Origin of the sequence: Streptomyces sp. NPDC012466 (genome assembly GCF_042955215.1) — a bacterium.
GTDB lineage: Bacteria > Actinomycetota > Actinomycetes > Streptomycetales > Streptomycetaceae > Streptomyces.
In genome coordinates this window covers 392,385-505,009 of the sequence record NZ_JBIBEQ010000001.1, presented here as the reverse complement: position 1 = coordinate 505,009, position 112,625 = coordinate 392,385, and the positions used below count along the sequence as shown (strand labels likewise).

The window sequence follows — 112,625 nt, the reverse complement described above, 5'->3', positions numbered from 1 at the left end:
CGCCGTCGTGGTCGGCGGCGGGCTCGCCGGTGTCACCACCGCGCTCGCGCTCGCCGACGCCGGAGTGCGCGTCACCCTGCTGGAGGGCAGGCCGCGGCTCGGCGGTCTGGCCTTCTCCTTCCGGCGCGGCGACCTCACCGTCGACAACGGCCAGCACGTCTACCTGCGTTGCTGCACCGCCTACCGCTGGTTCCTCGACCGCGTCGAGGGCGCGGCGCTGGCCCCGCTGCAGGACCGGCTCGACGTCCCCGTCCTGGACCTCGCCCGTCCCGAGGGGCGGCGGCTCGGCCGGCTGCGTCGGGACGCCCTGCCCGTGCCGCTGCACCTGGGGCGCAGCCTCGCCACCTATCCCCACCTGTCGCTCGCCGACCGCGCCAGGGTGGGCCGCGCCGCGCTCGCGCTCAAGGGACTCGACCTCGCCGATCCGGCCCTGGACACGCAGGACTTCGGCAGCTGGCTGGCCGCGCACGGCCAGTCGGCACGCGCCGTCGAGGCCCTGTGGGACCTGGTCGGGGTCGCCACCCTCAACGCGGTCGCCTCCGACGCCTCCCTGGCGCTCGCCGCGATGGTCTTCAAGACCGGTCTGCTGTCCGACCCGGGCGCAGCCGACATCGGCTGGGCGCGGGTCCCGCTGGGCGACCTGCACGACCGGCTGGCCCGCAAGGCGCTGGACTCCGCGGGAGTGCGCACCGAGGTCCGTACGCGCGTCACCTCCGTCTCCTCGGACGGGGACGGGCGGTGGAGCGTGCAGGTCCCCGGCGAGACGCTGGAGGCCGACGCGGTGGTCCTCGCCGTACCGCAGCGCGAGGCGCACGACCTGTTGCCGACGGGCGCCCTCGACGCGCCCGGACGGCTCCTGGAGATCGGCACCGCGCCGATCCTCAACGTCCATGTGGTGTACGACCGGAAGGTCCTCGGCCGGCCGTTCTTCGCCGCCCTCGGCAGCCCGGTGCAGTGGGTCTTCGACCGGACCGAGGCGTCCGGACTGCGCGAGGGCCAGTACCTCGCCCTGTCGCAGTCGGTCGCCCAGGACGAGATCGACGAGCCCGTGGCCGTGCTGCGCGAGCGGTACCTGCCCGAGCTGGAGCGGCTGCTGCCGCCGGCCCGCGGCGCCGCGGTGAGGGACTTCTTCGTCACCCGGGAGCGCACCGCGACGTTCGCTCCCACCCCCGGCGTCGGGCGCCTCAGGCCCGGCGCCCGCACCAAGGCACCCGGCCTCTACCTGGCCGGAGCGTGGACCGCCACCGGGTGGCCCGCGACCATGGAGAGTGCGGTCCGCAGTGGTGTGAGCGCGGCGGACGCCGTGCTGGGCGCCCTGGGCCGGCCCCGCCCGCAGCACCTCTTCGCGTTCGAGGAGGCGGCATGATGCCGGCCCAGGCCGGAGCGGCAGGCGGCCCCCGCACCCCCGGTACCGCGACAAGAGGAGAGACTGTGCCCACTGTGCCCCCGGCCTCGAAGACTGCCGAGGCGGTGGACGTGACCGCGCTGCTGGAGCGCGGCCGAACCCTGGCCACACCGGTACTGCGGGCGGCCGTCGACCGCCTGGCACCTCCCATGGACACTGTTGCCGCCTACCACTTCGGCTGGATCGACGCCCAGGGCAGGCCCGCGGAGGGGGACGGCGGCAAGGCCGTGCGCCCCGCCCTCGCGGTGCTGTCCGCCGAGGTCATGTCGGTCGCGCCCGAGACCGGCATTCCCGGCGCCGTCGCCGTGGAACTCGTCCACAACTTCTCCCTCCTCCACGACGACCTCATGGACGGCGACGAACAGCGCCGTCACCGCGACACGGTCTGGAAGGTGCACGGCCCCGCCCAGGCCATCCTGGTCGGCGACGCCCTGTTCGCCCTCGCCAACGAGGTGCTCCTCGAACTCGGCACCGTCGAGGCCGGCCGCGCCACCCGCCGCCTGACCACCGCCACCCGCGCTCTCATCGACGGCCAGGCCCAGGACATCTCCTACGAGCACCGCGACCGCGTCAGCGTCGAGGAGTGCCTGGAGATGGAGGGCAACAAGACCGGCGCCCTGCTCGCCTGCGCCAGCTCCATCGGCGCGGTCCTCGGCGGCGCCGACGACCACACCGCCGACACGCTGGAGAAGTACGGCTACCACCTGGGCCTCGCCTTCCAGGCCGTCGACGACCTGCTGGGCATCTGGGGCGACCCGGTCTCCACCGGCAAGCAGACCTGGAGCGACCTGCGCCAGCGCAAGAAGTCCCTGCCGGTCGTCGCCGCCCTCGCGGCGGGCGGCTCCGCCTCCGAGCGGCTCGGCGAGATCCTGGCCGCCGACGCCAAGAGCAGCGATGTCGAGAACTTCTCCGAGGAGGAGTTCGCGGCCCGCGCCGCCCTCATCGAGGAGGCCGGCGGCCGTGAGTGGACCGCCGACGAGGCACGCCGCCAGCACACCATCGCCATCGAAGCCCTCGACGCCGTCGACATGCCCGACCGGGTGCGGGCACAGTTCACGGCCCTCGCGGACTTCGTCGTCGTACGAAAGAGATGATCACTATCGGTCGAATAGCCCTCGCGTAGTCGCCGGCCGGTGCCGCGAGTCATCACGGAGCACCGGCCGACGGCGGACCCACAGCAGCTGCACACCTTGCGCCACTGCACGAAGGGGAAGCCATGACAGCGACGACCGACGGAAGCACCGGGGCCCTGCCGCCCCGCGCCGCCGCGGCCAGCGAAACCGACACCGACATCCCCGGGGCGGCCGGGGTTCCGGAAGCCGCCGCACGCGCCGCCCGGCGTGCCACCGACTTCCTGCTCTCCCGGCAGGACGCCCAGGGCTGGTGGAAGGGCGACCTCGAGACCAACGTCACGATGGACGCCGAGGACCTGCTGCTCCGTCAGTTCCTCGGCATCCGCGACGAGAAGACCACCCGGGCCGCCGCCCTGTTCATCCGCGGCGAGCAGGGCGAGGACGGCACCTGGGCCACCTTCTACGGCGGGCCGGGTGACCTGTCCGCCACCATCGAGGCGTACGTCGCCCTCCGCCTGGCCGGTGACGCGCCCGACGCCCCGCACATGGCGAGGGCATCCGCCTGGATCCGCGCGCAGGGCGGCATCGCCGCGGCCCGGGTCTTCACCCGGATCTGGCTGGCCCTGTTCGGCTGGTGGAAGTGGGAGGACCTGCCCGAACTCCCGCCGGAGCTCATCTTCTTCCCGAAGTGGGTGCCGCTCAACATCTACGACTTCGGCTGCTGGGCGCGCCAGACCATCGTCCCGCTGACGATCGTCTCCGCGAAGCGGCCGGTACGCCCCGCGCCCTTCCCGCTCGACGAGCTGCACACCGACCCGGACCGGCCCAACCCGTCCAAGCCCCTGGCGTCGCCGTTCAGTTGGGACGGGGCCTTCCAGCGGATGGACAAGGGCCTGCACGCCCTGCGGAAGGTCGCCCCGCGCAGACTGCGCAGAGCCGCCGTGAACAGCGCCGCCCGCTGGATCATCGAGCGGCAGGAGAACGACGGCTGCTGGGGCGGCATCCAGCCCCCGGCCGTGTACTCGATCATCGCCCTGCACCTGCTCGGCTACGACCTCGAACACCCCGTGATGCGCGAGGGGCTGGCCTCGCTGGACCGGTTCGCCGTATGGCGCGAGGACGGGGCCCGGATGATCGAGGCCTGCCAGTCACCGGTGTGGGACACCTGCCTGGCGGCCATCGCCCTCGTCGACGCCGGACTGCCCGCCGATCACCCGCAGTTGGTGAAGGCGGCCGACTGGATGCTGGGCGAGGAGATCGTCCGGCCCGGTGACTGGTCGGTGAAGCGGCCCGGACTGCCGCCCGGGGGCTGGGCGTTCGAGTTCCACAACGACAACTACCCCGACATCGACGACACCGCCGAAGTCGTCCTCGCGCTGCGCCGGATCACCCACCACGACCCGGAGCGGCTCGATGGGGCCATCGCACGCGGTATGCGCTGGACGCTCGGCATGCAGTCCAGGAACGGTGCCTGGGCCGCCTTCGACGTCGACAACACCAGCCCCTTCCCGAACCGGCTGCCGTTCTGCGACTTCGGCGAGGTCATCGACCCGCCCTCCGCCGACGTCACCGCGCACGTCGTCGAGATGCTCGCGGTGGAGGGGCTCGCCCACGACCCGCGCACCCGGCGCGGCATCGAGTGGCTGCTGGCCGAACAGGAGCCGGACGGCTCGTGGTTCGGGCGCTGGGGCGTCAACTACATCTACGGCACCGGGTCCGTCGTGCCCGCCCTGACCGCCGCCGGCATCCCCGCCGCCCACCCCGCGATCCGGCGGGCCGTGGCCTGGCTGGAATCGGTCCAGAACGACGACGGTGGCTGGGGCGAGGACCTGCGCTCCTACAAGTACGTCAAGGAGTGGAGCGGCAGGGGCGCCTCGACCGCCTCGCAGACGGCGTGGGCGCTGATGGCCCTGCTCGCGGCGGGGGAGCGGGACTCCAAGGCCGTCGAACGCGGTGTCGAGTGGCTCGCCGCCACGCAGCGGGAGGACGGCTCCTGGGACGAGCCGTACTTCACGGGGACGGGCTTCCCGTGGGACTTCTCGATCAACTACCACCTCTACCGGCAGGTCTTCCCGCTCACCGCGCTCGGCCGCTACCTGCACGGCGAGCCCTTCGCCGGGAAGCTCCGGGGGAGCGGGGAGGCAGGGGAGCTCGGGGGGAGCCGGGCCGGGATGCCGCTCGCCGAGGCCAAGGGGAGCGGATGAGCGCACAGCCCGCCCCGGCCCCGCTGCTGATCGCCTGCGCGCTCGGCATCGAGCAGTTCGCCCTGCGCGCGGGCGGCCGCGGTGGGGCCGGCGGGCCGGTCACGGTGCTGCGGACGGGCATGGGACCGGCGGCCGCCGAACGGGCCGTCACCCGCGTGCTGGCCGACCCGGCCCTGCGCGGTGCCGCCGTGCTGGCCACCGGCTTCTGCGCCGGGCTCGCGCCGGGCATGCACCCCGGCGATCTGGTCGTCGCCGAGGAGACCCGCGACCCGCGCGGCACGACCCCCTGCGTCGGGACCGACTTGCTGGTCGAGGAGCTGGCCCGCGCGCTGCCCGGGCGGACCGTGCACACCGGCCCGCTCACCGGCTCCGACCACGTCGTGCGCGGCCCCGAACGGACCGCCCTGCGCGCCACCGGCGCGATCGCGGTCGACATGGAGTCCGCCGTCACGCTCCTGAGCGCCGTGCGCGTGGGCGAGCGCCCGGTTGCGGCCGTCCGGGTGGTCGTGGACGCTCCTGAACATGAACTCGTCCGGATCGGCACGGTGCGCGGTGGAATATCAGCTTTCCGTGTTCTTCGTTCCGTTCTTCCCGCTTTCTTCGAATGGCACCGTTCCTTGCTGCTCCCCAGGAGGTGAGCCAGATGGCCATGCCGCTCCGACAGTCCATCAAGGTCGCTACATACTTGGCTGAACAGAAGATCCGCCGGCGGGACAAGTTTCCGCTGATCGTCGAGCTGGAGCCGCTGTTCGCCTGCAACCTCAAGTGCGAGGGGTGCGGCAAGATCCAGCATCCGGCCGGGGTCCTCAAGCAGCGGATGCCGGTCGCCCAGGCCGTGGGGGCGGTCATGGAGTCCGGCGCCCCGATGGTGTCCATCGCCGGCGGCGAGCCGCTGATGCACCCGCAGATCGACGAGATCGTCCGTCAGCTGGTGGCCAAGCGGAAGTACGTCTTCCTCTGCACCAACGCGATGCTGCTGCGCAAGAAGATGGACAACTTCACACCGTCGCCCTACTTCGCCTTCGCGGTGCACATCGACGGCCTGCGCGAGCGGCACGACGAGTCGGTCGCCAAGGAGGGCGTGTTCGACGAGGCCGTGGAGGCGATCAAGGAGGCCAAGCGGCGCGGCTTCCGGGTCACCACCAACTCGACCTTCTTCAACACCGACACCCCGCAGACCATCATCGAGGTGCTGAACTTCCTCAACGACGACCTCCGGGTCGACGAGATGATGATCTCTCCCGCCTACGCCTACGAGAAGGCTCCCGACCAGGAGCACTTCCTCGGCGTGGAGCAGACGCGTGAGCTGTTCAAGAAGGCCTTCTCGGGCGGCAACCGGCGGCGCTGGCGGCTCAACCACTCCCCGCTCTTCCTGGACTTCCTGGAGGGCAAGGTCGACTTCCCGTGCACGGCGTGGGCGATCCCCAACTACTCGCTCTTCGGCTGGCAGCGCCCCTGCTACCTGATGAGCGACGGGTACGTGCCGACGTACCGGGAGCTCGTCGAGGACACCGACTGGGACAAGTACGGCCGCGGCAAGGACCCGCGCTGCGCCAACTGCATGGCGCACTGCGGCTACGAGCCCACCGCCGTCCTCGCCACCATGGGATCGCTGAAGGAGTCCCTGCGCGCCATGCGCGAGACGGTCTCCGGGAACCGGGAGTGATGTCATGACCGCCGTTTCGCTGGGTGTCCCCGAGGTACCGGTCCGGCCGGTCGGGCAGCGGCGCGCCTCGCGCCGGATCCAGGTCGGTCCGGTGGCGGTCGGGGGCGGGGCCCCGGTGTCGGTGCAGTCGATGACGACGACCCGTACGTCGGACATCGGCGCCACCCTGCAGCAGATCGCTGAGCTGACCGCGTCCGGCTGCCAGATCGTCCGGGTCGCCTGCCCCACCCAGGACGACGCGGACGCGCTGGCGACCATCGCCCGCAAGTCGCAGATCCCGGTGATCGCGGACATCCACTTCCAGCCCAAATACGTCTTCGCGGCCATCGAGGCGGGCTGCGCGGCCGTACGCGTCAACCCCGGCAACATCAAGCAGTTCGACGACCGGGTCAAGGAGATCGCCCAGGCGGCGAAGGACCACGCCACTCCGGTCCGGATCGGCGTGAACGCCGGGTCGCTGGACCGGCGCCTGCTCCAGAAGCACGGCAAGGCCACCCCGGAGGCACTCGTGGAGAGCGCGCTGTGGGAGGCGTCCCTGTTCGAGGAGCACGGCTTCCGGGACATCAAGATCTCCGTCAAGCACAACGACCCGGTCATCATGATCGAGGCCTACCGGCAACTGGCCGAGCAGTGCGACTACCCGCTGCACCTGGGCGTGACCGAGGCGGGGCCCGCCTTCCAGGGCACGATCAAGTCGGCGGTGGCGTTCGGCGCGCTGCTGTCCCGGGGCATCGGCGACACGATCCGGGTGTCGCTGTCCGCGCCGCCGGTCGAGGAGGTCAAGGTCGGCATCCAGATCCTCCAGTCCCTCGGGCTGAAGGAGCGCCGGCTGGAGATCGTCTCGTGCCCGTCCTGCGGGCGCGCCCAGGTCGACGTCTACAAGCTGGCCGAGGAGGTCACGGCGGGACTCGACGGGATGGAGGTGCCGCTGCGGGTCGCCGTCATGGGGTGTGTGGTCAACGGGCCCGGTGAGGCGCGGGAGGCCGATCTCGGGGTCGCCTCCGGCAACGGCAAGGGGCAGATCTTCGTCAAGGGCGAGGTCATCAAGACCGTCCCCGAGTCCAAGATCGTCGAGACGCTGATCGAAGAGGCGATGAAGATCGCCGAGCAGATGGAGCAGGACGGCGTGGGGCCGGGGGAGCCGGCCGTCACCGTGAGCTGAGCAGCACGGAATGCGAAGGGGGCCCGAGCGTGACGATTCTGGAGAACATCCGGGGACCACACGACCTGAAGGCGCTGTCCGAGGCGGAACTGGGGGAACTGTCCGACGAGATCCGGGAGTTCCTGGTGCACGCGGTGGCCAGAACCGGCGGCCATCTCGGACCCAATCTGGGCGTGGTGGAGCTGACCGTCGCGCTGCACCGGGTCTTCGAGTCGCCGGTCGACCGCATCCTGTGGGACACCGGCCACCAGAGCTACGTCCACAAACTGCTGACCGGACGCCAGGACTTCTCCAAGCTGCGCGGCAAGGGCGGCCTGTCCGGCTACCCCTCGCGAGAGGAGTCCGAGCACGACGTCATCGAGAACAGCCACGCCTCCACCGCCCTCGGCTGGGCCGACGGGCTCGCCAAGGCACACCGGGTGCGGGGCGAGAAGGGCCATGTCGTCGCGGTCATCGGCGACGGCGCCCTCACCGGCGGCATGGCCTGGGAGGCACTGAACAACATCGCGGCCGCCAAGGACCGTCCGCTGATCATCGTCGTCAACGACAACGAACGCTCCTACGCCCCCACCATCGGCGGTCTCGCCGACCACCTCGCGACGCTGCGCACGACCGACGGCTACGAGCGGGTCCTGGCCTGGGGCAAGGACCTGCTCCAGGGCACGCCCCTGGTCGGCCACACCCTCTACGAGGCCCTGCACGGCGCGAAGAAGGGCTTCAAGGACGCGTTCGCCCCGCAGGGCCTCTTCGAGGACCTGGGCCTGAAGTACGTGGGGCCGATCGACGGGCACGACATCGGGGCCGTGGAGTCCGCGCTGCGGCGCGCGAAGCGCTTCCACGGGCCGGTGCTCGTCCACTGCCTTACGGAGAAGGGCCGCGGCTACGAACCCGCCCTCGCCCACGAGGAGGACCACTTCCACACCGTCGGCGTCATGGACCCGCTGACCTGCGCACCGTTGTCCCCGGCGGGCGGACCCTCCTGGACCTCGGTGTTCGGCGAGGAGATCGTCAGGATCGGCGAGGAGCGCGAGGACGTGGTGGCGATCACCGCCGCCATGCTGCACCCGGTCGGTCTCGGCGCCTTCGCCGAGCGGTTCCCGGACCGGGTCTGGGACGTCGGCATCGCCGAGCAGCACGCGGCCGTGTCCGCGGCGGGCCTGGCGACGGGCGGCCTGCACCCGGTCGTCGCCGTCTACGCCACCTTCCTCAACCGTGCCTTCGACCAACTGCTCATGGACGTCGCCCTGCACCGCTGCGGGGTGACCTTCGTCCTGGACCGGGCCGGGATCACCGGTGTCGACGGAGCCTCCCACAACGGCATGTGGGACATGTCCGTCCTCCAGGTCGTGCCCGGTCTGCGGATCGCCGCGCCCCGGGACGCCGACCAGCTGCGCGCCCAGCTGCGCGAGGCCGTCGCCGTCGACGACGCGCCGACCCTCGTGCGCTTCCCGAAGGAGTCCGTCGGCCCCTCGATCCCGGCCGTGGACCGGGTGGGCGGACTGGACGTGCTGCACCGATCGTCTGAGCCGCAGGTCCTCCTGGTGGCCGTCGGCGTGATGGCGCCGGTCTGCCTCCAGGCCGCCGAGCTGCTCGAAGCGCGCGGAACCGGCTGCACCGTCGTCGACCCCCGCTGGGTCAAGCCCGTCGACCCGGCGCTCCCCGGCCTGGCCGCCGAGCACCGCCTGGTCGCCGTCGTCGAGGACAACAGCCGCGCGGCCGGGGTCGGCTCGGCCGTGGCGCTGGCCCTGGGCGACGCCGAGGTCGACGTACCGGTACGGCGGTTCGGCATCCCCGAGCAGTTCCTCGCGCACGCCAAGCGCGGTGAGGTGCTCGCCGACATCGGCCTGACACCCGTCGAGGTCGCCGGACGGATCAGCGCGAGCCTGACCGTCAAGGAAGAGCTGTCCAAGGAGCCACAGGAATGACAACCGCCGAGTCCGCGTCGGAGTCGTCGCAGGCCGGGGAGTTCGACCTCGGCACGCTGCTGGCCGAACGCGGAGCCGAGCGCTACGAGCTGCACACCCGGTACCTCAACCACCAGCTCCCGCGCATGCTGCACACCATCGGCTTCGACAAGGTCTACGAGCGTGCCGAGGGCGCCTACTTCTACGACGCGGACGGCAACGACTACCTGGACATGCTCGCCGGCTTCGGGGTGATGGGCCTCGGCCGCCACCACCCCGTCGTGCGCAAGGCGCTGCACGACGTGCTGGACGCCTCTCTCGCCGACCTCACCCGGTTCGACTGCCAGCCGCTGCCCGGTCTGCTGGCCGAGAAGCTGCTCGCGCACAGCCCGCACCTGGACCGGGTGTTCTTCGGCAACAGCGGCACCGAGGCCGTCGAGGGGGCCCTGAAGTTCGCCCGGTCCGTCACCGGCAGGCCCAGGATCCTGTACTGCGCGCACGCCTTCCACGGCCTGACCACCGGCTCCCTCTCGGTGAACGGCGAATCCGCCTTCCGGGACGGCTTCGCCCCGCTGCTGCCGGACACGGCCGTCCCGCTCGGCGATCTCGACGCGCTGGAGAGGGAGCTGAGGAAGGGCGACGTCGCCGCGCTGATCGTCGAGCCGATCCAGGGCAAGGGTGTCCTGGAGGGCCCGCCCGGCTGGCTCCGGGCCGCCCAGGAACTGCTGCACCGGCACAAGGCGCTGCTCATCGCCGACGAGGTGCAGACGGGCCTCGGCCGGACCGGCGACTTCTACGGCTACCAGCACGAGGACGGAGTGGAACCCGACCTGGTGTGCGTGGCCAAGGCGCTCTCCGGCGGCTATGTGCCGGTCGGCGCCACGATCGGCAAGGACTGGATCTTCAAGAAGGTCTACTCGTCCATGGACCGGGTGCTCGTCCACTCGGCGAGCTTCGGGTCGAACGCACAGGCCATGGCGGCGGGCCTCGCGGTGCTGTCGGTGATGGAGAACGAGCAGATCGTCGCGAACGTCCGGGCCACCGGGGAGCAGCTCAGATCCCGGCTCGCGGCGCTCACCGGGAAGTACGAGATGCTCGCCGAGGTCCGCGGCCGGGGCCTGATGATCGGCATCGAGTTCGGTCGGCCGAAGTCGCTGAAGCTGCGCAGCCGCTGGACCATGCTCCAGGCCGCGCGCAAGGGGCTCTTCGCCCAGATGGTCGTCGTGCCGCTGCTGCAGAAGCACCGGATCCTCACCCAGGTCTCCGGCGATCACATGGAGGTGATCAAGCTGATTCCGCCGCTGATCATCGGCGAGCGGGAGGTGGACCGATTCGTCGACGCCTTCACGGCCGTGATGGACGACGCGCACAACGGCGGGCTGGTGTGGGACTTCGGCAAGACGCTCGTCAAGCAGGCGGTCGCCAACCGCTGAGGCTCCGCTGTTGCGATTTTTGCCTGTGAGGCAAGAAATTTGCCGGTGAGGCAAAGGTCCGGCTGAATGGAGGCATGAGCTCCTCCGAGACCGAGCGGCCCCCCGGGGCCGACTCGCCGGGCGAACCGGCGGCCGGTGCGCTGCCCGCCGTCGCGCCCCAGCTACGGGCACTGAGACGGCAGGCCTCCCTGACGCTGGAGGCCGCGGCCCGCGCCGCCGGGCTGTCGCCCGCCCACCTCTCCCGCCTGGAGACCGGGCAGCGCCAGCCCTCGCTGCCGATGCTGCTCGCACTCGCCCGTGTCTACGGTACGACGGTCGCCGAGCTGCTCGGCGAGACGGTCGCCGGCCGGGACGCCGTCATCCGCGCGGCCGACATGGAACCGACCGCGGCGGGCGGCTGGACGTACTGGCAGGCCGGTGCCCCCGGCCGCGGGATGCAGGCCCTGCGGGTCCACGTCCCCTACGGCTCCCAGGGCGACGTCGTGCGTGTCCATCCCGGTGAGGAGTGGCTCCATGTGCTGCGCGGCCGGCTGCGGCTGCGCCTCGGTGACACCACCCACCGGCTGGCGGCCGGCGACAGCGCCCACTTCGACTCGCTCACCCCGCACCGGATCGCCGCCGAGGACCACGACGGCGTCGAGCTGCTCTTCGTCCACACCCTGCTCCAGAGCCCCACGGCCGCCCTGTGCCTGGGCCCCACCCCCGGAGACGTGTCATGAGCGACATGGAGGAGAAGTTTCCCCGCGCCCTGTGGGTGAGGCTGTTCGTCTACCTCATCGCCGGCCACATCTTCGCCGCGTTCGTGTACCTGCTGTTCGAGGTCGGGGCGAAGTAGCCCCGACCCGGGCGGCGCCTCAGTCGAGGAGCCGCTCGCGCAGCCGCTCCCGGGTCTGCGGGCTGAGCCGCAGCCCCTTCTCCAGATAGGCGTCGGCGCCGCCCCAGGTCTCCTCGATGGTGTCGAAGGCCGCCTCCAGGTACTCGGCGCGCGCGTCGAAGAGGGGACTGAGCAGCTCCATGACCTCGGGGGAGTAGGCCGAGGCGGCGGAGCTGGAGCGGTGCACCTTGTAGCGGCGGTGCTTGGCGTTCGACTTCAGGTAGTCCTCGACGATCGCCTCGCGCTCCACGCCCACCGCGAGCAGCGTCACCGCGACGGACAGACCCGCGCGGTCCTTGCCCGCCGCGCAGTGCATCAGCGCGGGGACGCTGTCCTGCGCGAGCGCGTGCAGCACCCGGGAGTGCTCGTCCGTGCGCTCCTTGACGATCATGCGGTACGAGGCGATCATCCGGTCCGCGCCCTTGCCGTCCGCGAGGATCGCGCGCAGCTGGTCCAGGTCGCCGTCGCGGACCATCTTCCAGAACTCGGCGCCGTCGGCGGGGTCGCTCAGCGGCAGGTTCACATTGCGCACGCCGGGCAGCTCGACGTCCGGGCCCTCGAGCTTCTGGTCGGCCGCGTTGCGGAAGTCGAAGATCGTGTGCAGGCCCAGGGTGGTCAGGAAGGCGGCGTCCTCCCCGGTCGCGTGGGCGAGATGGCCACTGCGGAACAGCACTCCGTGCCGCACCCGCCGGCCGTCCACGGTCGGAAGTCCGCCCACATCACGGAAGTTGCGCACTCCGGCCAGCTCGGGCTCGGTCGACGGGACCTGCTGTGTCACGAGGGCTCCTCCCCTTCGGCGCCGCCGGCGCGGCTCGTCGACGGGCGTCACTCGACGATACGACATGCCTGCCTGGGGCAATGAGTTGTCCACAGGCGTTGCCCGGAGCCCCCGCCGCACTCGATGATGTTGCCGCCTGGTCGCACCTGGTCGGGCTTGTTCGAATCTGTGAGGGCATGATGCTGGACATCTCCGAAGACGGTCGTACGTGGGTGCTCTCCGGGCCGGCCAGCAGCTACGCCGTCCATGTCACCGACCGGGACGAGCTGCTGCACCTGCACTGGGGGCCACGGATCGGCCTCGCCGACGCCGAGGCCCTCGCCGTGCGGCCCCTGCCGGACTACTGGCCCTTCGAGTCCCCGCTCGACGGACGCGAGGAGTACCCGGTCGAGGGCGGCCCCCGGTTCGTCCGCCCCGCCCTGTCCGTGCGCACGGCCGAGCGGCGCGGCACCGAGTGGGTCTTCGAGGGGTACGACACGCAGGACGACGAGCTGCGGCTCCGGTTCCGCGACGGCGACCTGGCCGTGACGCTGCACTACCGGGTGCGCTCCGCGACGGACGTCGTCGAGCGCTGGGTGACGGTGGACAACCGGGGACCGGCCGTCGAGCTGCTGCGCGCCGACTCCGCGACCTGGACCTTGCCCGACCGGGAGGCCTGGCGGCTGTCGCAGCTGCACGGCCGCTGGGGTGCCGAGTCCCGGCTGACGCGCTCCGGCCTCACCCACGGTGAGAAGGTCATCGGCAGCCGCCGCGGCCACACCTCCCACCAGCACCTGCCCTGGGTCGCCCTCGACACCGACGCCACCGAGGAGCACGGCGAGGTCTACGGCTGCGCCCTCGGCTGGTCCGGCTCCTGGCGCATCACCGTGGCCCAGCTCCCCGACGCCCGCGTGCAGATCACCGGCGGCGCCGGCTACGACGACTCCGGCCTGCTGATGCTCGGCACGGGGGAGTCGTACACGAGCCCTGTCTTCGCCGGGCTCTGGAGCGACGGCGGCTTCGGCGGGGCGAGCCGTGCCTGGCACGCCTATCAGCGGGCGTATGTGATCCCGGACGCCGAGCAGGACCGGCCGGTGCTGTTCAACTCCTGGGAGGCCACCGAGTTCGACATCTCCGAGGAGCAGCAGCGGGCGCTCGCCGAGCGGGCCGCCGCCCTGGGCGTCGAGCTGTTCGTGGTCGACGACGGCTGGTTCGGGGCGCGCACCAGCGACCGGGCCGGGCTCGGTGACTGGACCCCCAACCCCGACCGCTTCCCGGGCGGGCTGAAGCCGCTCGCCGACCACGTGCACGGCCTCGGCATGCGGTTCGGCATCTGGGTCGAGCCCGAGATGGTCAACCCGGACAGCGACCTGTACCGCGCGCACCCCGACTGGGTGCAGTACCAACCAGGACGAAAGCGGACGGAGTTCCGCAATCAGCTCGTCCTCAACCTGGCTCGCGAGGACGTCCGGGAGTACCTGTGGGAGCAGCTCGACGGGCTCCTGTCCAGCGCGCCGGTCGACTACGTGAAGTGGGACTTCAACCGCTGCTTCACCGATGCCGGGTGGCCGGACGACCCCTACCCGCAGCGCCTGTGGGTCGACCACGTCCACGGCCTGTACGCCCTGCTGGACCGGTTGCGGGCCGCCCATCCCGGCGTGGCCTTCGAGTCCTGCTCGGGCGGCGGCGGCCGGATCGACCTCGGCGTGCTGAGCCGTACGGACCAGGTGTGGACCTCCGACAACACCGACCCCCTCGACCGGCTCGCCATCCAGCACGGCTTCAGTCAGCTCCATCCGGCCCGGGTCATGGCCGCCTGGGTCACGGACAGTCCGAACGCCATGCTCAACCACCGGGCCAGTTCCCTGAGGTTCCGGTTCGTCAGCGCCATGGCCGGGGTGCTCGGGGTCGGCGGCGACCTCACGAAGTGGACGCCGGAGGAGCTCGCCGAGGCGGGGCGGTGGGTGGGGCTCTACAAGGAGATCCGGCCCGTGGTGCAGCGCGGCGACCTGTACCGGCTGCGGCCCCCGGAGGGCGGGCTGAGCGCCGTGCAGTACGTCCTCGGCGAGGAGACCGTCGTCCTCGCCTGGCTCCAGGCGCAGCACTACGGCGAGCCCCTGCCGGCGCTGCGGCTGCGCGACCTCGATCCGGCAGCGACGTACGAATGCCTCGAAACGGGCGAAGTTCACCGAGGGGCTGTACTGCTGCATCACGGACTGCGGGTCGGCCTGAGCGGAGATTTCGACGCCACCGTCGTCCGCCTTAAGCGCAAGTAGCCGTTCTGTCCGAATAGGGAGTTTCAGCCGCTAAGGGGTAACGTGCCCCGATCGTAAAGGGGATGGGGTCGGGGTGCGTGACCATCGTCATATTCGTGACGATGTGTTGTCGCCATGTTCACGTAATTCCCACGAAAACAAGGGCCATTGAGAAAAGCGGGAGATCGGTAATCCACGCTCGGTGACGGCACTTGTGTCGGCGCGTCAAGGAAAACACTGTCACGGGCAACCGCAAGCTTGTCCCATTGCGTCTCGGTCGCTTACGTTCCACACCCATCCGGACGGACGCCTAATCCTGCCGCCGCCCGGAGCCCCACACACTGACCCGACGTACGGCAGGAGCGGGGGACCCACAGGTAAGACGCCTGTTCCGGTTCCCGGAACGGCTTGGGGTTAAGCCGCGCCTCGGCGCGACCGGGCATCTCCAGCCCGCACCCGACAGCTCACCTCGCAGGCGACGGAGAGGAATTCGCCATGCCCGCGAAGGGTAAGCACCGCCGTCCCAAAACCCAGCGTTTCACCCGCTCCATCGCCGTCGCCGGAACCGGCGGGGCCGCTCTCGCCCTGCCGCTCGTGGGGGCCGCCGGCGCTCACGCCGCCACCCCGCAGTCGGCTCCGGAAAAGGCCGTCCAGTCGGCTCCGGCCGCCGGCAAGAAGGCCGCCGAAAAGGCCACCGGCGCCCGTACGTACACCGTGAAGGCCGGCGACTACCTCGCGAGGATCGCCGACGACCAGAACGTCAGCGGCGGCTGGAAGAAGCTCTACGCGGACAACCGTGACGCCGTCGGCTCCGACCCGTCGCTGATCCACCCGGGCCTGAAGCTGTCGATCGGCAAGAAGGCGGCGAGCGCGCCCAAGGCGTCGGCCCCGGCCGCGCCGAAGGCCTCGGCCTCGAAGCCGTCCGCCGCCGAGTCGGCCCCGAAGGCGGCGACCGCCGCGAAGCCGGCCGCCGCCAAGCCCGCCGCCGAGAGCAACTCCAGTGGCTTCACCCTCCCGGTGACCGGTGCCACCGTCGGCACCCCATACCACATGTCCGGCAGCATGTGGTCCAGCGGCTACCACACCGGTGTCGACTTCGTCGTCCCGACCGGGACCTCCCTCAAGGCCGTCGGCGCGGGCACCGTCGTCTCCGCCGGCTGGGGCGGCGCCTACGGCAACCAGGTCGTCATCAAGCTCGCCGACGGCTACTACGCCCAGTACGCCCACCTGTCCCAGCTCTCCGTCTCGGCCGGCCAGACCGTGACCGCCGGGCAGCAGGTCGGCCTGTCGGGCGCCACCGGCAACGTGACCGGACCGCACCTGCACTTCGAGATCCGCACCACGCCGGACTACGGCTCGGACGTGGACCCGGTCGCCTTCCTGCGCTCGCACGGCGTCTCCGTCGGCTGACCGGCCGCACGACCACCTGCCTGACACGCGACCGAAGGCCGGACCCCGATCCCCGGGGTCCGGCCTTCGGTGTGCGCGCTCGCCGATCACCCCCCCGAGGGGCGACAAGGGATCGACAGGCGGCGGGAGTTGGGGCAGAGTGATCCCGTCCGGAGTGCAAGCGCTTTCCCCGGGTCTTCCCGACGGATCCCCAGGAGCTGTGTCCCGTGCCGACCACCCGCAGAGCGTTCGGAGCCCTGGCCGCCGGAGCCGCCCTGGCGGCCCTCGCCCCGACGGCCGGCGCGCACGCCGCGTCCCGTCGCCGCCTGGTCGCCCGCGACGACTTCTGTCACGGCCTCGGGCAGTGGGTGACCGAACTCCAGGACGGCGGCACCGTCACCGCCTCCCGCGGCATCCTGGAGATCGACGTGCCGAGCGGCGCGACCGTGTGGTTCAGGCAGCGGCTCGAAGGGCCGTACATGCTCGAATACACCGCGACCCCGGTCTCCGCGGGCGGGGTGAACGACCGGGTCTCGGACCTCAACAACTTCTGGAACGCGACCGACGTCCGCTCCCCGGACGACCTCTTCGCGACCCCGCGCGCCGGGGCCCTCGACGAGTACGACCACCTCACGACGTACTACGCGGGCTACGGCGCCAACTACAACACCACGACCCGGCTGCGTCGTTACGTCGGCCGGCCCGGTGTCCGCCCCCTGGTCTTCGACTACACCGAGCCGCTGCTGGTGCCGGGCGAGCCGAACCGGGTCCGGATCGTCTCCGACGGCTCCACGGTCCAATGGTGGAACAACGGGCGGCTCGTCTTCGGCTACACCGACCCGCAGCCGTACACGAGCGGGCACTTCGCCTTCCGGACCGTCTGGAGCCATTTCCGGATCAGCGGATTCCGGGTCTGGCGCCTCACCCCGAAACAGCCCTGACAAGCGGTGTATTCCGGAGTTGGCGAACCCTTTAGGAGTGGCTTATCTCACCGCCAGTCAACCCTTTCCTACGGTCGCGTAGGTCACATTCGAAGGTGAATCATGGACCGCTGTGGCAGACGATTCGAAGAGTGACAGCAGAGCAGTGATCGGGTCGTACGTAGCGGTGGGGGACAGCTTCACCGAGGGCGTGGGGGATCCCGGCCCCGACGGGGCGTTCGTCGGCTGGGCCGACCGGTTCGCCGTCCTGCTCGCCGACCGCAGGCCCGAGGGCGACTTCCAGTACACCAATCTCGCCGTACGCGGAAAGCTCCTCGACCAGATCGTGGCGGACCAGGTTCCGCGGGCCGTCGCCATGGCCCCGGACCTCGTCTCGTTCTGCGCCGGGGGCAACGACATCATCCGGCCCGGCACCGACCCCGACGAGGTGGCCGAGCGCTTCGAGCGGGCCCTGGTCCAGCTCACCGCGGTGTCCGGCACGGTCATGGTGACGACCGGATTCGACACCCGTGGCGTGCCCGTGCTCAAGCACCTGCGCGGCAAGATCGCCACCTACAACGGACACGTCCGGGCCATCGCCGACCGGTACGGCTGCCCGGTGCTCGACCTGTGGTCCCTGCGCAGTGTGCAGGACCGCAGGGCCTGGGACGCCGACCGGCTGCACCTGTCGCCCGAGGGGCACACGCGCGTGGCGCTCCGCGCGGGCCAGGTGCTCGGCCTCGACGTGCCGGCCGACCCCGAGCAGGCGTGGCCTCCGCTGCCCCCGCGCGGCGTTCTCGACGTGCGGCGGGACAACGTCGCCTGGGCGCGTGATTTCCTGGTGCCGTGGATCGGGCGCCGGTTGCGCGGGGAGTCGTCGGGCGACCATGTGACGGCCAAGGGGGCGCTGTCGCCGGACGACATCAAGATGCGGATCGCAGCGGTGGCGTAAGAGCGGTTTCGCTGCGCGTGCGGGCCGTGCCGGGTGGAACACCGGCGCGGCCCGCACGCGCAGCGAAACACCGGCTACGACGGCATCAGCCGCTCGTCCTCCACCAGCCCCAACTCGCGGGCCAGTGCCTCCTCCACCCACTCCTGGGCCCGTGCTCGCGGTACCGCGCCGGCGTAGGACGTCAGCTGCACGGCGAGGCCGTCGAGGAGGGCGGTGAGACGGAGGGCCGTGCCCTGCGGGTCCGGGCAGCGGAACTCGCCGGCGGCCACGCCCTCCGCGATGACCTCGGCGAGGGCCGCCTTCCACTGCCGGTCGAGGTCCTGGGCGACCTCGCGCAGCACGGGGTCGCGCAGTGCCGCCGCCCAGCCCTCGATCCACAGCCGCCAGCCCTTGGCCTGCCCGGTGGGGGCGTACCACCGTACGGCCGACCGCAACCGGCGCAGCGCCGGCGAACGGCGGCCGAGCAGCTTGCGCAGATGCGCGAGGTCGCCCTCCGCCGCGTGCCGGAACGCGGCCGCGACCAACTGCTCCTTCGTGGAGAAGTGGTAGAGGACCAGCGCGTTGCTCACGCCGAGCGCGGAGGCCACGTCGGCGATCCTGACCGCCGCCACACCCCGCGCCTCGATCTGCTCGATGGCGGCCCGCAGCAGATCCCCGCGCCGCTGAGCCACACTCAACCGGACTCTGGTCACGCGGTCACCCTACCCACGCGCGTGCGGCGCCTCGACGGGGCGTTTCGGCCTGTCCGGCCCAGGCCCGCAACGGCGGTGACGTCGCGTCCTCACCGGTACCAGCCGAACCGCTCCGCGATCAGCGGCAGCCGGTCCGCCGCGATCGCGTGGGCCGCGGCCCGCGGTGTCGTCCCGTCGGCCTGGGCGCGGGCCAGCATCCGCTCGACCAGGGCCCGCATCGACCGGCGGGTGTACGCGAACGCCTCCTCGGCGTCGGCGCCGATGTCCCCGAACAGCGTCCACCACCACCAGGCATTGGTCCCGGAGTTGACCACGACGTCCGGCAGCACGGTCACCCCGCGCGCGGCCAGCAGGCGCTCCGCCTCCGGCCGCACGGGCATGTTGGCCGCCTCCACGACCCAGCGGGCCGTGATGCGCTCCTGGTTCCCGGCGTCGATGGCGTACGACACGGCGGCCGGCACCAGTACGTCCGCGTCCGCCGACAGCCAGGCGTCCCCCGGCAGTTCGCGGTCGCCGGGCCGCAGCGCCGAGCGGTCCACCGTGCCGTGGGCGTCCCTCGCGGCGAGCAGCGCCTCGACGTCGAGCCCCGACGGATTGGCGACCGTGCCCTTGAGATCGGCCACGGCCACGACCGTGAGCCCCGCGCGCGTGAGGAAGCGCGCGGTGGCCCCGCCCATGGTGCCCAGCCCCTGGAGGGCGACCCGCGTCCCCGTGTAGGGCACACCGGCCCGGTCCAGTGCGGCCAGGGCGGCTTCGGCCACACCGCAGCCGCCGGCCAGCTCGTCCAGCCCGATGCCGTCGACCTCGACCGCGAACGCGTCCCGGAGCCGCCGCCGGGCCTCGGCCTCGTCGTCCAGCAGCGGATACACGGCCTGGATCGAGGAGACCAGCCCCGCCTCGGCGGCGGCCCGGTCCACCAGGTCCTGGGTGAGCCCCAGGTCCTCGCCCGTGGTCCAGCAGCTCTCTATGTACGGCCGCATCGCCCGCAGGTAGCGCACCAGCAGCGGGTACGCCTCCGGGTCCCGGGGGTCGCAGTCGATGCCGCCCTTGGCACCGCCGAGCGGGACGTAGCGGCTCGCGGGGTCGTAGTGCAGTGCCTCCTTCACGGTCATGCCGCGGGCCAGGCCGGTGACCTCGTCGAGGGTGCAGCCCGCGCGCATCCGCAGACCGCCGCTGGCGACCCCGCGCACCAGCCGGTCGACGACCAGGAAGCCCTGCCGTCCCGTGAGGTGATCGGTCCAGGTCAGGGACAGCAGGGGGATGGCCATTCGGGCTCCTTCGCCGTCGGATTACTGAATCATCGGTCAGTATCTCCTTCGGTGGGACCCCTGTGCCCCGGAGATGTCGGAGGGGCCGACCATAATGGAAAGCCTGACCGACTCCACCTGGAGGTACCGTGGCCGGTTTCCGTACCCTGAGCTCCGGGCTCCGCGCGCTGCGACCCGGGGCGTTCGGCGCGGACCCTGGTGGTGAGCGCATGGCGCGCATCCGCAGATCGCCCCACTTCGAGGACGGGATCTTCCAGAACCCCGGCGGCCCCGCGCGGACCCGGCCCTCGGGCTCGACCCTGGACTTCGCGAAGGTCTTCTTCGACAAGGACACCCGGCCCCGCCGCACCCCGAAGGGCACCGTTCCGGTGCACTCCACCACCCTCGCCGACATCGCCCGGCCCCCGGCCACCGGGCTGCGGCTGACCTGGATGGGGCACTCCAGCGTGCTCGCCGAGATCGACGGCCGGCGCGTCCTGTTCGACCCGGTGTGGGGCGAACGCTGCTCCCCCTTCCCCTTCGCCGGACCCAAGCGGCTGCATCCCGTGCCCGTGCCGCTGGCGGCGCTCGGCCCGGTCGACGTCGTGGTCATCTCGCACGACCACTACGACCATCTGGACATGCCCACCATCAAGGCGCTCGCGGGCACGGACACGCTCTTCGCCGTGCCCCTCGGCGTCGGCGCGCACCTGGAGCACTGGGGCGTGTCCGCCGACCGGCTGCGCGAGCTGGACTGGCACGAGGCCACCGGGATCGGCGGCCTCACCCTGACCGCCACCCCGGCCCGGCACTTCTGCGGCCGAGGGCTGCGCAACACCCAGCACACCCTGTGGGCGTCCTGGGTCGTCGCCGGTGAGGAGCACCGGATCTACCACAGCGGCGACACCGGCTACTTCGACGGCTTCAAGGAGATCGGCGCCGAGCACGGTCCGTTCGACGCCACGATGATCCAGATCGGCGCGTACTCCGACTTCTGGCCCGACATCCACATGACCCCGCAGGAGGGCGTGCGCGCCCATCTCGACCTCCAGGGCGGAGCGGAGCACGGCCCGATGCTGCCGATCCACTGGGCCACCTTCAACCTGGCGACGCACCCGTGGGCGGACCCCGGCGAGGGGACCCTCGCGGCCGCCCGCGCGGTGGGCGCCGGTGTCGCCCTGCCCCGGCCCGGTGAGCCCTTCGAGCCCACGGCGGAGACGGTCCCCTCGGAGCCGTGGTGGCGTGGGGTGGCGCTCGCCCCGAAGGGGGGTCGTCCGGTGACGGAGGCCCTCGCCGGAGCCGGTATCAAGGCCGCGTCGGACACGGCAGCCGTGGCCCAGGCCGATACGGTGAGTGACGGTTCTGGTCGGGCCGACAAGGGCACCGAGGACCCCGAAACGCTCCCGGCGGGCTGATCCGGAGCGGACGGCAAGCGGACGGCGAGGGTCGGGGAGCGAAAGGCTCCCCGACCCTCGCCGTCTTTGTGTGACCGCTTCTGGCCAGGTCGGATCGAAATCTTCTCGTTCTTGGTCGGATGTACGAGGGTGTTATCGGTCTGTCGTACGAGACCTCATACCAGAGCGGGACGCTCACCGTATGAGTTTGTCAACTGCCCACCGCACATGATGCGCTGGCGACTACTGTCAGTGGCCGTCGGGAAACAGGACGGATCAGGGGAGTGGGGGCCGGCACGTGCAGGCGCAGGGCGGACGAGGGAGTCGACGCGACGGGGATTCCCGCTGCCCGCGTACCACCGACGCCGGCACGGGTGGGATCACCGAGGCGGGCGCCGGGGCCGGTGACGCGGTGGCCGCCGTCGACGGCGTGGATGCCGCCGGGGTCGGCGCCGGTGCCGCCGGGGTCTCCGGCCCGGGCCGGCACGCGGGTCACGCCGGAGCCGGGGCCGTGCGGCAACGGGGGGAGTCCGGGCGCGCGGCCCGGGGGGCGCGCAAGCGGCCACGCGAACCCGGCCGCACCACCGCAAGCGCCCCTGGCACCCAGGCCCGACGGACCAGTACGAGGACACCGATGTCTCACCTCCGCGCCCCGGCCGCACGCGCAGACCGCCGTGAGGGCGGGCGGCACGGGCGGCCTGCCGTCCGCACCGCACCCGCGCTGCCCGAGACCCATATACGGCCCCAGCTGCTGCGCCTCGCGGTGCTGCCGCCCGTCGCCGTCGCCCTCAGCGGCTGCGCCGCCGTCCTCTTCACCGTCCGGTCCACCGGCACGCGGCCCGGCCCCACCCTGTGGGCCGTGCTCGGCGGCGCGGTCTTCGTGGCCCTCGTCGGCATCGCCGTCGCCGCGATCGCCGCCAACCGGGCCGCCCGGTCCGTGCACGACCGCATCGGCATCCTGCGCCGCAGCACCGCGCGGCGCGAGGCCGACCTGCGCACCCTCGTCGAGACGCTGCGCCGCGGCGACGGCCCGCCGCAGCTCGCGCCGCAGAGCCGGAACGGCGATCCCGCCGAGGACGCCGACGACTTCGACCTCCTCACCGCCGACCTGTCCCGCGCGCACGACGGCGCCGTCACCGCCGTCGTGCAGGCTTCCCAGCTCTCCAGCCAGGCCGGCAGCGAACAGAAGCTCGAGGTGTTCGTCAACCTCGCCCGGCGCCTGCAGTCACTCGTGCACCGCGAGATCTCCATCCTCGACGAGCTGGAGAACGAGATGGAGGACCCCGACCTGCTCAAGGGGCTCTTCCACGTCGACCACCTCGCCACCCGCATCCGCCGCCACGCCGAGAACCTCGCCGTGCTGGGCGGGGCCGTCTCCCGTCGGCAGTGGAGCAACCCGGTCTCCATGACCGAGGTGCTGCGCTCGGCCATCGCCGAGGTCGAGCAGTACTCGCGGGTCAAGCTCGTGCCGCCCATCGACGGACAGCTGCGCGGCCACGCCGTCGCCGACGTCATCCATCTCCTGGCCGAACTCGTGGAGAACGCCACGGTGTTCTCCGCCCCGCACACCCAGGTGCTGCTGCGCGCCAACCTCGTCACCTCCGGGCTCGCCGTCGAGGTCGAGGACCGTGGACTCGGCATGCCCCTGGAGGAGCAGACGCGGATGAACGCGCTGCTCGCCGATCCCGACCAGGTGAACGTCGCCCGCCTCCTCGCGGACGGCCGGATCGGGTTGTTCGTCGTCTCCCAGCTCGCCCGCCGGCACGGCATCACCGTCCGCCTCCAGACCAACATCTACGGCGGAGTCCAGGCGGTGCTCGTCGTACCGCAGGCGCTGCTGGGGGCGGAGCCGGGGGCAGGGACCCCCGGGGGCACGGGGGAGCCGGAGGGCGCAGCGGCGGCCGGAGCGGAACGTCCGGCTGTGCCGGGGCGACAGGACGGGCAGGCCGGCCGGACCGGGCCGGGCGGGCAGTCGGGGCAGTCCGGGCGTCATCGTCATGGACAGAACGGGCAGGCCGGTGCCGGTGCCGGTGCCGGAGCCGGCGGCGTGTCCGGGTGGGTCTCCCCGGCCGGGGACGGTGCCTTCGGGGTCTCCTCCGTGCCGCTGCCCGCGTCCGGATCAGAGCCGTCTGCCCCGCTCGCCACACCCGCCGCGTCTCAAGGGCACCAGGCCCTGCCCCAACGGCACGAGGCCCTGCCCCAAGGACACGTGCAGGAACCCCAACAGGCCCCGGGCGGGAGCCCGCAGGACGGCCCGCCCGCGCCCCTGCCCGTGCGCGGGGCCCGACGGGAGCGGCCCACCCCGGCCGAGGCACGCCCCGGCATCACACCCGACGACCGGCGCGTCCTGGCCGAGAACGGGACCGCGCCGCCCACCCCCCGCAAGGGCACCGTGCGCGGCACCATGGGCAAGCCCCAACTGCCCCGTCGCCGCGCGCAGGAGCACATCGCACCACAGCTGCGCGACGGCCCGACGCCCCGTCAGGAGCCCGAGCACCTCGTGGGCCACGACCCCGGTCTGATGGCGGCCTTCCAGCGCGGCATCAGCCTCGCCGAGGCCCAGCAGAACATGGAGGCCGGCACCACCGCGTGGGGCGACGTGGAGGGGGCCCACATGGAGTCCGCCGATATGGGGTCCGCCCACATGGACTCCGCCGACACGGACTCTGCCCTCACGGACGTCGCCCACATGGACTCCGCCTACATGGACTCCGCCCACACGGACTCGGCATCCAGCCAGTCCGCCCACAAGGACCCGATGCCCGTTCGGCCGGTCCACCTCGAGGCGCTCCCCTCGGAGCTGTCCCCCTCGAACAGGCCGGCCCCCGGGGCCCGTTCCGACCACCGCACGACCACCACCCGGCAGGACGGGAGCGCACCCGCCGGATGACCACCCCCCGTTCCACCCCCACCCCCAGCGCTCCCGCAGACCTTCGTACCCCAAGGAGTCGATCCACCATGGCGAGCGATGCGCCGACCGCCCATGTTTCCGACCTCGACTGGCTGATGAGCGGCCTCGTGCAGCGCGTGCCGCACACGACCGCCGCCGTGCTGCTGTCCTGCGACGGGCTGGTGAAGTCCGTTCACGGCCTCGACCCGGACAGCGCCGACCACATGGCAGCCCTGGCCTCCGGCCTGTACTCCCTCGGCCGCAGCGCCGGTGTCCGCTTCGGCGACGGCGGCGACGTGCGGCAGGTCGTCGTCGAACTCGCCTCCACCCTGCTGTTCGTCACCACCGCGGGCTCCGGCACCTGCCTGGCCGTGCTCGCCGGCCGCGAGGCCGACGCGGCCGTGCTGGGCTACGAGATGGCGATGCTGGTCAAGAGCGTCCGTCCCTACCTGGTGACCGCTCCCCGGCAGTCCGTCGAATCCCCGGCGATGAGGCCTTGAGCGTGACGGCGGCCGGTGACGGGCCCTGGCTCGACGACGCGGCCGGGCGGCTGGTGCGGCCGTTCACGGTCAGCAACGGCCGCACCCGTCCCACCGTCGCGCTCGACCTCGTGTCGCAGGTGATGGCCACCGGGGCGACCCCCCTCGGCTATCTCGGCCCCGAGCACGCGCAGGCGCTCGAACGGTCCCGGGTACCCGTCGCCGTCGCCGAGGTCGCCGCCCATCTCAAACTGCCGGTGGCCGTCACCAAGGTGCTGCTGGCGGACCTCGTCGACTGCGGGGCGCTGACCACCAAGCCCCCCGCGTTCCACCACAACCCGACGGACCGGGCCCTTCTGGAGGCAGTGCTCGATGGACTACGACGACAGCTCTGACTACACCGGCGGACCGGCCCACGGCGCCGACCCGTTCCCCACCGCGCTGAAGATCCTGGTGGCGGGCGGGTTCGGCGTGGGCAAGACGACCTTCGTCGGCGCGGTCAGCGAGATCGCGCCGCTCAGCACGGAGGAACTGCTCACCACCGTCAGTGCCGCGACCGACAACCTCGACGGCATCGAGAACAAGGTCGAGACGACCGTGGCCATGGACTTCGGCCGCATCACCCTCGACCCGGAACACGTGCTCTACCTGTTCGGCACCCCCGGACAGGAGAGGTTCTGGTTCATGTGGGACGAGTTGTGCGAGGGCGCGCTCGGCGCGGTCATCCTCGCCGACACCCGCAGACTCCAGGAGTGTTTCGCGGCCGTCGACTTCTTCGAACAGCGCGGCCTCGGCTTCATCGTCGCGGTCAACGAGTTCGACGGCTCCTACCGCTACGACCCCGAGGAAGTGCGAGGTGCCCTCGACCTGTCCGACGACGTGCCCGTCGTGCGCTGCGACGCACGGATCTCCAGCTCCGGGGTCCAGACCCTGTTGACCCTGGTGCGTCATCTCATCGCCCACACGCCGGCCCCCGCGACCGGGTACGGCGCCCACATGTGACCCCCTCACACCCACCAGGGAGCCCCTATATGACGCAAGTCCACAGCCCAGGAGCACGCCCATGACCTACGACCCGCCGCGCCCGGCCGGTCGTCTGCTGCTCACACCCGAGGACAAGGAGGCCCCCGCCCGCACCCGCCGACTGCGCCGACTGGGCCTGGGGGAGCGCCCCGAACCCGCACTCGACGCCTTCGCGCACCGCCTCGCCGAGTTCACCGGGGCGCCGTACGCCATGGTCAACCTCCCCGACGAACAGGGGCAGTTCTACGCGGGCCTGTACGTGCCGGCTGTCGCACCGGTGGTGCGCAGCGACGGCACCACCCCGCGCCTCGGCCGTGCCCTGCCCCGCGACCACGGCTTCTGCCCCCATGTGGTGGCGCGCCGCAAGGCCCTCGCCCTGGAGGACGTCGGCGACTTCCCGCGGTTCGCCGGCAACCCGGTGGTCGACGAATTCGGCATCCGCTCCTATCTGGGAGCTCCGCTCATCGACGGCACGGGACTGGTGCTGGGCACGGTCAGCGTCGCGGACGTCGTGCCGCGGCCGTGGGGGAAGCCGGGCCTGACGGCGATCAAGGAACACGCCACGCAGCTCGTCATCGAGCTGGAGTCCCGGGACGGCCTGCCGCCCTACTGAAGCCCGGGGTCCTGGCGGGACCCCCGAGGGCGTGAAGGAAAGCTGAGGCGCCGCTTAAGAAAACCTCGATGGACCGGCGTGCCGCCGTACGGCAGATTGCTGTGCGATCCCACTCCTCTCCCGGTCCAGGGGTTCCTTCGGCATGCCCGGAGCCGGGACTCATCCTCAGGAGCCGTAGCGGTGAAGGCGCTGGTCAAGCAGAAGGCGGAGCCCGGGCTGTGGCTCGCGGACGTCCCCGAGCCCACCGTCGGGCCCCGAGACGTACTCATCAAGGTGCTGCGCACCGGAATCTGCGGCACCGACCTGCACATCCGGGCCTGGGACGGCTGGGCGCAGCAGGCGATCAGCACCCCGCTCGTGCTCGGGCACGAGTTCGTCGGCGAGGTCGTCGAGACCGGGCGGGACGTCACCGACATCGCCATCGGCGACCGGGTCAGCGGCGAGGGCCACCTGGTGTGCGGCAAGTGCCGCAACTGCCTGGCCGGACGCCGGCACCTGTGCCGGGCCACCGTGGGGCTCGGGGTGGGACGGGACGGGGCGTTCGCCGAGTACGTCGCGCTGCCCGCCGCCAACGTCTGGGTGCACCGGGTCCCCGTCGACCTCGACGTGGCCGCGATCTTCGACCCGTTCGGCAACGCCGTGCACACCGCGCTGTCGTTCCCGCTGGTCGGCGAGGACGTCCTGATCACCGGCGCGGGCCCGATCGGTCTGATGGCCGCCGCCGTGGCCCAGCACGCCGGCGCCCGCAACGTCATGATCACCGACGTCAGCGAGGAGCGGCTGGAGCTGGCCCGCAAGATCGGTGTCAGCCTCGCGCTGGACGTCTCCGGCTCCACCATCGCCGACGGCCAGCGCGCCCTCGGGCTGCGCGAGGGCTTCGACATCGGCCTGGAGATGTCCGGCCGCCCCGAGGCCATGCGCGACATGATCGCCAACATGACGCACGGTGGCCGGATCGCGATGCTCGGCCTGCCCGCGCAGGAGTTCCCCGTCGACTGGGCCCGCGTCGTCACCTCGATGATCACCATCAAGGGCATCTACGGCCGTGAGATGTTCGAGACCTGGTACGCCATGTCCGTCCTGCTGGAGGCCGGCCTGGACCTCTCGCCCGTCATCACCGGCCGCTACGGCCACCGTGACTACGAGGCGGCGTTCGAGGACGCGGCGAGCGGCCGCGGCGGCAAGGTCATCCTCGACTGGACCGCGTAATTCCCCTTCACCGCAAGCACCTTAGGAGCTTCCTGATGTTCGACTCCGTGCGCGACGACCTGCGCGCCACCCTCGACGAGATCCGCGCCGCCGGCCTGCACAAGCCCGAGCGCGTGATCGGCACCCCGCAGTCCGCCACCGTGAACGTCACCGCGGGCGGCCGCCCCGGCGAGGTCCTCAACTTCTGCGCCAACAACTACCTCGGTCTCGCCGACCACCCCGAGGTCGTCGCCGCCGCCCACCAGGCCCTGGACCGCTGGGGCTACGGCATGGCGTCCGTCCGCTTCATCTGCGGCACCCAGGAGGTGCACAAGGAACTCGAGGCGCGGCTCTCGGCGTTCCTCGGCCAGGAGGACACGATCCTGTACTCCTCCTGCTTCGACGCCAACGGCGGTGTGTTCGAGACGCTGCTCGGCCCGGAGGACGCGGTCATCTCCGACGCGCTGAACCACGCCTCCATCATCGACGGCATCCGCCTGTCCAAGGCCCGCCGCCTCAGGTACGCCAACCGTGACATGGCCGAACTGGAGGCCCGTCTGAAGGAGGCCTCCGACGCGCGCCGCCGCCTGATCGTCACCGACGGCGTCTTCTCCATGGACGGCTACGTGGCCCCGCTGCGCGAGATCTGCGACCTCGCCGACCGCTACGACGCGATGGTCATGGTCGACGACTCCCACGCGGTCGGCTTCGTCGGCCCCGGCGGCCGCGGCACGCCCGAGCTGCACGGCGTCATGGACCGCGTCGACATCATCACCGGCACCCTCGGCAAGGCCCTCGGCGGCGCGTCCGGCGGTTACGTGGCGGCCCGCGCCGAGATCGTCGCCCTGCTGCGCCAGCGCTCGAGGCCCTACCTGTTCTCCAACACCCTCGCCCCGGTGATCGCCGCTGCCTCGCTGAAGGTGCTCGACCTGCTGGAGTCGGCGGACGACCTGCGCGTCCGGCTGGCCGAGAACACGGCCCTCTTCCGCAGCCGTATGACCGAAGAGGGCTTCGACGTCCTTCCCGGCGACCACGCCATCGCTCCGGTGATGATCGGCGACGCGGCGGTCGCCGGACGCATGGCGGAGCTGCTGCTGGAGCGCGGCGTCTACGTCATCGGCTTCTCGTACCCGGTGGTGCCGCAGGGCCAGGCCAGGATCCGCGTCCAGCTGTCGGCCGCGCACTCCACGGACGATGTCAACCGCGCGGTCGACGCGTTCGTGGCGGCACGCGCCGAGCTGGAGGGCTGACCGACAGCACGGGGCGAATTTGAGACAATCGATCGCATGATCGAAGCGCGGCGGCTGCACATCCTCCGGGCGGTGGCCGACCACCGTACGGTGACGGCGGCTGCCGCCGCGCTGTACCTCACCCCGTCGGCCGTCTCCCAGCAGCTCGCCGCCCTGGAGCAGGAGACCGGCCACCGGCTCGTCGAGCGCGGCGCCAAGGGCGTACGGCTCACCCCGGCCGGCGAGATCCTGCTCAACCACACCAACGCCGTCCTCGCCCAGCTGGAGCGGGCCGAGGCCGAGCTCGCCGCGTACAGCTCGGGCGCGGCCGGCACCGTCACGGTCGCCTCCTTCGCGACGGGCATCGCCCTGGTCGTCGCGCCCGCCGTGGCCTCTCTCGCCCGGTCGGCGCCCGGGATCCGCATAAGCGTCCAGGACGCCGAGGGTGACGCGAGCCTGCCGATGGTGCTGGACCGGCAGGTCGATGTCGCCGTCGCCGTGGAGTATCGCGGGGCCCCGCCCGCCGACGACCCGCGACTGGCGCACCTACCGCTGTACGCCGAGCCCTTCGACGCCGTCGTCCCGGTCACCCACCGCCTGGCCGACGCGGCCGAGGTGCCGCTCGCCGAACTGGCCAAGGACCCCTGGATCGGTCCGTACCCCGGCAACCCCTGCCACGACGTGGTGGTGCTGGCCTGCGAGAGCGCCGGTTTCCAGCCCCGCATGGAGCACTCCTCGGACGATTTCCGCGCGGTCGTCGCCCTCGCCTCGGCCGACGCGGGCGTCGCCCTGGTGCCGCGCTCGGCGCTGCGCGGAATGGACCTCACCGGGGTGGTGGTCCGCCCCGTCGACGGAACGGCCCCCACCCGCCGGGTCTTCGCCGCCGTACGCCGGGGAGCCGAGGAGCACCCCCTCATCCGCCCGGTGCTGGACGCGCTCGGCGCGGCGGCCCAGGGGTGAGGAGTCCGTAACAGTGCTGTCTCATATCCGGGATAGCGTCCCGCATATGAGAAGCGACGAGACGGAGCCACTCGACGCCCGGCTGGGCGTGCGCCTGGCCGAACTGCGGGCCGAACACGGCTGGTCCCTGGGCGAACTGGCCGACCGCAGCGGGGTGAGCCGGTCCACCCTGTCCCGGGCCGAGCGGGCGGAGATCAGCCCCACCGCCGTACTCCTGAACCGCCTGTGCGCCGTCTACGGCCGCACCATGTCCCAGCTCCTCAGCGAGGTCGAGGCCGAACCGCAGGCCGTCGTCCGCTCCACCGGCCAGCCCGTCTGGCAGGACCGGGCCTCCGGCTTCGTGCGGCGGTCCGTGTCGCCGCCGCACCCCGCCCTGCGCGGGGAACTCGTGGAGGCCCGCCTCTCACCCGGCGCCGACCTCGCCTACGACCGCCCGCCCGTGGCCGGCCTGGAGCAGCACATCTGGGTCCTGGAGGGCGCCCTGGAGGTGACCACGCAGGACACCGAACACCGCCTGGACGCCGGTGACTGCCTGCGGATGCGAGTGTGGGGCCCGACCCGGTTCCGGTGCACGGCCCCCGAGGGCGTCCGCTATCTGCTGGCGGTGGTGCGGCCGTGATCCGCCTGGACGTACCCCGGCTGCTCGCCTGTTCGGCAGAGTTGGCGGACCTGCTGACCGCCACTGTGAACGGGGGCGCCTCGGTCGGCTTCCTCGCTCCGCTCGGCCCTGCGGAGGCCCGCGACTGGTGGGAGGAGCGGGCCGCCGAGGTCGCCGCGGGCCGGCTCGCCGTGTGGGCGGCGTGCGACGGGGACCGGGTGCTCGGCACCGTGAGCCTGGCCTTCCCCGGCAAGGCCAACAGCCGGCACCGCGCCGAACTCGTGAAGCTGATGGTGCACCCGGACGCCCGTGGACGCGGCCTCGCCCGTGGGCTCCTGGCCGCGGCTGAGGCCGCCGCCGCGGCGGCCGGTGTCACCCTCCTGCACCTGGACACCGAGACCGGCAGCCCCGCGGAACGTCTGTACCGGTCCGCCGGCTGGACACCGGTCGGAGCGATCCCCGACTACGCGGCGAGCCCCGACGGGGTCCTGAGGCCCACGACGATCTACTACAAGCACATACCGGCAACCGCTCTCACCAGGTGATGGTCGGTGAGAGCCGATACGGTGCCTGCCATGCCGGATGCCGAAGACGTACGACGGATCGCCCTGTCCCTGCCGGACACGACGGAGAAGATCGCCTGGAGCATGCCCACGTTCCGGGTCGCGGGAAAGATGTTCGCCACCCTGCCGGAGGAGGAGACCTCCATCGCCGTGCGCTGCCCCAAGGAGGAGCGCGACGAACTGGTGCTCGCCGAACCGGGGAAGTTCTGGATCGCCGACCACGAGTCCCAGTTCGCCTGGGTGCGGGCCCGGCTCGACGCCATCGAGGACGAGGGCGAACTGCGCGACATCCTCGCCGACTCGTGGCGTCAGGCGGCCCCGACCCGCCTCCTGGAGGCCCACCCCCGGCTCGGCCTGCCGGCGGTGTGACGCCTCGCGGTCTCACACCCTGACGGCCGCCCCGACGAAGCTCCCGATGCGCTCCCGCAGCGACCGGGCGTCGAGTCCGTGGGCGGCTGCGTGCTCCGCGGGCTGCCCGTACCGCCGCAGTTCGCGACGTCCCACGCCCAGCCCGAGGACACGGTGCGGCACGTCCGACAGGGCGTCGTTCGCGGCGGCCGTCGACGTCCCCGCCAGGTAGGGCTCGACGAGGACGACGTCCGTCCCGGCCGCCTCGGTGGCCCGGCGCAGGGCGGCCGCGTCGAAGGGGCGGACGGTGGTGGCGTACAGGACGGTGACGTCCAGCCCTTCGGAGGCGGCGAGCACCGCGTCGAGCATCGGCCCCACGGCGACCACGACGCCGGAGCGCCCCTCGCGGACGGTGTGGAACCGATTCCCGTCGACGGGCAGTGCGCGCTCGTTGGCCTGGACGGACAGCCGTACGTACACCTTGTCGTCGCCCGCCGCGACCGCGTGCCGCAGCAGCGTCTCGGCCTCGTCCGGATGCCCCGGCACATGGACGGTCCAGCCGTCCAGGGTGTCGAGCAGCGCCACATCGCCCGGCGCCATGTGGGTGTAACCGCCCGCGGGCCAGTCGAACGAGGCGGCGGCGCTCACCAGCACCGCGCCCGCGTCCTGGTGTCCGAGATCCAGCTTGATCTGCTCGAAGGGCCGTTCCACGAGGAAGCTGGCGAAGGTGTGCACGACGGGTCGCAGCCCGGTCAGCGCCAGCCCCGCCGCCGCCCCGACCAGGAGCTGCTCGCGGATGCCGACGTCGACGACCCGGCCGGGATGGCGGCGTGCGGCGTCGGCGAAGCCGTCCGTGCCGATCGCGGCGAGGACCACGGCGACCCGGGGGTCCTCGTCGAGCAGGCGGGAGACGACGGGGGCGAATCGGTCTCGCATGGTGTCCATGGGGATGAGGTTCCTTCCGGTGCGGGAGCTCAGGCGGACTTCGGCTCGACCCGGGCCACGACCACGTGCGGGCGGCCCGGGTGCGGCGCGGTGAAGGCGGTGTACAGGGCTTCGTGGTCACGGCCGTCGACGGTCAGCGCGGACCAGCCCGCCGCCTCGAAACGGGCGGCGATCCCGCCCGGTCGCGCGTACGTGGCGGAGGAGTTGTCGACGACGACGGTGTGCAACCGGTCGAGCCCGGCGGCCCCGGCGAAGGCGATCGCCTCGTGGTTGCTGCCCTCGTCCAGCTCGGCGTCCCCGATCAGCGTCCACACCCGCGGCTCGTCGAACCCCTGGGCGCGCAGCCCCAGCGCCGTTCCGACGGCGATCGGCAGTCCGTGCCCGAGTGATCCGCTGCCGATCTCGGCCCCCGGCACGAGCGTCCGGTCGGGATGGTGGCCGAGCGGGGAGTCGTACGAGCCGAAGCCCGGCAGCCACTCCACCGGCACGAAGCCCTTGGCCGCCAGCACGGCGTAGTACGCCATCGGCCCGTGCCCCTTGGACAGCAGGAACCGGTCCCGCCCCGGGTCGGTCCTGCTCTTCGGGCTCACTCGCAGCACCCGGTCGTAGAGGACCCACAGCACGTCCAGGGTGGACGTCGCGGCCGGGCCGTGCTTCTCGTCCCCGGTCATCAGGCCCATCAGGCCCGGCAGGTCGGCATACGTGTACGTGTGCGTCCGCGTCGCGTTGGTCATGACGACGAGCGTGCAACCTCGACCAAGCTTGAGGTCAAGCGGTGTCGCCGGGAAACGGATGCGCGATCACCGGCGCGAGTGCGGTATTGTTTCCCTGCGCGTTCGGCCGGGGGAATCCCCAGGTCAGACGGGCAACGGGACGTGGCGCAGCTTGGTAGCGCACTTGACTGGGGGTCAAGGGGTCGCAGGTTCAAATCCTGTCGTCCCGACAGAGTCGACCGGAGGGTCTGCCGACATCGGCGGACCCTCCGGTCGCGTTCGGGGCCGTCACCGGGCGGGGTCAGCCGCCGCCGTCCAGGTCGTCCCGTCGGCGGGAAACCTCCAGCTCGTGGCCGTCGAGTCGCATCTCGTACAGCTTGCCGCGGGCGTTCTCGAAGGGCCGGTGGAGGATCATCATCAGGCGGCCGTCGAAGGTGCGGAAGAGCATGCCGTGGCCGCTGTCGTCGCGGACCAGCGGGCGGCGCTGCTCCCAGGGTCCCGCGAGGTCCCCGGATCGCGACACGGCGTAGGTCTGCACGTAGCCGCCGCTGACGGTGCCGTCCCGACCGGCCGTGTTCTTCTCGTAGGTCGACCACAGCATGAGCAGGGAACCGTCAGGGGTGCGGTACAGCTGGGGGCCGTCGGTGATGTACGGCGGGAGCTGGTGCGGGACGCCGGCGGGGATCTGCTCGCCGGTCCAGGGCGCGTCCGAGGCCTTGAAGAGGAACACCGGGTCGCCGGCCGTCCGGGACAGGTCCGGGGTCAGGCGGACCGCCTCCATCGTGCCGTCGATGGTCTGCAGCCACTCGTGCGCGTACACCATCCAGGGCTGCCCGGACGGGTCGGCGTACAGCGTGCCGTCCAGGGTCATGAGGTGCTCGGGCGGCACCGGCCGGGACGGGTCGAGGACCGTGAAGGGGCCGAGCAGGGAGTCGGAGACCGCCGTGATCGTGCCGCGCATGTGGGTCGGGGTCCGGAAGGGCACACCCCATCGGTTCGGCGGCGGGGCGGCGAGCGGACGGCTCGCGTTGTGCAGGGTCGTGAACAGGTAGTACCTGCCGGCCCACGCGTGCACCTCCGGCGCCCACGCCCCGTCCACGGCCCAGATGCCCTCCTGCCCGGCGGTCAGGAAGACCACCACGGGCAGCGTCCAGTCGCGCAGGTCGTGGCTGCGGTAGACCATCGTGCCGGTGCCGTCCACGCCCGACACGGACGGGACGTTGGACGTGTACAGGTGGTAGGTGCGGGTCGTGTCGTCGGCGACGACGAACGGGTCGTGCAGCGGCATGTCGTCAAGCCGCATCGGCGAGGGTCCTCTCCCGGTCCTCCGCTGACCGCCCGGCGGTCAGATCACGCAGCCCGCATGCGCCAGCGCCTGCTTCAGCAGCACTCCGTGCCCACCCGGCATCTCGCTCTGCACCGCCTCCGAGACGGCCTCCCGCGGGCTGAACCACACCAGGTCGAGCGCGTCCTGCCGGGGCCGGCAGTCGCCCGTCACCGGCACGATGTAGGCGAGGGACACCGCGTGCTGGCGGGGGTCGTGGTACGCCGTGACGCCCTGCGTCGGGAAGTACTCCGCGACCGTGAACGGCTGGAGCGACGCCGGGACGCGGGGCAGCGCGACCGGGCCGAGGTCCTTCTCCAGATGGCGCAGGAGGGCGTCGCGGACGCGTTCGTGGTGCAGCACGCGGCCGGAGACCAGCGTCCGGCTGACCGTGCCGTCGGGGCCGATGCGCAGCAGCAGGCCGACGCTGGTGACTTCGCCGCTGTCGTCGACGCGGACCGGGACGGCCTCGACGTACAGGATCGGCATGCGGGCGCGTGTCATCTCCAGTTCGTCGGAGGACAGCCAGCCGGGCGTGGTTTCGGTCATGTCAGACATTGCTTGATCATACTTTCAGCCGTTCGGACTTCCTGGGTAGCCGCTCCAGGAGAACTGTGACCGGCCACACGCCCGTTCAATCGTCCTCCTGCCCCTCGGCCGCCGGCCGGTGGACCGTGAGGGCGTCGTCGCGCCCGGGCTCTGCTGTCTGCCGCGACGGCACCGCCGCGTGTCAGGGTTTCACGGCCACCGCGCCGTACTGCGGCACCAGCACGGCCGAGCCGGGCTCGGCACGCCACTGGCCGCACGACACCATGCCCGGCTCCAGCAGCTCCAGCCCCTCGAAGAACGCGGCGATGTCCGCGCCGGCGCGGGCGGTGATCGGGGGAGTGGCGTTCTCGTTCCAGAACTTCATGGCCGGGATCTGGCCCGCGCCGCCCAGCTCGTCGTCGAAGGTCGGGTGGGTGAGGACCAGGAAGCTGCCCGACGGCACCGCGGCCATCACCCGGCGCACGATGTCCCGGGCCTTGTCGACGTCCAGGACGAAGTTGAGGATGCCCAGCATCATCACGGCGATGGGCTGCGCGAAGTCGAGGGTCTGCCCCGCCCGTTCGAGGATGGCGTCCGGGTCGTGCACATCGGCGTCGATGTAGGAGGTGACGCCGTCGTGGGTGCCGGTCAGCAGTGTGCGGGCGTGCACCAGCACGATCGGGTCGTTGTCGACGTAGACGATGCGCGAGTCGGGCGCGAGGCGCTGGGCGATCTCGTGGGTGTTGTCCGCCGTCGGCAGTCCCGTGCCGATGTCGAGGAACTGCCGCACACCGCGCTCACCGGCGAGGAACGACACGGCCCGGCCGAGGAAGTCGCGGTCGGCGCGGGCGATGTCCCGGATGATCGGGAACATGCCGGCGACCTGCTCGCCGACCCGCTGGTCGACCTCGTAGTTGTCCTTGCCGCCGATCCAGTAGTTCCACACGCGCGCGTTGTGCGCCACACCGGTGTTCAGCCTCGCCGACCCGCCTGAAGGGGTGTGGCCATCACTCACGACTCGTCCTCTCCTCGCACTCGCACGAACGACCGAAACCGGTCATCGGCGCCATTGTGCCGCTCCGGTGATCACGCTGTCCCGGGAATCGGCGCAGCGGGGACGGAGGTTGGGGCGGGGCAGGCGTGCGGGAGGAGGCGGCTTGCCGTGCGGGCCGCTCTACTGGGGGCTCGCGGCGGGCGACTTCCCGGCCAGGACGTCCTTCAGACGCTGGGTGCCCTGTTGCACCGCCTGCTGGACGGAGTCGTTCTCGTCCCCGTCGAGCCCGCCCGCCGTGACGGTGATCGCGTCGTTGCCCACGCGGACGGCGGCGACGTCCAGGGTCAGCGTGGCCTCGTCGCCGCCGGTCGAGCCCCGCACCGTCACGCGCAGGCCCTGACGGGCGTCGCCGACCTTGGGCAGCGAGATCCCGATGACCTGGACGGTGCGCTGCTCCTTGCCGTCGGTCACGGTGAACTGATCGCACTTCTCCGGCAGGGTCGCCATCCACGTCAGGGAGTCCTGCGGGTCGGTGCGGTCGTAGGAGGCGACCTGGTACAGCAGGCGGGAGTCGCCCTGCTGGAAGCCGCGCAGTTCGGACGCGCCCGACGGTCTGCCCAGCAGATCGTCGTCGAAGAGGGAGTCGAGGAGCCGCCGGCAGTCGGCCGCCTGGGCCTTGGCGGTGAGGAAGTCGGAGACGTCGACGGTGCCGATGAGCAGGCTGTCGTGCCAGCTCTTCGCCTCCGTGTCCTTCACCTGCGTCCAGTCGTCCTCGATGTCCGCCTCGGTGATCAGCGCGGTCCGGGCGCCGTCCGTGGAGAGCGTGGCGGTGGGGGAGGGGGTCTGCCGCTGCGCGGCGGCCTGGGACGCGGTGACGCCCGGGACGCGCGCACCGTCCGTGCCGCCGTCGTCCGAGCAGGCCGCGGTGGCGAGCAGCGTGCTCGCCGCCAGGGCGGGGGAGAGGACGCGGACGAGGCGGGACGGACGACGGGTCATCGGGAGTGCCTCCTGGGGACGTGACGCGTGCCCTCAGCGCACCACCGCCCCCCACGGCCCACCACCGGCGCCGGACCGTTCGGGTGAGGACCGCAAGGCAGGGAACTTCCGGCTCCTGGCGTCAGAGGCGGCGCGCGCTGTTCAATGAAGCTGCACACGCAGCCCGAGCAGAGGAGCCGCCCGTGTCATCCGCCGTCGTGCCGCCCGTCGGCGCGCGTATCCGGCAGGCGCGCCTGGAGCGCGGGACGACTCTGCGTGCGCTGGCCCGGGAGATCGGCGTGTCGGCGAGTCTGGTGTCGCAGATCGAGACCGGGAAGAGCCAGCCGTCCGTCAGCACGCTGTACGCGATCACCACGGCGCTGGGGATCTCCGTCGAGTCCCTCTTCGATGCGGGGAAGGGAGCCGGGGACGGGGCCCAGGAGCCGGTCCGGGCGGGCGTCGGAGCGGGGCCGCTCGCCGCCGTCCCCGCCACCGTGCCGCACGCCCTCGCCGCCTTCGCGGCTGATCCGGGGCGGCGGATCGGGCCCCTGGTCGGTGCGGGCGGGCGGGAGACGCTGGAGCTGGACTCGGGGGTCGTGTGGGAGCGTCTCGGGCGGGTCCCGGGCGCGGAGGCCGACTTCCTGCTGGTGACATACCGGCCCGGTGGCTCGTCCTCCGGCTCCGGCGCGCTCATGCGGCACCCCGGAACCGAGTACGGCTATCTGACCTCGGGCGAGCTGATCCTCACCCTCGGTTTCGAGGAGTACACCGTGCGGCCGGGCGACTCCGTCTGCTTCGAGTCGACGACCCCCCACCGCTACCGCAACGATGGAGAGGTACCGGCTGTGGGCGTCTGGTTCGTGTCCGGCGATGCCGGGTGACAGCCTTGTTCAGTGACACTTGACACCCACCGCACTCGGGCGTTCACTCCGAAGTGGGGGTGGTCGCCATGGCGATCCACACATACGGACCCAACGCCGTCGACTGGGAAGAGCGCATCGACCTGGACCGGCTGCGCGGACAGCGGCTGGCCCGGCTGCACGAGTCCCTGAACCGCTCCGAGCTCGGCGCGGTGCTCAGCTTCGACTTCGCCAACATCCGCTACATGACGGCCACCCACATCGGCACCTGGGCGATGGACAAGCTGATCCGCTTCGCCCTGCTGGTGCGCGACGGCGAACCGGTCGTCTGGGACTTCGGCTCCGCCGCCCGCCACCACCAGCTGTACAACCCCTGGCTCGACTACAGCGACGGCAAGGGCGGCCCGCCCACCGGTGCCCGCGCCGGCATCTCCACCCTGCGCGGCGCCTTCCATCCGGACGCCGGGATCGCCGAGGACGTCGCCGCCAAGATCGCCGCCGAGCTGCGCGACCACGGTCTCGCGGGCGAACCCCTCGGTGTCGACGTCGCCGAGATGCCGGTCCTCGCCGCGCTGCGCGCCGAGGGCATCGGCGTCGTCGATGGGCAGCAGGTCTTCCTGGAGGCCCGCCGGATCAAGACCGGCGACGAGATCGCCCTGCTCACCCAGGCCTGCGCCATGGTCGACGCGGCCTACGAGGAGCTGTACGGGTACCTGCGCCCGGGGGTGCGCGAGAACGAGTGCGTCGGAGTGGTCAGCAAGGTGCTCTACGACCTCGGCAGCGAGTACGTCGAAGGCGTCAACGCCATCTCGGGCGAGCGCTGTTCGCCGCATCCGCACGTCTACAGCGACCGTCTGATCCGCCCCGGCGACCCCGCCTTCTTCGACATCCTGCACAGCCACCTCGGCTACCGCACCTGCTACTACCGCACGTTCGCCGTCGGCAGCGCCTCCGGTGCGCAGCGGGATGCCTATGTGCGCTGCCGTGCCTTCATGGACGAGGCGATCGCCCTGGTCCGGCCGGGCGCTACCACCGCCGACATCGTGCGGGTCTGGCCGCGTGCGGAGGAGTTCGGCTTCGCCGACGAGACCGCCGCCTTCGCCCTCCAGTACGGCCACGGCGTCGGCCTGTCGATCTGGGAGAAGCCGATCTTCAGCCGTCTGGTCTCCCTCGACCACCCCGAAGTCCTCGAAGAGGGCATGGTGTTCGCCCTGGAGACGTACTGGCCGGCCGCCGACGGCTGGTCCGCCGCCCGGATCGAGGAGGAACTGGTCGTCACCGCCGACGGCTGCGAGGTCATCACCAAGTTCCCCGCCGAGGACCTGCTGGTGGCCGGGCGCAAGTACTGGACGGTGGGCGGCGAGCTGAACACCCGGCGCGAGGCGCAGTCCCACCTCAACACCCGGGACCGCTGATGGACGCCACCGCCCTCCTCGACTGCTACGAGCGGATGAACGTCATCCGCCGCACGGAGAAGGCCGCCCACGACCTGTTCCTGCGAGGTCTCGTGAAGGGCACCACGCATCTGGCCGCCGGGCAGGAGGCGATCGCCGTGGGCGCGAGTGCCGCCCTGCGCCCGGACGACTACGTGTTCGCCACCTATAGGGGCCACCACCATGCCCTGGCCCGGGGCGCCACGCCCGAGGAGTGCCTCGCCGAGCTGATGAGCCGGGCGACCGGGCTGTGCAAGGCCAAGGGCGGCTCCATGCACCTGACCAAGGCGGCCACCCACATGCTCGGCTCGTACGCCATCGTCGGTTCCCACCTTCCGATGGCGGTGGGGGCGGCCTGGTCGGCCCGGCTGCGCGGCACCGAGCAGCTCGCGGTCGCCTTCTTCGGCGACGGCGCGACCAACATCGGCGCCTTTCACGAATCGCTCAACCTGGCCGCGGTGTGGAAACTGCCGGTGCTGTTCGTGTGCGAGAACAACCTGTACATGGAGTACACGCCGATCGCCGACGTCACGGCCGTGGCCCGCCCCGCCGCCGACCGGGCCCCTGCCCACGGCATCCCGGGCGAGGTCGTCGACGGCAACGACGTCGAGGCGGTCGAGGAGGCGGTGGGGCGGCTCGCGCGGCGGGCCCGGGCCGGAGACGGGCCCGCCGTGCTGGAGGCCGAGACCTACCGTCACTTCGGGCACAGCCGCGCCGACCCGGCGGCCTACCGCCCGGCCGAGGAGGTCGAACGCTGGCTCAAGCACGACCCGCTGGACCTCGCGCGGGGGCGCCTGGCCGAACTGGGGGTGGGCGCGGACGCGGTCGCCGAGGCCGACGAGCGGGCCCGGACCGTGGTGGAGCGGGCCGTGGCGGCGGCGAAGGCCGCGCCGCCGCCCGATCCGCGCGAGGCGCTGACCGACGTGTGGGCGGACGGAGGTGCCGCATGGCGGACGTGATCACCTACCGGGACGCGGTCGCCGAGGGCATCGCACGCGAGATGCGCCGGGACGCCTCGGTGGTGTGCCTCGGGGAGGACATCGGCGCGGCCGGCGGGGTGTTCAAGACGACCACGGGGCTGCGAGAGGAGTTCGGGCCCGAACGCGTGTGGGACACGCCCATCTCCGAACAGGCCATCGTGGGCGCGGCGATGGGTGCCGCCATGACCGGGATGCGGCCCGTCGTGGAGATCATGTTCTCCGACTTCCTGGCCTGCTGCTGGGACTACCTCGCCAACGAGATCCCGAAGGTCCGCTACATGACCGGCGGCCAGGTGACCGTGCCTCTCGTCGTACGCACCGCCAACGGCGGCGGGCTCGGCTTCGGCGCCCAGCACTCCCAGGCCACCGAGAACTGGGCCCTGACCGTGCCCGGTCTGAGGATCGCGGCACCGGCGACACCCGCCGACGTCGTCGGCATGATGGCGGCGGCGATCCGCAGCGACGACCCGGTGGTCTTCTTCGAGCACAAGGGGCTGCTCGCGAGCAAGGGGTCACCGGCTCCGCCCGATCACGTCGTCGAGCTGGGCCGGGCCTCGGTCGTGCGGGAGGGCGCGGACGTCACGCTCGTCGCGCTCGCCTCCATGGTGCCCTTGGCCCTGAAGGCCGCCGACGTGCTGGCGGGGGAGGGGGTCGAGGCCGAAGTCGTCGACCTGCGCTGTCTGGTCCCCCTGGACGCCGCGACCGTCCTCGCCTCGTTGGGCAAGACCTCGCGGCTCGTCACCGTCGAGGAGAACCCGTACCAGGGCGGCTGGGGCGCCACCGTCGTCTCGGTCGTCGCCGACGAGGGCTTCGGCCTGCTGGACGCGCCCGTGCGCCGGGTGGCGGGGGAGTGCGTCCCGCTGCCGTTCGCCGACGCGCTGGAGGAGCAGGTCATCCCCACCGTCGACAAGGTCGTCACGGAGGTCCGCGGGCTCGCCGCGTACTGAGCCGCACACCCGCCATCGAACACCCCATGGGAGGAAGCGCGATGACCACCAGGACACTGCTGCGCTCCGGTCACGTGATCTCGATGGACCCCGACATCGGGGACCTGCCCCAGGGGGACGTCCTGGTCGAGGACGGCAGGATCGCGGCCGTCGAGCCCGAGATCAGCGCCGACGCCGAGGTCCTCGACATGACCGGGCACCTCGTGATCCCCGGCTTCGTCGACACCCACCGCCACACGTGGGAGGCCCCCATCCGGGGCGTCGCCCCCGACGCCACCCTCGACGACTACTTCGTCGACGTCCTCGACACCTTCGCACCCCTGTACACCCCCGAGGACGTCTACGCCGGCAACCTCGCGGGCGCGCTGGAGTGCATCAACGCCGGCATCACCACCCTCGTCGACTGGTCGCACATCAACAACACCCCCGAGCACCCGGACGCGGCGATCCAGGGCCTGACGGAGTCCGGCATCCGGGCGCAGTACGCGTACGGCAGCGCCAACACCTCCCTCGCGGACTACTGGTTCGAGAGCAGGATCGCCATTCCGGCGGACGACGTACGGCGGATCCGGTCGACGCACTTCGCGTCCGACGATGGCCTGCTGACCATGGGCCTCGCCACCCGCGGCCCCGGCTTCTGCGTCGACGAGGTCGTCACCGCCGAGTGGGCCCTGGCGCGCGAACTGGGCCTCCCCATCACGGTGCACGTGGCCATGGGGCGGCTCGCCGGCCGCTTCGGCATGGTCAGGCAACTCCACGGCCTGGGACTCCTCGGCCCCGACACCACCTATGTCCACAGCTGCCACCTCAGCGGCGAGGAGTGGCGGATGGTCGCCGACAGCGGCGGCACGGTATCGATCGCGCCCCAGGTGGAACTCCAGATGGGGCACGGCTGGCCACCCGTGATGCAGGCGATCGAGCACGGTCTGCGGCCCTCGCTCAGCATCGACGTCGTCACCACCGTGCCCGGCGACATGTTCACCCAGATCCGCGCGGCCTTCGGCGCCGAACGCGCCCGTGTCAACGCCGACTGCTGGCAGGCCAACATGCCGGTCCCCGCCACCATGCTGACAGCGCGTCAGATGCTGGAGATCGCCACGGTCAACGGCGCCCACGTCGCCGGGCTGGAGGACCGCACCGGCTCCCTGACCCCCGGCAAGCGCGCCGACATCGTCGCGATCGACGCCACCGCACCGAACGTCGCCCCCGTGCACGACGCAGTCGCCGCGGTGACGCTGTGCGCCGACGTCTCCAACGTGGACACCGTCCTCGTCGACGGCGTGCTCCGCAAGCGCGACGGCAGGCTCCTGGGCGACACCGCACGCGCCCTGCGGCTCGTCGGCGAGTCCCGCGACCGGCTCCTCGCGGCGAAGGAGACCAAGGGCGCGAAGGCACCGGCATGACGAATCACCTGGTGCGCCACGCCGCCGGCCTGACCGACCCGCCCTACGACCGACACGGTCACCGGCGCCGGGCGCTGGTCGGCGAGGAGGACGGCAGCGTCCACACCGGCTTCGGCCTGTGCGAACTGCTCCCGGACGGCCGGGTGCCCGCGCACGTGCACTCGTACGAGGAGACCTTCCACGTCCTCTACGGAGCCGTGGTCCTCGACGTGCCGGACGGCTCCTGCCTGCTGGAGGCGGGCGACTACGGCCTGCTGCCGACCGGTGTTCCCCACGCCTGGCGCGGGGCCGGGAGCACCGCAGGCCGCTGGGCGGACATGCTGGCCCCGGTGCCGCGCGCCCGCTACGGACACGACACCCAGGCCGTACCGGACCTGCCCGCGCGCCGGCCGGCCCGGGTGGACGTGCGCGATCCGCGCACCCGTTCCTTCGGCCACTTCGAGCCCGACCAGATGGATCCCGCCAGGCAGTCGCAGGATCTGCTGGCGGCCACGGCGAGCATGCGGACCGCGCTGCTGGTCTACAGCGGGATCACGGTGAAGATGATGATCGACGGCGATCTGGGCGCGGTCGCCTCGACGATGTTCATGGTGCAGTACGCCTCCGACGGGGTCATCGGCACCCACGACCATCCCTTCGAGGAGACGTATCTGATCCTGGAGGGCGTGGCGGAAGCCACCCTCGACGGCGAGCGGTACCGGCTGGAGCCCGGCGATCTGGCCTGGGCGGGCGCCGGATGCGTGCACGGTTTCGGCAACGCGGGGCAGGGACCGCTGCGCTGGCTGGAGACACAGGCGCCGCAACCGCCGTCACGGCACTCGTACCGGTTCACGCGGGACTGGGACTACCTGCGCGCGGCACTGGAGGAGAAGTCATGAGCAGTGTGCTCGTCGTCGGCGGAACATCGGGGATCGGGCTCGAGTTCGCCCGGGCGCGGGCCGGGCAGGGCGACGACGTCGTTCTCACCAGCCGCGACACCCAGCGGGCCGAAGTGGTCGCGAAGGAGGTGGGCGCCCGCGGACTGGCCGTCGACCTGGCCCGGCCGATGGAGATCGCGGCGGCCCTGGCCGACATGGGCCGCGTCGACCACCTGGTGATCGCGGGCGTCTCCCGGGACGACAACAAGGTGACCGAGTACGACATCGACGCGGCCCTGCGCCTGGTCACCCTCAAGCTCGTCGGCTACACCGAGGTCGTGCACACGCTGCGCGCCCGGCTGCACGACGACAGCGCCATCGTGCTGTTCGGCGGCCAGGCCAAGGAGCGCCCCTACCCGGGAGCGACGACGGTGGCGACGGTCAACGCCGGGGTGCGGGGGCTGATGAACTCCCTCGCCGTCGAGCTCGCCCCCGTCCGGGTCAACGTTGTGCATCCCGGAATCGTGGGCGACAGCCCGTACTGGCAGGCCAAACCGGAGAAGGTGCTCGCCGCGCTGCGCACCGAGACACCCACGGGGCGGCTCGCCGCGATGGCGGACGTGGTCGACGCGGTGGACTTCCTGCTGCGCAACCGGTCCGTCAACGCGGTGGAACTCACCGTGGACGGGGGCTGGCTGCTCGGGTGAGGGGGTGCCGGTCACCGGGCGCGGCTGAGCGTGTCCTCGGCGACGCCCTTGTCCACCGCCGCCCGTACCAGCGCGGCGGCGAGGACGGCCGGGTCGGTGTCCCCGGCCAGTGCGACGAGGCGCTTCGGCTCCGTCGGCAGGTTCAGCCGCTCGGCGCCCTGGAGGGCCTTGGCGTCCAGGTAGGGGGCGGCCTCCGGCCAGACGCCCTGCGCCTCGCGCAGGAAGATGCCGGCTCCGGCCGGGCCCATGCCCGGGAACTCCTGGAGAAGGCGGCTCAGTTCGGGCACCATGCCGTCCGCCTCCCCGCGAAGCCGCCGCAGATCGCCGCCCCACCGGTCGTTCAGCAGCTCTGCCGCGTCACCGAGCTGGGTGGCCGTGCGTTCGTCGTAGCGCCGGTAGCCGCCCCGGCCCAGCGCGTCGACCCGCTCCTGCCAGGAGGCTCGCGCCATGCGCCGCGGATCGCGCAGCCCCGCCTCGTACAGGGCACGGGCGGTGGCCAGCGCGATCGAGCCGCGGATGCGGGCACTGAGCAGATGGGACAGCACCAGCAGCCGGTACAGCGGCTGCGGGGTGTCCTTCAGCCCGATGCCCGCCTCCTCGGCGTACGTCCGGCCGTGCGCGCCGACGAGTTCCCGTACGACGCGCTCCTGGCGGCCCACGGTCTACCCCTTCAGCGGGTCGTGCCCGACCGTCATCAGCCGGTGCCGGCGGCGGGTGTCCTCGGCCGTCACCTCGGGCTCGGGCTCGTTCTCCAGGTCCACCTGCTCGGTGACCGTGTCCACGACCTTCCGCATCACGCGCAGGTCGTCCTCGGTCAGGTCGGTGCGCCGCTTCTGGAGGATGGCCAGGACGTGCTGCCCGGTGGGCGAGCCCGCCTGGTCCGGCAGCGGCTCGGTGGCCTCGTCGGCGTCGCGGACCCGCAGCCAGGCCGCGAGTTCCTGCGAGGTCATGTTCACCACGCGGTGGAAGTCCTCCCACAGCGCGTCGAGTTCGAGGGCGTCGGTCATCGCCTGCCCCTTCCGTACGTACGTCGGATGCTCTGTGCCGTCCCGCCGCGGGTCAGCGGGGGGGAGTCCGCGGATCAGCGGGGGAAGTTCTCGGCGTCGAACATCCACCGCTGCTTCTCCAGCTCCGCGGTGATGCCGATCAGCAGGTCCTGGGTGACCGGGTCCGCCTTCTCGGTCGTGTCGATGCGCTCGCGCAGGCGGCCCACCGCTTCCTGCAGCGCGTCCACCATCACCTGCACGGCGTCCGAGTCGCGCACCCAGCCCTCCGCGGGGGCGGGCAGCGTGAACGCCTTGGCGACGGTCTCCGGGCGGCCGTCCGGCGGGACGCCCAGCGCGGCGGACCGCTCCGCCACGGTGTCGGCGAAGTCCCGTGCCGCCGTGACCACCTCGTCGAGCTGGAGGTGGATGGACCGGAACCGCGGTCCGACGACGTTCCAGTGCGCCTGCTTCCCGACCAGCGAGAGCCCGAGCAGATCCACCAGGGTGTCCTGGAGCGCCTCGCAGGAGACCTTGCGGGCGTCGTCGGGCAGTGTGCTCCTCACAGCCGTCATAGGGCGCTTCTCCTTCTCGCGTCGTTCCTGGTCGTGCGGAGCAGTGCGTCGCGCTCCTCCTCACCGGTGCCGCCCCATACGCCCGAGGCCTGACCGTTGCCCAGCGCGAAGCTCAGGCACTGGTCGGTCACCGGGCAGCGCGCGCAGATCCGCTTCGCGGCACTCGTATCGCGCAGGGCGGGGCCGGCGGTGCCGACGGGAAAGAACAACTCGGGGTCCTCGTCCACGCAGGCGGCGCTCCGCAACCACTCCATGACGGCGCGGGTGCCCCGGGCGCACTGGTGCAAACGTGACGCATGAGGGGCGTCCGGCCTGCGATATGACCTGCAGGGAACCCCGCGAGGCGCAGAATCTTCACAAGCGGCGGGGTGAAGGTCTATAGTCCGAAACTAGCAGTGCTAATTAATGCGCGGTGTGAGGAGCCTCTCGTGCGTCCCGTCCACTTCGCGGCCGCCCGCCGCACCCCCATCGGCAAACTGCGGGGATCCCTCTCCTCGGTACGGCCCGACGACCTCGCCGCGACCGTCGTCCGCGCCCTGGTCGCCGGCGCGCCCGCGCTGGACCCGGCCCGGATCGACGACGTCTACTGGGGCGCCGCCAACCAGGCCGGCGAGGACAACCGCAACGTCGCCCGCATGGCCGCGCTGCTCGCCGGCCTCCCCGACTCCGTGCCCGGCGCCACCGTCAACCGCCTGTGCGCCTCGGGCCTGGAGGCCGTGACCACGGCGGCCCGCACCATCGCCGCCGGCGAGGCCGACATCGTGATCGCGGGCGGCTCCGAGTCGATGAGCCGCGCCCCCTTCGTCCTGCCCCGCCCCGACGAGGCCCTGCCGCACCGCATGGAAACCGTCGACACCCGCCTCGGCTGGCGCCTGGTCAACCCGGCGATGCGCGAACTGCACGGCCTGCTGGCCATGGGCGAGACGGCCGAGGAGGTCGCCACGCGGTACGGCATCCCGCGCGAACGCCAGGACGACTTCGCCCTGCGCAGCCACCAACGAGCCGCCCTGGCCCGCAAGAACGGTCACTTCGACGACGAACTCCTGCCCGTGGAACGCCCCGACGGCGTGGTCGTCGACACCGACGAATGCGTCCGCGAGGACACCTCGTACGAGAAGCTGTCCCGGCTGAAGCCCGTCTTCCGTGACGGCGGCACCGTCACCGCGGGCAACGCCTCGCCGATGAACGACGGCGCCGCCGGTCTCCTCCTCGTCAGCGAGGACGCCCTGAACGAGCTGGGCCTGGAGTCCCTGGGCCGCTACGTCGCCGGCGCCTCCGCCGGAGTCCACCCCGACGTCATGGGCATCGGCCCCGTCCCCGCCACCCGCAAGGTCCTGACCCGCGCCGGCTGGAGCGTCGGCGACCTGGAGGAGGCCGAGTTCAACGAGGCCTTCGCCGCCCAGGCCCTGGCCTGCGTCGACCAGCTCGGCATCGACCCCGACCTGGTCAACCCCAGCGGCGGCGCCATCGCCCTCGGCCATCCCCTGGGCTGCTCCGGCGCCCGCATCCTGACGACGCTGCTCCACCGGATGCGGCGCACGGGGGCCGGGCGCGGCCTGGCCACGATGTGCGTCGGGGTGGGGCAGGGGAGCGCGGTCCTCGTCGAACGGTCCTAGCGACAGCCGGACGGTCCCGACGGCCTCAGCGCGCCCACCAGGCGAGACAGCGCTTACGGGCACCTGTTCGTTGCACATAGCATCAGTGCTCGCATGAACACCATGACGCTCTGGCACATCACCGGCTGGGAGTTCGCCGTCCTCGCCTTCGCGGCCCTGCTCGTCGGCTTCTCGAAGACCGCCGTGAGCGGGGCCAACACGGTCAGCCTCGCCCTCTTCGCGGCGGTGCTGCCCGCTCGCGCCTCCACCGGCGTACTGCTGCCGATCCTGATCGCCGGAGACCTCCTGGCCGTCGCCACCTACCGGCGGCACGCCCACTGGCCCACGCTGTGGCGGCTGTTCCCGGCGGTCGCCGCGGGCGTCGTCGTCGGCACGGTGTTCCTGATCTGGGCGGACGACGCGATCGTACGGACCTCGATCGGCGCGATCCTGCTGCTGATGGCGGCCGTCACGGTGTGGCGGCGGCGCACGGCCGGCACGGAGGAGGAGCCGGAGTCGGTCACCACCCGCTCGGGCCGGCTCAAGGCCCGGTCCTACGGCGTCCTCGGCGGTTTCACCACCATGGTCGCCAACGCGGGCGGCCCCGTGATGTCGATGTACCTGCTCTCCGCGGGCTTCCGCAAGCTCGGCTTCCTCGGCACATCGGCGTTCTTCTTCCTGATCGTCAACGTCTCCAAGCTGCCCTTCAGCGCGGGCCTCGGCCTGATCGACGGCCGCTCGCTCCTCCTGGACCTGGCGCTCGTGGTGTTCGTCGTGCCCGGCGCGCTGTTCGGCAAGTGGGCCGTGCACCGGATCAACCAGCGGCTGTTCGAGCAGCTCGTCATCGCGGCGACCGTCGTGGGCGGCCTGCAACTACTGCTGCGCTGACTCCCGCAGCAGCGCCGGAAGGTCCGCGAAGGAGTCGATCACGTGGTCGGGCGTGCCGTCGGCGGCCCGCAGCGTCTCCGGCTGGAACTTCCCGGTCCGTACGAGCACCCCGGTGATCCCGGCCCGCTGCGCCGCCAGCACATCGGACTCGACGTCGTCCCCGACCATCACCGCCTCGCCCGCGCCGACGCCCAGCCGGGCGAGCGCCGACGCGAAGAACGCCCGCGCCGGTTTGCCGGTGATCTCCGCCTCCACCCGCGCGGCCCGCTCCAGCCCGGCCAGGAACGCCCCGGAGTCCAGCCGCAGCCCCTCGGCCGTACGCCAGTACAGGTTGCGGTGCATCGCCACCAGCCGGGCCCCGCGCTGCAGATGGCCGAACGCCCGGTCGAGCGCCGCGTAGCCGAACTCGGGGCCGGCCCCGCCGACCAGGACGACATCCGGCACGGTCTCGGTGTCACTCGCCTCGACGACGGTGACACCGTCGAGGTCCTCCGCGATGTCGCCGCTGTTGAGCAGCACGCACCGGGCGCCGGGGCAGTGCTCGGCGAGGTAGGCGGCGGTGGCGGCGGGCGCCGTCAGGATGTCCTCGGCGGACACCGGGAACCCCGCCTCGGCCAGCGTCCCGGCGATCGACGCCCGCGTGCGGGAGGTGGTGTTGGTGACCAGCAGGACGGCCGGCCCCGCCTCCTGGATCTCCCGCAACGCCGCTACGGCCCCGGGCAGCGGCCGCCACGACACGGTGAGCACCCCGTCGATGTCCACGAGCACGGCACGCACGGACTCCATGCCAGGACGATAACCACCCGGAGCGGTGTTCGCCGGTCGGGTCGTGAGCGGGACGGGGCACGGCCCGGAGCCGCGTTCACCCGTCGGCCCCCGTCCCGCCGGCGGCCGGTCCGGACCTCGTAGGCTCGACGCCGTGTCCCCTCACGTTCTGATCCTCGGCGGCACGGCCGAGGCCCGCGCCCTGGCCGCCGCGCTGGCCACCCGCCCCGGCATTCGCGTCACGACGTCCCTCGCGGGGCGGGTCGCCGAGCCGGGCGCGCTGGACGGACAGGTGCGCGTCGGGGGCTTCGGCGGGACCCGGGGACTCGCCCGGTGGCTGCGGGAGGAGGGCGTGGACGCGCTCGTCGACGCCACGCACCCCTTCGCCGAGTCGATCACGGCCAACGCGGCCCGTGCCGCGACCGAGACCGGCGTGCCCGCCGTGGTGCTCCGCCGCCCCGGGTGGCGGCCCGGGCCCGGGGACCAGTGGCACCCGGTCCCCTCACTGGACGCGGCCGCGGACCTGCTTCCGCGTCTCGGCCGCCGGGTGCTCCTCACCACGGGGCGGCTCGGCCTGGCCTCCTTCGCCCACCTGACGGGACTCCACTTCGTCGTACGGTCGGTGGATCCCCCCGAGCCGCCGATGCCGCCCGACACCCACGTGCTCCTCGCGCGCGGCCCCTTCACCGTCCCCGGCGAGACGGCCCTGCTGCGCGAGCACCGCGTCGACGTCCTGGTGACCAAGGACAGCGGCGGAGCGGCGACGGCGGCCAAGCTGACGGCGGCCCGGGACCTCGCCCTGCCGGTCGTGGTCGTACGGCGGCCGCCGCTGCCGGACGGTGTGACGGCCGTACCCGATGTGGAGGGGGTGCTGGAACGGCTGGGGATGTCTTAGGGCGCTGACACCGAGGCGGCCGTGAGGGACTTCTCCGGACTGTGCGGCAGTCCCTGGCTCAGGTCTTCCACCAGCAGCCGTTTCGCGATCGCGTCGACCGCCACGCGCAGGTCGCTGTCCGAGGGGCGGCCGATGTCCCGTCCGAGGCGGTCCTCCAGCCAGGCGGCCCAGGCCCGGGTGAGGACCGCCGCCTCGCGAGCACCCGCCTCGGTGTGGGAGAGCATGGAGCCGTCGCGGGTCAGGAAGCCCTCCTCCACCATCCGCTCGAAAACGGGCAGCAGGACCTCCGGCGGCAGCCGGCGCCGCGCGGCGATCAGCCCGAGGCTCGCGTGCCCGGCCATGCGCGTGAACAGCTCGACCTGCATCACCGCCCAGGCACCGGCCACGTCGAGCCGGGTGTCGGACTCCAGGACGATCCGCCGCGCGGTGTCCGGATCCGTGCTCCCGATGATCTTGCCGACGGCGGCTTCCAGTACCCGTCGGGAGTCCGCGCCGCTCGGCGACCCGAATCCCTCGCCCATGTCGGTCGACCCCGTGCGCGCCGTGTCGCGCAGCCGGACCTGCTTGAGGAACAGGGCGACCAGGAAGCCCAGTGCGGCGACCGGCACCGTCCACAGGAACACGGTCTGGAGCGTGTCGGCGTAGGCGCCGACGATCGGGGCGGCCGCGGCCGACGGCAGCTCGTGCACACCTTCGGGGCTGGTCGCCGCGCGGCCGAGGGCCGCCGGGTCCAGATCCCCGGTCCGCGCCGCCTGCGCCACCCCGTCGCGGAGGTGGGGGGCCAGCGCGGTGAACACCGGGTTCGTGAACAGCCGCATGGGCAGCATCGGTTCACGGGCCCGGGTCTCCACCCGGCAGAACAGGGCGAGGGCAAGGACGCCGCCCACGAACAGCCCGATGATCACCCCCGAGCCTCACGCGTACTGGTTGCCGCCCCAACTCGTGGCCAGGATCCTGTCGGTGGCCAGACCGCACAGGAACGAGCCCGTGATGAACACGACAGCCGAGACCTGGAAGACCACCTTGCGGCCGAACAGGTCGCCGAACTTGCCGACCAGCACGGTCGCGACGGTCTCCGCGAGGAGATACGAGGTGACCACCCACGACATGTGATCCGCCCCGCCCAGGTCCGACACGATGGTCGGCAGGGCGGTGCCGACGATGGTCTGGTCGAGGGCCGCGAGCAACATGCCCAGCATGATCGTCACGAAGACGACGTTGCGGCGACGGGCGTCCAGCACCGGCGGCTGGGAGACGGGCGGGGCGGTTTCCTCCACGACGGTCACGTCGTCACCTTCACACCTGTGGGCTACATGCGCATGCCAGAACGTCCGCACGGGTGCCCGCTGACGTGCCCGCCAGTCACGTCAGTCGCGGGGGTGCCGGCGCAGCAGATACGTGTCCATGATCCAGCCCTTGCGCTTGCGGGCCTCGGCCCGCAACCGCTCGATGCGGGGGGCCGCCTCGGCGATCGGCCCGGAGACGAGGATCTCGTCGGGGGTGCCGATGTAGGCGCCCCAGTAGATGTGGACGTCCTCCTGCGCGTACCGCTGGAAGGTCTGGTGGGCGTCGAGCATCACCACCACGTCGTCCACGCCCTCCGGGAACCCTTCCGCGAGCCGTCGGCCGGTGGTGATCTGCACCGGCCGGGCGACGCGGTTGAGCCCTGTCCGGTGCCGGGCGACCAGCGCCGAGACACTGCTGATGCCGGGCACGACGTCGTACTCGAAGGCCACGGCGCCCCGCTCCAGCACCTCCTCCAGGATTCCCAGCGTGCTGTCGTACAGCGACGGATCGCCCCACACCAGGAACGCGCCGGTCTGCTCCTCGCCGAGCTCCTCGGTGATCAGCCGTTCGTAGATGTCGGCGCGGGCGCTGCGCCAGTCCCCGACGGCCGGGGAGTACGCCGCACCGCCGGCGCTCCGGTCCCGCTCCGGGTCACGCGCCTCGACGACGCGGTAGCTTCCCTGCGGCACGTGGGCGTCGAGCATGTCCCGGCGCAACCCGGTGAGGTCCGCCTTCACCTCGCCCTTCTCCAGGATGAAGAACACGTCCGTGCTCCGCAGCGCCTTGACGGCCTGGAGGGTGAGCTGGTCGGGGTCGCCCGCACCGATACCGATGACATGAATCTTTCGCACGCCCCGAGTGTGCCGCACGGGGGTGTGGGCGGGTTCACCGCGGTGGGGGTCGGGGGCTGGTGCCGGCCGTCCAGGCGTGGTCGGCGTCGCCGCCGTCGCGTCAGCGACCGGCTGCCGCGCCCCGCAGCCGGGGTGCCCGGACCGCCGCGTCCACCGGGCGGCCGGTGCGCTCCACGTCTCCCGCCAGCTCCCGCGCCCACGCGGCCACGCTCCCCACGTCGATCCCGTGCGGCAGCGCCAGCCCGGAGCCGGCCGCCCACGCCTCGGCCGCGCCCGCCCCGCGCCGCAGCAGCCGGGCCCCGCCGGTCAGGTTGCCGCGGGCGGCGTGCGTGAGCCCCACGGCCAGCTGGGCGAGGCCACGCCACAGCTCGCGCTCCTCGTCCGGCCCGGACTTCCACGCGTCCTCGAAGACCTCGTGCGCGTGGAACGGCTTGCCCTCGTCCAGCAGCCGCTGCGCCTCGGCGACGGTCTCCTCCGGGACCCGGACGACACCCTCGGGCTGCCGGGGCACACCGTCGGTGCCGTACGGCAGGGGCCGCCCGAGACCGTCCCGGGGCCGGGCGTTGCGCGCCCGCCCCTCACTGTCGCGGTCGCGTGCGCCGCCCGTCCGGCCCGAGTGAGTCTCTCCAGTGCTGCCCATACGCCGATTGTCCCGCCCGGCCCGCTTTCGGCGCGGCCAGGGGTGTGGGGTAAAGTGCTGTTCGCGCGATCACGCGGTTCACCGCGGGTGGCGCGCACCGGGACGTGGCGCAGCTTGGTAGCGCACTTGACTGGGGGTCAAGGGGTCGCAGGTTCAAATCCTGTCGTCCCGACGGTGCGAAGGGCCTCGCAGGCCGATACCTGCGGGGCCCTTCTCCTTTGCGTACGCCCTTGACCTCGAGAGCGCTCCAGGACGCAGACTCCCCTGCGTGCCCGAAAGCCGGAGCACGCGGGAGGGAGCGACACCCATGAAGTACCGCACGATCGGCACGGACCCCACGACCCGCCGTCAGGTGAGCGTCCTCGCGCTCGGCACGATGCTGTTCGGCTCGGTGACGGACGAGGCGACGTCCTTCGCCCTGCTCGACCGCTACGTCGAAGCCGGCGGGAACTTCATCGACACCTCCGACAATTACGCCTTCTGGACGGACGGAGGCCAGGGCGGTCAGAGCGAGGAGCTCCTCGGCCGGTGGCGGCGCAGCCGCGGCGTCGGCGACGAGATCGTCATCGCGACCAAACTCGGCGCCCGCCCCCTGGCCCCGGGCACCAGCTACACCGACAACCCCGAGGGCCTGTCCGCGAAGGTGATCCGCGAGTCCGCCGACCGCAGCCGCGAGCGGCTCGGCCTGGCGAAGCTGGACCTGCTGTACGCGCACATCGAGGACCACGCCGTCCCGCTCCAGGAGACCGTCGAGGGCTTCGCCGCGCTGGTGGCCGAGGGCACCGTCGGGCTGCTCGGCGTGAGCAACCACGCCGTCTGGCGCGTGGAGCGGGCCCGGGCCCTCGCTGCCGCGGCCGGACTGCCCGGTTACGAGGTCCTTCAGTACGCGCACACCCATCTGCGCCCCCGCACCGACGTCCCCGACGACCTCTTCCCGGACGGCAGCCTCGGCCACGCCGGTCCCGACCTGCTCGGCTATCTGAGGGCCGAGCCGGGCCTGACCCTCGTCGCGTACTCGCCGCTGCTGAAGGGCGCCTACGTCCGCCCGGAGCGGCTGCCCGCCGACTTCGACCACCCCGGCACCCCGGCCCGGCTGGCCGCACTGCGCGAGGTGGCCCGCGAGACCGGTGCGAGCGTCAACCAGGTCGTGCTCGCCTGGCAGATCGGCGGCGAACTGCCCGTCGTGCCGCTGGCCGGGGTCTCGTCGGTGGCCCAGCTGGAGGAGAACCTGGCGGCGGTGGACCTGGAACTGACGCCGGAGCAGCGCGCCCGGCTGGACGCGGCGCACTGAGACCGTGGGACCGTGGAGGGGAACCGGCATCCGGACCTCCGGAGGGAGCACCGGCCATGACCACCCACCCGGCCCACCCCGCCGCACGCTCGATCAGGACCACCCCCGAAGGCCTCCTGTGGGAACCCAGCGAGCGCTGGGTGCGCGGCCGCAAGGGCGACGTCACCGTCGTCGACAGCCGGCACCCGGTGCTCGTCTGGGAGCCCCATCTGCCCGTCCCGCAGTACGCCTTCCCGCGCGAGGACGTCCGCACCGACCTCCTCCGCCCGGCGAAGAGCCCGCCCACCGGCACCCACACCGGCTCCCGGACCTTCTACGACCTCGACGCCGAGGGCGAGGTGCGCGAGAACGCGGCCTGGACGTTCCCCGCCGACGACCTGGCCGGCCACATCGCCTTCGAGTGGTTCCTGCGCGCCGACACGGGTCTCGACCACTGGTACGAGGAGGACGAGGAGATCTTCATCCACCCCCGCGACCCGCACAAACGCGTCGACGCGCTGCCCAGCAGCCGCCATGTGCGGGTCGAGATCGACGGGCGGACCGTCGCGGACAGCCACGCCCCCGTCCTGCTGTTCGAGACCTCCCTGCCCACGCGGTACTACCTCCCCCGCGAGGACGTCCGGCTCGACCTGTTCGACGCGACCGGCCACCACACCGGATGCCCCTACAAAGGCACCGCCGAGTACTGGTCCTGGGGCGGCGGGGGCGAGGTGCCGCCCAACATCCTCTGGAGCTACCCGGAGCCGCTGCCCGCGGTGAAGGCGGTGCAGGGGCGCGTCGCCTTCTTCAACGAGGTCGTCGACATCACCCTGGACGGCGAGCGCCTGGAGCGCCCGGACACGCCGTTCAGCCGGATGCTGCGGACGGGGAGCCGCTCGTGAAGCCGTCGAGCAGGGCATCCAGCCCGGCCGCGAGGCCCTGCGGACCGCCCCGCTCGGCGAGCGCCGCTGCCGTCTCCCGCAGGGTCGGCAGTTCCTTCGCGGACAGCCGGTGCAGCCCGAGACGGAAGGCGGGATCGGTCTCGTCCGGGTTGTCCACCATCGGGCGCAGCTCCACGGACACATAGCCCAGCAACCAGGCGGTGAAGGCGCGGAACACCTCGGCCGAGGCCGCCTCGTCGAAACCGGCTCCGCGCAGCAGGGTGAGCACCCTCTCGTGATCGCGCAGAACCGCTGCGGGCCGCCGGGCCAGCGGGACCGCCAGCAGGCGCGTGGCGAGCAGCGGCACCGCCTGCGGGTGCGTGAGGCACACGTCGTAGGTCGCCCGGGCGATCCGGTGCAGCCCCGCCCTCCAGTCGGGATCCTCGTCCGCGTCGGTGGCCAGCCGCTCCTCCAGCTCCAGGTACAGCGCCTCGACCAGCCCGTCGAGCAGGGAGTCCTTGCTCGACGCGTACCGGTAGAGCGCCATGGCCTCCACGCCGAGCTCGGTGCCGAGTCGGCGCATGCTGAGCGCCGAGAGCCCTTCACGGTCCACCAGCGCCAGGGCGCTGGCCAGCACCCGCTCCCGGTTCAGCCGGCCGTACCGGCCGCGGTCGCTGGCGCGGCGGGCCTCGCGTGGCTCACGGCCGTTCGCCATGCCGCCTCCTCGGTGTGCGGAAGGGGGGAGCCGACGGAGCCGGCTCCTCTACGACGTACACATACACGATCCGTGCCGAGTCGCACCTCAGCCGAGCGGCCTCGAAGATGAAAAGAGACGATATGAGGCATTTCCGGGCATCTGGCTGAAGGGAAGTGCCGGATGACGTTCACCGAGGAGCTGAGAGGTCTCCTGCCGCTGCGGCCCGCCGGTCTCCTGACGCGTCCCGCCGACGCGCGGGTGGCGCGCAGGCTCACGCACTCGCTCGGCGCCGACGGCCCCCCGCACCGGCCCCGGCGGACCTTCTCCGATCTCCTGGTCTTCCAGCTCGACGACGGCGGCTCGCCGGCCATGGTCAAGCATCCCCGTAGCCCACGCGCGACCGTCTCGCTGGCGCACGAGTGCGAGGCGGTACGGCGGCTGGCCCGTGACGAGCGGCTCGGCGCCTGGCGGCGGCTGCTTCCGGTGGTCGAGGAGCGCCGCTTGGAGGGGCCGCTGCCCCTGGTGGTGGAGAACCGCCTGCCCGGCGTCGAGGCCGATGCGGTGCTCCGGCGTTCCCCGGGGCTGGCCCGCGGGGTCACCGAGTCCGCCCTCGCGGTGATCCGCGAACTGCATCGCGCCACCGGGTGGACGGAGGAGGTGACGGCCAGGTTGGCCGGGTGGGTGGAACCCCGGCTGGCCGTCCTCGCCGAGGAGGTCCGCTGGTGCCGCCACGGGGAGGGCGCCCGGGCCCTGGTGGCCGTGCGTGAACTGGTGGAGCGCGAGCTGGCCGGGCGCCGGCTGCTGGTGGGCTGGACGCACGGAGACTTCCACCCCGGCAACGTGCTGCTGGCGGAGGGCCGGGCAACCCTTTCCGGGGTGATCGACTGGGCGGGCGCGGTGCCGGACGGCCCCTCCCTGCTCGACTGCCACACCTTCGTGCTGACCATGCGGCACCAGCTCACCGGACGGGAGTTCGGCGGTGTCGTGGCCGATGTGGTGCGGCGTGCCTCCCTCATGCCCGAGGACCGGCGGCTGCTCGCCGGGGTACGGGCCCTGGCCCCCGGCGCCGGAGCGGAAACGGCCGTGACCCTGCTGACCTGGTTGTGGCATGTCGCAGGGAACCTGGAGAAGTCGGCCCGCTATGCGCGCAGCAACCGGTGGGTCGCCGACAACGTCGTGTCCGTGCTCGGCGAGGTGCTCGCACTCGAAGGGGAGGTGTCGGCGGACCGAGGTCGAGGGGCGGTGGACCCGACCGTCCGGAGCACACCGTCTCCAGGAGAACGCCGTGAACGCACCCGCTGAGCTCCTGATCGACACCGTGGCCGGTCCCGCGCACGTCACCACTCCGGCCCCGCACGCCTCCTGGTGGGACCTGGTCGCGCGGGACCCGGACACATGCGTCACCCAGACGCCCGCCTGGCTCGACTGCCTGTGCGCCACCGGACCGTACCGAGACGCCAGCCGGCTGTACCGGTTTCCCGACGGCAGCCGGATCGTGCTGCCGCTCGTCGGCAGGGCCAGGCGTGTGCGCCGCCTCGACGCGGAGGAGTCCTGGCCGGCCGGCTGGGGGATCGGCGGGCCGGTGACACCCGACGGCGTGGGGCCCGAGCAGGCTCGGGCGGTCTTCGACGATCTGGCGCGCCTGCCGGCCCTGCGCGTCGGTGTGCGCTTCCGGCCGCAGGGCGCCGAGCTGTGGGAGCGGGCCGCCCCGGGGGTCTTCCGGCTGGAGCCCCACATGACGCAGGCGGTGGACCTCGACGGCGGCTTCGGCGCCCTGTGGCAGAACCGCTTCCATACGCGGGTCAGGCGGGACGTCAAACGCGCCGAGAAGGCGCACCTAGACGTGGAGGTGGACCGCTCCGGCCGCCTGGTGCCCGTCTTCCAGGAGCTGTACGAGCAGTCCATCGAGCGCTGGGCCGCACAACAGCACGAACCGCTGGCGCTGGCCCGGTGGCGCAGGAGGCGGGAGTTCCCCACCGGGCGGCTCGCGGCGGTGGCCGCACGGTTCGGCGCGTCGTGCGCGATCTGGGTGGCCCGGAGCGCCGGAGAGCCCGCCGCGTCCATCGTCGTCCTGCGGCACGGCCCGCACGCCAAGTTCTGGCGGGCCGCCATGAACCGGGACATCGCTCATCCGGTCCGGGCCACCCCGCTGCTGTACCGGCTGGCGATGGAGGAGGCCTGCGAGCAGGGCTGCCGGATCTTCGACCTGGGGGAATCGGCCCCGGGCTCCTCGCTGGAGCACTTCAAGGCCGGTTTCGGGGCGGTGGGCCGATCGTCCCCCCGCTACTGGCGGGAACGGCTGCCCGTCTCCTCGGCCGAGCGGGGGCTGCGCACGGCCGTCAAGCGCGTGATCCGGTTCCAGGACGCCTGACCGGGCCCCGGTCAGCCGCCGTCCTTCCAGATGTCCAGGGGCTCGGCCTCGTCACTGTGGCCGAGCGGGTCCAGGTCGTAGGCGTCCAGGATGGTGCGCAACAGCCCGTACAGGTTGTTGGGCTGATTGTGGTCGCCCGGCTTCACCCGCTCGCCGACGACGACGGTCGGGATGTGGTTGTCCTCGTCCTCGCCGCCCTCGTCCTCGTCCCACGTGACCACCAGCAGGCTGTTGTGGGACATCGCCCACTCGGCGTAGTCCCCGAGGTTCTCCCGGAGCCAGGCGTCGCCCTGCTTGATGCCCCCGTCGTGCATGTCGTTGTCCAGGTTGGGGATGACGAAGGACACGTCCGGCAGGTCCGAGAAGTCCTTCGGGAAGTCCGTCCAAGGCCGGTTGACGGAGTCCGGCAGGTTGGTGAAGTTCACCCACGGCGTGTGCCGGCGTACGTAGGGGCCGCTGGTGCAGCCCTTGAAGCCGACGCTCGGCAGGCTCTCCGCGTAGCCGGTGAACGTCAGGTCGTCCTGTATCAGCTGGGAGGCGAGGTTGCGGGACGAGAAGTCGTTCGGGCAGTCGTTGTCGACGCCCTGCGTGGAACCGGAGAACAGGGCCAGATAGTTCGGCTGGCTCGGATAGGTGATGGCGAAGAACTGGGTGAGGTTGGCGCCCTTGCGGGCCAGTTCGTTGATGAACGGGGCCTCGGGCGAGCCGATGATGTCCTCGTAACCCCGGTTCTCCTCGACGACCACCACGATGTGGTCCGGCCGGGGGACGCCGTCGCCCTCCTGCGAGGAGCCGCAGCCCGCGACCGGCAGGAGCATCCCCAGGGCGGCGGACGCGGCGACGAGCGACTTCCGCATGGGGCCCACCGGCCGGGACGGCGTCATCAGTCGTGCGGTCACTGCTTTCCCCTGACGGTCGGTCCATCCGCGCTGCCGGTCGCGGCAAAGGGCAGTAACGTAATTTTTAGCACTTATGGCGCATATTGGTCGGCATGGATCGCTGATGTGTGCCGATGGAGCGCCGCGCACGGCGCTCCCCGGCCTGGTCGTCGCACCCGCTGTGCGGGAGGCATATCCATGGGCAAGCGTTCGCCGCTGACGATGGGTCAGTGGGCGCCGCGTGCTCCCCTGGAGACGCGGCGGCCCGGCGGGACGCCGGCGCCGCCGCCCGGCCGCCGGCGTACCACGGCACTGCAGTGGGTGGCGCGTGCGGCCCTGCCCGTCGCGCTCGTCCTGTGGCTGCTCTCCCTGCGCCACGTGAACCTGAACGCCATGACGGACCTGGGTCTGCTCCAGGTGCTTCCGGTGCTCTTCTGGGTCGCTCTCGGTCTGCTCGCCGCCGGCTTCTGCGTGGCCCTGTCCGACCGGCGGACCCGGGGCGGCTGGTTCGCCGCCTACGTCCTCGGCCTGATCGCGATCCTGCACGCCACTCCGGCGCTGCTGTACCCCACCCTGCGCTACGGCTGGGCGTGGAAGCACGTCGCGGTCGTGGACGCCATGATCCGCAACGGCGGCAGTGTGCCCGGCGCGGAGAAACTCGACGTCTACGACCAGTGGCCGGGCTTCTTCCACCTCAACGCCCTGGTGGTGCAGGCCACCGGCCTGGAGTCGTCGCTCGGCTACGCGGTGTGGGCCCCGCCCGTCAACAACCTCCTGCTGCTCGCCCCGCTGCTCCTGATCTACCGGGCCGTGACCACGAACCGGAGGCTCATCTGGGGAGCCGTCTGGATCTTCTACTCCTGCTCGTGGGTCGGGCAGGACTACTTCGCGCCCCAGGCGTTCGCGTTCCTGCTCTTCGTCACGCTCATCGCTCTCGTGATGGGGCAGCTGCGGACCTGTGCCGAGCGGCCACCGGGCGACAGGGCCAGGGCATGGCCCGTCGGCCGATACCTGCTCGTCGTACTGGTCATGGCCGTGATCGTCTGCTCGCACCCACTGAGCCCGCTGATGATGGTCAGCGCCTTGGTCGCACTGTCGCTTCCGCGCCGCAACCGGCGGGTGCTGCTGCCGGTGCTGGGTGCCGGGGTGCTGCTGACCGTGGTCTGGGACGTCACCGTCGCGCGCCCCTTCGTCTCGGCCAATCTGAGCGAGTTCGTCAGCGCGCTGCTGGAGCCGGACTCCAACGTGGTCTCCGGGCTGGCCACCCTGGGCACCGCCGCACCCGGGCAGGTGCAGGTCTCATGGATCGACCGGAGTCTGTCCGCCGCCGTCTTCCTGCTGGCGGCCCTGGCGTTCGTCAGGCGCCGCTGGACCCGCCGCACCGGCTTGCCGCTGCTCGTCCTGGCGCCCCTGCCGGTGTTGATCGCGAACTCCTACGGCGGCGAGATGATCTTCCGCGCCTACCTGTTCGCGCTGCCCGCCGCCGCCCTGCTCATCTCGGCCCTGCTGTTCGAGCCGCGAAGACATCCGCGGCTGCGCGTGTTCATGGTCGCCCCGCTGCTGCTGGCGATGCTGGGCGGGCTGCTCTTCGGCTACTACGGCAAGGAGTCGGCCAACTACTTCACCAAGGAGGAGGTGTCGGCCACCCACTTCGTCACGGCCACCACGCCTCCCGGGTCCCTCATCGTCTCCCTCACGTCGGACGTGCCCGGCCTGGAGATGAACTACGACAAGCATCCGCGGATCCAGCTCAACGAACAGGACATCGAGGTCCGGCAACGGTTGGTGGAGGACCCGATCGAGGGTCTGGAGCCGTTCATCGACGGTGCGACCGTGCGCGAACCGGCGTACATCGTGCTGAGCCGCGCCCAGGCCGCGGAGTGCTACCTCAACGGCAGCCTGCCCGCCGACACCATGCAGCGCATGGACCGGGCGATGTCGGAGACCTGGGGATTCGTGCGGGTGTTCCGCAACCAGGACGCGGTGGTCTTCCGCTACCAGAACCCCGACGCGGGAGAGGCGTCATGACCACCCTCTCCACGACCCTTCCGCCGCGCTGGAGATGGCCGCTGCGCATCGCGCTCGCGCTGTCCGGCTGGCTCGCCCTCGCCGCGACCCTGACCCTGCCGGACGGGGGTGTCCCGCGGCTTCTGGTCATCTGCGTGTTCCTGCTGCTGTGCCCGGGGTCCGCGGCCACGCGGTGGGCCAGGCCCACGCCCTGGCACGAGCGGGGATGGCCGTTGGTCGTGGAGACCGCGTTCCTGGCCGTGGCGCTCAGCCTGTGCCTGGGTGTCCTCGCGGTGGAGCCGTTCTACCTCAGCGATTCCTTCACCACCACGCGCGTGATCGTCACCCTGGCCGTCATCACGTCCCTCCTGGCCCTGCTGCCCGCACCGGGCAGCCGCCGGCCCCGACCGCGGCCCACCGCCCCGTACGACGCGCCGCCGTCCCCCGGCACCCGGCCCGCGCCGGACACACCGCACGAGCCGGGCGCCACCGCACCGACGGCACCCGGTAAACCGCCCGCGCGGCCACGGGGCCCCGCCCCGCCGAGCGACCGGGTCGGCATCGCCGTCGTCGGAGCCGGACCCTACGGCCTGGCCACCGCCTGCCACTTGCAAGCGGCCCGCGTACGGCTGCGGGTCTTCGGGCAGACCATGGAGTCGTGGCGTGCCCACATGCCCGACGGCATGCTCCTGCGGACCGTCCCGGCCGCCTCGGCGATCGCCGCCCCACGGCACGGGTACGCCCTCGCGGACTTCCGCGCCGCACGGGGCCTGGACGGGGCCGGCGACCACCGCCCGGTGCCGATCGCCGAGTACATCGACTACGGACGCTGGTTCCAGGAGCACCTGGTGTCCGAACTGGAGCCGCGCCGGGTGCGCCGGATCCGCGCCGCCGAGGGCGGCTTCCGGCTGCTCCTCGACACGGGTGAGGAACCGCTCGCCGCCTCCGTGGTGCTCGCCACCGGCGCGGTGCCCTACGCCTACGTCCCCCGGGCGTTGCGGGCGTGTGCCGAGGAAGGGCTCGCCTCACACACCAGCCGGCACCGAGATCTGCGCCGCTTCACAGGAGAGCGCGTGGCCGTCCTGGGGGCCGGGCAGTCCGCTCTCGAGTGCGCGACCCTGCTGCACGAGGCGCAGGCCCACCCCACCGTCGTCGCCCGCACGCCGTCCGTGGTCTTCGACCCCCCGCCGCCGAACGGCGCGGGCGACCGTTCCCGGTCGCCGGGGCCAGGCTCACCGCTCGGCAGCGGGCGCCCGCTGCTGGGCGCCGTCTGCCGGAGCGGGGCGGCCTACCGCCGCCTCCCCGCGCCGCTGCGCATGGAGTTGCTGCGCGCCGTACCGCGACCGTCCGGCGCCTGGTGGCTGAAGGAGCGGGCCGCGGGCCGGTTCCCGGTGCTGTGCGGCCGTACCCTGGTCGCCGCCGAGCCGGGGTACGGGGCGGTCCGGCTGCGGCTGCTCGACGAGCACGGCCGGCCGGAGGACATCGTGGTCGACCACGTCCTGGCCGCCACGGGCTACCGGGTCGACGTTCGGCGCCTGGACCTTCTCGATCCGGGCCTGCGGCAGTCGCTGCGCGTCTTCGCCGGAGCGCCGGTGCTGACCTCCGGGTTCGAGTCGTCGACGCCCGGCCTGTACTTCACCGGGCTCGCGGCGGCCCCGAGCTTCGGGCCACTGCTGCGGTTCGTCACCGGCACCGGCTTCGCCGCCCGCCGCCTCACCGCTGCCGTGACGGCCGGAAAACGGCGGTAGCCCCGTGCGCGCGCGACGGCTGCGCCCCGCCCTGGCCGCGCTGGCACTGGTGCTGGCCTTCGGCTGCGGTGCCACCGAGCCGGACGTGGCCCGGCCGAAGCCCGTGCCGCAGGACTGGGAACTTTCGTTCCACGACGAGTTCGACGGCTCGGACCTCGATACCGACCGCTGGGCGACCTGCTACGACTGGAACAAGGACGGTTGCACGAACAGCGGCAACGACGAGGAGCAGTGGTACCTGCCCGGCCAGGTCTCCGTCGGGGACGGTGAGCTGAGACTGGACGCCGAGCGGCGCAGCACGCGCGGCAGCGACGACAAGACGTACCCCTGGCGGTCCGGCATGATCTCGACCGGCAGGGACGACTGGTACGGCGACCCCCGGCACGTCTTCACCTACGGATACTTCGAGGCCTCCATCCGCATCCCCGAGGAGACGGGCATGTTCCCGGCGTTCTGGATGATGCCGGCGTCCAAGTTCACACCCCCCGAACTCGACATCATGGAGTTCCTCGGAGGCACCGAGCAGGTCTTCATGTACGCGCACTGGCGCGGTCCGGAGGGTGACCAGCGGGCACGTGGCACCTACGGGCCCGTTCCCTTCCCGGACAAGCACCACGTCTTCGGCATGCTCTGGACCCCCGACGAGGTGAGCTGGTATGTCGACGGGATCCGGCGCTTCCGGGTGACCGAGCCCGAGCGGATCCCGCACGTGCCGATGGAGGTCCTGGTCAACCTCGCGGTCGGAGTGCCGCAGTCGCCGCCCCCCTCGGTGGACTCAGCCCGGATGACGGTGGACTGGGTGCGCGTCTGGCAGGAGTGAAGGACCTCACCCGGCGGGCGTGGGCAGCGACGGGTAGGGGTGGTCGATGCGGGCCAGCAGGCGCCGGTAGCCGCGCCAGGCCTTGGTGCTGGTCCGCTCGGGGAACGGAGCCACGGGCGCGCCCGTGCCGTGCACCCAGGCCAGGAAGCGGTCCCGTGGCGTGTCGGCGCGCACCATCAGCCGGGCGATGCGCAAGCGTTCGTCCGCGCCGGAGCTGAAGCCGTACCGGACGGCCGTGGCCGAGGTCCAGCCCGCCTCGTCCACCAGCCGGCGGACCGAGCGGCTGGAGTAGCCATGGGGGTAGGCGAAGGCGTCGACACGATGCCCGAGGGCGTCCTCCAGGCGGGCCTTGCAGCCCTCGACCTCCTCCCGGGCGTCCTGCCGCAGGAGAGTGTCCAGCTGCGGGTGGCTCCGGGTGTGCCCCCCGATCTCGACGAGCAGGTCCAGTTCCCGCATCTGACGCCAGGTCAGCATCGGCGCGGCCGGGAGGAGGCTGCCCCTCTCCGGCGGCCAGGACGGTCCACCCAGCGCGCCCGTCGTGACGTAGAGGGTCGCCGGCAGCCCCCGGGCGGCGAGCAGCGGTGCCACGGTGGAGTGGAAGTCCGCGAACCCGTCGTCGAAGGTCAGCACGGCCGAGCGGGGCGGCAGCGGCGGACCGCCGCGCAGCGCTGCGACCAGACGCCGCAGCGGGACGATCTTCAGACCGTTGTCCGTGAGGAGATCGAGCTGCTCGGCGAAAATCCGCGGGCGCACCGTGAACGGGGCGATCCACGACGGGGGGTCGGTGGACACCGAGTGGTACAGGAAGACGGGGACGGGCTGGTGGGTCATGCCGCCCGCTCCCTCGCCGGAACGCGGTGGGCCGGTTCAGCGGGCGTGGAGCGTCGGATGCGCACCGAGCCCACGGCGTACCCCGCGGCGGTGGCGCCGACACCGAGGGTCAGTGCGAGGACCGTCCGCGCCGGGGCGGGCCGGGCGCGGCGGAGGGCCTCGCGGTAGGCCCGGGGGATGGTCGACGCGAGGTAGGCGCGCTCGCTGGACAGGGCGGCGGCGCCTTCGCTGTACTTCGCCACCAATGCTTTGGAGAGCCCCTCGGCGTAGCAGCGCGCCCGGAAGTACGACCATGTGGCGCGTGCGGCGGGGACGTGGTGCCGGACGGCGGCCGAGGGGTCGTAGAGCAGGACGGCGTCCGGGCGGCGGGACCTGATGCGCAGGCACAGTTCGGTCTCCTCGCACCCGAGGGGCCGGGTCCCCACCCGGCCCAGGTCCGTGCGGAAGCCGCCGGCCGCGCGGAGCACATCCCTGCGGAAGGACATGTTGGCCCCGATGAAGTTGCGGACCGGTGCGGGCTCTTCGGGCAGTCCGCGGTACGAGCAGCCGACCACCCAGTCGAACTCCGGGGGGAACCAGGACGGCCGGTCCGTCTCCCACCAGGGCACGACGAGCCCACCGACCCCGGCGACCCGCGGATCGCGGTGGTCCGCCAGGAGGCGGGCGGTCCATGACGGATGTGCGGTGGCGTCGTCGTCGAGGAAGGCCACCACGTCCCCGACGGCCGCCTCGACGCCGGTGTTCCTGGCGCCGGACAGGCCCTTGTGCTGCTGGTTGGGCAGCACCCGGACGTCGTGCAGCATGCGGGTGGCGAGGCGGTGGAGTTCCGGGCAGTGGTCGACGACCAGCAGGATCTCGTCCGGCGGACGGCGCTGGGACTGGACCGAGGCGATGGCGGCCTGGATGTCCTCCCAGCGGCCGAGCGTGTAGGCGCACACGATGACGGAGAGGCTCGGTGAGGCGTTCATGAGGTACTCCCGGAGCTCATGGCGTCGTGCCGGGAAGGGGCCGTCAGCCAGCGGGACCGCCAGATCAGCAAGGGCGTGGCGATGAGGCACTCCGCCGCCAGCCAGGCGACACCCGCGCCCGTCACCCCGAGCACCGGCAGCAGCAGATGCACCAGCCCCAGCACCAGCACGCACAGGGCGATCTGCAGCCCGACCACCAGGCGCATGCGCCTCCGTGCCCGCAGCACGTCCACGGCCACGCTGAACACCAGGTTGGGCAGTGCGGAGAGGGCGAGCAGGCGCAGCAGGGTGGTGCCGTTCTCGGCGTAGCCGGGCCCGAACAGCTTCAGGATCCACGGGGCCGCGGCGACGATCACGGCGACACCGGTGGCCAGCAGCATCCCGGAGTGGCGCAGTACCCGCAGCCCGTGTTCCGCCAGCCGTTCGGGGCGGCGCACCGCCTCGACGACCAGCGAGCTGCCCATGTTGCGCACCACCAGGAACAGCACGTAGCCGATGATCCAGGCGAGTGAGAAGTAGGCGCTCTGCTCCGCCCCGAGGGCGCTCAGCACCATCAGGGGCACGAGTGTGTAGGCGGCCATGCGGAACAGGGAGCCCGTGTAGTCGGCCGCGGCGTAGCTGAGCAGCCGCGGCGGGCGCACGGCGTCCGGGTTCTCCCGTTCGTGGCGTGGCACCGCCCGTCGCAGCAGGAGGTAGTTGGCCACGATGAGGGAGACGAGCAGGGCTCCCGCCCAGGAGAGCAGGATCCCGGTCTGCAGGACCAGGAGCGCACCGCCGGCGAGCAGCGCGATCTTGACGAACGCGAAGACCATGTTCTCCGCCACCACCCAGCCGGGGCGGCGCATCGCCGTCAGTGCCCCGTCCTGCAGCACGAAGATGGTGTACGCGGCGGTCGCCGCCACGAACCAGACCGCGACCAAGGGGTCCCGCAGGAAGGCCAGTTCGGGCGAGAGGGCGGGCACGAGGAGGACGAAGACGAGGCAGACCACGGCGCTCCACGAGGCGGTCACCGCGTAGCAGGTGAGCAGCAGTCTGCGGGTCTGGCGTCCGGAGCACGGCAGGAACCGGATCAGGAAGTCGTTGAGGTTGAGCTGGCCGATGTTGGCCAGGAGCAGGGACGCTGACAGGGCGGAGTAACTCACGCCCACGACCTCGTCGTCGTACCAGTGGGTGGCGAACAGCCAGAAGATCGCGCCGACTCCCGCGTTGACCAGGGAACTGATCGCCAGCAGATGACCGTTGCGCACCAGCGGCTCGCTGGGCAGGACGCGGGCGATCCCGGCGCGCACCGCCGTGGTCAGAGACCGCCCCGGGCCGGGTGTGTCCGTGGCCTCGGGCATGGTGTCCTGCGTCGTGTACACAATCTCTCCTCAGGCCCCGGCGGCGCCGGAGTGGTTCCGGCGGCGGCTGCGCAGATAGCCGACCGGCCCGTACAGCAGGCCGCGCAGTTCCAGGTGGGCGAGCCGTCGTGTCCGGGTGCGGTCCGCGTGCGCCGCGCGGTGCGTCTGTGCCAGGGCGTACCGGACGCCCCGGGGCAGCCTGCGCAGCAGGGCCGGGATCATGCGGGGCTCGTTCACCAGGGCGCCGGTGAGGTACGCGCCGAGACCGGCCCCGTAGCCGAACGCCTGGGCGTCCAGGGCGTCTTGCGTGCGGCGGTGGCGGTGCCAGACGATCGCGTCCGGCTGGTAGGCCAGGGTGTGACCGGCCGTCAGGACCCGGAAGAAGGCGAGCAGGTCGTCGCCGCCGTGGGCCGGGGTCCCGGTGCCCGTGGCCGGGTCGAAGCCGCCCAGCGCCCGCAGCGCGGACATGCGGAAGGCCATGTTGGTGCCGGAGCCGAAGCGCCCCGCCGTGAACGGGAACAGGGGGTCCTTCGGCGGGTCGCGCAGGGACCAGGTGCGCGGTGCGTACCCCTTGGCGAAACCGCCATGGTGCTCCAGCGCCGCCTGGGCCGCGGTCTCCAGCTCGGCCGGGACGATGAGTCCGGTGACGCAGCCGACACCGGGATCCTGGGCGAAGCCCTCCGCGATCGCGGTGAGCCAACCCGGGTCGACCAGGGTGTCGTCGTCGGTGAAGGCGGCGATCTCGCCGCAAGCGGCGGCCAGGCCCCGGTTGTGCGCGTGGGCCAGGCCTGCCCTCGGCTCCCGGACGTAGCGCACCCGGCCCCCGTACGCGTCGCGGACCAGCCGCTCGGCCGCGTCGTCGGCCGGGGCGTTGTCCACGACGATCACCTCGAAGTGCGGATAGTCCACCCGCAGCAGGGAGTTCAGGCACTCCCGGAGCATCCGTGGCCGGTTGTGCGTCGCGATGATCACGCTCATGTACGGCGGCGCGAGCACCCGTGCCCGGCCAGGACTTCCCGTGCGCGGAAGCGGGAACCGCTGCCGTGCCGTGTCCGCCGCCGACCGCCACAGGTCCTCGGGCGTGCCACCCTCTTCGCCGTCTGCCGTGACCAGCCCCAGGGGACGGCCGCGCAGCCGCACCAGGGCCAGTACCGGCGCCGTCGGGCGGACCGGTCCCGGGCCCCCGGGCCGGCGGAAATCGTTGGGTCGCGTCAGATCCATGTCGACGACCGCGACCGGCGCGTACGCCGGCTCGGCCGGACCTGGATTCGCGGCCGGGGAGCGGGAAGGGGCCGCCGGGCGCCGGGTGGCGCTCATGCCAGGCCCCTTCCGGCCCGTCGGGCGGGCCGGGCCCCGGGCCGCTCGGACAGCAGCGTGCGCAGCACCCGGCGGCCGTCCGAGATCGCGTGCAGGTTGGAACGTCCGCTGCGCCGGGGCAGTTCGAGGCTCGGCACCTCGGCGATGCGCAGCCCCGAACGCAGGGCGTGCGCGATCATCTCGGTCTCGATCTCGAACCCCGAGGAGTGCAGGTCGAGGTCGTCGAGGAAGTCGCGGCGGAAGGCACAGAACCCGTAGCACAGGTCCGTCAGCCTGGCGTCGTAGAGGTGGTTCACGGCGGCCAGCAGCACCTGGTTGCCGAGCCGCCGGATGGGCGTGATGTCGAGGGAGCCGCCGCCCGCGATGAACCTGGAGCCCTTGACGAAGTCGAAACCGTTGTCGAGGAAGTGCAGGTAGTGCGGGATCTCCCCGGGCAGCATGCTGCCGTCCGCGTCCATCATCACGACGTGGTCGCCGGTCGCGGCGAGGAAGCCGGTGCGCAGGGCGTTGCCCTTGCCCGGGCCGCTCTGCTCGACGTGGCGGACGGTCGGCAGGCACCGGGTCGCCATGTGCACCGTGCAGTCGGCGGAGTCCCCGTCGACCAGGATGACCTCGTCGACGCAGTCCGGGATCTGCTCGAAGACCCAGGGGATGTTGCGCGCCTCGTTGCGGGCGGGGACGACCAGGCTCACGGTGGCGCGGGGCGGCGGACGGTCCCCGGCCCGGCGCAGGGGGTGCGCGGCCCGATCGGTGCGGGCGGAGCCGTTCCCGCCGGCCTGGGCGCCGAAGGAGGGGTGCTCGGTCAGACGATGCGTGTTTTCCATGGTGCCGTGTCTTCCGGTGCAGCGTCCCCGTGAAGGAGACGACATATATTTACGGCGTATACGTACATATTCCCCCTTTTGTTCCTGAGGTCAAGAGGTGCGTGTTTTCCCGCGGCCGGGGAGGCCTGTGCGGGGCGCTTCGTCCGGCGTAGGGTGGATGAAGGCAAAGTGCACGTCGGCGTAGCCCCCGATCATGAATGCACCCATCGAGGAATACGCCCTCGTCAGCGATCTGGAGACGGCCGCCATGGTCGGCCGGGACGGGTCGATCGACTGGCTCTGCTTGCCACGCTTCGACTCCCCGGCCTGCCTGGCGGCCCTGCTGGGCACCGAGGACAATGGACACTGGCGCCTGGCCCCCGTCTCCGGCGGCCTGTGCGCCCGCCGCTCCTATCGCGCCGACACGCTGGTCCTCGACTCCGTCTGGGAAACCCCCACGGGGACGGTGCGCGTGACCGACCTGATGCCTCCGCGGGCCGACGTGCCGTGCATCGTCCGGCTCGTCGAGGGCCTGTCGGGCACCGTGGACCTGCGCAGCGACCTGCGGCTCCGCTTCCACCAGGGCCGGGTCGTGCCCTGGGTCCGGGACGTCGGCCACTGCACCGTCGCGGTCGCCGGCCCGGACGCAGTCTGGCTCGGCGCCGACGGCCATGTGCGGGACCGGGGCGACCAGGACGCCACCGTCTGGGAATTCACCGTCACGGCCGGACGCCGGCTGGCCCTCACCCTGGGATGGACCCCCTCGCACCGCCCCGCCCCTCCGACGCCCATGTCCGTCCCGGCGGAGACCGCCCTGAAGGAGACCGCCGACTTCTGGCGTCGCTGGGCCGCCCGGTGCCGCTACCAGGGACCGTGGCGGGACGCCGTGGTGCGTTCCCTCATCACCCTCAAGGCCCTCACCTACGCCCCCACGGGCGGCATCGTCGCCGCCCCCACCACCTCGCTGCCCGGACGCATCGGCGGCGAGAGCAACTGGGACTACCGGTTCTGCTGGCTGCGCGACTCCAGCCGGACCCTGTCCTGCCTGCTGCGCAGCGGATACCGGGACGAGGCCACGGCCTGGCTCGACTGGCTGGTGCGGGCCATCGCGGGGGACCCCGCCGACCTGCAGACGGTCTACGGCGTCAAGGGGCAGCGGCTGCTGCCCGAGACCGAGGCGCCCTGGCTGCCCGGTTACGAGGGCTCCCAGCCCGTGCGGTTCGGGACCTCGGCGGTCAGCTGCTTCCAGCTGGACCTCTACGGCGAAGTCATGGACACGCTGTGGCTGTCGCTGCGCGCGGGGATCCCGATGCCGGCCCATGTGTGGGAGCTGGTCGAGTCGCTCATGGGTTTCCTGCTGCGGCACTGGCGCGAACCGGACCAGGGCCTGTGGCAGGTGGGCGGCCGGCGACGCCAGTTCGTGCACTCCAAGGTCATGACGTGGGTGGCCGCCGACCGCGCCGTGCGCATGGGCGAGCTGCTCGGGCGCAATGGCTCCTCCGGGCAGTGGCGGGCCATGCGCGAGGAGGTGCACCGGGAGGTCTGCCGGGAGGGTTGGGACGCCACCCAGCGGTCCTTCGTGCAGTCCTACGGGGCGCCCGGCCTGGACGCCTCGGCGCTGCTCATCCCCCGGGTCGGGTTCCTGCCCGCCGGCGACGAGCGGGTGTGCGCCACCGTGCGCGCACTGAGCCGGCTCGATCACGGCGGGTTCGTCCGGCGGTACACGCGGGGCGCCGGGCCGGATGAACCGGACGACGCCGAGGGCACTTTCGTCTCCTGCTCCCTCTGGTACGCCGACGCCCTCGCCGCCACAGGGCACCGGAGGCAGGCCCGGGAAGCTTTCGAACGGGTCCTCGCCACCCGTAATGACGTCGGTCTGCTGGCCGAGCAGTGGGACCCGGTCGCGGGTCGCCAACTGGGCAACGCGCCAAAGGCGTTCAGTCACATCGCGCTGGTGGAGACGGCGTTCGGACTGTCACCGGCGTCCCCGTGGAGCCGGCGGAATCCGCGGGCCCGGTGGTGAAGCCGGCGGGCCTCGCCCTCAACCGGCCGCCCGCTGCCCGTCGTTGCGCTGCCGCAGCACGGCCTCGCCCTGTTCCAGCGTCAAGGGCCGGGCGAACAGGAAGCCCTGCCCGTACCGGCATCCGATGCCCGCCAGCAGTTCCCGCTGCGGCTCCTCCTCGATGCCCTCGGCGATCACCTGGAGGCCCAGGGTGTCGGCGAGATGGACGATGCCCTCGACCAGGGCGACCTGCTTGGGGTCCTGAGGAATGCCGTCGATGAACGACTTGTCGATCTTCAGTACGTCGATGGGGAAGTCCCGGAGATAACGCAGCGAGGAGAACCCGGTGCCGAAGTCGTCGACCGCGATGCGCACCCCGCGGTCCTTCAGTGCCTGGATCTGCGCGTCGATCTGCTCGGTCCGCCGCATGAGCACGGACTCGGTGAGTTCCAGCTGCAGCGTGCCCGCGGCGAGGCCGGTGGTGTCCAGGGCCCTGCACACCTCGTTCAGGAAGGTGGTGTCCCGCCACTGCCGGGCGGACACGTTGACGCTGAGGTACGGCGGATCGAACCCGGGCGTGCGGTGCTGGAGCCGGGCGAGGTCGGCCGTGGCCCTGCGCAGCACCCAGGCGCCCAGTGCCGAGATGTGCCCGGTCTCCTCGGCGAGCGGGATGAACTGCCCCGGTGGGACCGGATCGGGTCCGAGTTCCGGCCAGCGGACGAGAGCCTCGAAGCCCACGACGTCGCCCCCCGCGATGTCCACCACCGGCTGATAGCGCATGCCGAACTGCTCCTTCCTTACAGCCTGGTCGAGCCGTGCCTGCAGGTCGTGCCGCTCCACCACACGAATCCGCTGCTGGGGCCGGAACCGGCGCCAGGTGCGCTTGCCGGACGTCTTGGCCGCGTAGAGGGCCAGGTCGGCCAGTGCCAGCAGGTCCCCGGCGTCCGTGCTGTCCTCCGTCGTGGCCACGCCCACGCTGGCCGAGACACTCACCGTCTCCACATCCAGATGGAACGGCCGGCTCAGCGTGCGGACCACATGGGCGGCCAGCACCTCGGCGTCGAGGGGCTGCTCCGCGTCCTCGACCAGCACGGCGAACTCGTCGCCGCCGAGCCGCGCCGCGGTGTCGGTGCGGCGCAGCGTTCCCGACAGGCGCTCGGCCACGGCGCACAGCAGCCGGTCGCCGACCGAATGCCCGAGCGTGTCGTTGACGATCTTGAAGTCGTCCAGGTCGATGAAGAGCAGGCAGGTGGTCGTCGACTCCCGGTGGCCCCGGCGCAGCGCGCGTTCGGTCCGCTCCAGCAGCAGGGCGCGGTTGGGCAGGCCGGTCAGGGAGTCGTGGAAGGCCCTCCGGGTGAGTTCGTGCTCCAGCTGCCGCTGCTCGGTGACGTCCCGCAGGGTGACGACCAGGCCGCCCACGGTCGGGTCCCGGCGCAGGTCGCGACAGCGCACCTCCACCTCGATGCGGTCCGTGTCCCGGAGCACCCGCCAGCTGTCGTGCGCTTCCTGCGGGCCGGTGTCGCTCGTGGCCGCCAGGATCCGGACGACCCGGTCCTGTTCCCGGGGGTCCACCAGGTCCGGCAGCCGGATGCCGGTGAGTTCGGTGCTGCCGAACACGCTCGGCGCGGACGGACTGGCGTAGCGGACGGTGGTGTCGTCGTCGACGATGAGGATGACGTCCGAGGCGTTGTGCACGAGCGTGCGGAAGTACGCCTCGTTCTCCTTGCGGATCACCTCCTGCCGCAGAGCGATGCGTTCCGTCGCGAGTCCCACATGCGAGGCGAGGAGCTCCAGCGAGCCGCGCATCTCGCTGAGCTCGCGTTCGGACCCGGCCGCCAGCAGCGCGCCCGGGAGCTCGCTGCCGGCCGGCCGCTCGGACTGGACCACGGGGCAGAGCAGGGCGGTCGGCAGCGCGCCGAGCCGGGCGGCGATCTCGGGCCCGAGCACGTCGACCGGAACCATGACGGTGCGGCCCCGGGCCACCTCGGCGGCCCCGTCTCGCGTGGCACCGGGGCCGTCGTCGCCTGCGGGGCAGCGCGCCAGGCGCGCGTAGAGGTCCCGGGCCTCCCCGGCCGACAGCAGCAGGGTCACGTGCCGGCCCTGCGGCCCGAACAGGGCGGTGACCGCGTCGTCGCACACCCGCTCGACCTCCGCCGGCCAGATGGTCCCGACCAGGGACGCGGCCGCGGTGCGCAGGGCCAGCTCTCGCGTCATGGCCCGGCGGTGCGCGACGACCATCAGGGCGAGCCGCAGGATCACCAGCAGGAACAGCGCCCCGGAGAACGCGGCCAGCACGGTGGCGTCGTAGGCCAGACCCAGGCTCTCCTCGTGGACGAGGATCGCGGGCGGGATCAGGGTCGCGGCGGCGAGCAGCAGCAGCCGCCACCGGGGTGGCAGCAGGGACGGCGACAGGGAGTCCGGGGCGGTCAGCCGTGCCATGGAGGGATGCAGCGCGGCGAGGCCGCACGCCGTGCAGAACACGATGCGGCCGGCGTCCAGCGGCGTTCCCGCCTGCCAGGTGCCGTTCAGCTGGAGGACGCCGCGGGCGGTGTCGAAGCCGAACAGGGCGCAGAAGCCCAGGACGAGCAACTGGACGGACGGCCGGGTGCCCGGCCGGGCGCCGCCGCGGGCGAGGAGCCGGGCGAGGAGGGCGAGCAGCAGGACGTCCCCGAGCGGGGAGGCGACGCTGACCAGGCGCTGCTGCCACGCGAGCCCCTCCTGCCGGGCCAGCGGCTGCAGCAGGTACACCCACACCGGCAGTGCGAGACCGGCCGTGATGACCAGGGCGTCGAGAAGATTGGGCAGGTCACGGCCCCTCCAGCGCACCAGACCCGACAGGCCCGCGGCGAAAAGCCCGTACGCGACGAGGTAGCCGGCGTCCGCCGGGGAGGGGAACGGGAGCGGCGCGGAGAAGTACGCCTGCTGTGCGGTGCAGTAGGTGGCGCCCGCGGTGAAGGCCAGCAGCCCGGCGGCGAGCAGCAGCCACGGCCGGCGGTGCGGGGGCCGGTGGACCCGCACCCCGACGACGACGGCGGTCGCCCCCGACAGACCGATGAGGGCCCACAGCGGCGTCCGCAGCACCGGGACGCTCATCCCGAGCACGGTGAGGATGCCGACCAGCACGAGGTGGGTGGCCATCAGCCTGCGGGCCGATGACGTCTTCGGACGCCGGATGCGGCTCACCGTACGGGTCGCGCGGAAAGCCGGGGGCCGCATGGCGGCTACTCCTTCTTCTCCGGCCCCGGCGCGGTGTCCTCGTAACCGTGCGGGTTGAGCCGCTGGAACCGCCAGGCGTCCAGGCACACGTCGGCGAGATCCCGGGTGGGATGCCAGCCCCAGGCGCGGCCCACGGCCGTCGCGTCGGCGACCAGCTCGGCGACGTCTCCGGGCCGGCGCGGCGCGATGTCGTACGGAATCGACCTGCCGCTGGCCCGGGAGAACGCCGTGATGACCTCGAGGACCGAACTCCCCGAACCCGCACCCAGGTTGTACACCTCCATGCCCGGCGGGCCGGCCAGGTGCTCCAGCGCGACGCGGTGCGCCTCGACGGCGTCCATGACGTGCAGGTAGTCCCGGATCCCGGTGCCGTCGCGGGTCGGGTAGTCGTCCCCGTAGACGGAGAGCTTGTCGCGCCGGCCGACGGCAACCTGGGCCACGTACGGCAGCAGGTTCTGGGGCGTGTGGCGCGGGTCCTCGCCGAGGAGTCCACTGGGATGGGCCCCGGCCGGGACGGGGTAGCGCAGGCAGAGCACGGAGTACTGGGGATGGCGACGGCACACGTCCGCGAGGATCTGTTCGCAGATCCACTTCGAGGACGCGTACGGCGTCCGGGGCCGGATCGGGGTGCTCTCGTCGAGCGGGCCGCCACCGGCGTCTCCGTAGAGCCAGCAGGAGGACGCGTAGAGCAGCCGGTGCACCCCGTGCTCGTGCATGGTTCGCAGCAGGGCGGTGGTGCCGCCCACGTTGATGTCGTAGTACGAAACGGGCATCCGTGTCGACAGGCCCCCCGCCTTGTGCGAGGCAAAGTGCACGACGGCGTCCACGGAGTGTCGGTCGAAGACGGCCGAGAGGGCGCGCCGATCACGGATGTCCAGCTCGTAGACGGCGCCGACGAAGCGGCCGGCGATCCGTTCCACCCGGGCGAAGACCTGCGGTGTGCTGTTGGAGTAGTCGTCGACCACGATCACTTCGTAGCCGTGGTCCAGCAGTTCCACGCAGGTGTGGCTGCCGATGAAACCGGCCCCGCCGGTGACGAGGACAGTCGAGGGCGCCCACGAGGAGCCGGCTCCTCGTGCGGTCGTCGCCTGTCTCCTGCGAGCCATATCAGCACTCTCGCGTCGGGTCGCACCGTATGTTTACGGTGTATATGTACGACTTTGCACCCGACGGTCGGGTCCGGTCAAGGCCGGACCAGCAACTGGAAGTCGAACGAATAGCGCGAAGCCCGGTAGAGGTGCGTCCCGTACTCGACCGGGCGCCCCGTGTCGTCGTACGCCGTGCGCTGCATGGTGAGCAGCGCCGCCCCCTCCCGCTCGTCCAGGCGGGTCGCCTCCTGTGCCGTGGCCGCGCGGGCGCCGATCGTCTGGCGGGCACTGTGCAGTGTGATGCCCGCCGAGCGCATCATCCGGTACAGGCCCGTCGCCTCCAGGCGCGCGCTGTCCAGATCCAGCAGGGACGCCGGGAGGTGGTTGCGCAGCAGGGCCACCGGACGGCCGTGGGTGCGGCGCACCCGGTCCAGGACGGTCACCTCGCCGCCCTCCGGCACACCCAGGGCGGCGGCCACGTCGCAGGAGGCCGGGACGACCTCATGGCGCACGACCTCGGTGGTCGGTGCCTGACCGGCCTCCTCCAGGTCGTCGTAGAGGCTGCTCAGTTCCAGGGGGCGCCTGACCTGGCTGTGCACCACCTGCGTGCCCACCCCGCGCCGCCGGACCAGCAGCCCCTTGTCGACGAGGGACTGGATGGCCTGGCGGACGGTGGGGCGGGACAGGCCGAGGCGCACGGACAGGTCGACCTCGTTGCCCAGGAGGTTCCCCGGGGCGAGGACCCCGTGCTCGATCGCCGCCTCCAGCTGCTGCGCGAGCTGGTGGTAGAGCGGCACGGGACTGCCCCGGTCCAGGGCGAAGTCCAGCGAGCCGAGCGCGGAGACGGCCGTGGTGCGGGCCCGGTCACCGGTCTTCGCCATGGCGGAACCCCCCTTCGGGTGTCACGAGTTGCTCGGGAACCCGAGGTTGATGCCGCCGTCGGACGGGTCCGGCCAGCGCGTGGTGATGACCTTGCCCTGGGTGTAGAAGGCGATGCCGTCGTTGCCGTAGACGTGCAGGTCGCCGAAGAGCGAGTCCTTCCAGCCGCCGAAGGAGTGGTAGCCGACGGGGACCGGGATCGGCACGTTGACGCCGACCATGCCCGCCTTCACCTCCAGCTGGAAGCGGCGGGCGGCGCCGCCGTCCCGGGTGAAGATCGCCGTGCCGTTGCCCCAGCGGGAGGAGTTGATCAGCTGGATGGCCTCCTCGTAGGTCTCCGCCCGTACGACCGCCAGCACCGGGCCGAAGATCTCGTCCCGGTAGGCGTCCGCCGTCAGCGGCACCCGGTCCAGCAGGGAGACGCCGAGGAAGAAGCCGTCCTCGTGGCCCTCGACCGAGAAGCCCGTGCCGTCGACGACGACCTCGGCGCCCTGCTCGGCGGCCGACGCCACGTACGACGCCACCTTGTCGCGGTGCTCGCGGGTGATCAACGGGCCCATCTCGGACGCCGGGTCGTCGCCCGGGCCGATCCGCAGGTTCTTCGCCCGCTCGGCGATCTTGCCGACGAGTTCGTCACCGATGTCGCCGACGGCGACGACCACCGACACGGCCATGCAGCGCTCGCCCGCCGAGCCGTACGCGGCGTTGATCGCCTGGTCGGCGGCGAGTTCCAGGTCGGCGTCGGGCAGCACCAGCATGTGGTTCTTGGCGCCGCCGAGCGCCTGCACCCGCTTGCCGTGCTCGACGGCCTTCAGCTGGATGTACTTGGCGATCGGCGTCGAGCCGACGAACGAGACCGCCTCGACGTCCGGGTGCTCAAGGATGCGGTCCACGGCCGTCTTGTCGCCCTGCACGATGTTCAGGACACCCTCCGGCAGACCCGCCTCGGTGGCCAGCTCGGCCAGGCGGAAGGAGGCCGACGGGTCCTTCTCCGACGGCTTCAGCACGAAGGTGTTGCCGCACGCGATGGCCAGCGGGAACATCCACATCGGCACCATCGCCGGGAAGTTGAACGGCGTGATGCCCGCGACCACGCCCAGCGGCTGACGGATCGAGGCGACGTCGACCCGGGTGGAGACCTGGGTGGACAGCTCGCCCTTGAGCTGGACGGAGATCCCGCAGGCGAGCTCCACGATCTCCATGCCGCGCGCGACCTCGCCGAGCGCGTCGGAGTGCACCTTGCCGTGTTCGGCCGTGATCAGCTCGGCGATCTCGTCGCGGTGCGCGTCGAGCAGCTCGCGGTACTTGAACAGGATCGCCGTGCGCTTGGCCAGGGAGGACTCACCCCAGCTCGCGAAGGCGGCCTTGGCGGAGGCGACCGCGGCGTCCACCTCGTCGACGGACGCGAACGCGACCTGCTTCTCCTGGGCGCCGGTCGCCGGGTTGTAGACGGGGCCGAACCGGCCGGAGGTGCCCTCGACGGGCTTGCCGTCGATCCAGTGGGTGATGGTCTTCATGGTGCGCAAGGGCCTTTCGTGGAGCCTGAGTTCAGCGGCAGCGGGAGGATCAGAGGTGGCGGCGGCGTCCGGCCACCTGGCGGTCGTAGCGCTCGCGTGCCTCGACGGCCGCCTCGCGGGAGGCGGTCTCGGCCACCGGCACGTCCCACCAGGCCTCGGCCGGGGGAGCGGTCGGGGCCGGGTCGGTCTCGACGTACACGCACGTCGGCCGGTCGGAGGCGCGGGCCGCGGCCAGGGCCTCGCGCAGCTCGCGCACGGTCTTGGCGCGCAGGACGTCCATGCCGAGGCTGGCGGCGTTGGCGGCGAGGTCGACGGGGAGCGGGGCGCCGGTGAAGGCGCCGTCGGCGGCCCGGAAGCGGTAGGCGGTGCCGAAGCGCTCGCCGCCGGTCTCCTCGGACAGGCCGCCGATGGAGGCGTAGCCGTGGTTCTGGAGGAGGACGATGTTGACCGGCAGACGCTCCTGGACGGCGGTGACGATCTCCGTCGGCATCATCAGGTAGGTGCCGTCGCCGACCAGCGCCCACACCGGGGTGCCGGGGGCGGCCTGCTGGACGCCGATGCCGGCCGGGATCTCGTACCCCATGCAGGAGTAGCCGTACTCCAGGTGGTACTGGCGCGGGCTGCGCGAGCGCCACAGCTTGTGCAGGTCGCCGGGGAGCGAGCCGGCCGCGTTGATGACCACGTCCTCGTCGCCGACGGCGGCGTCCAGCGCGCCGAGGACCTGTGTCTGGGTCGGGACCGCGTTCTCGTCGGCGGCCCGGTAGGCGGTCTCGACGACCTCGTCCCAGCGCTCCTTGCCGGTGCGGTACTCGGCCTCGTACGCCTCGCTCACCCGGTGGCCGGAGAGCGCCTCCAGCAGCTTCTCGAGACCGGACCGCGCGTCGCACACCAGGGTCCGCGCGGCCAGCTTGTGCGCGTCGAAGGCGGTGATGTTGAGGTTGAGGAACCGTACGTCCGGGTTCTGGAAGAGCGTGCCGGAGGCGGTGGTGAAGTCCGTGTAGCGCGTACCGACGCCGATCACCAGGTCGGCGGTGCGGGCGAGTGCGTCGCTGACCGCCGTGCCGGTGTGGCCGATGCCGCCGAGGTCGGCGGGGTGGTCGTGGCGCAGCGACCCCTTGCCCGCCTGGGTGGAGGCGACCGGGACGCCGGTGGCCTCCGCGAACGCCTTGAGCGCCTCCTCGGCCTCGCTGTGGTGGACGCCGCCGCCCGCCACGATCAGCGGCCGCTCGGCCGACCGGATCGCCTCGACCGCGGCGCTCAGCTCGGCCTGGTCGGGCGCGGGACGCCGCACGTACCAGACGCGTTCGGCGAAGAACTCCTCCGGCCAGTCGTACGCCTCGGCCTGCACGTCCTGGGGCAGGGCGAGGGTGACGGCGCCGGTCTCGGCCGGGTCGGCCAGCACTCGCATCGCCTGGAGCGCCGAGGGGATCAGCGCCTCCGGGCGGGTGACGCGGTCGAAGTACCTCGACACCGGGCGCAGCGTGTCGTTGACCGACACGTCGGCCTCGACGGGGTGTTCCAGCTGCTGGAGCAGCGGGTCGGGGGCGTGCGAGGCGAAGTAGTCACCGGGCAGGAGCAGCACCGGCAGCCGGTTGATCGTCGCCAGGGCGGCGCCGGTGACCAGGTTGGTGGCACCCGGGCCGATCGAGGTCGTCACCGCCTGTGCGGACAGGCGGTTGAGCTGCCGGGCGTAGCCGACGGCCGCGTGCACCATGGACTGCTCGTTGCGGCCCTGGTGGAACGGCATCACATCGGCGTACTCGACCAGCGCCTGGCCGACGCCGGCGACGTTGCCGTGGCCGAAGATGCCCCAGGTCCCGGCGATCAGCCGGCGGCGCACGCCGTCCCGCTCGGTGTACTGGGCGCACAGGAACCGCACCAGGGCCTGGGCGGTCGTCAGTCGGCGGGTGCGGGCGCTCATCGCGAAGTCTCCGGGGCGGTGTAGAGGGGGAGCCGGGGGTCGACCGGCTGGTCCGGCCAGGTGTCGCGGACCCAGGCGTGGTCGGGGTGGTCGCAGATCAGCCAGGCGCGCTCGGCCTCCGGGCCCGCCATGACGTTGAGGTAGTACATGTGGTGGCCGGGCGTGGCCATCGACGGCCCGTGCCAGCCGTCCGGGATCAGGACGACGTCGCCGTCGCGGACCTCGGCCAGGACGTCGGTGTCCCGGCCCGGGCCGGAGGGCGAGACGCGCTGGTAGCCGAGTCCGGGGACACCGTCGTGGCCGGCGAACTCGAAGTAGTAGATCTCCTCCAGCACGGACTCCTCGCCGGGCCGGTGCTCGTCGTGCTTGTGCGGCGGGAACGACGACCAGTTGCCGCCCGGGGTGATCACCTCGACCGCGATGAGCTTGTCGCACTCGAAGACCCCGGCCGCGCCGAAGTTGTTGACCTGCCGGGAGCAGTTCCCGGTGCCCCGCAGCTCCACGGGCACCTCGGAGGCCGGGCCGTAGCGGGCGGGCAGCCGGCGGGTGCAGCGCGCGCCGGTCAGCGCGAACCGGCCGCCGCCGGCGGACGTCACGCTCGCGCGTGCGTCGCGCGGGACGTACGCGAAGTCGCTGACGCCGCTGAACACGTCGGCCCGGCCCTGGAGCTCGAAGGTGTCCTGGCCGAAGTCGTCCGCCGCGGCGACCGTGCAGGCGCCGCTCAGCGGGACGACGATCCACTCGCTGTCGCCGGTGTCGAAGGAGTGCGCGCCACCCGGCGGCAGCTCCAGGATCCGCAGGCTGGAATGTCCCCAGCCGGCCTTCTCGGGAGTGATGTCGACGGTGTAGGGGCCGCCGAGGGCCTTACCCGCGGGAAGGTGATACGTCATCGTGTGCCTTTCGGATCACAGCGGAGCGACTCACAACTGACCGGTTCACAGCAGACCGACGGCCGTGTCCACCGCTTCTTCCACGCTGCCCCCGGCCGGGTAGAGCAGCGACCTCCCGACGACCATGCCCTGGACGGTGGGCAGCCGCAGGGCCTTGCGCCAGCGTTCGTAGGCGCCCTCCTGGTCGTCGCCGACCTCGCCGCCGAGCAGGACCACGGGCAGGGTGGAGGTCTCCAGGACCTCGGCCATGTCGTCCGGGTCGTCCGTGACGGGCAGCTTCAGCCAGGTGTAGGCGGAGGTGCCGCCCAGGCCGGAGGCGATCGCGATCGACCGGGTGACGGCCTCCGCCGACAGGTCGTTGCGGACCTTGCCGTCGACGCGCCGGGAGAGGAACGGCTCGACGAACAGGGGCAGCCGGTGGGCGGCCATGGCGTCGATCGCCCGCGCGGTGGACTCCAGGGTGGTCAGCGAGCCCGGGTCGTCGTAGTCGATGCGCAGCAGGAGCTTGCCCGCGTCGAAGCGGAGCCGGGCGATGTCCTCGGCGCGGTGGCCGGTGAAGCGGTCGTCCATCTCGAAGGCGGCGCCGGCGAGGCCCCCGCGGTTCATCGAGCCCATGACGACCTTGTTCTCCAGCACCCCGAGCAGGAGCAGGTCCTCCAGGATGTCGGCGGTGGCGAGCACCCCGTCGACGCCGGGCCTCGACAGCGCGGTGCACAGCCGCTCCAGCAGGTCCGCGCGGTTGGCCATGGCCAGGCGCCGGTCGCCGACCCCGAGGGCGCCGCGCGCCGGGTGGTCGGCGGCCACGATCATCAGCCGGCCGCTGTCGCCGATCAACGGCCGGCGCGTCCGGCGGGCCGCCGCTTCCGCGACGGCCTCGGGAGTGCGGGCTCGGACCGTGGCGAGGTCGGGGATGCCGATGTTCAAGGAAGGCTCCGTTTCAGTGGCTCGTGCTCGGCGACGGCACCCCGCCGAGGAGGTCCTCGACCTCGGACTCGGTGGGCATCGCGGAGGAGCAGGCGAGGCGTGAGGCGACGAGGGCGCCGGCGGCGTTGGCGTGGCGCATGGTCCGCTCCAGGTCCCAGCCGGCGAGCAGACCGTGGCAGAGCGAGCCGCCGAAGGCATCGCCCGCGCCAAGGCCGTTGACCACCTCGACCGGCACCGGCGGCACCTCGGCCCGGGTGCCGTCGCGGTGCACGGCGAGGACGCCCTTGGGGCCCTGCTTGACGACGGCCAGCTCCACACCGGCTTCCAGCAGCGCGTCCGCGCAGGCCTGCGGCTCGCGCACGCCGGTGGCGATCTCGCACTCGTCGAGGTTGCCGACCGCGACCGTGGCGTGGCGCAGGGCCTCGCGGTAGTACGGGCGGGCCTCCTCGGGGTCGCGCCAGAACATCGGGCGCCAGTCGAGGTCGAAGACGGTGGTGCCCGCCTTGTCGCGGGCCTTGAGGGCGGCGAGCGTGGCGGAGCGGCTGGGCTCCTCGCTCAGGCCGGTGCCGGTGATCCAGAAGATCCGGGCCCCGCGGATCGCGAAGAAGTCCAGCTCGTCGGTGTGGATCTCCAGGTCGGGGGCCTTGGGGCGGCGGTAGAAGTACAGCGGGAAATCGTCCGGCGGGAAGATCTCGCAGAACGTGATCGGTGTCGGGTACGCGGCGACCGGGGTGACCCAGCGGTCGTCGACGCCGAAGCCCTTCAGCTCCTCGTGCAGATACGTGCCGAAAGGGTCGTCGCCGGTGCGCGTGATCACCGCCGTGCGGCGTCCGAGACGGGCCGCGGCGACCGCCACATTGGCCGCCGAACCTCCAAGGAACTTCCCGAACGTCTCCACGTGGGCCAGGGGGACGCCGGTCTGCAGCGGATAGAGGTCGACCCCGATGCGGCCCATCGTGATCACATCGAAATACTGGGCTGGTTCGGCCATGCGCGACCTCCTCGGGAAGCTGGGGATGCGGGTCCCGGGGCGCCCTGACACGGTGGGGGCGTGGATCCACGGGACCTGCCGCCTCCCAGGTGTAGGTCGCGGAGGGCGGCGCTGTCAATAGTTTGTACTTACATTCGGACCTGCTTGTGAAATGATGTCTTAACAAAGTATTGACAGCGGGCGCGGCAGGGACTTGTATCCCGTGCCATCGCAACAGTCGGTTTGCGGCATCATGATCCGGACTCCGTAAGGCTCCGGGACCACGGATCCCTTCGTGATCCCTTCCTTTCCCCCGCAGTAGCACAGTGAGGTGCCAGGAAAGATGGACCGCTCTTCTCACCCCCGCTCTCGCAGGTTCGCGCCCGTCGTCGCCGTGGCCGCGGCGGCGGCCCTGACCCTCGCCGGCTGCTCCAGCAGTTCCGGGGGCAAGAAGTCCGAGGAAGGCGGCGCGAACGCCTCCGCCGGCAAGGCCAACACGCCGCGCATGACCGTCGCCCTGGTCACGCACCAGGCGCCCGGCGACACCTTCTGGGACACCGTCCGCAAGGGCGCCGAGGCCGCCGCCGCCAAGGACAACATCAAGCTCGTCTACTCCGCCGACCCGAACGCCGGCAACCAGGCCAACCTGGTCCAGAACGCGATCGACCAGAAGGTCGACGGCATCGCCGTCACCCTCGCCAAGCCCGACGCCCTCAAGGGCGTCATAGGCAAGGCCGAGAAGTCCGGCATACCCGTGGTCGGACTCAACTCCGGCCTGAGCGACTGGAAGAAGCTCAACCTGCTGGAGTTCTTCGGCCAGGACGAGTCCGTCGCGGGCGAGGCCTTCGGCAAGAAGCTCAACGAGGTCGGCGCCAAGCACGTCCTCTGCGTCATGCAGGAGCAGGGCAACGTCGGCCTCACCCAGCGCTGCGACGGCGTCGCCAAGACCTTCGACGGCAAGGTCGACCCGCAGAACGTCAACGGCACCGACATGCCGTCCGTGAAGTCGACGATCACCGCCAAGCTGAAGCAGGACCCGTCCATCGACTACGTCGTCACGCTCGGCGCGCCCTTCGCGCTGACCGCCGTGCAGTCGGCCGGCGACGCGGGCAGCAAGGCGAAGATCGCCACCTTCGACCTCAACAAGGACCTGATCAAGTCCATCAAGGCCGGCGACATCCAGTTCGCCGTCGACCAGCAGCCCTACCTCCAGGGTTACCTGGCCGTGGACGGCCTGTGGCTGTACAAGAACAACGGCAACTACAGCGGCGGCGGCGAGCAGCCCGTGCTGACCGGCCCGGCCTTCGTCGACAAGTCCAACGTCGACAAGATCGGGGAGTTCGCCGCGAAGGGCACCCGGTGATGAGCATGACCCAGCAGGCCACGCCGGCGGTGGGAACACCGCCGGCTCCCGGCCCGAAGCAGTCCGACGGCAGGACGCGGCAGCGTCCGCTGGCGCTGCGGCTGCTGGCCCGGCCCGAGGTCGGTGTCTTCCTCGGTGCCGTCGCCGTGCTCGTGTTCTTCCTGTTCGCCGCGCCGCCGGTGCGCGACGGCAGCTCCATGGCCAACATCCTGTACCAGTCGTCGACCATCGGGATCATGGCGCTGCCCGTGGCCCTGCTGATGATCGGCGGCGAGTTCGACCTGTCCGCCGGTGTCGCCGTGGTCACCTCGGCGCTCACCGCGTCGATGCTCAGCTACCAGCTGACCATGAACGTCTGGGTCGGCGTGATCGTCGCCCTGCTCGTCTCGCTCGCGATCGGCGCCTTCAACGGCTGGCTGCTGGTCAAGACCGGCCTGCCGAGCTTCCTGGTCACCCTGGGCACCTTCCTGATCCTCCAGGGCGTGAACCTCGCGATCACCAAGCTGGTCACCGGCAACGTCGCCACCGACGACATCAGCGACATGGACGGCTTCGGCCAGGCGCAGAAGCTCTTCGCCTCGACCTTCACCGTCGGCGGGGTCAACGTCAAGATCACCGTCGTGTGGTGGCTGGTCTTCGCGGCCCTGGCGACCTGGGTGCTGCTGCGCACCAAGTACGGCAACTGGATCTTCGCCGTCGGCGGCAACAAGGACTCCGCACGGGCCGTCGGTGTGCCCGTGACCTTCACCAAGATCTCGCTGTTCATGCTGGTCGGCTTCGGCGCCTGGTTCATCGGCATGCACCAGCTGTTCTCCTTCAACACCGTGCAGTCCGGCGAGGGCGTGGGCCAGGAGCTCATCTACATCGCCGCGGCCGTCATCGGCGGCTGTCTGCTCACCGGGGGCTACGGCTCCGCGATCGGCCCGGTCTTCGGCGCCTTCATGTTCGGCATGGTGCAGCAGGGCATCGTCTACGCCGGCTGGAACCCCGACTGGTTCAAGGCCTTCCTCGGCGTGATGCTCCTCGGCGCCGTCCTCATCAATCTGTGGGTCCAGCGCACGGCGACCCGGAGGTGACCGCGATGACCAGCAAAGAAACGGGCACCCACGGTGCCGTCCTGAAGGACACCCCGCCCGCCGACGAGCGTCCCCTCGTCGAACTGCGCGGCGCCGGCAAGTCCTACGGCAACATCCGCGCCCTGCACGGCGTCGACCTCACCGTCCACCCCGGCAAGGTGACCTGCGTCCTCGGCGACAACGGCGCCGGCAAGTCCACCCTCATCAAGATCATCTCGGGTCTGCACCAGCACACCGAGGGCGAGTTCCTCGTCGACGGCGAACCGGTGCGCTTCTCCACCCCGCGCGAGGCCCTCGACAAGGGCATCGCCACGGTCTACCAGGACCTCGCGGTCGTCCCGCTGATGCCGGTGTGGCGCAACTTCTTCCTCGGCTCCGAGATGACCAAGGGCCCCTGGCCCGTGCGCCGTCTCGACATCGAGGGGATGAAGAAGACCGCGGACGAGGAACTGCGCAACATGGGCATCGTCCTGGACGACATGGAACAGCCCATCGGCACGCTCTCCGGCGGCCAGCGCCAGTGCGTCGCCATCGCCCGCGCCGTCTACTTCGGCGCCCGCGTCCTCATCCTGGACGAGCCGACCGCCGCCCTCGGCGTCAAGCAGTCCGGTGTGGTGCTGAAGTACATCGCCGCCGCCCGCGAGAAGGGCCTCGGCGTCATCTTCATCACCCACAACCCGCACCACGCCTACATGGTCGGCGACCACTTCAGCGTGCTGCGCCTCGGCACCATGGAGCTGTCCGCCTCCCGCAGCGACGTCAGCCTCGAAGAGCTGACCAACCACATGGCCGGCGGCGCCGAACTGGCCTCCCTCAAGCACGAGTTGGCGCAGGTCCGCGGCGTCGACGTCGAGGAGCTCCCCGAGGAGGGGGACCTCACCGCTCCCGTAGCCACGTCTTCGGAAGGAAAGTCCTGACATGGCCTTCGCGCTCGACCGCATCCGGGTCGGCTCCGCCCCCGACTCCTGGGGCGTCTGGTTCCCCGACGACCCCCAGCAGGTGCCCTGGGAACGCTTCCTCGACGAGGTCGCCGAGGCCGGCTACTCGTGGATAGAACTCGGCCCCTACGGCTACCTGCCGACCGACCCGGCCCGGCTCACCGACGAGGTGACCAAGCGGAACCTCAAGGTCTCCGCGGGCACCATCTTCTGCGGACTGCACCGCGGTCCCTCCGAGTGGGACTCCACCTGGGAGCAGGTCAGCCGGGTCGCCGCCCTCACCCAGGCCATGGACGCGAAGCACCTGGTCGTCATCCCGTCCTTCTGGCGGGACGACAAGACCGCCGAGATCCTGGAGCCCCCGGAGCTCACCACCGAGCAGTGGCGCAACCTCACCACGGGCATGGAGCGCCTCGGCCGTGAGGTGAAGGACCGCTACGGCCTGGACATCGTCGTCCACCCGCACGCCGACACCCACATCGACACCGAGACGCACGTCGAGCGGTTCCTCGACTCGACCGACTCCGACGCCGTCAACCTCTGCCTGGACACCGGGCACTACGCCTACTGCGGCGGCGACAGCGTCAAGCTGATCGAGACCTACGGCGAGCGCATCGGCTATCTGCACCTCAAGCAGGTCGACCCGGAGATCCTCGCCGACGTCGTCAAGAACGAGATCCCGTTCGGCCCGGCCGTCGCGCGCGGTGTGATGTGCGAACCGCCCGCCGGCGTCCCGGAGCTGGGTCCCGTCCTCACGGCCGCCCAGAAGCTGGGCGTGGACCTGTTCGCCATCGTCGAGCAGGACATGTACCCCTGCGAGCCGGACAAGCCGCTGCCGATCGCGGTGCGCACCCGCAAGTTCCTGAGGTCCTGCGGCGCCTGACGACCCGAAAGGACGGCCATGACCGAGCGCGCCCCCCTCGGAATCGCGGTCATCGGTACCGGAAGGATGGGCGCCGACCATGTGCGCCGCATCCACGAAGTCACCAGCGGAGCACGGGTCGTCGCCGTCGCGGACATCGACGCGGAGCGCGCGAAGGCCGTCGCCGCCCGCATCGACGGCTGCACGGCCCACACCGACCCGGCCGCCGCGATGGCGGCGGCCGACGTCGACGCCGTCCTGATCGCCTCCCCGGGCCCGGCCCACGAAGCCACCCTGCTCGCCGCCTTCGAGCGCGATCTGCCCGTCCTGTGCGAGAAGCCGCTCACCCCCGACGCGGCCTCCGCCCTGCGCGTCCTCGAAGCCGAACTGCGCCTCGGCCACCGCCGGGTCCAGGTCGGCTTCATGCGCCGCTACGACCCCGAGTACGCGAAGCTGAAGGCCCTGCTGGCGACGGGCCAGCTGGGCCGGCCGCTGATGCTGCACAACCGGCACCGCAACGTCGCCAGCCCGCCCTTCTTCACCAGCTCCATGCTCATCAGCGACTCCGTCGCCCACGAGGCCGACGCGACCCGCTGGCTGCTGGGCCACGAGATCACGGCGGTCACGGTGCTGCGCCCCACCCCGTCGGCCAGCGCCCCGGACGCCCTCCAGGACCCCCAGTTCGTCGTCTTCGAGACCGACGGCGGCGCCCTCAGCGACGTCGAGATCTTCGTCAACTGCGGCTTCGGCTACCAGGTCCAGGCCGAGGTCGTCTGCGAACGCGGCACCGCCCGCATCGGCGACGGCCACGCCCTGGTCACCAACATGGCAGGCCGCTGGGGCGGCACCATCGCCCAGGACTGGACCGAACGCTTCGAGACGGCCTACGACCAGGAGATCCAGACCTGGATCGACGCCACCCGCCGTGGCGAGGTGACGGGCCCGAGCACCTGGGACGGCTACGCGGCGGCGGCGGTGTGCGAGGCGGGGGTCCGGGCCCTGGAGGAGGGCGGACGGGTGGAGATCGAACTGGCGGAGAAGCCGGCGCTCTACGCGTGACAAGGGGTTCGGGTCGCAGCCCCGGCCCCTTGCCGCATGTAGCGTGAACAGTGTCGTAGAGGAGAGCGCTGATGGGCACGGCACGCGACCTGATGATCGTGGCGCTGGACGGGGCGACGAGCCGTCCGGTGACGCAGGGTGACCTTTCGCTCGGACTGGCCGGGGCGGAGGTGTTCGACCTCCTCGGCGTCGAAGCGGTGACGCTGGACGACGACCGCATCGTGCCCCGCCGCACGCCGCCCCTCGACGACCCTCTGCTCGAACAGGCCGCGGCCGGGCTCGTACGTGACAAGCCGTACGAGACGGTCGAGGACTGGCTGTGGCGCAGGGGTCGCGGGCTGGCCGAGCGGTACCTGACCGTCCTGACCGAGGAGGGACTGGTCGCGCGGCCGCGCGCCTCCTGGATCCCCTTCCGCGGCGCCGCCGGGCCGACGCCGGTCGACTCTCCTGCCCGGCAGCGCGCCAGGGACCGCCGGGCGACCGACGAGCCGGTGCTCACCACACTCGCGGCCGCCGTCGGAGCGCGCGACGACGTGCCCGAGGACCTCGCCGTGCTCCACGGCGTCGCCCAGACCGTGTTCGCCGCGGTGGTCGGCGCCGTGACGGAGCTGGACGCCGTGCGCCGGCGCCGGGCCGTCGAGGACGCGGCGTTCGCCAACGTCTGGCGCGGTGCGTGAACCGTCGCGCTCCCGCTCGCCCGTGAGTCCCGAGAGGCCGGCCCCGCGCGCCCCGCGGACGGTGACCGCGCCGCACCGGCTGACCGCCCTGGTCCGTGGCCCGTCGGGGTGAGGGCGGGGCGGGAGCCGGGCCCCGCCCCGCCGCGGCACGTCAGACCGCCCGTACCTCCTCGATCGTCACCGGCCGGTGCTCCCGCAGCGACAGGGTGCACGCGTCGGCGATCCAGCCCGCCTCCAGGGCGTCCTCGATCGTGCAGGGCGAGGGGCGGGTGCCGGCGACGACCTCGGTGAACGCGGTCAGCTCGGCCCGGTAGGCGTCGGTGAAGCGGTCCATGAAGAAGTCGTGCGGGACACCCCCGGGGAAGGTCACGCCCGGCTCGACCGAGCGCAGCGGCAGCTTGTCCTCCAGGCCGACGGCGATGGAGTCCTGGAAGCCGTGGATCTCCATGCGGACGTCGTAACCACGGGCGTTGTGGCGGGAGTTGGAGACCACCGCGAGGGTGCCGTCGTCGAGGGTGAGGATCGCGCCGGTGGTGTCGGCGTCGCCCGCCTCCTTGATGTACTCGGCGCCGCGGTTGCCGCCCACGGCGTACACCTCGGTCACCTCGCGGCCCGTCACCCAGCGGATGATGTCGAAGTCGTGCACCGAGCAGTCGCGGAAGATGCCACCGGAGGCGGCGATGTACGCGGCCGGCGGCGGCGCCGGGTCCAGCGTGGTCGAGCGGACCGTGTGCAGCTTGCCGAGCTCGCCGCCGCGCACGGCGGCACGAGCGTTGACGAACCCGGCGTCGAAGCGGCGGTTGTAGCCGATCTGGATCGGCACGTCCGTGCCCTGGACGGCCTTGAGCACCTCGACGCCCTCGGCCATCGTCCGGGCGACGGGCTTCTCGCAGAAGACGGGCACACCCGCCTCGACACCGGCCAGGATCAGCGCCGGGTGGGCGTCCGTCGCGGCGGCGACCACGATGCCGTCCACACCGGCGGCCAGCAGCGCCTCCGGCGAGTCCACGACATCGGCCCCGAACCGCTCGGCGGCGGCCTTGGCGGCGTCCGCGAACGGATCCGTGACGACGAGGGAGTCGACGGCGTCGAGTCCGGAGAGGGTCTCGGCGTGGAAGGCGCCGATGCGGCCGAGGCCGAGGATTCCGATACGCATGGGGGTGTGCTCCTGGAGGAAGTGCGGGTTTCTTGCGGGGAAGTGCTCAGTCGAGTCCGCCGAGGACGTTCTGGTCCCAGTCGATCACCGACCCGGTGACCACCCCGGACCGGTCCGACAGCAGGAGGACCACGAAGTCGGCGATCTCGTCCGGTTGGCCGAGCTTGCCCATGGGCAGCTTCGCGGCGGCTTCCTCGCGCCAGTCGTCCCCGGCCCCGTGGAAGGTCCTCTGCGTGGCGTCCTCACCCTCGGTCGCCGTCCAGCCGATGTTGAGCCCGTTGATCCGGACCCGGTCCCACCGGTGCGCGTGCGCGGCGTTGCGGGTCAGGCCGACCAGCCCCGCCTTGGCCGCGACATAGGGCGCGAGGAACGGCTGCCCGCCGTGCGCCGACGAGGTGATGATGTTGACGACCGTGCCGGGCGACTCGCGCGCCACCATGTCCGCGACAGCCGCCTGCATCGCGAAGAAGGGTGCCTTCAGATTGATCGCGATGTGCTGGTCGAACAGCTCGGGCGTGGTGTCCAGCAACGTCCCCCGCGACGTGAGACCGGCGGAGTTCACGAGGCAGTCGACCCGGCCGTACGTCTGGACGACCCGGGCCACGGAGGCCTTCGCCTGCTCGGCGTCCGACAGGTCGGCCCGGACGTACAGGGCCTTGCCGCCCGCGGCGGTCAGCTCCCGCACCAGGGCCTCGCCCGGCTCGGGGCGCCGTCCGGTGACGGCCACGACCGCGCCCTCCCGGACGGCGGCCCGCGCGATGGCGGCGCCCACCCCCTGGCTGCCGCCGTTGACCAGGACGACCTTGTCGTCGAGAAGTCCCATCGAATTCCTCAGCTCTCTCGGCGTCCGGCGCCGGCCCGCAGCTCCGCCCGGAACGCCTCCGGTGTCCACTCCTCGCGCAGCGCGCGCCGCATCAGGTCCGCCTGCGAGAGCGGGGCGAGACCGTCGACCGGCGGGTCGCTGTCCAGGTTGGTCGGGAAGGGGTAGCCCTCGGCGCTCGCCGCCACGACGTTGTCCAGCCATGCCAGGTCGGCGCCCTCGGCCTTGCGCTTGAGGAGAACCGGGTACACCGCGCCCGCCAGGGCCACCCGGTCCACCGTCTCCATCGCGCGGCCGAACGCGGACGACACCTGGAGCAGGTTGGCCATGCGCCGGATGTCCGCCGAGCGGTTGCTGCCGGCCGCGTGGAAGAGGGCCGGGTTGAAGAAGACCGCGTCGCCCTTGGCGAGCGGGAGTTGCACCTGGTGCGCCTCGAAGTACGCCCGGAACTCGGGAAGCCGCCAGGCGAGGTAGCCCGGCTCGTACTTCTGCGAGTGCGGCAGGTACATCGTCGGACCGGACTCCACCGGCATGTCGCAGTGCGCGACCGCGCCCTGGAGCGTCAGCACGGGGGAGAGGCGGTGCGCGTGCGCCGGGTAGGCGGCGGCGACGTCGTTGGACAGGAAGCCCAGGTGGTAGTCGCGGTGCGCGGTCTGGGCGGCGCCACCCGGGTTGACCACGTTGAGCTGGGAGGTGACCTGGTAGCCGGGACCCAGCCAGGCCGAGGACACCAGGGCGAGGATCTCGTTGGCGTAGTAGTCGGCGAACGCCTCCGCGTCGTACAGGGCCGCCTTCTCCAGCGCGTTCCACACCCGGTCGTTGGCGCCCGGCTTGGCGAAGTGGTCACCTGCCGTCGCGCCCGAGGCGCGCTGCTCGGCGATCAGCGCCTCGAACACGCCGGTGGCCCGGTCCACGACGTCCGGGTCGGGAAAGGCACCGCGGAAGACCACGATGCCGGGCCCGTCGGCCAGCGCCCGCACCAGTTCGGCCTGGACGACCCGGTCGCCCTCCAGCAGCCCGCAGTCGTAGACCGGCACGTTCCGCTCCACGGCGGAGGCGTGCGGATAGTCGGCGGGGTCGGTCGCCTGCTCGACCAGCGCACGGAACGCGTCGAGGTCACAGTCCTGCTCGGACAGCCAGGCACGGTGGTGCAGGGAAGTGATGGACATCGTCGTCCCTTCGGGGGTCACTGGAGCGACGCAGCCCTGTCATTCTTGTCAGTACAAACCCCTCGAACAACCAGCAGCGAGCCATCAAAAACCCCTCAAGGAGCCGGCGCATGGGCCACCCGTTCCCGATCCGGGAGATCGCACGTCAGGCGGGCCTGAGCGAGGCGACCGTCGACCGGGTGCTGAACGACAGGGGAGGGGTGCGCGAGAGCACCGCGCGCGAGGTCCGCCAGGCCATCGCCGATCTCGACCGGCAGCGCACCCAGGTCCGGCTCGTCGGGCGGACGTTCATGGTCGACATCGTGATGCAGGCACCCGAGCGGTTCACCACGGCGATCAGGGCCGCCCTGGAGGCCGAACTGCCGTCCCTGCGTCCGGCGGTGCTCCGCTCCCGCTTCCACTTCCGCGAGACCGGCCCGGCCGCGGAGCTGGTGCGGGTCCTGGACCGGATCGCCCGCCGCGGCTCGCAGGGCGTGATCCTCAAGGCCCCGGACGTTCCCGAGGTCACCGCCGCCGTCGGCCGGCTCGAAGCCGCCGGCGTCCCCGTCGTGACGCTGGTGACCGACCTGCCCGCCAGCGCCCGGCTCGCCTACGTCGGCATAGACGACCGGGCGGCGGGCGCCACGGCCGCGTACCTGATGGGTCAGTGGCTGGGGGAGCGCCCGGGCAACATCCTCACCAGCCTCAGCAGCGGCTTCTTCCGCAACGAGGAGGAGCGGGAGATGGGCTTCCGCAGCGCCATGCGGGCCCGGCACCCCGAGCGCACGCTGGTCGAGATCGCCGAGGGGCAGGGACTCGACGCCACCCAGTACGACCTCGTCCGGGCCGCGCTGGAACGCGACCCGGACATCCGCGCGGTCTACTCCATCGGCGGCGGCAACATCGCCACACTGCGGGCCTTCGACGACCTCGGCCGTGAATGCGCCGTGTTCGTCGCCCACGACCTCGACCACGACAACACCCGCCTGCTGCGCGAGCACCGCCTGTCCGCCGTGCTCCACCACGACCTGCGCCAGGACGTCCGCGAGGCCTGCCACACCGTCATGCGCGCCCATGACGCGCTGCCGCCGGCGGGACCGACCCTGCCGTCGGCGATCCAGGTGGTGACGCCGTACAACATGCCGCCGCAGGCGGCCGTGTGATCCGGGCGGCACCACCTGGCGTTGGATCCGGAAGCGCGGCTCCTGCGGCGCCTGCCCTCGGGGCCCCTGCGGACCTCGCGCCCCGACGGCGGGCCGGACGGGTTGCCGACGCTCGCCGACGGCGTGTTCGCCATCGTCATCACGCTGCTCGTCCTGGATCTCTACGTGCCGCGGGGCCCGGAACCCGACCAGTACCGACAGGCCCTGCGACAGGTGCTCCCCGACCTCGGGGCCTGGGAGTGTTCTGAGTTGAGATCACGGGATCGGTCGCATTCCCGCTCCAGGAGGGTGCCGGCTGCGGTAGACCGGTCGCGTGACTCGTGGTGATCTGACCGATGCCGAGTGGAGTTGATCGAGCCGCACCTGCCGCTGGGGGCGTTCGGACCAGTCCCTGACCTGCGTAGCTATCCTCCTGCAACCTTTTCCCCCGCCCGACTGTCTCCTGATCATCAACCGCTCCTGTCTCTGTGGTCCCTGAGAAATCATCGGCACAGGAGCGGTCGCACAGAATCATCAGGAGACACTTCATGCGCATTCGCCCCGCAGCCTGCGCGGCACTCCTCGTGGCGTCCCTCGCCCCCGTCCTCACGGCACCTCCCGCCAGCGCAGCGGCGGCCAGGTACGCGGACGACTTCAACGGCGACGGCTACCGCGACTACGCCAGCTACACCTACGAGCAGTACAGCAAGGGCGGCGGCGTCCAGATCACCTTCGGTACCGCCTCCGGACCCGGCACCCAGACCCAGTTGATCACCCAGGACAGCCCTGGTGTCCCCGGCGCCGACGAGACGGAGGACCAGTTCGGCGACGTCCGGGTGCCCGCCGACTTCAACGCCGACGGATACGGGGACCTCGCCGTGTCGGTGTCGCGCGAGGACGTCGACGGACGCACGGACGAGGGCGGCGTCGTCATCCTGTGGGGAAGCGCGACCGGCCTCTCGGGTGGCACCGCGATCCCCAACGCCGGCGCCAAGGTGTCGAACGCCCGCTTCGGCCGCGACCTCGCCGCCGGGGATTTCAACGGGGACGGCAAGAAGGACCTGGCCGCGATCAGCGGGAGCAAGGCCTACGTCTACCGCAGCATCACGCGCACCGGTGTGGCAGGCTCGGTCACCAGCCACGACAAGACGACGAGATTCGCGCCCACGTCCCTGGTCTCGGGCAACATGAACGGGGACTCCAAGACCGATCTGGTGATCATCGGAATCACCGACGAGCCCGACAACTTCGGCACGGACGCGTGGTTCATCAAGGGCGGCTCCCCGCTCAGCGCGGGCAAGACCCTGCGCCTCGTCACGAACTACGGCGACCCCAGCGAGGCGGTGATCGCCGACTTCAACAAGGACGGCTACGGGGACCTCGCGGCGGGCAGCCAGATGTACAACAACAACCAGGGCCGGGTGTCCATCTGGTACGGCTCCTCCACCGGCCCCGCCACCGCCGTCCGTATCACGCAGGCCACCACCAATGTCGCCGGCACCCCAGAGTCCGGCGACCTGTTCGGCTCCTCCGTCTCGGCCGCCGACATCAACGGCGACGGCTACAAGGACCTCGCGATCGGCGTCTTCGGAGAGAAGATCAGCCAGGAGACGACCGAGGGCGGCGTCCACGTCCTGCGCGGCAGCGCGAGCGGGATCACCGGCACCAACTCCCAGTGGCTCGCCCGCAACACCGCCGGCGTCCCCGGCGACGTCGCATGGAACGACTGCTTCGGCGAGCCGGTCCGCCTCCGCGACACCAACCGCGACGGCAAGGCCGACCTCTACGTCGGCGCCATCAACGGCTCGCTGCGCTTCCCCGGCACGTCGTCCGGCGTCACCACGACCGGTGTGACCGACGCCGACAACGAACTCATCTGGGGCATGCTCCAGTAGGCCCGGCCTCCCGCCCAGCTGCCTGGGGTTCGCCTTGTTCGTACGAGTGCGCCCGCGTCGTGGCCGCTCGCGCAGTTCCCCGCACATTCCCGCTCCAGGAGGGTGCTGGCTGCGGTAGACCGGCCGCGTGACTCGTGATGACCTGACCGATGCCGAGTGGAGTTGATCGAGCCGCACCTGCCGCTGGGGGCGTTCGGACCGATCCCTGACCTGCGTAGCTATTTTCAACGCGGTGATGTGGCGGTTCCGTACCGGCAGCCCCTGGCGGGACGTGCCGGACAGCTACGGCTCCTGGTCGACGATCTACGACCGGTTGCGGATGTGGGCGCGTGACACGGTCTTCCAGACCCTCATGGACGCGATGATCGCCGAGGCAGCGGCCCGCGACGATGTCGATCTCAACCTGGCCAGTGTGGACTCGACGGTTGTCCGCGCGCATCACCATGCGGCGGGCATGGTGGTCGACCCGGAACTCCTTGAGGATCTGGAGAAGGCCGTGGCGGAGGAAAAGGGGCCGCAGCAAAGGGGCAAAACGACCCCGTAGAGAGGGGTCCGCGGACATGGAGCATCCCGAGCGGGACCAGCGCCGGGCCGTGCGCCGACGCCGCAGGGCCCGGCTGCGGGCCGCCGAACTGGGCCGCTCCCGGGGCGGACTGACCAGCACGGTCCACCTCGCCGTTGAGCGACGCTGCCGTCCGCTGTCCATCATCCTCACCCCCGGTCAAGCCGCGGACAGCCCGCACTTCATCCCCGTCCTCAAGAAGATCAAAATCCGCGGCCGGGTCGGCCGTCCCAGGACCAGGCCGGACGCAGTGGCCGGCGACAAGGCTTACTCCTCCCGCGCCAACCGTGCCCACCTGCGCAGACGCGACATCAAGGCGGTGATCCCGGAGAAGGCCGACCAGGCCGCCAACCGCAAGAAGAAGGGACACTCCGGCGGCCGCCCGGTCAGCCACGACGCCACGCTCTACAAAGATCGCAACACCGCCGAGCGAGCCATCAACAAGTTCAAGGAGTGGCGGGGTGCTGGCCACCCGCTAACGGCAAGACATCCCAGAGCTACGCCGCCGGGCTCCACCCTGCGCGGCTCCATCCTCTGGTTACGCAGCCTGCCAGCCCTCCCGTGATCCCAACTCAGAACAGGCCCTAGGCGCTCAGCCGCGGTGCTCGGCAGTTTCCGGCCCGACCACCGCAGATCTTCCGCAGGGCGCGAGAGGCCGACGGGCAGGTGATCAGCCTGTCCGTCCTCGGCCTGGGCGTCGCGGCCCTCGTGCCCTTCCCGACCCGGCTGCTCGCCGGAGTACGGCGACCGGCCCGTCCCGGTCGCCGTCTACGCGGGGGCCGTCGCCGCGCTCGGGCGCTTGCCACCTGGCGGTGGCCGCCGTCTCGGCCAGGCGCCCTGGCTGCGGCACGACATGCCCACCGAGGCGACGACCGCGCTCTACCTCCTCGACAGCGCCACGATCGTGGTGGTCTTCCGCGTGACCGTCCCGCTCGTCCTCGTGACCGTCCCGCTCGTGTGGCTGTGGCTGTGGCTGTGGCTCGTGCTCGTCCCGACCGAGGTCTGCCTGGGCCGGCGGCTCCAGGCCCCCGGCTGAGGGAGCCGCTTCACGCGCGCCCGGCCATCTCCACCCACGTGCCGCTCCGCGCCGAGCGCGCCATCGCGTCCAGGGCGGCCGCGCTGTGCACGGCGTCCGTGAGCGTCGCCCCGTACGCGGTGCCCTCGGCGACCGACCTCAGGAAGCGGTACGCCTCGATGACCTTCAGGTCGTCGTACCCCATCGCGTTCGCCGCCCCGGGCTGGAACGCGGCGAACTCCCCGTGCCCCGGGCCGACGTAGACCGTGGTGACGGCCTGGTCCTGGTACGTCGTGCCGCGGCTGATCCCCAGCTCGTTCATGCGGCGGAAGTCCCAGAAGACGGCGCCCTTGGTGCCGTGCACCTCGAAGCCGTAGTTGTTCTGCTCGCCGACCGAGACCCGGCAGGCCTCCAGGACACCGCGCGCCCCGGAGGCGAAGCGCAGCAGGCAGCTGACGTAGTCCTCGTTCTCGACCGGGCCGAGTTCACCTCCGGCGGCGCGGCTGTGGCCCGCCGTGGCGCCGGCCGGACGGGCCCGCTCCGGGAGGAAGACCGCCGTGTCGGCCGCGAGGGACGTGATGTCGCCGAGCAGGAACCGGGCCAGGTCCACACCGTGCGAGGCCAGGTCGCCCAGCACCCCGCTGCCGCCCCGCTCCCGCTCGTACCGCCAGGTCAGCGCGCCTTCGGGGTGCGCCGCGTAGTCGCTGAACAGCCGTACGCGGACGTGCGTGACCGTGCCGATCTCCCCGGAGGCGATCAGCTCGCGGGCCGCCTCGACGGCGGGCGCGTTGCGGTAGTTGAAGCCGACCGCGCCCTGCACGCCCGCCGCGGCCACCGCGTCCGCGACCGCACCGGCGTCCTCGGCGGTCAGACCCACCGGCTTCTCGATCCAGATGTGCTTGCCCGCCTCGGCCATGGCGACGCCGATCTCGCGGTGCAGGAAGTTGGGCGCGGTGATGCTGACCGCCCGCACCCTGGGGTCGGCGGCCACCTCGCGCCAGTCACGGGTCGTCGAGGCGAACCCGAACTGCGCGGCGGCCTCCTCGGCCCGGCCCGGCACCTCCTCCGCGACCGTGACCAGCTCCGGAACGAGGGGCAGCTGCGGATAGTGGTGCCGCACGCGCGCGTACGCCTGGGTGTGCACCCTCCCCATCCAGCCGAATCCGATGACGGCGACGCCGAGCGTGTCCACCATGAGAGCCCCTCTTTGGACCGTTCCAGAACCTGTCCAGGCCACCCTGAGCGGGGTTCGCCGACGCTGTCAACCCTTTGACAAGCCGTGGCGCCTCATGGAACGGTCCATCCCATGCGACCGCCGACGATCCGTGATGTGGCCGACCGGGCCGGCGTCTCCAAGTCGCTGGTCTCCCTGGTGCTGCGCGGCTCCGACCAGGTGCGCCCCGAGAAGCGGGACGCCGTGCTCCGGGCCGCCCGGGAGCTCGGCTACCGGCCCAACGCCGCCGCCCGCAGCCTCAGCGAACAGCGCACGCGCACGGTCGGTGTCCTCCTGAACGACCTGCGCAACCCCTGGTTCGTCGACCTCCTCGACGGCCTGAACTCCCTGCTGCACGCCAACGGCCTGCACATGCTGCTCGCCGACGCCCGCCTGAACCGCCGCACCGGGCAGGACCCGGCCGACCCGCTGCTGGACCTGCGCGTCGACGGCCTGGTCGTGGTCGGCACCCTGCCCGATCCGGCGGCCCTCGGGGTGGTGGCCGAGCGCATCCCGGTGGTGCTGGCCGGCTCGCGGGAAACGGCGCCGCCGGGCGTCGACGTCGTGGCGGGCGACGACGAGCGGGGCGCCCGGCTGGCCGCCGAGCACCTGATCGGCCTCGGACACCGCCGTATCGCGCACATCGCCGGATATGGCGCGGTGGGTGAACTGCGACGCCGCAGCTTCGAGGCGACGATGCGCCGGCACGGCCTCGCGGACCAGGTGGTGGTCGAGCCGAGCGACATGACCGAGGAGGGCGGCTACCGCACGACCGTCCGGCTGCTCAGCCGCCCCGAGCGGCCCACGGCCGTCTTCGCCGTCAACGACATCGCCGCCATCGGCGCGCTCTCGGCGGCCGCGGAACTGGGGCTGCGCGTCCCGCGCGACCTGTCCGTCGTCGGCTACGACAACACGAGCATCGCCCGGCTGCGGCACGTGTGGCTCACGACGGTCGACAACACCAGCCACGAGGTCGGCCGCCGGGCAGCCCGCTGCCTCCTGGAGCGTTTCGAGGGCGCAGGGGGCGAGGGCCGGGTCCACCTCGCCGTCCCCACTCTGGAGATCCGCGGATCGACGGCGCCCGCGCCCTGATCACGCACCGCCCTCAGAGGTTGATCGCGTAGGCCTTGCGCAGGGTCTCGTGCACCGTCCACGTCGTACGGTCGCCCTCGCGCAGCACGGCGAGGTCGCCCGGCCCGACCGTGAGCGTCGGCCCGCCCTCGACCTCGATCGTCGCCCGGCCGCTGATCACGACGAACAGTTCGTCGGCCTCGGTGTCGGTGACCACCCCGGGGGTGATCTGCCAGACGCCCCGCACCTGACGTCCGTCCGCCGACTCCCACACCACCTTCCCGGTCACCTCGGGCGTCCCGGAGACGATCTGCTCGGGCGCGAGGGGCTCGGGTTCGAGCTCGGCGTCGGGGACGTGGAGTACGAAGCTGTGCGTCATGCGGCGACCCTAGCCCCGGTGGGCGGGGGAGCGGCCTCGACAGAGTGTGGGGTGCCGGGGGAACCGGGCGGACACTCCGTCGCCCCCGGCGTCGCGACCGCACCGGCCCCGCGCCGCACACCGCGCTGCTCTCGATACGGCACTGATGTCCGTCTCAACCCCTATGCCCTGGTCGGGAGTTCCCGCCGACTCGCGTATTGTTTGCGGCATATGCCCGGGAGTTGGGATGTGCCGGGCGGCGATCGCGCGAGCGAAGGGGGACAGCACGTGGACGAGACGCGGCACCGACCCGTGAGGCGAGCCGAACTGGCCGGAGGTGCCGTCACGGCCCTCCTGGCCGTCGCGGCCTTCGCGGGCCACGCCACCAAGACGGGGCTCCCCTGGTGGGCCGTTCTCGCCGTCGCCGTCTCGACGGCGGGCCTCGCGGGCTGGACGGGCGCCCAGATCGGCCGCCGCCGCGGCCCGCGCGACGAACCCCTGGACCTCGGTGACCGCGTGCTCGTCACGCACCCGTGCCGCGAGGTCCGCGACGCCGAGCCGCCTCCCCGTATGCGGTAGGGTTGACCTGCGTGATCACGCGGCTCGCCCGCGCGGGACGCATCGGGACGTGGCGCAGCTTGGTAGCGCACTTGACTGGGGGTCAAGGGGTCGCAGGTTCAAATCCTGTCGTCCCGACGGGTGAAGTACGGGTCCGAGACCGTTTCGGGTGAATCCGAAACGGTCTTTCGGCTTTTTTCGATGGACCGGACGAGGGGCGATGCGGACCGGACGAGGCCGGGCCGGTCACCGGCCCACCATGCGCTCGACGCCGCTCTGTGTCGGGGCCGGTTTGAGGTCCACCTGCACCCGGTGCACCGAGTCGTGGCTCACCGCGCCGCCGAGGCGCGCCTCCACGACGCCCAGGCGCAACCCCGCACCGCCCTCGCCGGCCCGGTGGAACTGCACCGAGAACTCCACGCTCACCTGTTCGACGGTGAACCGCCAGTCACTGCCCGCACCGTCCCGCTCCGCCTGGGCCAGTTCCGTGCGGATCGAGTCGATCGCCTGTGCAAGACCGATCGGTTCGGACTGATGTGCCGTCATGTCTGTTCCCCCGCACGGTGCTTGGCTGATTCGGCAAGGGCACGAGTCTAGTCCCGGCGGGTCCTGATGCGTAGCGTGATGAGGATGGGGGAACTGGCTGCGGACTGGCGGGTGCGGCTGCGGTGGGGGGGAGCGGCGGGCGAGGTACGGGGCGCCGGCGTACTCATCGATGCGCGGACCGTCCTCACGTGCGCGCATGTGCTTCCGGACCCGGACGCGGTGATGTGGGTCGAGTTCGTGGAGAATCCGCGCGTCGCGCCCGTCCCGGCGCGCGTCGCCGACGGCGGCTGGCTGTGGGACCTGCCGGACGGCAACGCCGAGGACGTCGCGGTGCTCCGCCTGGACAGCCCGCGCCCGCAGGCCCGCCCGGCCGTCCTGTCGACGGAGCTCACCGCGGGGCTCGCGGTCACCGTGACCGGGTACACGGAGCGCTTCGACGACGGCATGGTGCTCACCGGGACCGTGCGTGGCCTGAGGGGGCACCGGGTGCAGTTCGACGCGCGGCACCGCAGGGAAGTGGTGCGCCGCGGGTTCAGCGGGGCCGGGGCATGGACCGTGTCCGCGGACGGAGAGCCGGTCGTGGTGGGAATCGTGGTCAGCTGGCGGGGTGACCTGGACGAGCCGCTGCCGCAGGACAACGTGCTGGCGTACTCGTACCTGATCCCCGTCGCGCGCATGGCGGACATCTCCCCGGCGGTGCGTGAGGTGGCGCGTCCCGATGCCTGGGACCGGGGTTTCGACCGGCGGACGCGGCGCTGGCTGGCCGACCCGACCGGCATCCCGGTCAAGGTCAGCGTGGTCGAGCGCGGGGGCGGCCGGGAGCGGACCCTGCGCCACCTGGAACACCTCGCCGACCGCGTGCACCGGCCTGCCGACGCCTCCCGGGCCGAGCTGATCGACCGGCTCCTGGGCGGAGCGCTCACCTTCGCGCCCGGCGACTACCCCGCCTGCCGGCAGTGGTTGCTCGGCCGGGGCGAGCGCCCGGCCTGTGACTCCCCGTACGCCGCCGGACCGGGCCTCACCGTCCTCGTCGACGGCGTGGACGAGGCCCGCAGCCCCGCCCGCCTGGCCGGGCTGCTCGCCCGGCTCGTCGCGTGCGGCGTGCGGCTGCTGCTGGTGTTCCGTGACAGCGGCGGACCGGGATGGCGGGAGGTGCGCGACCTGGTGCTCGAGCCCGCCCTCCTCGCCCACGTCGACGAGCTGCTGGCCCGTGGGAAGGACTGGGAGGCCCGCCGCGCCCGCGAGGACGGGATGGTCGACGCGGAGTCCCTGCGCCACGCGACCGCCGCCACCGCGGACCTGATGATCCGCCGGGAGGCGATCACGGCCATGGCCGAACCGACGGAACGACTGCGCGCCTTGCGGGAGTTCGCGGACGAACTGCGGACGGCGTATCAGGGGGGCGGATGAATGGGGTGTGGGGCCGGCGGCTGCCGCCGGAAGGGCGGACCGCCGGCGGTGTGTGCTGAGCCGGGACGCCGATGAGCGGCGCGACCCGCCGTCGTGACATCGGCGTACCGACGGCCGCGGGACGAAGACGGGGGAGGACCATGCGCGTGAGTACGGAGCCGTGCCGTCAGCGACGGCTCACTGGAAGCCCCTGCGGCGGGGGGATCCTGCCCACCGGGTACTGCGACCGGTGCGGCCGACGACGGGACGCGCGGCCGCTGCCGCAGCTCGACGACCGACCGCGGGGCCCCAGGCAACTGCTGGCACTGCCGATCCGCACACCGCGCTCGCCCGAGGAGCGCCTCGACGGCGGCGCTCACATAGCGGACCAGGCGCAGCGCTGCCGCACACCGGACTGCGGTGCCACGATCCCCGTCCTCCCCGACAGCCCCGACCGGCAGTACTGCCCGCGCTGCGGCAAGCCGCACGCCATGCGGCCCGACTTCTTACGCGGCGCGACGCTCAGCGACCAGTACCACATCAAAGGCCCTGTCGCCCGCGGCGGTCAGGGCTGGGTGTACCTCGCCGAGGACACCCACCTCGACGACCTCGTCGCCGTGAAGACCCTGCGGGACCGTTACGGCGCGCACGGCGCCGCCCTCGCCGACCTCGAGCGGCGCACCCTCGTGGCCAGCCGGCACCCGTACATCGTGCGGATCCGCGACTTCCTCCCCTATGGGGCCCCCACATCGGGCGACGGCGCCCCGAACCCCGAACTCCGCGTCCGGGGCGGTCACATCGTCATGGAGGACGTCGGTGACCACACCCTCCAGTCCGTCATCGAAGAGGTCCGCCGCGGACACGAGACGCTCGACATCGAGCACGTCGCCACGTACGGCATCCAGATCCTGACGGCGCTCTCCCACCTGCACCAACAGGACCTCCTGTACGGCGACATGAAGCCGTCGAACGTCGTCCACGTCGATGACCACGTCAAGGTCATCGACATGGGCAGTGTGCGCAAGCTCCACCAGACCGAGCCGCCGCCCCACGTGACGCCCGGCTTCCACGCGCCGGAGCTGGCCGGCGAACTGACTCTCGCGAACGACCTGCACGCCGTCGGCGTGACCCTGCGCTGTCTCGCCGCTCCCGCCGTCCGCGACGACGTGCCCGGCCTCGGCACGACGTCGCTCGACGCCGTCATCGACCGGGCCACGCGGACCGTGCAGGAAGGGCCGCGCTTCAAGGACGCGGAAGAGATGGCCGACCAACTCCGGGGCGCCCTGCGCGAGATCAGGGCGCTGCGCGGCAAGGGCGGCTCACCCGAGCCGTCCGGCTACTTCGACCCGTCGCCGGAGTGGCTCGGTGAGCGGCTCGGCGACGTACCCACGACATCCGACCTGGCGCGCCCCGACGAGGTCCCCCCGCGTCGCGGTGCTCCGCCCGTCCTGCGCGTCCTGGACCACGGGCGGCCCACACCCGTCGAGATCGCCCGACGGCTCCCCGTCCCCAAGCCGTTCTCGAAAGACCCGCGGACTCCCGAGTTCGGCGTGAGCGGGGGTTATGCCAGCACCGTGCGGCTCCGGCAGACCCCCGACGACGAGCCCTCCGCCGAAATCTGCCTGCACAACATCCGCGTCGCCCTGGCCGCCGATCCCGCACCGCCCGACGTCGACGCGGCGGAGGCGGAGCTGGCCCTGGCCGAGGGCATCCCGGGGCCCGAGGAAGTGCGGCGCTGGCGCCTGGAGTGGCATCGGGGGCTGATCGCGCTCGCCCGGTTCGGCACGGGCGCGTCGGGGCGGCCCGCCGGCCTGGCGGCGGACCTGGCCGAGGCGTGCCGGAGCTTCGAACTGGTCCGCGCCGACCTGCCGGGGGAGTACGCGCCGAAACTGGCCCTCGCCTACGCCTACGAGTGCGCCGCCCACGCGGAAGCACGGGCGCCGGACGCCGCCGCGGCACGGGCCCGGGCCCGCGATCTGTTCCACGCGGTGCATCTGCGCAACCCGGCACACTGCGGCGCCGCCCTGGGCCTGGCCCGCCTCGCCCTCGACGAGCACGACCGTGACAAGGCGCTGGCCGCCCTCGAACGGGTGCCGCGTGGCACCCGTGGCCGCACCCTCGCCCAGCGGGCCGCCACCCGGATCCGGGCCGCCTGCCTGGGCCACGGCCCCGAGGATCTGCCCTCGCCGGAAGCCGCCGAGGCGGTGCTCGCCGCACACGCCGCGGACCGGGACCGCCCCTCACAGGAACGGGAGCTGGTCCTCGCCCCGCTCGACGAACTCCGGCTGCGCATAGAGGTCAACGAGTGGCAGCTCGCCGCGCTGCACCTGAAGCACGGCATCACCGACACGGGCGAGGCCACCGTGCGGCGTCGCCTGCACCGCCTGCGCCGCTGGTGGCACCCCGCGCACGAACCCGCCCCCGACGAAGGCCGGGCGATGGAGGTCCGCGTCCTGCTGGAACGCGACTACCTGGACCTCGCCGCAGCCGACCCGGACCTCAGCGAGGCCCTGGTGGAGCGCGCCCACGCCGTCCGCCCGACGACGTTGACATGAGACGCCGCCGGTGTCCCTGCCGCCGTACCGCAGCATCTGACAGGAGGAGCTGATGAGTTCTTCGGCCGAGCCGGACCCGATGCCGCCGCACGGCGGCGGCGAAACCGCGGGGCCCTACACCACCACACTCGTCGTCGACGTCGACGAGCCCGAACTCGTGCCGCGGATACCGGGCGAGTCGGTCAGGCTGCTCGCGCAGGTGAAGGTGACCGTCCTCGACCGGGCACAGGGCGACCACGCGGACGCCGGGCAGCTCGCCCTGCTCATCGCGCTGGACCTCGCCGAACACCGTAGGGAGCGCATGGTGACGGCGATGCGGGCAGCGCTCGCCGCCATGCCCTCAGGCGTGTCGTTCGCCGTGCTGACGGCGACCGAAGGGCGCGGAGACGGGCCCGTGCGCTACTACCCGGCGGAGCCCGGCGCATGGACGCCGGCCGACCGGAAGCACCGGGTCAACGCGGCCTTCGCGATCAGCGCGGCCCCGCTGGCCGCCGACGGCGCACCGAGACCCTTCGGCTACGAAGGATGGCTGGCCGAGGCCCGGCGGACGTTCGCCGGGTGCGACCGGCCGCTGTGCCGACTGCTGCTCGTCACCGACGGGAGCACCGGATACGAGGACGCCTCGCTCACCGAGGAACTGGCGGCGTGCGGCACCGGGTTCACCTGCGAGGTCGTGGCCGTCGGGGCGGACTGGGACTACCAGCCGCTGGAGCGGATCGCCAGCCGTCTGCGGGGGACGGCTGACGCCGCGGGACCGGACTTCGCCGCCGAACTCGCCGCGGCGGTCCGCCGGGCCTGCCGCCGGGCCGTTCCCGCGCTGCCGCTGGAGGTCACCGTGCGCCCCGGCGTGCGCGTCGAGTCGTTCGTCCAGTTCAAGCCCCAGCACCTGGAACTCGCCGCCGAGCCGTCGTCAGGACCGCACCGTCACGTGTTCCATGCCCTGCCGTGGGACCCGGCGGGCAGCGGCAGCGAGTTCCTGCTGGACCTGCGCGTCGACGGCGCCGGTGATCCGCTCGGCGAAGTACTCCAGTTCGCCATGGTCTCGCTGGGACCCCGGCACGAAGCCGTCACCGCCTGCTGGCGTGATCCCGGCCTCCCGCCCGCACGAACCGCATCGAGCGCGAGCGACGAGACGACCGGTGACAGCAGCCGCTTCCTCGACTCACAGAACAGGATGATCGCCCATCTCAAGAAGGGCCTCACCGCCTTGGGAGCCGGTCGAAGAGCGGACGCGGAACGGCACCTCGGTCAGGCCGCCGCGGTGGCCCACCGGCTGCGGGTGTGCTGGGTCCTCGACGAGATCAGGGCCTGGGGCGAGATCCACGACGCCGCCGCCGGATCCGTGAGCGTGAGGCTGCCCGCCGACACCCACCGGGTCAGCGTCACGCTGCTGCGCCTCGGCGCCCGGTCGGCGAACGGCGGCACGGGCCGCGCGCCAGGCCGACAGCGCACCGCCTGCCCCCGCCCGGACTGCCGGGAGCCGGCCGTCCCCGGGGCCTTCTACTGTGTGCGCTGCGGAGAGGAACTGTCGTGAGGGGAGGGCGCGAGCAGCGGCCCGGCGAGGCCCGGCGCGGCGTGAGCACGCGACGGCTGCTGTTGCGTCACCTGTGGGCCTTCCTCGGCTGCGCCGCCGTCGGCGTCAGTCTGCTCACCGCCGTGGCGGTGCCACAACTGGACGCGCAGGTAAGGGAGTTGCGCGACGATGTCGCGCCGTCCGTACGGGGCTCGGCAGCCGTCAGGCTCGCCGTGCTGCGTGCCGACGAGGCGGCCCGGCACTCGATCGAGCGGGGGGTCGCCGGCACGGTCGGGGCGGGTGAGACGGCCCAGAGCCAGCTCGCCGCAGCGGACCAGGGCCTCACCCAGCTCGCGGACCACGTCGGCAGCGGCATGGACCAGGACATCTCCGCGGCCAACGGCCTGCTCGAGGCCTACAGCAACGCCATCACGCTCGCCACGGTCAAGTACCAGGCGGACGGCGAGATGCAGAAGGAGAAACTCGCCGAAGCCCACGACCTGCTCAAGGGCCCGGACACCGGTCTGCTCGACCGCCTCGACAAGGTCGCCAGAGCCGAACAACGCCGGGCCGGCGAACTGTCCGATCAGGGCGCCTTGTTGACGGCCTCCTGGGTGGTGGCGGCCGCCGCGCTGGCCGCCGCCGCCACCGTGGCGGGCCTCGCGTGCCGCGCCATCAGCCGGCGCTGCGGTCGGCTGCTGGCCCCCTGGATCCTGGCCGGCGCCGCCGCTCCCATGGCCCTGGCCACCGTGCCGGCCTTCCTGGCGTGGCGTACCGCCCAGAGCCTGAACACCGCGCGCGACCATCTCTCGGGCATCCTGGACATCGCCCTGACGGACTCGCTCCCCGCAACCGCCGGGGACCTCACGGCCGCACAGCAACAGGTCGCCGCCACCGGCCTGCCCGACCTGTCCGCCTTCGGCTGGTGGAACGGTGCCTACGTCGTCGTGGGCCTGGCCGGCATCTGCGCCGCCGTCGCCGGCCTCGTCGCCCGGCTCACCACCGACTACCCGGAGCGCCCGGTCGACTGGTCGTGGGCGCGCGGCTCGTGGAACCGGGCGACCCGCACGAAGGGGCGCCGCTGGATCGCCGCGGCGGCCGCGTTGGCTGTCCTGGCGGCGATCGCCACCCCGCAACTCCTGGAGCGCGACCCCGTCGTCACCGTACTCGGCCCGTGGACGGGCAAGGAGGAAGACCGCTTCCGCGGCCTGATGGAAGCCGCCGGCATCCGGGTCAGCTACCAAGGCACCCCCGCCCAGCGCGAGGTGCTGCTCTCGCGGGTACAGGCCGGCGACCCGCCCGACATCGCGATCATGCCCGGCATCGGGGAACTGGCCCAGTACCGTGCCGAGAAACACCTGAAACCGCTCGACGACCTGGTCAAGGACCTGCGCTACGCGGGGCCCTGGCGCCCGGACGGCAAGGGCCACACCTACTGGTGGCCGGTCAACGCCAACCTCAAGAGCATCGTCTGGCAGTCGCGCGACGCCGTCGGCCGCCCCGGCGCCCCGTCCTCCTGGTGCCTCGGCATGGGCGAGGACGGTGCCGCCGGATGGCCCGGCACCGACTGGATCGAGGACATCGTGCTGCAGCGGGCCGGACCGGACGTCTACGCGGACTGGGCCCGCGGCACCGGCAAGAACGCCTCCGCGGTGTGGACGAAGGGACCGGTCCGGGAGGCATGGCAGCAGTGGGCCCAGTTCCTCGGCACGGACCGCGAACGGGCAGAGCAGGCACTGATCACCGACTGGCGTGGCCCCGACAACGGCACCGCCTTCCGCGAGACCACCCCCCGGTGCGCCTTCGAACACCAGGGCTCCTTCGCGCAGGGTGACGACGGCGCCCGCCTCACCGACGCCGCACCCCTCCTCCCGGGCGGGCCCTACCGGACACGGGCCTACGAGGTGTCCGGCGATTTCGCCGCCCTCTTCAATGACAGGGAACCGGCCCGCAAGGCGCTGCGCGCCCTCTTCTCCGAGGACGGGCAGAAGAGGTGGGCGGGCCAGGGCACCATGTACTCGGCGATGCTCCCGGTCATGACGGAGATCGCCGACCACGGTGAGGTGGACTCCACCGCCCACGCGATCTACGGAAGGTTCCTGCAGACCGAGGTGCCGCGCTGCCTCGACGCCTCCGACGTCATGCGGCCCGCCGTGCGGGACGCGTTCCACGAGGCGGTGCTGCGGACCGTGGCCGCCGTGGCCAGGGACGGGAAGTCCGCGAACCTCGGCGCCATCCTGGGCGGCGTCCAGAAAGTCCAGAAGGTGACGGACCAGGACGAGGACATCGAGGAACTCAGGGTGTGCAGCGAATCCCGAGCGTGAATTCGGGCCGCGTGGCCATGCCCCCGGCTTCGGGCACGCGAGGTCGCGTGGCGTGGTCGAGGACGTCACCCACCCCCATGGGCGACGTCCTCGACCGCTCCCCCGGTGCCGGACTGCGGCTCAGGTGTCCGCGCGGCGGATCAGTGCCGTCACCAGCACATCACCGCCGTCTCGCCGGAACCCCAGGCGGAGTACAGGCGTACGCGGACGGCATAGCGGCGGCCCTTGACGAGCCGGGCGCCGATCGTGGCGTTGTGCGGAGTTCCCCCGTCGTCTCGTCCGGCGAGGTAGCGGGCCTCCCCGTCCCGCTCCTCGAAGACCACGACGACGGCGTCGCAGTCGCCGAAGGTGCCCAGCGTGTACGTGCGGGTCTCCGGCGGGTCGATCACGAAGTCCGCCTGTTCGCCCGGGCCGAGCCCGAGCGGCGCCGAACGGAACGGCACCAGCGCGGGCGAACCCTGCGGATGCGCCGGCGGATACCAGCGCAGCACCGCCTCCTTGTCGGCGGCGGACAGGGTGCCGGGCGGATTCAGGCCACCGCGGTACTGCTCCGGTTCCAGGATCAGCCCCGACGGGAACGGGAACTCCATGATCGACTGCGGGTCCCAGACGGAGTGGCCCACCTCGTCGGGGCCGAGCTTGCGCAGGATGTTGTAGTGCGTCCGCTCCCGGCTCCAATGGTGGGGCGGGCCCGCCAGTTCGGCGTACACGGCCTCGTCGTCCCAGTGGATGCCGGCGAACGGGCTCTGGTGCTCGTGCAGCAGGCCGAGCGCGTGCCCGATCTGGTGCAGGGCCGTCGCGCGTCCCCCGGGCGCGGTCAGGTCCCAGCCGAAGTTCATGGTGCGTTCGTGCCGGCCGGCGGGCAGTGCCGCCCGGCCCACCGCGGACCAGGAGCCGTCGCCGGCCTGGAACCCGATGCGCAGTTCGGCCTCCGAGCGGTCGTCGACCTCGGCGAAGGTGATCCCGATGCCGAGGTCCTGCCACTCCCGGAAGCACGCGCGGACCACGTCCCGCTGCTCCTCGGCACCGGCCCACGACACCCGTCGCGTCATCCCCCTCCCCGGCACGGGGATGACGGACGCGTCGGTGTCGCCGTCGAAGAACCAGTAGTGCAGAACGGTGCCGTTGACCCACATCCGCCGCCCGCTCGCGAGTGCGCTCAGCCGCTCGGCCGCCAGCCCCGGTGCGAAGGCGGGCGCCGGCGCCTGTGCCAGCGAGCAGTAGCGTGCGGTCATGGGCCACAGCCTGCCCCGCGGCCCGTCCCGGGCGCCTGAGTCGGGGGCTACTCAAGTCACCCTGTATCAGGAGTGAGTAGCCGTGCTCATACCTGTGTGATGACCTACGAGAGGGACGCGACGACGCTGGAGCTGCCCTGGCCGTTCGCCGGGCGGCAGGACGAACTGGAGCTGGTCCGCCGGTCGTTGAGCGGTGTGCGGCGCGGCATCGTCGTGACGGGCCCGGCGGGTTGCGGCAAGACCCGCCTCGCCGTGGAGGCGGTCCGCGGCACCGACTGGGCCCGGGCGGCCGGTACGCCCGAGAGCCGGACCATCCCCTTCGCCGCGTTCGCCCATCTGCTGCCCGAGTCGGTCACCCTGCACCGCGCGGTCCGGTCGCTCTCCGGCATCCGCACGCTGCTGGTGGACGACGCGCACCTTCTCGACGACGCCTCCGCCGCCCTGGTCCACCAACTGGCGGTGCACGGGCGCACCCGGCTGCTGGTGGTCGCCACGGACGGCAGCCCGGCGCCCGGCGCGATCGCCCGGCTGTGGACCGGTGAACTCCTGCCCCGGCTCGCGCTGGAGCCGCTGCCCGAGGAGGCAACCGGCCGGCTCCTCACAGCCGGCGCCGGCCCGCTCGACGCGCTCACCGCGAACCGGCTGCGCCGCCTGAGCCAGGGCGATCTGCGGCTGCTGCGCGACCTGCTGACGGGGGTGCGCGGGCTGCTGACGCCCGTCCCGGACACCGGCGAACGGGCCTGGCGGGGCCCGGTGCCGCTGACCCCGGCCGTGCGGGAGCGCACCGCCGCCGTCCTCGGCCGTGACCGCCCCCTCGAACGAGAGGCCCTCGACCGCCTCGCCTTCGCCGAACCCCTGCCGTCGGACCTGGACGACCTGGACCTCGACGCCCTCGAAGCCCTGGAGTCCGACGGCCTGGTCGAGGTCGACGAGCACGGCGCCGTCCGGCTCGCCCACCCTCTGTACGGACCGGTGCTCCGGGCCGCGGCGGGCCGGCTGAGGGCGCGGCGGCTGGCCCGGACGCCGGACGCGCACGCCGCCGCCCTCGACACCGAATCGGCCGCCCTGGCCCACCGGATCGACCAGCACGACGTTCGGGCGATGCCCACACCGGTGGGGGAGTGGACGGTCGCCGAGGGTGGCCCGCTGCCGGGCGGGTACGCCGCGGTGCGCGCCCGGTTCGCGCGGCTGCGCGGGGAGGTGGGAGAGGCGGCGGCCTGGGCCCGGGAAGGCCTGCGGGGGGACCCTCGGAACGCGGCGTGCCGGACGGAACTCGCCCGCGCCGCGGCGGCCGTGAACAGCCCGGGCGACCTGGACCCGGCGGCCGTCACCGACCCCTACGACGCCGTGCGGCTCGGCGCCCCGGAGAAGGTCATCGACCGGCTCGACGGCGTCTTCGCCCGGCACGCCGACGCGCTCACCCGCGCCGACGGGCCGGGCCTGGACGACGTGGCCGGGGAACTGGAGCGGCGGGGCTTCCTGCTGTTCGCCGCCGAGGCGTACGCCCAGGCCGTGGCCGCCCACCACGACCCGCGCGCCGCCCGGCACTCCCGCACCCGGGCCGTCGCCCTGGCCCGGCGCTGCCAGGGCGCCCGCACCCCGGCGCTGTCCGGGCTGGTCCTCGGTGAACTCACCACCCGCCAGCGGCAGATCGTCGCCCTCGCCGCGGCCGGCCTGACCAACCGGCAGATCGCCGAACGCCTCACCCTGTCGATCCGTACCGTCGGCAACCACCTGTACAGCGCCTACGCCCGGCTCGGCGCGAGCGACCGCGGTGCCCTGCCGTGGCTGGAGCGGACGCCGGAGGCCCAACCGGCCTGAGCCGGCACCCCGACCGGCGGCCTGACCCGAACAGGGGACGGGTCAGGCCGCCCCGAACGCCGAGAACGCCCAGCCCGTGGCCTGGTGCAGCGCGTCGCCCGGCAGGGCGGCCCGGGCGTCGCGCAGCGCCTCCGCCAGGGACAGGCCGGCGTCGAGGCCCTTGTGCAGCGCGAGCATCAGCGGCACGACCGCGGCGTCGTTCACCGGCGCGCTGCACGCCACCACCCCGGCCGTACCGAGGGGCAGCAACGCCGTGACCAGGCCGAGCAGTTCGTCGGCACCGACCGAGGCGAGCCGGGCGGTGTCGCAGCAGGACAGGATGATCCGGTACGGGCTGCGGTCCAGCCGCTCGAAGTCGTGCACGACGATCGGCCCGTCGGCCATCCGCAGGGAGGAGAACAGCGGGCTGTCCGCGCGGAACGTGCCATGCGCGGCGATGTGCGCCAGGGCCACCCCGTCCAGCTCCTCCAGCACGCGCGGCACCCGCGCCTCGTCATCCTCCAGGACCGTGGCGCAGCCGTACCGGCCGGCCAGCTCGGGCACCTCGGCGCCACCGGTCGCCAGTCCCGGACCGCGCACCAGCACATGGCAGCCGTCCGCGGGCGGCGCGGTCTCGCTGGCCCGCAGCCAGCTGCCCGCCGAGGGCGACACGCTGAGCACCCGCTCCCGCAGCGAGGGCAGCAGCGCCCACGGCACCCGGTGCAGCCGCCCCGGCGGCACGATCACCACCGGGCCGCCGCCCAGGTGCGCCGCGGCCCGCCCGAGGAGGAGTTCCTCCAGCCGGTGCCCCGCCGCCTCCACCACCGGCAGCCGGGCCTCCGCCCCCGGGTGGGCCAGCCGCCGCAGCCCGGCCTGGACGTGCTCGGCCTCGGTCTCCGCCTCGGTGAGCAGCCCGGCCTCGAACCGGCGCACCCGCCCCCGCCCGCACAGCAGCACCTGCACCCGCCCGTCCAGCACGGCGAGTTCCACCAGCAGGACCTCGTCGCCCAGCCGCTCCAGCAGCCGGCCGACGTCGAACCGGTCGCCGTCCCCGGGCGCCTCACCCCGTATGTGCAGGGTCCGGGAGCGGATCTCCCGTTCCAGGCGCCGTTGCTCGCGTTCCAGCGCCGGGACCGGCCGGCCCTCCATCCGGGCGGCCTCCGCACGGGAGGCGATCTCGCGGAAGGCGGTCATGCCGCTGAGCAGTTCCGGATCGGCGGGCGGCCGGGTCGGCGGGGTGGACAGCACGGTGGCCCGCCAGCGCTCGCTCCACACCAGCAGCCGCCGCGGCCCGCCGGAGACCAGACTGGCTTCCTGCGCCAACGCCGCCAGCTCAGCGCCCTGTTCGGTGGCACGGGCCCGCAACTCCGAGGCGCCCAGCGTCATCCGGTGGTCGTCCAGCACGTCCAGGCCGCGCCGGCAGGCCTCCAGCACACCGCGGGCCGACCCGGTCGCCCGTGCCCGCAGCGCCTGCGCCGCCCAGCCCGTCATCCGCGCCAGCGGCGGGCCGCTGCGCCGGCTGCGGGCGGCAATGGCCAGATGCCGCTCGGCGTCCGCCGTCCAGCCCAGACCCAGCGCGATCCGGCCCGCGAGCAGCGAAGCCTCCGGCGCGGCCGGGGCACCGAACGACGCCAGCTTCGCCGCCACCGCGGCGGCATCGGCGACCAGCCGCCCCGAGCCGCGCCCGGCCGCGTGCCGCGCCTCGATCAGCACCAGCCGGGCGTGCGTCTCCCACCAGGTGCGCCGCTGCCCGGCGAACAGCCGTACCGCGAGCGCCGCGCGGGCGATGGCCGTGTGCGGATCGCCCGCGAGCCGCGCTGCCCGTGCGGCGGCCAGCAGCAGCTCCGCCTTGCGGGTGGACTGCCCGCCGATCCCGTCCAGCCTGCTGATCGCCGCGTCCGCCTCGGCCAGCGCCTCGGGCGCCAGCCCGGCCGCCATCAGCACCTCGCAGCGCCGGATGTTCAGCATGAACGTCGGCGTGCCGAGCCGGGCGTACCGCTCCTCCGCCTCGTCCAGCAGCCGCAGCGCCGCCGGCACGTCCCCGGACCGGAACGCGGCCAGGCCCCGGCTCTCCACCGCGTCGGCCTTGTCGTGCTCCTGGCCGGTGGTGTCCCACAGCGCCTCGGCCGCGGTGAAGTCCGCCTCGGCCCGCTCCACCGCACCCAGCGCCAGGTGCACGGTGGCCCGCAGGGTCAGGGCCCGCGCCGTCCAGATCACGTCGTCCGCCTGCCGCAGCACCGGCACCGCCCGGCGCACGTCCTCCAGCGCCTCGCGATGGTGACCGAGCACCCACCCCACATAGGCCCGCCGGTACAGCACCCGCGCCCTGGTGTGCCCCGTGCCCCGCGCGACACCCCGCTCGAACGCCGCCAGGCCCTGCCGGGTGCGGCCCGCGTGCACCAGCGCCACGCCCAGCGTGGCCAGCACGTCCGCCTCCCGGTCGGCCGACTCCGCGCGCGCCGCGCACCGACGGGCCCGCCACAGATGGTGCAGCGCGAGCCGCAGATCACCGAAGTCCCGCTGCCAGATGCCGATCACCTGGTGGGCGACGGAGGCGTCCAGCGGGGACGGATCGGCGTCGAGCAGCGCCCGGGCCCTCGCGAGAGCCTCGCCCGGGTCGGCGAACACCATCGGCAGCAGTTCCGAAAC

General features: G+C 72.3%; 100 protein-coding genes, 3 tRNA genes, 2 pseudogenes and 1 riboswitch (1 of these 106 only partly in view). Of the genes and pseudogenes, 65 read left to right on the top strand and 40 right to left on the bottom strand.

Going from position 1 to position 112,625, the window contains the following annotated elements; genetic code table 11:
* The 10 genes from hpnE to ACFY9E_RS02270 all read left to right on the top strand — a co-directional run.
* Positions 1-1,366: the 3' portion of a hydroxysqualene dehydroxylase HpnE gene (gene hpnE / locus ACFY9E_RS02315; protein ID WP_390978522.1), read on the top strand. Its footprint begins 47 nt before the window's first position; 1,366 of the gene's 1,413 nt are visible here — the last part of the coding sequence; its start codon lies beyond the left edge, outside the window; the stop codon is at positions 1,364-1,366.
* Positions 1,367-1,431: 65 nt separating this feature from the next.
* Positions 1,432-2,499 (top strand): polyprenyl synthetase family protein, encoded by a 1,068-nt coding sequence (locus ACFY9E_RS02310; protein ID WP_390978520.1) that lies wholly within the window; start codon positions 1,432-1,434, stop codon positions 2,497-2,499.
* 122 nt (positions 2,500-2,621) lie between these two features.
* A complete protein-coding gene (gene shc, locus ACFY9E_RS02305; RefSeq protein ID WP_390978518.1) occupies positions 2,622-4,682 on the top strand; it encodes a squalene--hopene cyclase in 2,061 nt (686 codons plus the stop codon).
* A complete protein-coding gene (locus ACFY9E_RS02300) occupies positions 4,679-5,320 on the top strand; it encodes a 1-hydroxy-2-methyl-2-butenyl 4-diphosphate reductase (protein ID WP_390978516.1) in 642 nt (213 codons plus the stop codon). Before shc ends, ACFY9E_RS02300 begins: the two co-directional genes overlap by 4 nt.
* Before the next feature lie 5 nt (positions 5,321-5,325).
* Positions 5,326-6,348, top strand: coding sequence for an adenosyl-hopene transferase HpnH (gene hpnH, locus ACFY9E_RS02295; RefSeq protein ID WP_390978514.1), 1,023 nt, complete (start codon positions 5,326-5,328; stop codon positions 6,346-6,348).
* Between the two features lie 4 nt (positions 6,349-6,352).
* Positions 6,353-7,510 carry a flavodoxin-dependent (E)-4-hydroxy-3-methylbut-2-enyl-diphosphate synthase gene (gene ispG, locus ACFY9E_RS02290; RefSeq protein WP_390978512.1) on the top strand — a complete coding sequence of 386 codons (1,158 nt, stop codon included), beginning with the start codon at positions 6,353-6,355 and terminating at the stop codon, positions 7,508-7,510.
* Between the two features lie 29 nt (positions 7,511-7,539).
* On the top strand, positions 7,540-9,435 hold the full coding sequence (dxs, locus tag ACFY9E_RS02285; protein WP_390978510.1) for a 1-deoxy-D-xylulose-5-phosphate synthase: 1,896 nt from the start codon (positions 7,540-7,542) through the stop codon (positions 9,433-9,435).
* Positions 9,432-10,847 (top strand): aminotransferase class III-fold pyridoxal phosphate-dependent enzyme, encoded by a 1,416-nt coding sequence (locus tag ACFY9E_RS02280; RefSeq protein WP_390978508.1) that lies wholly within the window; start codon positions 9,432-9,434, stop codon positions 10,845-10,847. The genes dxs and ACFY9E_RS02280 overlap by 4 nt, the downstream gene beginning before the upstream one ends.
* Before the next feature lie 74 nt (positions 10,848-10,921).
* Positions 10,922-11,566, top strand: a complete 645-nt coding sequence (locus ACFY9E_RS02275; protein WP_390978506.1) for a helix-turn-helix domain-containing protein — start codon at positions 10,922-10,924, stop codon at positions 11,564-11,566.
* Positions 11,563-11,682, top strand: a complete 120-nt coding sequence (locus ACFY9E_RS02270; RefSeq protein ID WP_361300521.1) for a DUF6126 family protein — start codon at positions 11,563-11,565, stop codon at positions 11,680-11,682. Before ACFY9E_RS02275 ends, ACFY9E_RS02270 begins: the two co-directional genes overlap by 4 nt.
* Positions 11,683-11,701: 19 nt before the next feature.
* Here ACFY9E_RS02270 and ACFY9E_RS02265 read toward each other — a convergent pair whose 3' ends face one another.
* A complete protein-coding gene (locus ACFY9E_RS02265) occupies positions 11,702-12,499 on the bottom strand; it encodes a tyrosine-protein phosphatase (RefSeq protein ID WP_390978504.1) in 798 nt (265 codons plus the stop codon).
* Positions 12,500-12,678: 179 nt separating this feature from the next.
* On the opposite strand from ACFY9E_RS02265, the gene ACFY9E_RS02260 reads away from it, so the two are divergent.
* From ACFY9E_RS02260 to ACFY9E_RS02245, 4 genes are all read left to right on the top strand, one after another.
* On the top strand, positions 12,679-14,754 hold the full coding sequence (locus tag ACFY9E_RS02260; protein ID WP_390980252.1) for an alpha-galactosidase: 2,076 nt from the start codon (positions 12,679-12,681) through the stop codon (positions 14,752-14,754).
* A gap of 308 nt (positions 14,755-15,062) precedes the next feature.
* A riboswitch (cyclic di-AMP (ydaO/yuaA leader) is annotated at positions 15,063-15,224 on the top strand.
* 4 nt (positions 15,225-15,228) lie between these two features.
* Entirely contained in the window at positions 15,229-16,143 is a 915-nt protein-coding gene (locus tag ACFY9E_RS02255) for a peptidoglycan DD-metalloendopeptidase family protein (protein WP_390978502.1), read from the top strand.
* Between the two features lie 206 nt (positions 16,144-16,349).
* Positions 16,350-17,063 (top strand): DUF6250 domain-containing protein, encoded by a 714-nt coding sequence (locus ACFY9E_RS02250; protein ID WP_390978501.1) that lies wholly within the window; start codon positions 16,350-16,352, stop codon positions 17,061-17,063.
* 145 nt (positions 17,064-17,208) lie between these two features.
* The gene (locus ACFY9E_RS02245) at positions 17,209-17,994 is read left to right on the top strand and encodes a GDSL-type esterase/lipase family protein (RefSeq protein WP_390980250.1); all 786 of its coding nucleotides are present in this window, start codon (positions 17,209-17,211) and stop codon (positions 17,992-17,994) included.
* 74 nt (positions 17,995-18,068) lie between these two features.
* On the opposite strand, the gene ACFY9E_RS02240 is transcribed toward ACFY9E_RS02245, so the two are convergent.
* Both ACFY9E_RS02240 and ACFY9E_RS02235 read right to left on the bottom strand, forming a co-directional pair.
* Entirely contained in the window at positions 18,069-18,686 is a 618-nt protein-coding gene (locus ACFY9E_RS02240; RefSeq protein WP_390978499.1) for a TetR family transcriptional regulator C-terminal domain-containing protein, read from the bottom strand.
* Between the two features lie 89 nt (positions 18,687-18,775).
* Positions 18,776-19,954 carry a Glu/Leu/Phe/Val dehydrogenase dimerization domain-containing protein gene (locus tag ACFY9E_RS02235; RefSeq protein ID WP_390978497.1) on the bottom strand — a complete coding sequence of 393 codons (1,179 nt, stop codon included), beginning with the start codon at positions 19,952-19,954 and terminating at the stop codon, positions 18,776-18,778.
* Positions 19,955-20,082: 128 nt separating this feature from the next.
* On the opposite strand from ACFY9E_RS02235, the gene ACFY9E_RS02230 reads away from it, so the two are divergent.
* From ACFY9E_RS02230 to ACFY9E_RS02175, 12 genes are all read left to right on the top strand, one after another.
* Positions 20,083-21,348: an MBL fold metallo-hydrolase gene (locus ACFY9E_RS02230; protein ID WP_390978495.1), complete on the top strand. Its 1,266-nt coding sequence runs from the start codon at positions 20,083-20,085 to the stop codon at positions 21,346-21,348.
* A gap of 613 nt (positions 21,349-21,961) precedes the next feature.
* Positions 21,962-24,217: an ATP-binding protein gene (locus tag ACFY9E_RS02225; protein ID WP_390978493.1), complete on the top strand. Its 2,256-nt coding sequence runs from the start codon at positions 21,962-21,964 to the stop codon at positions 24,215-24,217.
* Between the two features lie 68 nt (positions 24,218-24,285).
* A complete protein-coding gene (locus ACFY9E_RS02220; RefSeq protein WP_030840841.1) occupies positions 24,286-24,717 on the top strand; it encodes a roadblock/LC7 domain-containing protein in 432 nt (143 codons plus the stop codon).
* 2 nt (positions 24,718-24,719) lie between these two features.
* On the top strand, positions 24,720-25,091 hold the full coding sequence (locus ACFY9E_RS02215; RefSeq protein ID WP_390980248.1) for a DUF742 domain-containing protein: 372 nt from the start codon (positions 24,720-24,722) through the stop codon (positions 25,089-25,091).
* Complete coding sequence (locus ACFY9E_RS02210; protein ID WP_390978491.1) at positions 25,069-25,698, top strand: ATP/GTP-binding protein; 630 nt, start codon at positions 25,069-25,071, stop codon at positions 25,696-25,698. The genes ACFY9E_RS02215 and ACFY9E_RS02210 overlap by 23 nt, the downstream gene beginning before the upstream one ends.
* 61 nt (positions 25,699-25,759) lie before the next feature.
* Entirely contained in the window at positions 25,760-26,332 is a 573-nt protein-coding gene (locus ACFY9E_RS02205) for a GAF domain-containing protein (RefSeq protein ID WP_390978489.1), read from the top strand.
* A gap of 180 nt (positions 26,333-26,512) precedes the next feature.
* On the top strand, positions 26,513-27,541 hold the full coding sequence (gene tdh, locus ACFY9E_RS02200) for an L-threonine 3-dehydrogenase (RefSeq protein WP_390978487.1): 1,029 nt from the start codon (positions 26,513-26,515) through the stop codon (positions 27,539-27,541).
* 35 nt (positions 27,542-27,576) lie between these two features.
* A complete protein-coding gene (locus tag ACFY9E_RS02195) occupies positions 27,577-28,770 on the top strand; it encodes a glycine C-acetyltransferase (protein WP_390978485.1) in 1,194 nt (397 codons plus the stop codon).
* Between the two features lie 36 nt (positions 28,771-28,806).
* Entirely contained in the window at positions 28,807-29,709 is a 903-nt protein-coding gene (locus tag ACFY9E_RS02190) for a LysR substrate-binding domain-containing protein (protein ID WP_390978483.1), read from the top strand.
* Positions 29,710-29,755: 46 nt separating this feature from the next.
* A complete protein-coding gene (locus tag ACFY9E_RS02185) occupies positions 29,756-30,328 on the top strand; it encodes a helix-turn-helix domain-containing protein (RefSeq protein ID WP_390978482.1) in 573 nt (190 codons plus the stop codon).
* Positions 30,325-30,852, top strand: coding sequence for a GNAT family N-acetyltransferase (locus ACFY9E_RS02180; protein ID WP_390978480.1), 528 nt, complete (start codon positions 30,325-30,327; stop codon positions 30,850-30,852). Before ACFY9E_RS02185 ends, ACFY9E_RS02180 begins: the two co-directional genes overlap by 4 nt.
* Positions 30,853-30,882: 30 nt before the next feature.
* Positions 30,883-31,239, top strand: a complete 357-nt coding sequence (locus ACFY9E_RS02175) for an MmcQ/YjbR family DNA-binding protein (RefSeq protein ID WP_390978478.1) — start codon at positions 30,883-30,885, stop codon at positions 31,237-31,239.
* A 12-nt stretch (positions 31,240-31,251) separates the two neighbouring features.
* Here the strand turns inward: ACFY9E_RS02175 and ACFY9E_RS02170 are convergent, their stop codons facing one another.
* Positions 31,252-32,163: a transketolase C-terminal domain-containing protein gene (locus ACFY9E_RS02170; protein WP_390978476.1), complete on the bottom strand. Its 912-nt coding sequence runs from the start codon at positions 32,161-32,163 to the stop codon at positions 31,252-31,254.
* 29 nt (positions 32,164-32,192) lie between these two features.
* Complete coding sequence (locus ACFY9E_RS02165; protein WP_390978474.1) at positions 32,193-32,897, bottom strand: transketolase; 705 nt, start codon at positions 32,895-32,897, stop codon at positions 32,193-32,195.
* Positions 32,898-33,032: 135 nt separating this feature from the next.
* On the opposite strand from ACFY9E_RS02165, the gene ACFY9E_RS02160 reads away from it, so the two are divergent.
* Positions 33,033-33,106, top strand: a tRNA-Pro gene (locus ACFY9E_RS02160).
* 71 nt (positions 33,107-33,177) lie between these two features.
* Here the strand turns inward: ACFY9E_RS02160 and ACFY9E_RS02155 are convergent.
* The 4 genes from ACFY9E_RS02155 to ACFY9E_RS02140 all read right to left on the bottom strand — a co-directional run bounded on the left by ACFY9E_RS02155 (position 33,178) and on the right by ACFY9E_RS02140 (position 36,718).
* On the bottom strand, positions 33,178-34,179 hold the full coding sequence (locus ACFY9E_RS02155) for a family 43 glycosylhydrolase (protein ID WP_390978472.1): 1,002 nt from the start codon (positions 34,177-34,179) through the stop codon (positions 33,178-33,180).
* Between the two features lie 42 nt (positions 34,180-34,221).
* Positions 34,222-34,749 carry an NUDIX hydrolase family protein gene (locus tag ACFY9E_RS02150; protein ID WP_352117912.1) on the bottom strand — a complete coding sequence of 176 codons (528 nt, stop codon included), beginning with the start codon at positions 34,747-34,749 and terminating at the stop codon, positions 34,222-34,224.
* Positions 34,750-34,930: 181 nt separating this feature from the next.
* A complete protein-coding gene (locus tag ACFY9E_RS02145) occupies positions 34,931-35,743 on the bottom strand; it encodes an SAM-dependent methyltransferase (RefSeq protein ID WP_390978470.1) in 813 nt (270 codons plus the stop codon).
* Positions 35,744-35,902: 159 nt separating this feature from the next.
* Positions 35,903-36,718 (bottom strand): hypothetical protein, encoded by an 816-nt coding sequence (locus ACFY9E_RS02140; RefSeq protein ID WP_390978468.1) that lies wholly within the window; start codon positions 36,716-36,718, stop codon positions 35,903-35,905.
* 182 nt (positions 36,719-36,900) lie between these two features.
* Between ACFY9E_RS02140 and ACFY9E_RS02135 the strand changes: the two genes are divergently transcribed.
* From ACFY9E_RS02135 to ACFY9E_RS02105, 7 genes are all read left to right on the top strand, one after another.
* Complete coding sequence (locus ACFY9E_RS02135) at positions 36,901-37,578, top strand: cupin domain-containing protein (RefSeq protein ID WP_390978466.1); 678 nt, start codon at positions 36,901-36,903, stop codon at positions 37,576-37,578.
* A gap of 68 nt (positions 37,579-37,646) precedes the next feature.
* Positions 37,647-38,972 (top strand): M24 family metallopeptidase, encoded by a 1,326-nt coding sequence (locus ACFY9E_RS02130; protein WP_390978464.1) that lies wholly within the window; start codon positions 37,647-37,649, stop codon positions 38,970-38,972.
* Entirely contained in the window at positions 38,972-39,949 is a 978-nt protein-coding gene (locus ACFY9E_RS02125) for a thiamine pyrophosphate-dependent enzyme (RefSeq protein ID WP_390978462.1), read from the top strand. Before ACFY9E_RS02130 ends, ACFY9E_RS02125 begins: the two co-directional genes overlap by 1 nt.
* A complete protein-coding gene (locus ACFY9E_RS02120) occupies positions 39,937-40,917 on the top strand; it encodes a pyruvate dehydrogenase complex E1 component subunit beta (RefSeq protein WP_390978460.1) in 981 nt (326 codons plus the stop codon). Before ACFY9E_RS02125 ends, ACFY9E_RS02120 begins: the two co-directional genes overlap by 13 nt.
* A 41-nt stretch (positions 40,918-40,958) precedes the next feature.
* Positions 40,959-42,320, top strand: coding sequence for an amidohydrolase family protein (locus ACFY9E_RS02115; protein WP_390978458.1), 1,362 nt, complete (start codon positions 40,959-40,961; stop codon positions 42,318-42,320).
* Positions 42,317-43,198 carry a cupin domain-containing protein gene (locus ACFY9E_RS02110; protein ID WP_390978456.1) on the top strand — a complete coding sequence of 294 codons (882 nt, stop codon included), beginning with the start codon at positions 42,317-42,319 and terminating at the stop codon, positions 43,196-43,198. Before ACFY9E_RS02115 ends, ACFY9E_RS02110 begins: the two co-directional genes overlap by 4 nt.
* Complete coding sequence (locus ACFY9E_RS02105) at positions 43,195-43,884, top strand: SDR family oxidoreductase (protein WP_390978454.1); 690 nt, start codon at positions 43,195-43,197, stop codon at positions 43,882-43,884. The genes ACFY9E_RS02110 and ACFY9E_RS02105 overlap by 4 nt, the downstream gene beginning before the upstream one ends.
* Positions 43,885-43,895: 11 nt before the next feature.
* On the opposite strand, the gene ACFY9E_RS02100 is transcribed toward ACFY9E_RS02105, so the two are convergent.
* The 4 genes from ACFY9E_RS02100 to ACFY9E_RS02085 all read right to left on the bottom strand — a co-directional run bounded on the left by ACFY9E_RS02100 (position 43,896) and on the right by ACFY9E_RS02085 (position 45,696).
* Positions 43,896-44,543, bottom strand: coding sequence for an endonuclease (locus tag ACFY9E_RS02100; protein ID WP_390978452.1), 648 nt, complete (start codon positions 44,541-44,543; stop codon positions 43,896-43,898).
* 3 nt (positions 44,544-44,546) lie between these two features.
* Entirely contained in the window at positions 44,547-44,891 is a 345-nt protein-coding gene (locus ACFY9E_RS02095) for a DUF3140 domain-containing protein (protein ID WP_390978450.1), read from the bottom strand.
* A 74-nt stretch (positions 44,892-44,965) separates the two neighbouring features.
* Positions 44,966-45,442, bottom strand: coding sequence for a ferritin-like domain-containing protein (locus ACFY9E_RS02090; RefSeq protein WP_390978448.1), 477 nt, complete (start codon positions 45,440-45,442; stop codon positions 44,966-44,968).
* Entirely contained in the window at positions 45,439-45,696 is a 258-nt protein-coding gene (locus ACFY9E_RS02085; protein WP_390978445.1) for a WhiB family transcriptional regulator, read from the bottom strand. Before ACFY9E_RS02085 ends, ACFY9E_RS02090 begins: the two co-directional genes overlap by 4 nt.
* 174 nt (positions 45,697-45,870) lie before the next feature.
* Between ACFY9E_RS02085 and ACFY9E_RS02080 the strand changes: the two genes are divergently transcribed.
* Both ACFY9E_RS02080 and ACFY9E_RS02075 read left to right on the top strand, forming a co-directional pair.
* On the top strand, positions 45,871-47,058 hold the full coding sequence (locus ACFY9E_RS02080; protein ID WP_390978443.1) for an acetyl-CoA C-acyltransferase: 1,188 nt from the start codon (positions 45,871-45,873) through the stop codon (positions 47,056-47,058).
* Between the two features lie 93 nt (positions 47,059-47,151).
* Complete coding sequence (locus ACFY9E_RS02075; protein ID WP_390978441.1) at positions 47,152-47,925, top strand: TSUP family transporter; 774 nt, start codon at positions 47,152-47,154, stop codon at positions 47,923-47,925.
* On the opposite strand, the gene ACFY9E_RS02070 is transcribed toward ACFY9E_RS02075, so the two are convergent.
* Entirely contained in the window at positions 47,911-48,711 is an 801-nt protein-coding gene (locus tag ACFY9E_RS02070) for an HAD-IIA family hydrolase (protein WP_390978439.1), read from the bottom strand. The two genes, ACFY9E_RS02075 and ACFY9E_RS02070, sit on opposite strands and share 15 nt — an antisense overlap.
* Positions 48,712-48,844: 133 nt before the next feature.
* Here ACFY9E_RS02070 and ACFY9E_RS02065 point away from each other — a divergent pair, with 133 nt between their 5' ends.
* Entirely contained in the window at positions 48,845-49,585 is a 741-nt protein-coding gene (locus ACFY9E_RS02065; RefSeq protein ID WP_390978437.1) for a cobalt-precorrin-6A reductase, read from the top strand.
* Here ACFY9E_RS02065 and ACFY9E_RS02060 read toward each other — a convergent pair.
* The 3 genes and pseudogenes from ACFY9E_RS02060 to ACFY9E_RS02050 all read right to left on the bottom strand — a co-directional run bounded on the left by ACFY9E_RS02060 (position 49,582) and on the right by ACFY9E_RS02050 (position 52,363).
* Positions 49,582-50,871, bottom strand: a pseudogene (locus ACFY9E_RS02060) (MFS transporter). The gene ACFY9E_RS02065 and the pseudogene ACFY9E_RS02060 overlap by 4 nt on opposite strands.
* 81 nt (positions 50,872-50,952) lie before the next feature.
* Positions 50,953-51,723, bottom strand: a complete 771-nt coding sequence (gene cobF / locus ACFY9E_RS02055; RefSeq protein ID WP_390978435.1) for a precorrin-6A synthase (deacetylating) — start codon at positions 51,721-51,723, stop codon at positions 50,953-50,955.
* 100 nt (positions 51,724-51,823) lie between these two features.
* Positions 51,824-52,363, bottom strand: a complete 540-nt coding sequence (locus tag ACFY9E_RS02050) for a DUF309 domain-containing protein (protein ID WP_390978433.1) — start codon at positions 52,361-52,363, stop codon at positions 51,824-51,826.
* A gap of 98 nt (positions 52,364-52,461) precedes the next feature.
* Between ACFY9E_RS02050 and ACFY9E_RS02045 the strand changes: the two genes are divergently transcribed.
* The 3 genes from ACFY9E_RS02045 to ACFY9E_RS02035 all read left to right on the top strand — a co-directional run bounded on the left by ACFY9E_RS02045 (position 52,462) and on the right by ACFY9E_RS02035 (position 54,535).
* Positions 52,462-52,535, top strand: a tRNA-Pro gene (locus tag ACFY9E_RS02045).
* Between the two features lie 135 nt (positions 52,536-52,670).
* Positions 52,671-53,654, top strand: coding sequence for an aldo/keto reductase (locus tag ACFY9E_RS02040; RefSeq protein ID WP_390978431.1), 984 nt, complete (start codon positions 52,671-52,673; stop codon positions 53,652-53,654).
* Positions 53,655-53,710: 56 nt separating this feature from the next.
* Complete coding sequence (locus ACFY9E_RS02035) at positions 53,711-54,535, top strand: DUF427 domain-containing protein (protein WP_390978429.1); 825 nt, start codon at positions 53,711-53,713, stop codon at positions 54,533-54,535.
* Here ACFY9E_RS02035 and ACFY9E_RS02030 read toward each other — a convergent pair.
* The gene (locus ACFY9E_RS02030) at positions 54,501-55,229 is read right to left on the bottom strand and encodes a TetR/AcrR family transcriptional regulator C-terminal domain-containing protein (RefSeq protein ID WP_390978427.1); all 729 of its coding nucleotides are present in this window, start codon (positions 55,227-55,229) and stop codon (positions 54,501-54,503) included. The genes ACFY9E_RS02035 and ACFY9E_RS02030 overlap by 35 nt on opposite strands.
* Before the next feature lie 162 nt (positions 55,230-55,391).
* Here ACFY9E_RS02030 and ACFY9E_RS02025 point away from each other — a divergent pair, with 162 nt between their 5' ends.
* Both ACFY9E_RS02025 and ACFY9E_RS02020 read left to right on the top strand, forming a co-directional pair.
* Positions 55,392-56,513 (top strand): phosphotransferase, encoded by a 1,122-nt coding sequence (locus ACFY9E_RS02025; RefSeq protein WP_390978425.1) that lies wholly within the window; start codon positions 55,392-55,394, stop codon positions 56,511-56,513.
* Entirely contained in the window at positions 56,497-57,582 is a 1,086-nt protein-coding gene (locus ACFY9E_RS02020) for a GNAT family N-acetyltransferase (protein ID WP_390978423.1), read from the top strand. Before ACFY9E_RS02025 ends, ACFY9E_RS02020 begins: the two co-directional genes overlap by 17 nt.
* 11 nt (positions 57,583-57,593) lie before the next feature.
* On the opposite strand, the gene ACFY9E_RS02015 is transcribed toward ACFY9E_RS02020, so the two are convergent.
* Entirely contained in the window at positions 57,594-58,481 is an 888-nt protein-coding gene (locus ACFY9E_RS02015; protein WP_390978421.1) for an alkaline phosphatase family protein, read from the bottom strand.
* Between the two features lie 177 nt (positions 58,482-58,658).
* Here ACFY9E_RS02015 and ACFY9E_RS02010 point away from each other — a divergent pair, with 177 nt between their 5' ends.
* From ACFY9E_RS02010 to ACFY9E_RS02000, 3 genes are read left to right on the top strand one after another with little or no spacing between them, the layout of a single operon-like run.
* Positions 58,659-60,488 (top strand): glycosyltransferase, encoded by a 1,830-nt coding sequence (locus ACFY9E_RS02010; RefSeq protein WP_390978419.1) that lies wholly within the window; start codon positions 58,659-58,661, stop codon positions 60,486-60,488.
* Positions 60,485-62,215: an FAD-dependent oxidoreductase gene (locus ACFY9E_RS02005; RefSeq protein ID WP_390978417.1), complete on the top strand. Its 1,731-nt coding sequence runs from the start codon at positions 60,485-60,487 to the stop codon at positions 62,213-62,215. The genes ACFY9E_RS02010 and ACFY9E_RS02005 overlap by 4 nt, the downstream gene beginning before the upstream one ends.
* 4 nt (positions 62,216-62,219) lie before the next feature.
* Positions 62,220-63,035 carry a family 16 glycosylhydrolase gene (locus ACFY9E_RS02000; protein ID WP_390978415.1) on the top strand — a complete coding sequence of 272 codons (816 nt, stop codon included), beginning with the start codon at positions 62,220-62,222 and terminating at the stop codon, positions 63,033-63,035.
* Between the two features lie 6 nt (positions 63,036-63,041).
* On the opposite strand, the gene ACFY9E_RS01995 is transcribed toward ACFY9E_RS02000, so the two are convergent.
* From ACFY9E_RS01995 to ACFY9E_RS01975, 5 genes are read right to left on the bottom strand one after another with little or no spacing between them, the layout of a single operon-like run.
* On the bottom strand, positions 63,042-63,866 hold the full coding sequence (locus ACFY9E_RS01995) for a polysaccharide deacetylase family protein (RefSeq protein WP_390978413.1): 825 nt from the start codon (positions 63,864-63,866) through the stop codon (positions 63,042-63,044).
* Complete coding sequence (locus ACFY9E_RS01990; protein WP_390978411.1) at positions 63,863-64,834, bottom strand: glycosyltransferase; 972 nt, start codon at positions 64,832-64,834, stop codon at positions 63,863-63,865. Before ACFY9E_RS01990 ends, ACFY9E_RS01995 begins: the two co-directional genes overlap by 4 nt.
* Positions 64,831-66,195, bottom strand: a complete 1,365-nt coding sequence (locus tag ACFY9E_RS01985) for a lipopolysaccharide biosynthesis protein (RefSeq protein WP_390978409.1) — start codon at positions 66,193-66,195, stop codon at positions 64,831-64,833. The genes ACFY9E_RS01990 and ACFY9E_RS01985 overlap by 4 nt, the downstream gene beginning before the upstream one ends.
* Before the next feature lie 9 nt (positions 66,196-66,204).
* Entirely contained in the window at positions 66,205-67,491 is a 1,287-nt protein-coding gene (locus ACFY9E_RS01980; protein ID WP_390978408.1) for a glycosyltransferase, read from the bottom strand.
* Entirely contained in the window at positions 67,488-68,315 is an 828-nt protein-coding gene (locus ACFY9E_RS01975) for a glycosyltransferase (protein ID WP_390978406.1), read from the bottom strand. Before ACFY9E_RS01975 ends, ACFY9E_RS01980 begins: the two co-directional genes overlap by 4 nt.
* 193 nt (positions 68,316-68,508) lie before the next feature.
* Here ACFY9E_RS01975 and ACFY9E_RS01970 point away from each other — a divergent pair, with 193 nt between their 5' ends.
* Positions 68,509-70,317: a glycoside hydrolase family 15 protein gene (locus ACFY9E_RS01970; protein WP_390978404.1), complete on the top strand. Its 1,809-nt coding sequence runs from the start codon at positions 68,509-68,511 to the stop codon at positions 70,315-70,317.
* 18 nt (positions 70,318-70,335) lie between these two features.
* On the opposite strand, the gene ACFY9E_RS01965 is transcribed toward ACFY9E_RS01970, so the two are convergent.
* From ACFY9E_RS01965 to iolC, 8 genes are all read right to left on the bottom strand, one after another.
* Positions 70,336-73,512, bottom strand: coding sequence for an EAL domain-containing protein (locus tag ACFY9E_RS01965; protein ID WP_390978402.1), 3,177 nt, complete (start codon positions 73,510-73,512; stop codon positions 70,336-70,338).
* Between the two features lie 5 nt (positions 73,513-73,517).
* The gene (gene galE, locus ACFY9E_RS01960) at positions 73,518-74,618 is read right to left on the bottom strand and encodes a UDP-glucose 4-epimerase GalE (protein WP_390978400.1); all 1,101 of its coding nucleotides are present in this window, start codon (positions 74,616-74,618) and stop codon (positions 73,518-73,520) included.
* A 77-nt stretch (positions 74,619-74,695) separates the two neighbouring features.
* Positions 74,696-75,481 (bottom strand): UTRA domain-containing protein, encoded by a 786-nt coding sequence (locus tag ACFY9E_RS01955; RefSeq protein WP_390978398.1) that lies wholly within the window; start codon positions 75,479-75,481, stop codon positions 74,696-74,698.
* A 21-nt stretch (positions 75,482-75,502) separates the two neighbouring features.
* Entirely contained in the window at positions 75,503-76,996 is a 1,494-nt protein-coding gene (locus tag ACFY9E_RS01950) for a CoA-acylating methylmalonate-semialdehyde dehydrogenase (protein ID WP_390980246.1), read from the bottom strand.
* 49 nt (positions 76,997-77,045) lie between these two features.
* Positions 77,046-78,917: a 3D-(3,5/4)-trihydroxycyclohexane-1,2-dione acylhydrolase (decyclizing) gene (gene iolD / locus ACFY9E_RS01945; protein WP_390978396.1), complete on the bottom strand. Its 1,872-nt coding sequence runs from the start codon at positions 78,915-78,917 to the stop codon at positions 77,046-77,048.
* Complete coding sequence (iolB, locus tag ACFY9E_RS01940) at positions 78,914-79,807, bottom strand: 5-deoxy-glucuronate isomerase (RefSeq protein ID WP_390978394.1); 894 nt, start codon at positions 79,805-79,807, stop codon at positions 78,914-78,916. Before iolB ends, iolD begins: the two co-directional genes overlap by 4 nt.
* Before the next feature lie 45 nt (positions 79,808-79,852).
* On the bottom strand, positions 79,853-80,731 hold the full coding sequence (locus ACFY9E_RS01935) for a deoxyribose-phosphate aldolase (protein WP_390978392.1): 879 nt from the start codon (positions 80,729-80,731) through the stop codon (positions 79,853-79,855).
* Positions 80,732-80,744: 13 nt separating this feature from the next.
* Positions 80,745-81,722, bottom strand: a complete 978-nt coding sequence (iolC, locus tag ACFY9E_RS01930) for a 5-dehydro-2-deoxygluconokinase (protein WP_390978390.1) — start codon at positions 81,720-81,722, stop codon at positions 80,745-80,747.
* A gap of 322 nt (positions 81,723-82,044) precedes the next feature.
* Here iolC and ACFY9E_RS01925 point away from each other — a divergent pair, with 322 nt between their 5' ends.
* From ACFY9E_RS01925 to ACFY9E_RS01900, 6 genes are all read left to right on the top strand, one after another.
* Positions 82,045-83,064 (top strand): substrate-binding domain-containing protein, encoded by a 1,020-nt coding sequence (locus ACFY9E_RS01925; protein WP_390978388.1) that lies wholly within the window; start codon positions 82,045-82,047, stop codon positions 83,062-83,064.
* Complete coding sequence (locus tag ACFY9E_RS01920) at positions 83,064-84,140, top strand: ABC transporter permease (protein WP_390978386.1); 1,077 nt, start codon at positions 83,064-83,066, stop codon at positions 84,138-84,140. The genes ACFY9E_RS01925 and ACFY9E_RS01920 overlap by 1 nt, the downstream gene beginning before the upstream one ends.
* 5 nt (positions 84,141-84,145) lie before the next feature.
* The gene (locus ACFY9E_RS01915; protein ID WP_390978384.1) at positions 84,146-85,057 is read left to right on the top strand and encodes an ATP-binding cassette domain-containing protein; all 912 of its coding nucleotides are present in this window, start codon (positions 84,146-84,148) and stop codon (positions 85,055-85,057) included.
* A gap of 1 nt (position 85,058) precedes the next feature.
* On the top strand, positions 85,059-85,961 hold the full coding sequence (locus ACFY9E_RS01910) for a TIM barrel protein (RefSeq protein ID WP_390978382.1): 903 nt from the start codon (positions 85,059-85,061) through the stop codon (positions 85,959-85,961).
* 18 nt (positions 85,962-85,979) lie between these two features.
* Entirely contained in the window at positions 85,980-86,999 is a 1,020-nt protein-coding gene (locus ACFY9E_RS01905) for a Gfo/Idh/MocA family oxidoreductase (protein ID WP_390978380.1), read from the top strand.
* Between the two features lie 71 nt (positions 87,000-87,070).
* Positions 87,071-87,676, top strand: coding sequence for a GPP34 family phosphoprotein (locus tag ACFY9E_RS01900; RefSeq protein ID WP_390978378.1), 606 nt, complete (start codon positions 87,071-87,073; stop codon positions 87,674-87,676).
* 151 nt (positions 87,677-87,827) lie between these two features.
* On the opposite strand, the gene ACFY9E_RS01895 is transcribed toward ACFY9E_RS01900, so the two are convergent.
* From ACFY9E_RS01895 to ACFY9E_RS01885, 3 genes are read right to left on the bottom strand one after another with little or no spacing between them, the layout of a single operon-like run.
* A complete protein-coding gene (locus tag ACFY9E_RS01895; RefSeq protein WP_390978376.1) occupies positions 87,828-88,832 on the bottom strand; it encodes a Gfo/Idh/MocA family oxidoreductase in 1,005 nt (334 codons plus the stop codon).
* Positions 88,833-88,878: 46 nt separating this feature from the next.
* Positions 88,879-89,655: an oxidoreductase gene (locus ACFY9E_RS01890; protein WP_390978374.1), complete on the bottom strand. Its 777-nt coding sequence runs from the start codon at positions 89,653-89,655 to the stop codon at positions 88,879-88,881.
* A gap of 8 nt (positions 89,656-89,663) precedes the next feature.
* Positions 89,664-90,821, bottom strand: coding sequence for a phytanoyl-CoA dioxygenase family protein (locus ACFY9E_RS01885; RefSeq protein ID WP_390978372.1), 1,158 nt, complete (start codon positions 90,819-90,821; stop codon positions 89,664-89,666).
* A gap of 110 nt (positions 90,822-90,931) precedes the next feature.
* On the opposite strand from ACFY9E_RS01885, the gene ACFY9E_RS01880 reads away from it, so the two are divergent.
* The 5 genes and pseudogenes from ACFY9E_RS01880 to ACFY9E_RS01860 all read left to right on the top strand — a co-directional run bounded on the left by ACFY9E_RS01880 (position 90,932) and on the right by ACFY9E_RS01860 (position 95,435).
* The gene (locus tag ACFY9E_RS01880) at positions 90,932-91,963 is read left to right on the top strand and encodes a substrate-binding domain-containing protein (protein ID WP_390978370.1); all 1,032 of its coding nucleotides are present in this window, start codon (positions 90,932-90,934) and stop codon (positions 91,961-91,963) included.
* Positions 91,964-91,984: 21 nt separating this feature from the next.
* Positions 91,985-92,290, top strand: coding sequence for a TMEM175 family protein (locus tag ACFY9E_RS01875; protein WP_390978368.1), 306 nt, complete (start codon positions 91,985-91,987; stop codon positions 92,288-92,290).
* 200 nt (positions 92,291-92,490) lie between these two features.
* Positions 92,491-93,837 (top strand): FG-GAP-like repeat-containing protein, encoded by a 1,347-nt coding sequence (locus ACFY9E_RS01870; protein ID WP_390978366.1) that lies wholly within the window; start codon positions 92,491-92,493, stop codon positions 93,835-93,837.
* Positions 93,838-93,964: 127 nt separating this feature from the next.
* Positions 93,965-94,964 (top strand): annotated as a pseudogene (locus tag ACFY9E_RS01865) (transposase).
* A 234-nt stretch (positions 94,965-95,198) separates the two neighbouring features.
* The gene (locus ACFY9E_RS01860) at positions 95,199-95,435 is read left to right on the top strand and encodes a hypothetical protein (RefSeq protein ID WP_390978364.1); all 237 of its coding nucleotides are present in this window, start codon (positions 95,199-95,201) and stop codon (positions 95,433-95,435) included.
* Positions 95,436-95,445: 10 nt separating this feature from the next.
* On the opposite strand, the gene ACFY9E_RS01855 is transcribed toward ACFY9E_RS01860, so the two are convergent.
* On the bottom strand, positions 95,446-96,609 hold the full coding sequence (locus ACFY9E_RS01855; protein ID WP_390978362.1) for a Gfo/Idh/MocA family oxidoreductase: 1,164 nt from the start codon (positions 96,607-96,609) through the stop codon (positions 95,446-95,448).
* A gap of 111 nt (positions 96,610-96,720) precedes the next feature.
* Here ACFY9E_RS01855 and ACFY9E_RS01850 point away from each other — a divergent pair, with 111 nt between their 5' ends.
* Positions 96,721-97,719, top strand: a complete 999-nt coding sequence (locus ACFY9E_RS01850) for a substrate-binding domain-containing protein (RefSeq protein WP_390978360.1) — start codon at positions 96,721-96,723, stop codon at positions 97,717-97,719.
* 13 nt (positions 97,720-97,732) lie between these two features.
* Here the strand turns inward: ACFY9E_RS01850 and ACFY9E_RS01845 are convergent, their stop codons facing one another.
* The gene (locus tag ACFY9E_RS01845; protein ID WP_390978358.1) at positions 97,733-98,077 is read right to left on the bottom strand and encodes a cupin domain-containing protein; all 345 of its coding nucleotides are present in this window, start codon (positions 98,075-98,077) and stop codon (positions 97,733-97,735) included.
* A 267-nt stretch (positions 98,078-98,344) separates the two neighbouring features.
* On the opposite strand from ACFY9E_RS01845, the gene ACFY9E_RS01840 reads away from it, so the two are divergent.
* Together ACFY9E_RS01840 and ACFY9E_RS01835 are read left to right on the top strand one after the other, a co-directional pair.
* Complete coding sequence (locus tag ACFY9E_RS01840; RefSeq protein ID WP_390978356.1) at positions 98,345-98,635, top strand: hypothetical protein; 291 nt, start codon at positions 98,345-98,347, stop codon at positions 98,633-98,635.
* 43 nt (positions 98,636-98,678) lie between these two features.
* Positions 98,679-98,752: transfer RNA gene (locus ACFY9E_RS01835), tRNA-Pro, on the top strand.
* Between the two features lie 108 nt (positions 98,753-98,860).
* Here the strand turns inward: ACFY9E_RS01835 and ACFY9E_RS01830 are convergent.
* The gene (locus ACFY9E_RS01830) at positions 98,861-99,160 is read right to left on the bottom strand and encodes a trypco2 family protein (RefSeq protein WP_390978354.1); all 300 of its coding nucleotides are present in this window, start codon (positions 99,158-99,160) and stop codon (positions 98,861-98,863) included.
* An 84-nt stretch (positions 99,161-99,244) separates the two neighbouring features.
* Between ACFY9E_RS01830 and ACFY9E_RS01825 the strand changes: the two genes are divergently transcribed.
* The 4 genes from ACFY9E_RS01825 (at position 99,245) to ACFY9E_RS01810 (ending at position 106,941) form a co-directional block, all read left to right on the top strand.
* Positions 99,245-100,570, top strand: coding sequence for a trypsin-like peptidase domain-containing protein (locus ACFY9E_RS01825; RefSeq protein WP_390978352.1), 1,326 nt, complete (start codon positions 99,245-99,247; stop codon positions 100,568-100,570).
* 140 nt (positions 100,571-100,710) lie between these two features.
* Positions 100,711-103,104, top strand: coding sequence for a tetratricopeptide repeat protein (locus ACFY9E_RS01820; protein WP_390978350.1), 2,394 nt, complete (start codon positions 100,711-100,713; stop codon positions 103,102-103,104).
* 52 nt (positions 103,105-103,156) lie between these two features.
* Positions 103,157-104,638: a hypothetical protein gene (locus ACFY9E_RS01815; RefSeq protein WP_390978348.1), complete on the top strand. Its 1,482-nt coding sequence runs from the start codon at positions 103,157-103,159 to the stop codon at positions 104,636-104,638.
* A complete protein-coding gene (locus ACFY9E_RS01810; protein ID WP_390978346.1) occupies positions 104,635-106,941 on the top strand; it encodes an extracellular solute-binding protein in 2,307 nt (768 codons plus the stop codon). The genes ACFY9E_RS01815 and ACFY9E_RS01810 overlap by 4 nt, the downstream gene beginning before the upstream one ends.
* Before the next feature lie 149 nt (positions 106,942-107,090).
* On the opposite strand, the gene ACFY9E_RS01805 is transcribed toward ACFY9E_RS01810, so the two are convergent.
* On the bottom strand, positions 107,091-108,176 hold the full coding sequence (locus tag ACFY9E_RS01805) for a M12 family metallopeptidase (protein WP_390978344.1): 1,086 nt from the start codon (positions 108,174-108,176) through the stop codon (positions 107,091-107,093).
* Between the two features lie 99 nt (positions 108,177-108,275).
* Here ACFY9E_RS01805 and ACFY9E_RS01800 point away from each other — a divergent pair, with 99 nt between their 5' ends.
* Entirely contained in the window at positions 108,276-109,997 is a 1,722-nt protein-coding gene (locus ACFY9E_RS01800; RefSeq protein ID WP_390978342.1) for a LuxR C-terminal-related transcriptional regulator, read from the top strand.
* Positions 109,998-110,039: 42 nt separating this feature from the next.
* On the opposite strand, the gene ACFY9E_RS01795 is transcribed toward ACFY9E_RS01800, so the two are convergent.
* Positions 110,040-112,607: a CHAT domain-containing protein gene (locus tag ACFY9E_RS01795; RefSeq protein ID WP_390980244.1), complete on the bottom strand. Its 2,568-nt coding sequence runs from the start codon at positions 112,605-112,607 to the stop codon at positions 110,040-110,042.
* Between the last annotated feature and the right edge of the window lie 18 nt (positions 112,608-112,625).

Bases quoted from the DNA above. Each gene is read 5' to 3' on its own strand.
- ACFY9E_RS02120 (WP_390978460.1), top strand. From the start codon at position 39,937: ATGGCGGACGTGATCACCTACCGGGACGCGGTCGCCGAGGGCATCGCA.
- ACFY9E_RS01805 (WP_390978344.1), bottom strand. From the start codon at position 108,176: ATGACCGCACGCTACTGCTCGCTGGCACAGGCGCCGGCGCCCGCCTTC.
- ACFY9E_RS02280 (WP_390978508.1), top strand. From the start codon at position 9,432: ATGACAACCGCCGAGTCCGCGTCGGAGTCGTCGCAGGCCGGGGAGTTC.
- ACFY9E_RS02155 (WP_390978472.1), bottom strand. From the start codon at position 34,179: ATGCGGCTTGACGACATGCCGCTGCACGACCCGTTCGTCGTCGCCGAC.
- ACFY9E_RS02030 (WP_390978427.1), bottom strand. From the start codon at position 55,229: ATGGCGAACGGCCGTGAGCCACGCGAGGCCCGCCGCGCCAGCGACCGC.
- ACFY9E_RS01800 (WP_390978342.1), top strand. From the start codon at position 108,276: ATGACCTACGAGAGGGACGCGACGACGCTGGAGCTGCCCTGGCCGTTC.
- ACFY9E_RS01965 (WP_390978402.1), bottom strand. From the start codon at position 73,512: ATGCGGCCCCCGGCTTTCCGCGCGACCCGTACGGTGAGCCGCATCCGG.
- ACFY9E_RS01990 (WP_390978411.1), bottom strand. From the start codon at position 64,834: ATGAACGCCTCACCGAGCCTCTCCGTCATCGTGTGCGCCTACACGCTC.
- ACFY9E_RS02130 (WP_390978464.1), top strand. From the start codon at position 37,647: ATGGCGATCCACACATACGGACCCAACGCCGTCGACTGGGAAGAGCGC.
- ACFY9E_RS01795 (WP_390980244.1), bottom strand. From the start codon at position 112,607: ATGGTGTTCGCCGACCCGGGCGAGGCTCTCGCGAGGGCCCGGGCGCTG.
- ACFY9E_RS02185 (WP_390978482.1), top strand. From the start codon at position 29,756: ATGAGAAGCGACGAGACGGAGCCACTCGACGCCCGGCTGGGCGTGCGC.
- ACFY9E_RS02110 (WP_390978456.1), top strand. From the start codon at position 42,317: ATGACGAATCACCTGGTGCGCCACGCCGCCGGCCTGACCGACCCGCCC.
- ACFY9E_RS02165 (WP_390978474.1), bottom strand. From the start codon at position 32,897: ATGACCAACGCGACGCGGACGCACACGTACACGTATGCCGACCTGCCG.
- ACFY9E_RS02085 (WP_390978445.1), bottom strand. From the start codon at position 45,696: ATGGAGTGGTTGCGGAGCGCCGCCTGCGTGGACGAGGACCCCGAGTTG.
- ACFY9E_RS02115 (WP_390978458.1), top strand. From the start codon at position 40,959: ATGACCACCAGGACACTGCTGCGCTCCGGTCACGTGATCTCGATGGAC.
- ACFY9E_RS01905 (WP_390978380.1), top strand. From the start codon at position 85,980: ATGACCGAGCGCGCCCCCCTCGGAATCGCGGTCATCGGTACCGGAAGG.
- iolD (WP_390978396.1), bottom strand. From the start codon at position 78,917: ATGAGCGCCCGCACCCGCCGACTGACGACCGCCCAGGCCCTGGTGCGG.
- ACFY9E_RS01885 (WP_390978372.1), bottom strand. From the start codon at position 90,821: ATGTCCATCACTTCCCTGCACCACCGTGCCTGGCTGTCCGAGCAGGAC.
- ACFY9E_RS02105 (WP_390978454.1), top strand. From the start codon at position 43,195: ATGAGCAGTGTGCTCGTCGTCGGCGGAACATCGGGGATCGGGCTCGAG.
- ACFY9E_RS01870 (WP_390978366.1), top strand. From the start codon at position 92,491: ATGCGCATTCGCCCCGCAGCCTGCGCGGCACTCCTCGTGGCGTCCCTC.
- ACFY9E_RS02010 (WP_390978419.1), top strand. From the start codon at position 58,659: ATGGGCAAGCGTTCGCCGCTGACGATGGGTCAGTGGGCGCCGCGTGCT.
- ACFY9E_RS01890 (WP_390978374.1), bottom strand. From the start codon at position 89,655: ATGGGACTTCTCGACGACAAGGTCGTCCTGGTCAACGGCGGCAGCCAG.
- ACFY9E_RS02205 (WP_390978489.1), top strand. From the start codon at position 25,760: ATGACCTACGACCCGCCGCGCCCGGCCGGTCGTCTGCTGCTCACACCC.
- ACFY9E_RS02275 (WP_390978506.1), top strand. From the start codon at position 10,922: ATGAGCTCCTCCGAGACCGAGCGGCCCCCCGGGGCCGACTCGCCGGGC.
- ACFY9E_RS01915 (WP_390978384.1), top strand. From the start codon at position 84,146: ATGACCAGCAAAGAAACGGGCACCCACGGTGCCGTCCTGAAGGACACC.
- ACFY9E_RS02075 (WP_390978441.1), top strand. From the start codon at position 47,152: ATGAACACCATGACGCTCTGGCACATCACCGGCTGGGAGTTCGCCGTC.
- ACFY9E_RS02190 (WP_390978483.1), top strand. From the start codon at position 28,807: ATGATCGAAGCGCGGCGGCTGCACATCCTCCGGGCGGTGGCCGACCAC.
- ACFY9E_RS02070 (WP_390978439.1), bottom strand. From the start codon at position 48,711: ATGGAGTCCGTGCGTGCCGTGCTCGTGGACATCGACGGGGTGCTCACC.
- ACFY9E_RS01970 (WP_390978404.1), top strand. From the start codon at position 68,509: ATGAATGCACCCATCGAGGAATACGCCCTCGTCAGCGATCTGGAGACG.
- ACFY9E_RS01830 (WP_390978354.1), bottom strand. From the start codon at position 99,160: ATGACGGCACATCAGTCCGAACCGATCGGTCTTGCACAGGCGATCGAC.
- ACFY9E_RS01845 (WP_390978358.1), bottom strand. From the start codon at position 98,077: ATGACGCACAGCTTCGTACTCCACGTCCCCGACGCCGAGCTCGAACCC.
- ACFY9E_RS02150 (WP_352117912.1), bottom strand. From the start codon at position 34,749: ATGACCGAAACCACGCCCGGCTGGCTGTCCTCCGACGAACTGGAGATG.
- ACFY9E_RS01980 (WP_390978408.1), bottom strand. From the start codon at position 67,491: ATGAGCGCCACCCGGCGCCCGGCGGCCCCTTCCCGCTCCCCGGCCGCG.
- ACFY9E_RS02025 (WP_390978425.1), top strand. From the start codon at position 55,392: ATGACGTTCACCGAGGAGCTGAGAGGTCTCCTGCCGCTGCGGCCCGCC.
- ACFY9E_RS01910 (WP_390978382.1), top strand. From the start codon at position 85,059: ATGGCCTTCGCGCTCGACCGCATCCGGGTCGGCTCCGCCCCCGACTCC.
- ACFY9E_RS02170 (WP_390978476.1), bottom strand. From the start codon at position 32,163: ATGGACACCATGCGAGACCGATTCGCCCCCGTCGTCTCCCGCCTGCTC.
- ACFY9E_RS01820 (WP_390978350.1), top strand. From the start codon at position 100,711: ATGCGCGTGAGTACGGAGCCGTGCCGTCAGCGACGGCTCACTGGAAGC.
- ACFY9E_RS02140 (WP_390978468.1), bottom strand. From the start codon at position 36,718: ATGACCCGTCGTCCGTCCCGCCTCGTCCGCGTCCTCTCCCCCGCCCTG.
- ACFY9E_RS02195 (WP_390978485.1), top strand. From the start codon at position 27,577: ATGTTCGACTCCGTGCGCGACGACCTGCGCGCCACCCTCGACGAGATC.
- ACFY9E_RS01880 (WP_390978370.1), top strand. From the start codon at position 90,932: ATGGGCCACCCGTTCCCGATCCGGGAGATCGCACGTCAGGCGGGCCTG.
- ACFY9E_RS02035 (WP_390978429.1), top strand. From the start codon at position 53,711: ATGACCACCCACCCGGCCCACCCCGCCGCACGCTCGATCAGGACCACC.
- ispG (WP_390978512.1), top strand. From the start codon at position 6,353: ATGACCGCCGTTTCGCTGGGTGTCCCCGAGGTACCGGTCCGGCCGGTC.
- iolB (WP_390978394.1), bottom strand. From the start codon at position 79,807: ATGACGTATCACCTTCCCGCGGGTAAGGCCCTCGGCGGCCCCTACACC.
- iolC (WP_390978390.1), bottom strand. From the start codon at position 81,722: ATGGCCGAACCAGCCCAGTATTTCGATGTGATCACGATGGGCCGCATC.
- ACFY9E_RS02225 (WP_390978493.1), top strand. From the start codon at position 21,962: ATGTCTCACCTCCGCGCCCCGGCCGCACGCGCAGACCGCCGTGAGGGC.
- ACFY9E_RS01920 (WP_390978386.1), top strand. From the start codon at position 83,064: ATGAGCATGACCCAGCAGGCCACGCCGGCGGTGGGAACACCGCCGGCT.
- shc (WP_390978518.1), top strand. From the start codon at position 2,622: ATGACAGCGACGACCGACGGAAGCACCGGGGCCCTGCCGCCCCGCGCC.
- ACFY9E_RS02220 (WP_030840841.1), top strand. From the start codon at position 24,286: ATGGCGAGCGATGCGCCGACCGCCCATGTTTCCGACCTCGACTGGCTG.
- ACFY9E_RS01855 (WP_390978362.1), bottom strand. From the start codon at position 96,609: ATGGTGGACACGCTCGGCGTCGCCGTCATCGGATTCGGCTGGATGGGG.
- ACFY9E_RS02235 (WP_390978497.1), bottom strand. From the start codon at position 19,954: ATGGCCATCCCCCTGCTGTCCCTGACCTGGACCGATCACCTCACGGGA.
- ACFY9E_RS01925 (WP_390978388.1), top strand. From the start codon at position 82,045: ATGGACCGCTCTTCTCACCCCCGCTCTCGCAGGTTCGCGCCCGTCGTC.
- ACFY9E_RS02050 (WP_390978433.1), bottom strand. From the start codon at position 52,363: ATGGGCAGCACTGGAGAGACTCACTCGGGCCGGACGGGCGGCGCACGC.
- ACFY9E_RS02255 (WP_390978502.1), top strand. From the start codon at position 15,229: ATGCCCGCGAAGGGTAAGCACCGCCGTCCCAAAACCCAGCGTTTCACC.
- ACFY9E_RS02090 (WP_390978448.1), bottom strand. From the start codon at position 45,442: ATGACGGCTGTGAGGAGCACACTGCCCGACGACGCCCGCAAGGTCTCC.
- ACFY9E_RS01955 (WP_390978398.1), bottom strand. From the start codon at position 75,481: ATGGCGAAGACCGGTGACCGGGCCCGCACCACGGCCGTCTCCGCGCTC.
- ACFY9E_RS01815 (WP_390978348.1), top strand. From the start codon at position 103,157: ATGAGTTCTTCGGCCGAGCCGGACCCGATGCCGCCGCACGGCGGCGGC.
- ACFY9E_RS01850 (WP_390978360.1), top strand. From the start codon at position 96,721: ATGCGACCGCCGACGATCCGTGATGTGGCCGACCGGGCCGGCGTCTCC.
- ACFY9E_RS02040 (WP_390978431.1), top strand. From the start codon at position 52,671: ATGAAGTACCGCACGATCGGCACGGACCCCACGACCCGCCGTCAGGTG.
- ACFY9E_RS02175 (WP_390978478.1), top strand. From the start codon at position 30,883: ATGCCGGATGCCGAAGACGTACGACGGATCGCCCTGTCCCTGCCGGAC.
- galE (WP_390978400.1), bottom strand. From the start codon at position 74,618: ATGGCTCGCAGGAGACAGGCGACGACCGCACGAGGAGCCGGCTCCTCG.
- ACFY9E_RS02125 (WP_390978462.1), top strand. From the start codon at position 38,972: ATGGACGCCACCGCCCTCCTCGACTGCTACGAGCGGATGAACGTCATC.
- ACFY9E_RS02095 (WP_390978450.1), bottom strand. From the start codon at position 44,891: ATGACCGACGCCCTCGAACTCGACGCGCTGTGGGAGGACTTCCACCGC.
- ACFY9E_RS02300 (WP_390978516.1), top strand. From the start codon at position 4,679: ATGAGCGCACAGCCCGCCCCGGCCCCGCTGCTGATCGCCTGCGCGCTC.
- ACFY9E_RS01895 (WP_390978376.1), bottom strand. From the start codon at position 88,832: ATGCGTATCGGAATCCTCGGCCTCGGCCGCATCGGCGCCTTCCACGCC.
- ACFY9E_RS01950 (WP_390980246.1), bottom strand. From the start codon at position 76,996: ATGAAGACCATCACCCACTGGATCGACGGCAAGCCCGTCGAGGGCACC.
- ACFY9E_RS01975 (WP_390978406.1), bottom strand. From the start codon at position 68,315: ATGGAAAACACGCATCGTCTGACCGAGCACCCCTCCTTCGGCGCCCAG.
- hpnH (WP_390978514.1), top strand. From the start codon at position 5,326: ATGGCCATGCCGCTCCGACAGTCCATCAAGGTCGCTACATACTTGGCT.
- ACFY9E_RS01995 (WP_390978413.1), bottom strand. From the start codon at position 63,866: ATGACCCACCAGCCCGTCCCCGTCTTCCTGTACCACTCGGTGTCCACC.
- ACFY9E_RS01825 (WP_390978352.1), top strand. From the start codon at position 99,245: ATGGGGGAACTGGCTGCGGACTGGCGGGTGCGGCTGCGGTGGGGGGGA.
- ACFY9E_RS01900 (WP_390978378.1), top strand. From the start codon at position 87,071: ATGGGCACGGCACGCGACCTGATGATCGTGGCGCTGGACGGGGCGACG.
- ACFY9E_RS02270 (WP_361300521.1), top strand. From the start codon at position 11,563: ATGAGCGACATGGAGGAGAAGTTTCCCCGCGCCCTGTGGGTGAGGCTG.
- ACFY9E_RS02260 (WP_390980252.1), top strand. From the start codon at position 12,679: ATGCTGGACATCTCCGAAGACGGTCGTACGTGGGTGCTCTCCGGGCCG.
- ACFY9E_RS02005 (WP_390978417.1), top strand. From the start codon at position 60,485: ATGACCACCCTCTCCACGACCCTTCCGCCGCGCTGGAGATGGCCGCTG.
- ACFY9E_RS02210 (WP_390978491.1), top strand. From the start codon at position 25,069: ATGGACTACGACGACAGCTCTGACTACACCGGCGGACCGGCCCACGGC.